Below are 89,110 nucleotides of genomic sequence, written 5' to 3'. Positions count from 1 at the left end.
TTCTATGGTGAGGGATGGTGTCATGTGGGATCCTAAAATGGTTTGAAATTAGGAATTGACACCATAGTCACTTGTTAGCTTTATATATAAGGCGTTCTATTAGCATATAAATCTAAACTGTTTAAGCAACGCTTAACCCTTTCATCGCAGTCCTCCTGACTTATATCTGACGTTATCAAGATATAGTTATCATCCTGTCTTTCAAACTTCACATCACTTCCAAAATAATTTTCTATTTCAGAAAAAAAATCTTTTATGTTTTCTTTTTGTTGTTCTAAATCCAACTCTTCACGAAAAGGCTCCGCACGAGTTGCTCCATCATATTTGTAATATGGTTGATATTTGTAAATTGCCATATATTTCTCTTTAAAGCTAACAACCTAGCCTACAACATTTGTCGTATTATAAACCTAAAAAATGTCCCTATTTTATAATGCATTTACTTTAACCACCAAATAACCACCTGTAAACAATTACTAAACCTCTTATCAGGTTATGTTATTGCAAAAATACACCCAAATGGTAGAGAACAGTAATATTGGACAAAACAGGCACTGTCCATACAAAGCACATTGTTTATTGAAATTAAGTCTGTGTTATTTAAAAAGGCGATACTTAAGTCAAAGGTATTCAATCTAACGTCTTTAAGCTAATACCTTTAAATTAAAGCCCTTAAATTAAAACCTTAAAAACGGCTTAATTTATATTCGCCAAACCCTTTATACCTGCACAAGCATATTCAACCATAACGCTTTACGATATTATGCTCTTTTATATTTAATTTAACTTTCAGAGCATATAATGACAACGCACACACCGCCTTCCCACTCAGCCAACACAGCTGAAAACACCTCTCTTTTTTACGTAACATTTATCTCTGCAGTGGCTGCTATTGGTGGCTTTTTATTTGGTTTTGACTCGGGCGTTATTAACGGCACGGTGTCGGCGCTGGGTAATGCATTTAACTCAAGCAGTGTGGCAACAGGGTTTAACGTAGCGTCTGTTTTACTTGGTTGTGCCTTAGGTGCACTTGCTGCGGGGCCGCTGGCTGATAAGTTTGGCCGCCGTGCAATTATGATCATCACCGCAATTATTTTTGCCATTAGTGCATTTGGTTCGGGCATTAGCGAAAGCTCTGCGGAGTTTATTTTTTACCGTTTATTTGGTGGTTTAGGTATTGGTGCTGCATCGGTATTAGCGCCAGCTTATATTGCAGAAGTTGCGCCACCAGCACTACGTGGTCGTTTAGCTACACTACAACAACTCGCTATTGTACTGGGTTTATTTGCTGCGTTTTTAAGTAACTATTTAATAGCTGATGCAGCAGGCAGTGCGCAAAATATTTTAATGCTTGATATAGCCGCTTGGCGCTGGATGTTTTGGGCAGAGCTTGTGCCTGCTGTACTATTTTTAGTCGGTGTGTTGTTTATTCCTGAGTCGCCTCGTTATTTAGTGGCGCAAGGTAAAGTGGATGATGCAAAAGCGGTATTTAGTAAAATATCGAACGATAAGGTTGATGCGCAAATAAGCGATGTAAAACGCTCATTGCATAGCGGTACAAAGCCAAGTATTCGCGACTTATTTATTGATGGCAGTAAAAAAGTACACCCAATTGTTTGGGTGGGTGTGGCGCTGAGTGTATTTCAGCAATTTGTGGGTATTAACGTGGTGTTTTATTACGGCTCTGAGCTTTGGCAAGCAGCTGGGTTTGATGAATCGCAATCGTTATTTATAAATGTGCTCGCAGGTACTACTAATATTGTATCGACCTTTATTGCCATTGCCCTAGTTGACAAAGTTGGCCGTAAACCACTGTTGCTTGTAGGTAGTATTGGTATGTTTATCAGCTTAAGCGCGCTTACTTATATATTTGGCAGTGCAGGCCTTGATGAAGCAGGCAAACTTGCCCTTAGCGATAACATGGGTACGTTTGCGCTGATTATGGCTAACTTATTTGTGGTATTTTTTGGCTTAAGTTGGGGCCCTGTTGTATGGGTATTATTAGGCGAAATGTTTAATAACCGTATTCGTGGTGCTGCCCTTGCTGTTGCGGCTAGCGCACAATGGATTGCTAACTTTGCAATCACTATGACCTTCCCTATTATGCTGGCTAACATTGGCCTTGCCGGTGCTTATGGCTTTTATGCGTTATCGGCACTTATAAGCATATTTTTTGTTGTTAAATATATTAAAGAAACACGCGGTAAAACGCTTGAATCTATGTGATTTTTAAAAGCGGTGATATTAATCGCCGCTTTGCTTTTACATACAATGGCGTTATTTAAGAATGATTGTTTAGATGAGCTAGACGTTAATTAATAAATCTACTTTATGCAGCTATTAATGCGTAAACGCTCCTTTTACCAGCACACTTTTAATACCAAAGCGTATAGCTACCGATTGCATGCTTAAATGTCATTATAGTTCAATACGTTAGTGAACCTTTTAACTTAAGCTAAGGTTGAATAGCAATCTACGCTCATTTATTTTAACTTTATAACCATTGCCGTATTACCTTTTATTATAACTAATCTATTTAAATTCCTTTTTAGAATATCAAAAATTAGCTATTGTCCGCCCATTCCAACTTTATGTATTTACTAAAATGAAAAAACAGTTAATTTCAGGCTTAGCTTTAACGTGTGCGTTAGGTTCGTTCAGTGCATTTGCTACTAATGGTTATTTTACTCACGGCTATGGCATGACCCACAAAGGCATGGCTGGCGCAGGTGTAGCGCTGTCAGAAGAGTTAATGTCTGGCGCTAATAATCCAGCAACCTTTTTACCTAACGGAACAGAGCTATCACTGGGCTTAGAGCTTTTTTCACCTGAACGAAAATATACTGCATCAAAAGTAGATACTTTTTACCCTGGCGCATTTTATCTTGAAGCAAAAACACAAAAAAGCGACAACACCGTATTTGCAATTCCAGAGTTTGCTATTGGCCATCAATTAAATGAAAAAGTAAATATTGGTTTATTAGTGTATGGCAACGGCGGTATGAATACCGAGTACGGCGCAGAATCCTCTACTGAGGGGACTTTTTACGCTGGTACGGCAGGCGTTGATTTAAAACAACTCTTTATTAGCCCAACAGTAAGCTATAAGTTGAATGAACAAACACGCCTTGGTGTATCCCCTATTTACGTGATGCAACAGTTTGAAGCACAAGGGCTTGGAAGCTTTGCTCCTTTTTCGCAATCGCCAGAAGCGCTTACAAATAATGGCACCGATACAAGTACAGGCCTAGGTATTCAACTGGGTATTAGCCAAGATATAAATTCGTCATTAAGCTGGGGTGCAAGTTACCGCTCTTCAGTGTCTATGCAAGAGTTTGATAGCTATAAAGGTTTGTTTGCAGAGCAAGGCGGATTTGATCTCCCAAGTTCGTTTCAAATTGGTGCTGCCTATAAGCTTACCCCAAGTAATCAGGTTGTATTTGATTGGCAAAAAATAAATTACAGCGAAGTAAAAAGTATTGCAAATCCAGTTAATAACTTGATGTCAGCGCCTTTAGGGGCTGATGCAGGAGCTGGGTTTGGCTGGAACGATATGACTATTTATAAGCTTGGCTATCAATGGCAGCGTACATCGCAACAAAAAATTCGTTTTGGGGTGTCTTACACCGAGCAACCGATTCCTTCTTCTCAAGTTATATTAAATATTTTGGCGCCGGGTGTTCAAGAGTGGCATTTTACAACTGGCCTTAGCCATTCTTTTACCAACAAGGTACAATTAAACGCTATGGCTTTTTATTCGCCAGCAAAAAAAGTAACGGGTGCTAACTACTTAGCGCCTAATCAACAATTATCAATCGAAATGAAACAAACCGGTTTAGGCGTTTCTATTGTTTGGGAAATTTAAAAATGATAACAGAATTCACCCCAGTATCGGCTGCAATAGGCGGTGCATTAATAGGTATAGCGTGTACGTTATTACTGGTTTTATACGGAAAAATTGCGGGCATATCAGGCATTGTTAAGTCTGTATTTGCTAAAGCAAATTCAGACTCTCGTTGGCAATTATACTTTATTTTAGGGTTGTTGTTGGCAGGTATAGCGGTAAGAGTATTTGCCCCTTCTTTATTAGAAGGCGAATTGCAATTACCGCCTTGGCTTATTGTTGTTGCAGGGCTTTTAGTTGGCGCTGGTACAACTTTAGCTAACGGGTGCACAAGTGGCCATGGCGTGTGCGGCATGTCGCGCTTTTCTGCTCGCTCTTGGGTTGCAACATGTACATTTATGCTTGTTGCCTTCATTACAGCAAACCTTGTAGGATAAATAATGAAAGCAATTATGATGGTTGTTATAGGCTTTATATTTGGCTTAGGGCTTATTATTAGCGGGATGACAAACCCTGCTAAAGTGATTAACTTTCTTAGCTATGGAAACCAATGGGATGGAAGCTTAATTATAGTGATGGCTGTTGCCATGCTAATAATGATGCTTACATGGTTATGGGTTGCAAAAAAAGAGAAACCACTTATTTCAGGAACATTTAATTTAAGTAATTTAAAAAATATTGATGCGCGCTTAATTATTGGCTCAATATTCTTTGGTTTAGGCTGGGGTTTAAGTGGTATATGCCCAGGCCCTGGCTTGGTTCAATTGGTGTCTCTTAAAATGGAATTTTTGTTATTTTTTGCAGCCGTCTTAGGCGGTATGTGGTTAGCCAAAAAAGTATAATATTTGCTGCCGACCAAAACTCGGCAGCTACTTTTCCAAACAAAGGTACATAACTTGCTGCAATATATATAAAACTATATTGAACAGGTTTAAGTTATGCTAAATAAAGCGCTGGAATTTTCCAACAGCACCCCCTGGTTAAGCGCGATTTCATCTCTCTTACTTATAGCTATACTACTGTTTTTAATTCGCTTTTTTGTAATGTACTGGCTAAAAAAATGGACTTCAAAAACCAAGTTTATATTCGATACTTTACTAATAGAGTCAATATCTAAACCGCTAACACTGTGCACAATTATTGTGCTACTCACCATTTTAGAGCACGACACCTTCATTATTAGTACTTCTATTTCTCAACAAATTCCTTTTAATAGCATTAATATTGTACTAGCTCTATTGGCACTTATTATGTTTTTAGACCGCTTTATTATTGGCACGATTAATTACTATGGCAAACAATCTGCCGTTGTTTTTAATTCAAAAAGCATAATTAAAGGCGTGATACGCGTTACATTATCATCCGTAGGAATACTAGTATTAATGGGCACGTTAGGTATTTCTATTACACCCATTATTGCCTCGTTAGGCATTACATCACTGGCTGTTGCCCTTGCTTTACAACCTACCCTCGAAAACTTTTTTTCTGGCGTGCAGCTAGTGATAGATAAACCCATAAGAGTGGGCGATTTTATTGAGCTGGAATCAAAAGAACAAGGCTTTGTAGATCACATAGGCTGGCGCTCTACATGGGTTAAAATGCTACCTAACAATATGATTATTATACCTAATAGCCAATTATCTAAATCGCGTATTATTAATTACTTTTATCCTGAAAGAGAGCTAAGCGTCCCTGTAGATATAAGCGTGCATTACGATTCGGATTTAGAATTTGTTGAGCAAGTAACACTTGAAGTGGCTCGTGAAATACTTATTTCACACGAATGGGGCGTTGATGATTACAATACCTTTGTGGTTTTTCATACCTTTGACAGATCAAGTATTAACTTTACGGTTATGCTGCGCGCAAAAGAATACTTTAATCGCTTTTGGGTTAAATCTGCTTTTATAAAAGCCCTGCATAAACGCTATAAAAAAGAAGGCATTGTAATCCCCTTTCCTATTACGGCTATTAACACTACACAAGAATCCGCTAAATTTAATAGTGATAAAAAGGTGCAAGGCGATACTTAAAACAAAGCGCGAGAGACACTCGCGCTAATAAGTATTAAAACTTGTAGGTTATTTGCCCAACAATTTCACGCGGGCTACCCGGAAAGTGACCGTTACGCTGGCTAAATCCGCTTACAGCATATTCCTTATCAAACAGGTTGTTAATATTTACACTTAGTAATACGTCATCAAAACGACTCGTCCAGCTCATATCAAATACGGTAAACGGTTTTACTTTTTGACCATCGGAGCTTACTTGCTCACTCACATAATTAGCGCCAAACGCAATAGAGGAATTAATCGAATCGAGCCCAAAGCGTGACCATAAACCCGCCTGGTGACGTGGTGCATTAGCAAAGCGCGAGCCATCACCAAATGTATCTGAAAGCGTATCACCCGTTACACCGTCCACTACTTGCGTATCGTTGTATGCGTAGTTAGCCGTTATTGTCCAGTGCTCGGATAAATCGCCTACTAAGGTTGTTTCAAATCCACGGCTTTCTACTTCACCTATATTTAAAAGTGCAGCAATGCCATCTCCCGCGCCAGTATCGTCTGGGTTGCTCATTACCACGTTTTCTTTATTAATTTGATAAACAGCAAATGTACTCATTATTTTGCCATCAAACCATCTGTTTTTCATGCCCAACTCGGTTTGCTTACCTGTTTCCGGGTCTAAGTTGCCCTCGCCTACCACATCTTCCTGATCGCCCGACGAGGTTGGGTTAAAGCTTTCAGAGTAGTTTATGTAAACAGAGGTGTTTTCTATTGGCTGGTACGTTACTGCAACGCGAGGTGTTACACCGTTATCGGAATAGCTAAAGCCTGTTTCCTTATTTAATTCTTTAAAGTAATCGTAGCGTAAGCCTGCAATTATTGTCCACTGCTCGCCTATACTAATTACGTCTTGTGCATATACACCAAATCGGTCGGTATCTACGCCATCACGATCTAAATCGGTTAAGTTATAGGTGCTAGGGTCTGTTTCACCGTAATTAAGTGTATAAATATTTAAGTTTGCTACACCATCAGCCTCATATCGGGCACGCAAGTAATCGTACTGCGTTTCTACCACATGGTAATCGCCACCAAATAAAAATTGATGCTCTAAATTACCTTGCTCAACGTTATATACAAAATCAGTTGTTAAGCTTATTTCTTCGTTTGCTCGAAACTGTTTGCGGTATTCTCGTCTTATGGTTTCATCATCTATATTAGCAACGCCATCACCATTTACGTCAACCCAATTTTGCGACTCGTGATACGCTTGGTCGCGCTCATTATCAAGGTATCGCACAGTAGTGCTAACAGAGAAATCATCAGAAAAACTATGATTTAACTCAGCTTGAAGCACCAAAGCTTCCATATCTTGATAGTCAAATGATTCGTTCGCGTTATACGAAGGATCTACCAGAAAGTTGCCGTTATCATCTACCGGTACTCCACGTAAGCGATTGCCACCTAAGTCTTGTTTTATGTAATCAACACTTGTTGTAAGCGTTGTTGAATCACTTAAATCAAATAACAATCCACCTGTTAGCTCGGTGTTTTTTGAGTCTGCATTGTTACGAAAGCTGTCTTGCTCTTCATAAAAACCACCCAACCTATAAGCCATTGTATCGCTTAAACCACCGGTCATATCGAGTGATGCGCCACGCGTATTGTAGTTACCCAAGGTGAGCTTTAATTCGCGCTTTTCTAAGTAGCTTGGTTTTTTGGTTACGTAATTAATCATCCCACCAGGTTCGCCACCGCCATACAAAGCAGAGGCTGGCCCTTTTAATACTTCAACACGTTCTACATTAAATAACTGCGGTACACCAAAGCCCGAATATGGGTCGCCACGCACACCATCGTAAAATACATTTGCGTCATCTCTAAAACCACGAAAAGTAACGCCTGAGTAGCTATATTCGCTCACTCCCGCAATAGATCGGTACAAATCGGTAATGTCACGCGCTGCTTGGTCAATTATAAGTTGCTCTGTTAAAACCTGCGCAGATTGCGGAAGCTTAATAAGATCTAAATTAGTTTTAGTCCCAATTTTACTTTCGGTCTCTAAGTAAAATTGCTGGGCACGGCCAGTTACTTCAATAGTTTCAATGTCGTCGTTTTGTTGTGAAAAAGCTATATTAGAAAAAACAGATAAAGACGCAGCAATACTTAATGCCAAATAATTAGGGTTAAACATGATAATTCCTGGGAGAAGTGTAGATAGCCAACAACCTAAATGATAACTTTTATCATTTTCATAATCAACACAAGGGCGGGTTTAATACATCTAAATATTAGAACTAATTTTACTTAAAACAGAGCGCTAGCCCTTTTATTGCAGTTAAAATAAAACCCCTACTGTATTAAATACAGTAGGGGTTATTAAGTAATTCTTAAATTAGTTTTAGCGTGTAATTTACCCAGCAATATTGCTAATTTGAATTACTGGAGACACGTTAGTAAAGTTAACTAAATCAGCGGCTATTGCCTCTTGATGAGGTGCAAAGGCTTGCTGAAAAGATTCTACCGATTCAAACACTAAATGCCCCATAGCAATATAAGTTGGCGCTTCGCCCGGTGCGCCACCTGCTAAACCTGCATCTGCACTACTTGATATAAGCGCTTTACCAACTAACTCTGCAACTAGGGGTAAATGTGTTTTACAGTAGTAGTCCATATCGAAAGTAGCACTTTCATTATTTGGGTATAATACGCTTACTTTAATCATTACATTCTCTCTTTTATTTACTAAAAAATTTAAAGCTGTGCTAATAAACAGCTTTACAAACTAGTGTTCAAAGCGTCTTTTGAAATAGTATGAATCATACTTAAGTAAAAAACGCATAAGTGAGCAGTCGCTCAATTATGTAGTATTCATGCTCATAGCGCCAGTAATTTGATTGCAGTGCTTATTTTAATTAAGGTGATACTTCGCTAATTTACTTAAGTACAGGTCGTTTTTTAAAAGGTTTGGGCGGTAAAGACTCTACAAAGTTAACGCACGTATTTACCCAATATGCTAAATCAGAATCAGACTCAAAACCTTCAGGCAAAATATAAACCAAGCCCTTAACTGGCTTTCCGGTAAAGTCCATTTCAGTTACATGAGGTTTAGCTAAACAATCGCTGTAGTTTTCAGGCCCTACTCGCACCATCAGCTTGTTGCCTATTATTACGCAGCACATATACTCCGAAATTATAAAACATAAACCACCAAACATTTTCTTTACTACTAAATCGTGGCGCGCATTAAACAACTCATAGAGTCGCTCTTCTAATCCTCTATCAAACGCCATTTAGTACCTATATTTTTAATAAGCACATTACACACTTAATAACGGTAATAGCACTTAAACCTAAGTGAATAAAATAATAAAAGGTGGTTGGGAAAGGTATGCAAAGAGTAGGTATAAAATTATTTTGGACTTACAGTTTATATCAAACCGCACTAATCAAAGCTGATTGAGCTGACACTAGTGCGGTTCAAAAGTAAGTATAAAACTAACTAATTCAATTTTAATAAACCAAAATGCTTATGCATACAGTTGCACTTGAGCATCTGCTGCAGATACTTTTTTCATGCTGCCTTGTTGTTCAAGGCGAATATGCCAACTAAACGCTTCTTCAAGTAAATGAGGGGTATGCCCGCCACGCTCACAAGCGCGATTGTAGTAATCTAACATATCGTCACGGTAATCTGGGTGCACACAATGCTTAATGACTTGTATCGCTCGCTCACGCGGCGCTAAACCGCGTAAATCAGCTAAGCCTTGCTCGGTTACTAAAATATCAACATCGTGTTCGTTATGATCAACATGACTCGCCATAGGCACTACGCTTGAAATAGCGCCATTTTTAGCAATCGATTTAGTCACAAATATTGCTAAATGAGCATTACGAGCAAAATCACCAGAGCCACCAATACCATTCATCATCCGTGTGCCACAAACATGTGTTGAATTTACATTGCCATACATATCAAACTCAAGTGCAGTGTTTATTGCAATAATTCCTAAACGGCGCACTATTTCAGGATGGTTCGAAATTTCTTGAGGGCGTAACACTAGTTTATCTTTGTATTGTTCTAAATTATTAAATACTTGCGCATTACAACGCTCTGACAAAACAATTGAGCTGCCCGATGCAAAGCTCATCTTACCTGCGTCAATTAGGTCAAACGTCGAATCTTGTAGTACCTCAGAGTACATTGTTAAGTCTTTAAAGTCAGAATCGAGTAGTCCCATCATCACTGCATTAGCAATGTTACCAATGCCTGCTTGCAGCGGACCTAAATTAGCTGGCAATTTATTTTGAGCCACTTCGTCTTTAAAAAAGTTAACTAAATGGCGCGCAATAGCGGCGGTGTCTTCATCAGGGTCGGTAACGGTAGAAAACGAGTCGCTTTGGTTAGTAAAAACAATACCAACAATTTTTGCAGGATCGATAGGAATTGCAGTACTACCAATTCGGTCATCCACTTTAACTAACGGCATTGGTTGGCGAGTAGGACGATAAGATGGAATGTATATATCATGCAAACCTTCAAGATTCGGGTTATGCAGCATATTAATTTCAACGATGACTTCTTTGGCAAAAATAGCAAAACTCGCTGAATTACCTACCGATGTAGTTGGCACAATATGCCCTTCTTCGGTAATGGCAACGGCTTCAATAACAGCCACATCAGGCATGGTTAATTGATGATTTCGTAGATGCTCAACCGTTTCAGATAAATGCTGATCAATAAACATTACTTCACCGTTATTAATCGCTTTACGTAAAGTGCTATCTACTTGAAAAGGCATACGACGCGCTAAAATGCCCGCTTCTGTTAATAGCTTGTCGAGATCATTACCTAATGACGCACCCGTCATTAAATTTATTTTGATTGGATTTTTTTTGACTTGCTCAATTAATGCTCTGGGTACTGCTTTAGCTTCTCCGGCGCGAGTGAAACCACTCATCCCTACAGTCATTCCATCTTTAATAAATTGGCTTGCTTGTTCTGCCGGCATCACCTTGTCGTGCAGGTTACTATTGCGAATACGTTCCAAGTGCATACTGAGCTCCTCTCTAAATTTGACATTATTCTAATCCTAACTTCGTACTACACAATCTAGACTTAAGTCGTATTTACGAATCGAGGATGAGCAACATGTTTAAAAGGGAGGTTAATTTACTTTTAATTAATACTATCATGTAGTTATTATTAATATTTTTAACAAAAATGACATAACAATCTATAAGGTAATTTATAAAGTAATCTATAAATAAATAGTATTATTTAATTAGAGGAATTATTTTTTGAGGAATTAAGTTTATTAGTTCAAACACCCAAATGAGGAATTTGGGTGGCAGTCTTACCAGCCACATCTCGGCACACACGTCACAAACTGTGGCTGCTCCCTTCCGGGCCTGACCAGGTTCGCCTGCTAGTGTTGCGAGAGGACCAATAAGACTACCATTGAGGGCCTTGGTTGGCGCGGGAGGGATTATCTCTACTTTTGCTCTGTTATTCAAGGGATAATCTAAAAAGAAAGTGCGATTGCATACTTCATATACAATCGCGACGTATTTAGCTGTTTTAGTGCGTATTAATTGTTCTCTAACTGCGCTTTTATATTACGAAGTGCTGCTTTTACTTTTTTCATATTTTCTGGACCCATACGTAAAAGCTGTTTTTGTGCATCTGGTAATTGCTCCCACTCCGAAAACGCATACTGATACGTTACTGAATCACGAAGTAACGGCAAGTCACCTTCAGGCTCTGGCGTATCAAGTAATAAATCGATTGCATCGGTTAGCGTTTGATTAAACTCGTCATCGCCGTAACCAATTTCACTGTATGCATTATTAATAAGTGGCTTGTACTCTTCGTACATGCGAACGGCTTGCGCTGCACTCATACTGGTAAATATTTTCACATACGGTGTATAACGCTCGTAGCTGTTAGGGTTAATAGTTAAGATATCACCTTCATTCACGCTAAATTTTTCTTCTGGCTGTACAACAGGCATGTGTTTTTTAGCTATTTTTCCTTTTGCTAAGTTATCTACATATACCACACCACGACGAATAACATCGTCGGTCACCATTAAGCTCATTACTGAGTCGCTTAGGTACTCGTCCATTTTAGCAACAACAACTGCATCACTTTCGTTAAGCGTTGGTAGTGGCTCTACTTCTGGCACTGGCTCACTTGGACTTTGTGCTGGTACTTCAAGCTCTGCTGGCTTTTCTGGATTTACAGACGGCGCATCTACCACGGGGTCGTTCTCGGGTTTAAGCTCCATCATAGGTTGTTCTTTAACTGTGGGCTCTACCTCAGTGCGTGTTGCTTGCTCGTCACTGGGTGTTAGCAATACGAAGGCGGCCGCACATGCTACGACTATTAAAATAATAACGGCGAAAAGAATATTGTTATTAGGTGGACGTTTTTGAACATCTGATGCTTCTGGTTTATCTGACATACGAACTCCATAAAAATTAAAATGCGATATCACTTAGAGTACGCTAAGTGGATTAAATTCATTCTTACACAAATACTATTACATTTTATAATATGGCAATTATAGCAAAGTAAGTTACGTACTAAATTGGGTGATTAAACAATGTAATAAGTATTAGGGCAGTTATCCTTTGATTCTTCTAGCTTAAAGACTTACAGTTAATAAATAAAGTAAAGACGTAGAACAGTTTAACCACCAATATGAAAATCAAGCAAGTTGATCCACAAAAACCTAAAATTGCCTTATTACTCACAGGTGGTGGCGCACGTGCTGCTTATCAAGTGGGTGTCCTTAAAGCGCTAGCTCATAGTATGCCTCGTACCGCTCCATTGCCATTTAGAGTAATAAATGGCACCTCTGCTGGGGCTATTAACTCAGCTGCGTTAGCATGTTACGCCTCCTGTGCGCATTTGGCTGTACGAAAGCTTGAATCAGTTTGGAAAAACTTTTCAACCTCTATGGTCTATAAAAGTGATTTTTTAAGCGTATTTGGTCATATTGCGCGTAATATTTTAACGAGCTTTCAGTCAGAGCATATTAACCATCCACCAGCGAGCTTGCTAAACAACCGCCCTCTGCGTGGTTTATTAAACGAAATTTTAGATTTACACCGCATTGAGCGCAATTTACATCGTAATTATTTAGATGCGCTGTCTATTACGGCCTCAAGTTATACAACGGGCGACTCTGTTGCATTTTTTCAATCTAATACGCAAACATCATGGCAGCGTGCTAAACGCGAAGGCCGTGCAACTCGTATTAATGTTGAGCACTTAATGGCATCGAGTGCCATCCCTATGGTGTTTCCAAGTGTAAATATTTATAACCATTACTTTGGGGATGGCTCTATACATCAACTTTCTCCGCTGAGTCCGTCGATTCATTTAGGCGCTGAAAAAATATTTATTATTGGGGTCGACCAACCCAAAGAATTACACCCACCGGGTTACTCGCCACATTATCCGGGTCTATCTGCTGTTGCAGGGCATTTACTCGACAGTGTATTTACCGACACTATGCAATCGGATTTGGAGCGTTTGGCTCGTGTTAACCGAACATTAGGGCTATTACCCGCTCGCGACAAACATCAAGAACTTAAACAAATAGATACCTTTGTCATTAACCCTTCGCAAAACTTTAACGCAATTGCAGCGCAGTATTACGACGATATGCCATGGGCCATTAAAGTATTGCTACGTACCATAGGTGTAAAAAAGCATTCGCAATCGAGCTTAACCAGTTACCTATTGTTTGAAAAACGCTACACCCAGCATTTAATGCAAATTGGCTATGAAGACGGTATGGCGCAGCTGCCTAAGATGCGTGAATTCTTAGAGTTAGATTAATCTTTCAGAGTTAGATTAATCTAAGTCACTATTCGATTCCGTCGAGCAGATAGTGCTCTACCCGCTCAACACGCCTTGGTTTACCTTGTAATACTAAAACGTCATTAGCCAATAATGTTGTTTGCGCTGATGGCGTATCTATTTCGGCTCCTTCTCTGCGCAGTGCTTTTACGAGTACTCGCCGCTTTTCTAAATTAAGATCTTCAATTGTTTTACCCACGGCATAAGCTTGCTGAGGTAGCGCTACAACATGTAAGTATTCTAATCGTTCACTTGAGGCATCTTCGCTATCTTTAAAATACCCTGCGTAAAAGCTTTGCATTAACGGATAACGATTACGACGTTCTTTACTTACTCTACGCACAATACGCGTCATCGGTACGCCCGACATAGACAACACATGCGACACGAGCATTAAGCTCGCCTCTAACGACTCAGGCACTACTTCGGTTACGCCTAGCCCTTTTAAATAATCTAACTGGCTATCGTCACGAGTACGAATAAGTATTTTAACGTTGGGCGCTATTTGTTTTATGGTATCAATAACAACTTGTGCGTGATCAAGCTCTGTAAAAGTAATAATAACCAAGCGAGCTCGCTCTACTCCTGCGCACTTTAAAATATCTTTTTGTTTAACATAGCCAAATATAACAGGCTCACCTGCCGCTTTGCCTTCTTGTACTAAAATTGGGTTACTTTCAATGGCAACGTAGTCTATTGCTTCGGGCTTTAAAAAACGCGCTATAGTTTGCCCAACACGCGAAAAACCACAAATAACAACATGGTCACTATAAAGTGTACTACTTTGTGGCTCACTCTCCAGCGCTAAACTAGGGCGATCGAGTATACCCAAACGCTTCAAAATAAATGGCGTTTTATCAATCAAAAATGGTGTAAATGCCATTGATAACACACCAAGGGCAATTAAAAATGAAGCTTGCTCTGAGTTTAGTAGCTGATGCTGGCCAGCAAGTGCGATAAGTACAAAACCAAACTCCCCCATTTGCCACAGCATAATGCCACAGGCGAGTGAATCTTGGTTTCGCTCATGCATTAGCCGCGCACTAAGTGCTACTACTGTAATTTTTAATACGAGTAACCCAAGCAATGCGCCAATAATTATTACTATATGCGCCAGTACAAATAAAATATCCAACTGCATACCCACAGTTACAAAAAACAGTCCCATTAAAATATCGCGAAATGGACGTATATCGGCCTCTAACTGATGCCTGTAATGGCTCTCACCTAACATCATTCCCGCTAAAAAAGCGCCCAATGCCATAGACAAGCCAAACATATACGTTAAAAAGCCCGCAAATAAGGCGACTAATATAGTGGTAAGCACAAACAACTCATCGGTTCGTACTTGCGCTATTTCTTTAAACACAATGGGCAATACCCATTTACCAATTGCCCAAAGAAGCACGCATACAAATGCGCCCTTACTTAGGGCAAACGCTAAAGCCCAGCCAATACTTTGAGAGTCGCTTGATGCAAATAAAGGAAGTATTATTAATAGAGGAACAACAGCAATATCTTGAAAAAGCAGTACACCAACGGCCAATTGCCCACGGCGCTGATTAAGCTCACCCGTTTCTTTTAATAGCTTAACCACTACAGCCGTAGAAGAAAGCGCCATAATTGTACCAATGGTAAAACTGGTGAGTAGGGAAAAGTCTAAACAATATAAAATAATAATGAAGAGTAAGCTGGTTATACCTACTTGTAACGAGCCCAGCCCAAATACTAGGCTTCGCATTGCCATTAGCCGCGAGATAGAAAATTCTAACCCCAAACTAAATAACAAAAACACAATCCCAAGCTCTGCTACAAACTCTATTTCATGAGATTGCGCTAACCAACCAATACCATGACTACCGGCTAAAACCCCCGTTGCTAGGTACGCCAAAATAGGCGGCAAGCCAATGCGTTTAAAAAACCACACAAAAAGAACTGCTGCCACTAGCAAGCCAAAAATTTGAACGTTAATACTCTGCAAATTCGGCCTCACGCGTCAATTAAACCAAGGGACTTACTTTAAATATAGCAACCTTCTGTTTTTCAGCCAGTTTTAAAATATGGCACAAAAATCGCTTAGTAATTGCAAAGTAACACCCTCGGGGGAGAATTTAATGGAAAACGTCCATATTTTGACGCAGCGTGTGTCTGGTCGCGGTGATTTTTTGCCGTTTTCAGCTGAACATTCGCCAACAAATGAAATAACAGAAACACATAAACTCGTTACAGAGCTACAAACTAGCTTAGTGATTGAGGATGTTTTAGCTATATACGCAAAATTTACAAAACAATTGTTGAATTTCTCTGGTTTACAGTTTCAGTCAACACTGGGAACTACACAAACATCACAGAGTGACACAAATAGTACACCCTATATTTTTGATTTGGCGATTGGTAAAGAACACTTAGGGCAGCTAATTTATTTTAGTAAATTCCCACTTGGTCAAGCCATTGAGAAAAAGCTACATACTTTGCATACTGCGCTGGTTTATCCACTTCGTAATGCAATGATGTATAGCCGAGTATTAAAGCTTGCCACAAAAGATGCGTTAACCGGCTTAAATAACCGTAGTCAGTTTAATGACTTTTTACTGCAAAAACTTGAAAACTGCCGTCGTTACCAGCGTCCATTTAGTTTAATGCTGCTTGATTTAGATAATTTTAAACAAGTTAACGACAACTTTGGCCATAAAATTGGTGACGATACACTTAAAGAGTTTTCAAAAGTACTTTGTAGCAGCATACGCGGCACTGATTCGGTATTTAGATTTGGTGGTGATGAGTTTGCTTTACTTATTGAAGACCCTGAGTTTACAACGAATAAAGTGATTGCTGAGCGGATAATGTGCTTAGTAAGAAAATCGCCTCTAATGTCTAAGTATAAAGTAACAACCAGTATTGGTTTTACTTTAGCTAACAGCCAAGACAGCGAAACTGAAATATTTGCTCGCGCCGATAAAGGCTTATACAAAGCAAAAGCATCTGGTAGAAACTGCGCAAAAGCATATTAGTCTTTACTTAACTGCATTAAATAAAAAGCCTAGCTTCCCCCGCTAGGCTTTGCACTTACCAATTTATAAATAAACAACGCGGCACAAAAACCAAAAAAGAATCCGCTAATTAAATTAAGTAATGCGGTAATAGTAGCAAGCGGTGTAAATAATACTAAAAGCAGTGGCAGGCTCACGCCTAAAATAAAAAACAATCCACCTTTACCTAACCAATAAGCTAATAAAAGCACTGCAGATACAATTCCACCCGCAACTGCATAACCTAGCGTAACTATATTTAGCTCAAGTAAAATATTAGCAATAATAGCTATAACGGCCGTTATTAGCATACCCACTGGCGCTTTAGTAACTAACGACAAACCAACATGCGGCTGTTTACTCATTTATTTACACTCCCAAAAAATACCATTTTCATCAATATGTTTAGCACTTATAAAATAACCAACCACTTGAACTAATTCATCATTATAAAAAATAAGCGGCACACTGGCGCGAAGCCAGGGCGCTATTTTTGCATCTTTAAACCAATGCTTAACTGTATTACTACCAGGCTTTTTAAGTGGTTTAATGCGTGCGCTATTGCAATCAAAGCGAACAATTACTTGCTCATTAGCGTGTGGAGGTCTTACTCCGCAACCGGTGCTTTTAATTAATAAGCGCCCGTCTGCCAGTTTTAGCTGTGAATGATTCAGCTCAATATCTGTTAATACTTCACTTGGTGTTACAAAATACAAATAACCTTGATGACGACGTATTTGCCCATCGAGCAAATCAATACGCATTTGTGCATCGTTTTTTGCGCACATTGCTTGATTAATAATTTGCTCGAGCTGCTTTTGCGATGGCATCACTTGTGTAAATAGTGCAAGCCACGCACGTACTATATTTGCAATGCGCGCTGCGCTGTATTCGCTTATCTGGCCAATGCAAAGTGCTTGATGCTCGTTAATACACTTATTTAAATCAAGCTGAGTATATTCATCAAGTAATGTTTGTTGCTGCTGTAGTAGCTCAATACTTCGTGCAGTGCATTGTTCAAACCCATTAAAGCGCTCAGCTAACACAGGTACTATTTTTGAGCGTAAAAAGTTACGATCAAAACTTTCATCTGTATTAGAGTCATCGGTTATGTGGCTAACACTAAACTGCGTTGCAAACGCTTCTATATCGCTGCGAGCTACATTTAACAATGGTCTAAAACATATACGCCCACTTTGCAGCAAGCGCTCTTTATACATAGAACCTAGCCCTTTTAAACCTGAGCCACGCTTTAAGCGCAATAAAAACGTTTCTACTTGGTCGTTTAAGTGTTGGCCCAGTAAAATAATGCTGCCTTGTGGGCTTAGTTCATCAAGTGCTTTATAACGGACGTCGCGTGCTTGGGCTTCAAGACTTGTGCGCGACTGCTGCTCAATTACAACTTTCGCAGCTTCAAAAGGCACATTAAGCTCAATGCATACGTTTTTGCAAAAGTGTTGCCAGTCATCAGCATACTGGCTCAAACCATGGTGAACATAAATAGCCGATACATTAATTGCAGGGTTATCTACTTTTAAAGTGCGCATTAAATGCAACAACACCACAGAATCAACGCCACCAGAAAGCGCCACTGTAAAAGCGGTGTTACCTTGCTCAATATAGCTATTTAATGATTTTTTTAATTGCTGATAAATTGCTGATGTATGCATATGGGCGCACTTTTATATAAAAACTCTGAACATTTTAAAGCAAAAAAGCCGCATAAGCGGCTTTTTTTAACATTTAATGTGTTTAGCAATAACCAAACGACATTAAACGTTTATAACGTTGATCAAGCATTTCTTCAAGCGTAAGCGCTTGTAGGTCTGCTAAGTCACGTTTAAGGCGAACTTTTAAGTTACGTGCCATAGCATCGTAATTGCGGTGCGCGCCACCTAGAGGTTCATCAATTAAGTTACTGATTAAATCTAGTTCTTTAACTCGCTCTGCGGTTACACCCATTGCTTCTGCTGCAAGTGGGGCTTTGTCGGCGCTTTTCCAAAGAATAGACGCACAACCTTCAGGCGAAATTACAGAGTAAGTGCTGTATTGCAACATGTTAACTCTGTCGCCAACACCAATCGCTAATGCACCACCTGAACCGCCTTCACCAATAACCGTACATATTGTCGGCACTTTAAGTGTCGCCATTACTTTTAAGTTACGCGCGATTGCTTCAGATTGACCACGTTCTTCAGCGCCAACACCTGGGTATGCACCCGGCGTGTCGATAAAGGTCATGATTGGCATTTTAAAACGCTCAGCCATTTCCATTAAGCGCAATGCTTTACGGTAACCTTCTGGCTTTGGCATACCAAAGTTGCGTTTAATTTTTTCAGCAGTGTCACGGCCTTTTTGTTGGCCAATAACCATCACTGGTTCGCCATCTAAACGCGCAACGCCTCCTAAAATAGCCGGATCGTTAGCAAAAGTACGATCGCCAGCAAACTCGTCAAATTCCGTGAAAATGCGCTCGATATAATCTCGAGTGTAAGGACGCAACGGATGACGTGCTAACTGTGATACTTGCCAAGCACCTAAATTAGAAAAAATCTCCTGTTTTTGTTTGGCACTTTTTTCTTTTAGTTTGCTGACTTCCTCTTCTAACTCAAGGTCTAATTCGCCAGCGCGGCTTATATTTTGTAATTCTTCAATTTTTGCTTCTAATTCTGCAATTGGAAGCTCAAAATCAAGATAATTGAGGCTCATGCTCTAAACTACCTAATTAGTTAAATTCTAGTTCTACATCTTGCGCTGCCATTAATGATAACTTATGTATTAAGTCGTCACTTGGCGTAACACACCATTCGATCCCAAGAGTTAATTGAGCCAACGCATCTGGACGTTGGTAATAAACCTTGATCGGACACGTTCCCATTTTATAGGGTTCGAGTACTTTTTGTAATTTATCGAAGAAACCTGCCTCGACTTGCACCATGTTCAGCGTCATTTTAATCGCTTTAATACGTTTTTCACGCGCTTGAGCAATGGTGTTTATTTCTCTGGCGGTCATTGTAATACCACCGGAGAAGTTATCAAAGCTGACCTGTCCAGATATTACCAAGATATTGTTAACTTGGAGCATATCTTGGTACTTTTCAAACTCGTCTGAATACAAGCGTACATCAATCCGTGCACTCTTGTCATCTAAAGTTACTAAGGCCCAACGATTTCCTTTTTTATTAATTAATACCCTAGAAGCAATCACCAAACCTGCGGCTGTTGCAAATACATCGCGGTTCGTTGGCTGTAAATCAACTATTTTCCCGCTGGTATAATGCCTAAGCTCACGGCGGTACTGATTTATCGGATGCCCAGTTAAATAAAGGCCTAGGGTTTCTTTTTCACCATCTAACCATTCGTTATCAGTTAGGCCTGTGGCTTTAATAAAGGCTTGTTCTACTTCATCAGGCTCAGTGGCTAATAAACCAAACAAATCACTTTGCCCTAATAGCTCAGCTTTGTTGTGTTGGTCGGCTGCCCGCATTGCACTTTTTAAACTAGCTAGTAATGTAGCACGGCCAGCTTGGGTTTTTTCTGGCCCTAAATTATCGAGTGCACCTGAATAAATTAATTTTTCGGTCACGCGTTTATTTAAGCGTTTTAAATCAACTCGGGCACAAAAATCAAATAAATCTTTAAATGGGCCCCCTTTTGCACGCGCTTCTAATATTGCATCAACCGGTGCTTCACCTACGCCTTTTATCGCGCCAATGCCGTAAACAATCTCGCCTTGCAAGTTTACTGTAAACTTAAACTCACCTGCATTCACATCTGGCGGCAATAAGGTGAGCTTCATGTTTTCACATTCATCCACCAAAATAACGATTTTGTCGGTGTTATCCATATCAGCCGACATTACCGCAGCCATAAACTCTGCAGGATGATGCGTTTTCATCCACAGCGTTTGATACGAAACAAGTGCATACGCCGCCGAGTGAGATTTATTAAAACCGTAACCTGCGAACTTTTCTACCAAGTCGAAGATTTTTATTGCGAGTTCGCCGTCAATGCCGTTATTTCTTGCGCCATCTTCAAACGTTGAACGCTGCTTTGCCATTTCTTCGGGTTTTTTCTTACCCATTGCACGACGCAGCATGTCGGCGCCACCTAGCGTGTAACCTGCTAGTACTTGCGCAATTTGCATTACTTGTTCTTGATACAAGATAATGCCGTACGTTGGATCAAGTATTGGTTTTAAGCTTTCGTGCTGATACTGCGCATCTGGGTATGAGATTTCTTCGCGGCCCAGTTTTCGGTCGATAAAGTTATCTACCATGCCTGATTGCAGCGGACCTGGTCGGAACAAGGCCACGAGTGCAATCATATCTTCAAAGCAGTCGGGCTTAAGTCGGCGTACTAAGTCTTTCATACCGCGCGACTCTAGCTGGAATACAGCGGTCGTTTCGGCGCGAAGTAGCAATTCAATACTTTTTTTATCATCCAGTGGGATGGTATTTATATCAACGAGGTCTTTACCTTGGCGCTCCATGCGCACGTTGGTCATTTCGACCGCCCACTGCAATATAGTCAGTGTACGTAAACCCAAGAAATCGAACTTAACTAAGCCTGCAGTTTCTACGTCGTTTTTATCAAACTGTGTGACCGGAAACTTACCTTCGTCATCGCAATAAAGTGCAGCAAAGTCGGTAATAGTGGTTGGCGATATTACTACGCCACCCGCATGTTTGCCGGCGTTACGTGTACACCCTTCTAGGATGCGACACATGTCGATTAAATCTTTTACTTCGTTATCGCCATCGTAGGCTTCTTGCAAGCGCGGTTCTATATCAAACGCTTTAGCAAGTGTCATCCCAGGATCGCCTGGAATCATTTTTGAAATACGATCAACAAACCCGTAAGGGTGCCCAAGCACTCGCCCTACATCGCGTATTACCGCTTTTGCAGCCATGGTACCAAAGGTAATAATTTGCGATACGGCATTTCGCCCATACAAAGCCGACACGTGATCAATTACTTCGTCTCGTCTATCCATACAGAAATCGACGTCGAAATCGGGCATTGATACACGTTCTGGATTCAAAAATCGCTCAAAAAGCAAGTCGAATTCAAGTGGATCCAAATCGGTAATTTTAAGGGCGTATGCAACTAACGAACCTGCACCTGAACCACGACCAGGCCCAACCGGAATATTGTTATCTTTACTCCACTGAATAAACTCCATTACGATTAAGAAGTAACCTGGGAATCCCATTTGGTTAATTACGCCAAGCTCTATATCAAGTCGCTCATCGTATTCAACACGTTTTACTTTTCGCTCTTCTTCGTCGGGGAATAAAAACTGTAATCGCTCTTCAAGACCATCTTCTGACACTTTAACTAAAAACTCATCAATCTTGAGTGAGCCAGTTGGGTAATCAGGTAAAAAGTAAGTCCCTAGCTGAACCGTTACATTACAACGTTTAGCTATTTCTACTGTGTTTTGTAGGGCTTCTGGAATGTCGCTAAACAGCTCAGCCATTTGCTCTGATGTTTTTAGGTATTGTTCTTCAGAGAATCGTTTAGGCCTGCGTTTATCGTCAAGCGTGTAACCATCAAAAATAGCAACGCGAATTTCGTGCGCTTCAAAGTTTTCAGGCTTTAAAAACACTACTTCGTTGGTTGCTACAACAGGTAACTGCTCTTTGGTAGCAAGCTCTACCGCCATGTGTAAGTAGTCTTCTTCAAGCGGTCGGTTAGTGCGAACAAGCTCAAGGTAGTAGTTATCGCTAAAATGCTGCTTGTAAAAGCTAACTACCGATTCAATAACACTTGGATTATTTTTTAATAACGCTTTACCTAAGTCACCATCTTTAGCGCCCGAGAGAATAATTAAGCCCGTTTTATGCTCCACCAGCCATTCTCGGTCAATCACTGGGCGATGAAACACATGCCCACGTTGATACGCTTTTGATATTAATAAGGTAATATTTTTATAGCCGTCGTTGTCTTTGGCTAATATGGTTAAGCGGCTTGGCTCATCAGGAAATTCTGGGCTACGAACCCAAAAGTCAGCACCCACAATAGGCTTAATACCGGCGTTATGTGTTGCGCCGTAAAAACGCACTAAGCCACAAAAGTTCATTTGATCGGTAATCGCAATAGCGGGCATTTGCAGCTCTTGCGCTTTAGCAACTATTGGCTTTGTTTTAGCAAGGCCGTCAACCATCGAAAAATCTGAATGAACTCTTAAATGAACAAAATCAGGAGCAGCCATGCTTAACCCTCACCATTGGCTTGCGCCAATACACGCTGCACAGGTTTAAAGCTTTTACGATGCTCATCAATCGCGCCGTACTGCTCAAGCGCTGCAAAATGTGCTTTTGTTGGATACCCTTTGTGCCCTGCAAAACCATATTCAGGGTGGCGTTTATCAAGTTCAATCATTTCGTCATCACGTGCTACTTTAGCTAAAATAGACGCCGCTGAAATTTCTGCCACTAAGCTATCGCCTTTAACAATAGCTTGCGCGGGCATAGTGAGTTTAGGTAAGCGGTTACCATCTATAAATACAAATTCAGGTTGCGTACTTAATGCCTCTACTGCACGGGTCATGGCAAGCATAGTCGCGTGCAGAATATTTAACTCATCAATTTCTGTTGGATTGCAGCGCCCATAGGCATAACACAATGCTTTTTCTTTTATTTCAATCGCAAGTGCTTGGCGTTTTTTATCTGTTAATTTTTTAGAATCCGCTAAGCCAGCAATTGGTTTAGTGGGATCTAAAATGACGGCGGCAGTAACTACATCACCAACAAGCGGGCCGCGCCCTACTTCATCTACACCGGCAATTAAGGATACATTAGGTCTATCAATTTGCATTTATTAACTCCGCCACAGCGTTGGCTGCTTGTTCGCTGGCATTTAATCTAATTTTTTCGTGAATAGCTAAAAAGCGTGCTTTTAGCTCTTTGTTATCAGTGTTGAGCATAGGAGTAAGCGCATTTGTTAAATTAGCCACATTACACTCACTTTGTAAAAACTCAGGCACTAGCTCTTCGTCTGCTAATAAGTTAGGCAACGAAAAATACTTAATATTAAACGTAAATAAAGTTTTAAATATCCAATAGCTCAAAGGCTTTATTTTATAGCCCACTACCATTGGCTTTTTATAAAGCATGCCTTCAAGTGTTGCGGTTCCCGACGCTAATAAAATAGCATCGGCGGCTTGCATCGCTAATTTTGATTGTCCATCAAGCAGGTTAACATTAAGGTTTGGCGCGGTAGCGTTTAAAATAGCAGTAAACTGCGCTTTGCGTTTTTCGTTAACCAATGGCACCACAACTTTAAGATTGGGATTTTTAGCTTGCAACTCTGCAGCTGTTTTAATGTAAGTTTCGCTTAGTAAACCAACTTCTGAGCCTCGACTACCAGGTAGCAGCGCCAGTACTTTGTCATCAAGGCTTAAGCCGAGTTCTGCACGTGCTTTAGTATCGTCGTGCTCAAGTGCTATGTCGTCAGCCAAGGTATGTCCTACAAATGTACATGGCACTTGGTGTTTATCGTAAAACTCTTTTTCAAATGGCAGTAACGCAAGCACTAAGTTAGTGGCTGCACTTATTGTATGTATACGCTTTTCGCGCCACGCCCAAACAGATGGACTTACATACTGTACTGTTTTAATGCCCGCATCTTTAAGTGGCTTTTCAACGCGTAAGTTAAAATCGGGTGCATCAATACCAATAAATACATCAGGTGGGTTATCTACAAAATGCTGCACGAGTTGTTTACGTATTTTAAGCAAACGCGGTAGACGCCCTAGCACCTCAACAAGCCCCATTACCGAAAGCTCATCCATGTCGTAAAGTGTTTTACAGCCCTGCGCTTGCATTTTAGGTCCTGCTATTCCTTCAAAAATAGCGTCCGGAAAATGTTTTTTAAGGGCTTTAATTAAACCTTCACCTAAAATATCGCCCGACAGTTCACCTGCCACAATACCAATTCGTAGTTGTTTTTTATCTTTATTCATTTGATTTTATTTCGCAAGTAAACCAGGCGTTCATGCTTGTTAGTTTACCGTGTTTTACTGTTTGGTTAAACGCTTTAAATAACTGGTTTTTTATCACGTAAGTTAAGGCTTTATGTTGTTTGTTTTTAATACTGATGTAGCATAGGAAATATATATTAAGTTTTACTAATATGTATGTTGACAAAAATTGCACAAAAGTAAATACTATTACAAACTTTCAGTAATTACTGAAAGTTCATTAAACCTTAACTTTGCCAATTAAATGTTGCACTGTTAATCCGTCACTCTCAAGGAGCCAATAATGATAGATGAAACCTTTGTGGATCTATCGCGATTACAGTTTGCTGTTACCGCTCTCTTTCATTTCTTATTCGTACCGTTAACGATAGGTATGACCTGGATTTTAGTTATTATGGAATCGGTTTATGTTATGACCGGTCGCGAAATTTATCGTGATATGACTAAGTTTTGGGGAAAATTGTTTGGTATTAACTTTGCAATTGGTGTGGCGACAGGCCTTACCATGGAATTTGAGTTTGGTACTAACTGGTCTTATTATTCGCATTACGTAGGTGATGTTTTTGGTGCTCCCCTTGCTATTGAAGGTTTAATGGCATTCTTTTTAGAATCGACCTTTGTAGGTATGTTCTTTTTAGGCTGGGACAGACTCTCTAAACGCCAACATTTAGGTGCAACCTTTTTAATGGCCATTGGTACCAACATGTCGGCGCTGTGGATTTTAATAGCCAACGGCTGGATGCAAAACCCAGTAGGTGCTGAATTTAACTATCAAACCATGCGCATGGAAATGACCAGCTTTGCAGAGCTTGTGTTTAACCCTGTAGCACAAGTTAAGTTTATTCATACCGTATCGGCAGGTTATGTAGCTGCATCTATGTTTGTACTGGGCATAAGTAGTTGGTACATATTAAAAGGCCGTGATTTAGCGTTTGCTAAACGTTCTTTTTCGGTCGCATCGGGCTTTGGTTTAGCATCAATTCTATGTGTAATTTTACTCGGTGACGAATCAGGTTACGAAGTAGGCGAAGTTCAAAAAGTAAAACTTGCCACGATTGAAGCTGAATGGCACACAGAAGAGGCTCCGGCTGCGTTTACCGCATTTGGTTTTCCTGATTCAGAAGAGCAAGTAACACATGCTGCGGTTAAAATACCTTACGCACTTGGGTTAATTGCTACGCGTTCACTTGATGAGCAAGTAACGGGTATTAACGACCTAGAAAAACAACACGAAGTACGTATTCGCAACGGTATGATTGCTTATGAATACCTTACAAAACTCAGAAACGGTGAAGATACGCCAGAAAATGTTGCTAAGTTTAATACCCTAAAAGATGATTTAGGTTATGGCTTGCTACTTAAGCGCTACACACCTGATGTTGTAGATGCTACCGAAGAGCACATTCAAAAAGCGGTTAAAGACTCTTTCCCTAAAGTAGGCCCTATGTTTTGGTCATTTAGAATTATGGTTGCCTGTGGTGTAGCCATGTTGGGTGTATTTATATTGGCATTTTACTACAACGCACATCGCGTTATTGAGCAAAAACGCTGGTTGTTATGGGCTGCCGTATTGAGTATTCCACTACCTTGGATAGCTATTGAATTTGGCTGGATAGTTGCTGAGTATGGACGTCAACCTTGGGCTATATCTGAAATACTGCCGACCTTTTTAGCCACGTCGTCACTAACAGTAAACGATATTTTAATTAGCTTAACTGGATTTATTGTTTTCTATACTGGTTTAGCCATTGTTGAAGGTTGGTTGATGATCCGTTTTGTTAAGCAAGGGCCAAGCTCGCTGCATACTGGTAAATATCATTTTGAATTGCCAAATAAAACGGATCAAACTGAAGGAGAGCAATCATGATTTTTGATTATGAAACATTAAAAATGCTTTGGTGGTTGATCATTGGTGTGCTGCTTATTGGCTTTGCTATTACCGATGGCATGGATATGGGCGTTGCTATGTTGCTTCGCCTAGTTGGTAAAACAGATTCAGAGCGCCGTACGGTAATTAATACCATTGGTCCACACTGGGATGGTAACCAAGTATGGTTTATTACCGCAGGCGGCGCGTTATTTGCAGCGTGGCCTATGGTTTATGCAGCTGCATTTTCGGGCTTTTACTTTGCCATGATGCTAGTACTATTTGCTCTATTTTTTAGACCACTAGGGTTTGATTACCGCAGTAAAGTAGACTCAAAACGCTGGCGTAATAACTGGGATTGGGGCTTGCTTGCAGGCAGCGCGATTCCAGCATTAGTTTTTGGTGTTGCTTTTGGTAATTTATTTTTAGGCGTACCGTTTAATATTGATAATCTAATGCGTGTTAGCTACCAAGGCTCATTTTTTGGTTTACTTAACCCGTTCGGTTTACTTGCTGGCTTAGTGAGTATCACTATGCTAATTGCTCATGCTGGTATGTGGTTACAGCTTCGTACAGCTGATGCAGTAGCAGAACGCTCAGGGCAATATGGTCGTTATTCACTGATTGTGTTTATTATACTATTTGCAGGCGCTGGTTTTTGGGTTGCTAATTTAACGGGTTACCAAATTGTATCTATGCCTGATACACAAAGTCATGCAGATCCATTAGCTAAAGTAGTAACAACAGCCCAAGGCGCGTGGCTTAGCAATTACAGTGAACGCCCATGGACTATGACCTTTCCTATTTTAGCGTTTGCAATGGCACTAAGTGCGCTATTGTTTTCTAAATTGAACAAACCAGCACTTGGACTTATTTCAACAAGCTTAATGTTAATTGGCGTGATTATGACGGCCGGTGTTTCACTGTTCCCATTTATTATGCCATCAAGCAACAATCCAAATATTAGCTTAACAATTTGGGATGCGGTATCGAGCCATAAAACGCTCAATGTAATGTTTGTTGCAGTGTGTATTTTTGTTCCACTTATTTTAACTTACACCACCTGGTGTTATGTAAAAATGTGGCGCAGAGTAACGGTTGAAGAAATTGAAAACAACACTCACGGTAGCTACTAAGGAGACTAAACTATGTGGTATTTCGCTTGGATTTTAGGTGTACTTTTGGCCTGTACCTTAGGTGTAATAAATGTAATGTGGTACGAATTTCATCAAAATAAAAACAGCATTGCTGATGATGAACAAGCCATGCACGATTTATTAAACGATGCTAACAACACAAAAGATGACGACTAACCCCCGACCAGATCGCGCGCAGCAGCAATCACTGCGCGCTTTTTTAAAGCGTCAAAGTAAACCCGCTGCAGTGTGGTTAAAGTTAAGCATTGCACTGGGTACTTTTAACGCATTACTGATGATTGCAGGTGCTTATTTACTTGCGCAAACTATTCACAACGTTATGTTTGAAGGTAATAATTTAGCCCAAGTTACTCATTTATTATGGCCCTTAGCAGGCATTATTTTATTGCGCGCGGTGTTTTTAGCATTAAGCGAACGCTTGAGTGCATATGCTGCACTTAAAATAAAATCGGCTATGCGCCAAACACTTCTAAATAAGCTCAGCTTACTTGGGCCAAGCTATATAGAACAACACGGCCAAGGCGCTACATTAAATACCCTACATAATGGCGTAGAAGCACTCCACGACTATTATGCTAAATACCTACCTGGTGCTGCTTACAGCGCGCTTATTCCGCTGGCAATATTGGTTGTTATTTTTCCGACAGATTATAAAGCTGGGCTGATATTTTTATTGACCGCCCCGCTCATTCCTTTTTTCATGATTTTGGTAGGCTCAAAAGCCGAAGCTTTAAACCAAAAACGCTGGAAGCAACTTGCTGTACTGGGCAATTACTTTTTTGACCGCGTACAAGGTTTAACTCAACTCAAGCTATTTAATGCAACACGTACCGAGCTTAAACAAATAGCTAAAATTTCAGACGATTTTAGACACGCTACACTCGATGTTTTAAAAATCGCGTTTTTATCATCATTTGCACTTGAGTTTTTAGCCACCATTAGCGTGGCATTAGTCGCAGTAATTATTGGTTTTAGACTGTTTTTTGGCACTCTTGATTTTGCTACTGGCTTTGTGGTGCTACTTTTAGCGCCTGAATTTTATTTACCACTGCGCCAGCTAGGTAGCCATTACCATGCACGTTTACAAGGCATTAGTGCCGCTGCCGATATGGTTGCGATTTTAAATGCACCACTGCCAAGTGACGAAAGTGAGCCCGTAACTACCAGCACGCCTGAAAACAATTTAACTTTAAATGCAATTAACTCCATAAGTATTACCGACCTTAATTTTATATACCCAGATAGTAACGAAGGCATTAAAAATATAAATTTAACACTGCCAAATAAAGGCTTAATTGCCGTTGTGGGCAGTAGTGGCTCAGGTAAAAGTACGTTGTTTGATTGCTTATTAGGGTTTCACCCTGAGGTGATAAACCACCTATCTATTAACGGGCAGAGTTTAAGCACAACCGATATTACTTACCTGCAAAATAACATTGCATGGATACCACAAAAAGCGACGCTGTTTTACGACACCATTGCTGCCAACATTAAATTGGCCAAACCAACTGCCACACAGCAACAGCTTGAACATGCAGCAAAGCAAGCTGGTGTGCTTGAATTTATAAATACCCTACCCGATGGTTTTAACACACTGATAGGTGAGCAAGGCGAAGGGCTTTCTGGCGGACAAAAGCAACGCATCGCACTCGCACGTGCATTCATCAAACAAGCACCAGTTTTAGTGCTTGATGAGCCTACAGCGCACCTTGATAGCCAAACAGAGCTGCTTATTCAAGATGCTATTAATGAATATGCTAAAAACAACTTAGTATTAGTCATTGCTCATCGATTAAATACCGTTAAACATGCCAGCAATATCATTGTTATGCACGATGGGAAAATAGCTGAGCAAGGTCACTTTGAAACACTTGCAGCGCAAAATGGTGCATTTGCTAACTTACTAAAAACGGCTAAACAAGGGGTTGCGCATGCATAATTTTATTCGCTTATTAAAGCTTTGTGCTCCTCATTATAAAGCTATGCTATTGGGTACATTTTTAGCAACGATTACGGTATTAGCTAATGTGGGCTTGTTGGCTATTTCTGGCTGGTTTTTAGCGTCAATGGCGGCTGCAGGTCTTGCGGGCGTGCAAATGAACTACTTTACTCCAGCAGGAACGATTCGGTTTTTAGCAATTGTACGAACTGCATCGCGCTATGGCGAACGCCTAGTTACTCATAACGCCACGTTTTTATTACTAAGTGAAATACGTACCAATGTATTTGCAACGTTAAGTAAGCTTAACAATGTTGATTTAGCAATGAGCCGCAGTGCTGATCTAGTTAACCGATTACAAAACGATGTAGACGCACTCGACAAGTTTTATTTAAACGTTTTACTTCCTATGCTAGTCGCTCTTTTAAGTGTGCCAATCATCATGCTGTTTATGTCGGCCTATAATGGCAACGTCGCCCTTATTTGCTTTACTGGCATTATACTTATTGGTGTGGTTATACCTGCCCTACTCAGCGCAAAGCTCACTAAAAACAGCCATAAAGAAACACAACTTAGTGCACAACTTCGCTCTGAGCTTTCAGATACACTCACAGGACTTAGAGAGCTTAGTATTTATCAAGCCCGTTCGCAGCAACTTAATAAGTGCGACGAATTAAGCGAGCAGTACAATCAGCAATTATTTATTCGCCACAAAGCACTAGCAAACTCAGATGGGTTAAGCTTGTTGGTTGTTCAATTAGCGATGCTTGCTAGCATAGTAACCATAGTCCCACTGGTTTACACCAACAGTATGGTAAATGTAGAACTTGCTATGTTAAGTTTATTTGTACTGGCAAGCTTTGAAAGCGTATTGCTACTACCCAATGCGTTTATAGAGCTTCCTAGTGTATTAAAAGCAGCAGAGCGGTTGTTTACACTTGAAGATAAAGCCGCTAACTCACAAGCTAAAGATACACATGTAGACGTTGATGAAAACTTTAACTCACAAAACCACACGTTAGCACTTAACAATATTAGCTACCAATATGGTGAGCAAACAGCGCTTACTAATATCAGTTTTGAGCTAATGCCCCAGCAAAAAGTAGCGATTGTAGGTAGAAGCGGCAGCGGTAAAACAACGCTTGTAAATCTACTTACTGGTTTATGGCCTTTGCAACAAGGCAGCATAACGCTAAGTAATCAAAATAGCGTTGTTGACTTACATTCGTTAAATAATGATATACGCGCAAGTGTGATAAATATATTAGCCCAGCAACACCATATTTTTGATGGCACACTGAGTGAAAATTTACGTTATGCCGCGCCAAATGCAACTAAAGAGCAAATGATTGAAGCGCTCTCGTTAGCGCAATTAAGCCCGTGGTTTAATGAGCTAAAAGAAGGTTTAAAAACACGATTAGGCACTGGCGGGCGTAATGTGTCGCAAGGTCAGTCTAGACGTATAGCCATTGCACAAGCATTACTTAAAAGCCCAGCTATTTTAGTTCTTGATGAACCAACAGAAGGTCTTGATAATCAGTCTAAGCAAGGGGTAATGCAAGCAATAATGCATGTTATGAATAACGCGAGCGTGCTCACAATTACGCACGATCCCGCTCTACTTGCTCAAATGGATAATGTTGTATGGTTAGAAGGCGGTAAAGTAGTCGCACAAGGCTCTCATAAAGAGCTCAGTGGGGCTTATCCTGGTTATGTTGCGCTAACTACCCGGTTTTAAAACCTTTACTGATACATCAATAACGCCGACTTTTGGGTCGGCTATCTTTTTAAACATACTTTTTGATAAATCAATAATACGACCTCGCACATACGGGCCTCTATCGTTGATTCTTACCGTGACTGATTTGTTATTAGCTAGATTGGTAACAACCACCGTAGTACCAAAATCGAATTCTAAATGGGCTGCAGTGGCGGCTTGTTGGCTAAAGCGCTCTCCGTTGGCGGTTGTTCTTCCGTGGTATTTATCAGCATAAAAAGATGCTTTCCCAACTTGAGTGATTTCTCCAGCAGATGATTTAATAATAGGCTGGCTACTACAAGCGGCTAAAACTGAAGTAATAAAAAGAGTGAGAACTAACTTAGGTAAACGCATAGGACGGCTTTTATTATATAAATTACTCGCATACTAACTCAAGTACCCTGAGTATTAACTGAATTAGCTTTAAGCAGCACAATAAAAAACCACCTTCGATTTATCATCTAGGGTGGTTTTTTTAATGCTTAAAGCAAAGCCTGTAATTATCTTACAATGCCGCGCTCTGAGTTTTTAACAAAGTCGACCATCAATTTCACAGCAGGATACTTTGCGGCATCCTCACTAAGCGACTCAATAGCTTCTTCAGCACCTAAGCTTTTACGATAAAATGCTTTGTATGCACGTCGTACAGCCATAATTTCATCACTTTCGAAACCACGACGCTTCATGCCTTCTTTATTGATAGCTGCAGGGCCTGCTGGCATACCAATGGTAGTAACAAATGGTGGTACATCTTTGTTAACACCTGAATACATACCAATAAAGGCATGTGCACCAATTTTACAAAACTGATGAACACCCGAATTACCACCAAGGATAACCCAGTCACCAACATGTACATGGCCGGCCACACTTGCGTTGTTAGCAAAAATTACGTTATCGCCAATTACCGCGTCATGTGCAACGTGTGTATAAGCCATAAACAAATTATTACTACCAATTTTAGTAACACCTTGGTCTTGAATCGTACCACGGTGAATAGTGGCACATTCACGGATAACGTTGTTATCACCCATGATTAATGTGGTTGGCTCGTTGTTGTATTTTTTGTCTTGGCAGGCTTCGCCCACAGACGCAAACTGAAAAATATGATTGCCAGAGCCAATAGTTGACGGCCCTTTAACAACAACGTGAGACTCAATAATACAGTTATCACCGATAACAACATCATTGCCAATATAACTATACGGACCAACTGAGACATTGTTGCCTAGTTTAGCGCCAGGTTCGATTATTGCTGTAGAATGGATCACTATTAAAACTCTCTTCTCGCACACATAATTTCGGCACTACACACTATTTTGCCGTCGACTCTAGCTTCTGCAGCAAACTTCCAAATGTTGCGACGTTCTTTTAAAAACTCAACATGAAGATGCATTGTATCACCAGGAATTACAGGTTGTTTAAAACGTGCGTTATCAACAGCAGCAAACAAATACAATTCGTTTTCGCTACGGTTTTCTACTGTTTTAAAACCTAATAAACCCGTTGCTTGCGCCATTGATTCTAATATTAGCACACCAGGAAAAATTGGCTGATTTGGAAAGTGCCCAGTAAAAATTGGTTCATTTATAGAAACATTTTTAATAGCATGTAAAGACTTGCCAGGTGTAAAATCAATAACACGATCAATTAATAGCATCGGGTAACGGTGCGGTAATAAACTTAAAATTTCTTGAATATCAAGGCTATTTAATTCGTTTGCCAAAATAGCATCCTTATTAGTGTTCAACGTTATGACTTAGCCAATGCTTCAAGCGCTTTAAGACGAGATTTCATGTCTGAAAGGTTACGCAAGTGAGCTATTGATTTACGCCATTCTTTGTTTGTTGTATGGGGCATACCAGATGAGTAAATACCTGGTTCGGTGATTGATTTTGTCACCATACTCATGCCGGTAATTGTAACACCATCACATACAGACATGTGACCATTAATTGCAACCATGCCACCAATTTGACAGTTCTTGCCAATGGTAACGCTTCCTGCAAGTACAGTGCAGCCCGCTATTGCGGTGCCTGAATTAACTTCAACGTTGTGCGCTATTTGACACTGATTATCGATAATAACATTGCTATGAATGATGGTATTGTCCAGTGCACCACGATCAATTGTCGTACTTGCACCAATTTCAACTTTGTTGCCTATGATAACTGAACCAAGCTGAGGTATTTTAACCCACTGCCCGCGCTCATTTGCATAGCCAAACCCATCACTACCTACAACACTATTTGCTTGAAACAAACAATCTGAACCAATTTCAACATCGTGATAAATAGTCACACTAGGCCAAAGCTTAGTGCCAGAACCTATTTTAACACGTTCCCCGATAAAACTGTTCGGACCAATTTGCGCGTTGTCACCTATCACTGCATGAGCTTCAATGACTGCGTTAGCACCAATAGCGGCGCTATCACTAACAATCGCTGTTGAATGAACAGTTGCACTTGGATGAATACCCGTCGAGGCTGAGCGTGGTGTTGTATCCATAAATTGCGCTAATTTTGCGTAACTTACATACGGATTAGCAACAATAATTTTGCTGCCACTAAAGTACTCTGCATCGGCTTGGCTTACTATTACAGCACTCGCTTGAGTAGTTTCAAGTTGCGATCGATATTTTGAGTTCGCTAAAAATGCAATATGCCCAGAATGGGCATTTGCAAGTGTCGCTATTTTTTTTATTTCTAAAGCGCCATCACCCTGAAGTTCGGCGCCTAGAAGTTCCGCAATTTGCGAAAGCGTATAATTTTGCATAGAGTGATTATTTCTTACTAACAGCGGCTACAACTTTAGATGAAAGATCAGTCACTTCTTTAGGGTTAAAGTAAATAGTAGTGTCTTTTACTTTAACTTCGTCGAAGTCGCCGTCTTTAGCAATCTCTTCAATTGTTTTGATGATTACACCTTGAACTTTAGCAAGCTCTTGGTTTTGACGCGCTTTAATTTCTTGCTCTAAAGGGCGACCTTGTTCAGCAAGATTTTTTTGCATGCCTTGAATTTTTTCACGCAGAGTATCTTTTTGAGCTTGGCTCATAGTTGTACTTTCACGTTTAAATTTTTCAGCTTCAAAACGAATATCGCCTTGTAACTTTTCAAGCTCTTGACGACGTTCAGCAAACTCAGTTTGTAAAGACTGTTCAATTTTAGCCATTTGAGGAATTTGCTTGTAGATTTCCTGCATATCAACAATACCTACTTTGTGTGCAAATGCATTCACAGAAGTACCCATCATTAACGTTGCTAAAACTGCTACAGCTGTTGATTTAAATAATTTTTTCACAAAAAACTCCTTTAGAAAGTGTTACTAATGTTAAAGCTGATGGTTTTCGTATCGTCATCTTCTTCTTTTTGCAATGGATACGCAAAACTGATCAGCATTGGACCCATTGGAGAGATCCATTGTAATGAAAGACCGGTTGAAACCCTAAAACGCATTGGGTCTGAATAGTCATCTAATTTAGCACGTTCATCAACGCCTAAGTTTTGATAGCGGTCTACGTTAAACTCAGTATCCCATACGTTTGCAGCATCAACAAAGAAGCTAGTACGTACAGAGCTGGTATTTTCTTCATCTAAGAATGGTGTAGGAACAATTAGCTCCATACCTGCCACTGCTTTAGCATTACCACCAATACGACCTTGTGGCACTAGAATATCAAATTCTGATGCACCACCAATGCTACCGGTTGTAGTACCGTCTGCACCTGGCGTACCCGGAATAGACTGCGGTATACGCGACACAGCACGTGGTAATATCGTATTACGGTCAAAGCCACGTAGTTCCATTTCCGTTATACGGAAGTACTCTTGGAATGGAAGTGTTTGCTCATACCCGTTTGTAGAACCATAACCATTACCATAACCAAGTGCTGCACGCGTTGAGAATACCCAACGGTGGTCATTTGATATAGGCCAGTAAAAACGCGAATCGTAGTTCAGTTTAAAGTACTGAAGATCTGAGTTAGGCGTTGTTGCTGTTAAGTTTAGAGTTTGACGCGAACCCGCTGTTGGGAATAAACCACGGTTAACGGTGATACGCGACCAGCCAACACTCAGCTCATACTTAGTAAAGTCAAAGCCTGCATCTGGGTTATCTGGATCTAAGAATGTTTCACGAAGTACACGCGTTTGCTCGTACTCTGCAATATCCGAAAGCTCTTCTTTAATCCAACGGGCGCCAAAGTTAACACGATTTACAGCATCAATCGGAAAACCAATATTTGTGCCTAAACCATAACTTTTCGATTTATATTCAACAAGACTGAATTTACTTGCATCGTAGTTTCTGTAAAAGATGCTACTGCCTTGCGATACACCATCTGGCGTAAAGTATGGGTCTGTGTACGATAAGCTTAAGCTTTCAGAACCTGTAGACGTATTAAGGTTTAAACCAATTTGGTTACCTGTGCCTAAAAAGTTAGATTCTGTTACACCAATATTAAACTGCAGACCTAAGTAAGAACCATAAGCAAGACCAGCATTAAAGCTACCTGCAGATTGCTCTTTTACAGTAAAGTCTACATCTACTTGGTCATCCACACCGGGTACAGGCACTACGTTAAAATCAACAGTTTCCATGTAAGGTAGGCGTTGAATTTGCAGTTTTGAACGCTCAAGGTTTTGATTAGATAACCATGCGCCTTCAAGTTGTGTCATTTCACGACGAAGTACTTCATCTGCCGTATTTTGGTTGCCACCAACAATAATACGACGAACGTATACACGCTTACCTGGATTAACCGATAGTGTTAATTGTACTTCTTGCTTTTCGTCGTCAATTTCTGGAATTGTACGCACTTCAGCATTAGCGTAACCAAAACGTGCTAAGTAGCTTTTAATAAACTCTTCAGATGAAGTAACTACAGAACCGTTATAAAGCTCACCCGCTCTAAGTGGGATAACACTTTTAATTAAGTCTTCACGGCCAAGCAAGTCACCAATAAAGTCAAAACCTTTAACTTTATATTTTACGCCTTCAGTTAAGTTAGCTGTAACGTAAACCGATTCACGTTCAGGGCTCACTGAAACTTGCGTTGAGTCGATATTAAAACGCAGGTAACCACGGTCTAAATAATAACTACGAATTTTTTCTAAATCGCCTTCAATGGTTTGCTTTTGGTAACGGTCGCTACCCATAAACTGCCACCAAGGTAAATCTTGCTGCGATTCAGCAAGTTTAAGAAGCTCTTCATTAGAAAAAAGTTCATTACCCACTAAGTTAATTTGGCGGATAGAAGCAGCATCACCTTCATCAAACTCTAACTTAAGTTTAACGCGGTTACGTGGCAACTTAGTAATACTGATATCTACTTTAGCGTTGTATTTACCAATGCTGTGGAAAAACTCAACTAAGCCTTTTTCGATACTATCGATAACGGTTTTATCAAGTGGTTCACCTTGGCGAATATCTTGCTGATCAAGAGACTCATTAAGCTGCTCGTCTTTAATGTCTTTATTGCCTTCAAACTCAATAAAGCTGATGGTAGGACGTTCCGTTACTTTAAAAATAACGTTGTTGCCATCACGAAGTGCTTTTATGTTATCAAAGTGCCCAGAACGATAAAGTGACTTTATTGTTTTTGAAATCGTATAGTCATCAACATTATCGCCTACGTTAATAGGAATATGTGTTAGCGCTGCACCAAGTGCTACGCGCTGCAAACCTTCAACTTTCAGGTCTTCAACAATAAAGGAGTTTTGGCCTAGGGCTGCAAAACTTGCACCCAATAAACTTGTTATTGCCAAATGTTTTTTTATAGCCATTTTATTATCTTTATCCTTTACAACTGTATTACCGCATAACACCTTACTAGTGGTGCTTTACAATCGTGTTCTAATTAGTAATTTGCCACGCTGTAACTACAAACGCGATACATCATTGAACAAAGCGAAACATGTTAGAAAAATGAGCAACAAGGCACCCACTTTAAAACCAAACTCTTGTGTCTTTTCAGAGACCGGCTTTTTACGAAAAAGTTCAATTATGTAATACATTAAGTGTCCGCCATCAAGCACTGGTAAGGGTAATAAATTAAATACACCCAAGTTAACGCTTATTAAGGCTAAAAAGCTTAAAAAGGCCACTAACCCATAGCTTACGCTAGTTCCAGCGCCTACTGCAATGCCCACAGGACCACTTAAATTTTTAACCGAAACCTGGCCTGTAATTAAATTACCAATCATGTCAAAACTGAGTGTAATTAAGCGCCACGTTTCTTTTGTGCCTCGCACGATACTATCGAGCGGGCCGTAATGCCTTGTCTCTACATAGCCATCAGGCCATTGCTGTACAACAGGAGCAACACCTAAAAAGCCTTGTTCAATACCGTTATTATCAATGCGCCCTTTAGGGGTAACTGTAATGGCTTGTATAGTATCTTGTCTTTTTACACTAAATTGTAAAGATTTGTTAGCTGATTGCGTAATAAGATTAACTAATTGCTGCCAATTGCTTATTGTTTCACCGTTTACAGCCAAAATTGTGTCGTTAACTTGTAAATTAGCGTGTTCTGCGGCTGAGTCTTTAGTTACGGCGGCAATTGTTAAAGTTGCTTGAGGTCTAAATGGCACAATACCTAACGAACTTAATGGTGGTACGTCTCGTTGGTCAAGCTTCCACCCCTCTAAATTAAGCGTTTTAACGCGTGGTTGAAGGTTTTTATCACGAACAATAACTTCAACGCTTTCTTCGCCTAAGTTAGACATAAGCGCAAACGTGGCATCTTGCCATGTCGTTATGTCATCATTACCAATTTTTATAATATGTTGAGAAGGCATAATGCCCGCCTGCTCTGCGCGACTGCCTTCGGTTATGCTGCCAACAACTGGCTTAACCGATTGCACTCCTACCATATACATCACCGTAAGAGCAAAAATGGCAAACAAAAAGTTAGCCATAGGACCTGCTGCAACAATAGCAATACGCGCTTGTACAGATTTAGAGTTAAACGACAAGTGTCGTTGATTTGCTGGTACGTCATCAACTCGCTCATCAAGCATTTTTACATAACCACCTAATGGAATAGCGGCAATCACGTATTCGGTATTATATTTGTCATGCCATTTTAACAGTGGCTTACCAAAACCAATTGAAAAACGCAGCACTTTAACGCCCATTTTTCGTGCAACCCAAAAATGGCCATATTCATGTATGGCCACTAAAATACCAAGCGCTAAAATAAATGAGCCAAGATTCCAAAAAAAATCAAACATATTAATGCGCCACTTTTGTTATAAATTCTGAAGCGCTAATACGCGCTAATTTATCACACTCTAAAATTTCATCTAGGCTTTGCACATTGGTGTAAGTTGCAGCTTCTAGCGTCTGTGCATTTATTTTGTATATATCGGTAAAACCAATTTTACCGTTTAAGAATGCGCCCACAGCTATTTCATTTGCTGCGTTAACCGTTGTTGTCGCACCCTGCCCTGCACTACACGCATCAATCGCTAATTGTAAATTTGGATAACGAGAAAAATCAGGTTTAGTAAACGAAAAATCACAAATGTCAGAGAAGTTTAACGGTTTAACACCCGCATTAATTCGCTCAGGATACGCAAGTGCATGGGCAATTGGCGTGCGCATATCGGGGTTACCCATTTGCGCTAAAATAGAACCATCGTGGTACTGCACCATTGAGTGAATGATACTTTGTGGATGAATAACCACATCAATATCACTCGCATCACAATTGAATAACCACTTAGCTTCAATAAACTCTAAACCTTTGTTCATCATAGTTGCGGAATCTACTGATATTTTTTGACCCATCGACCAGTTAGGGTGTGCAACGGCTTCACTTACGGTTACATCTTTTAACGTATTTATATCACGCGTTAAAAACGGGCCTCCAGAGCCAGTAAGCAAAATTTTACTTACGCCATGTTGCTGTAGTTTTTGATCGCCTTTGGCATTTTGTAACGAAGAAGGTAGGCATTGAAAAATTGCATTATGTTCGCTATCTATTGGCAGCAAAGTGGCTTTATGTTGTTTAACTTTATCAATAAACAACTGACCTGACATAACTAAAGATTCTTTATTAGCTAGTAGTACTTTTTTACCAGCTTCAACAGCACTTAATGTGGGTAGTAAACCAGCTGCACCTACAATTGCCGACATTACAATGTCAACATCGGGATGAGCACATAAGTCACTCATTGCTTGCTCACCGTGCATAACCAGAGTTTGGCACTGAGTATTAGCTAAATACGCAGATAACTGCTCTGCGGCCTGCTGGTTAGCCATAATCGCATAAAGCGGTTCATGTTCAATACACAACTCCGCCATTTTCTTTGCATTTTGTCCTGCAGCCAAAACAAAAACATCAAATAACTCTTTATTGCGCGACACAACATCAAGTGTACTTAAACCAATTGAGCCTGTTGCGCCTAAAATAACCAGCAATTGCTTTTGGCTCATAAACTAAGAGTCCACGCATAGCACATAACAAACATTGGAGCAGCAGCCGTTAAGCTGTCAATTCTATCTAAAATACCGCCGTGCCCTGGTAAACATCGACCGCTATCTTTTAAACCAGCTTCACGTTTAAACATGCTTTCCAGTAAATCACCTACCGCAGAAAACAACGCAATAAATGCTGTCATTATCGCGTACACAGGCCATACAACTAAATCAACATCGGTAAAGTGACAAAATGCTAATACAAAAATAATAGAAGCGACTACACCGCCTGCTAACCCTTCAATTGTTTTATTAGGGCTGACTTTAGGCATTAACTTATGTTTACCAAAACTTTTACCCGTAAAGTAAGCACCCACATCTGCGCTCCATACAATACCGAGTACCACTAAAATAAGCACCGAACCAAAATGAGTTGATTCAGCATATTGCGCGCTACGTAGTGTATTTAGTGCAAGCCATAACGGCACAAGCGTTAATAATCCTGCAATACCGCGCATAACTAGGCCTTCATTCCACGCTTTAGCCATCTCTGGGTAGCGCCAAATTAAATAGCTAGCAACAATCCACCAAGCAAACGAAAGCGTAAATACGTAATTTGCATCACCGACTAGCTTGCCATTTTCCCATAATGATTCAATAGGCCAATGTAAATTAAGCAAGGCAAGTAAAGCTGCAATAAACACAACAAAGGCAGCACGTTTAAGCTTGTCGCAAAGGCCCATAAATGCAGACCATTCCCATGCGCCTAATAATACAATTGCACCAGCAAAGTAACTAAATAACGTAAGCGGTGTATAAAAAACCAAAGCCAATGCTAATGGAGCTAGCACTAGAGAGGTTAAAATTCGTTGTTTTAACAAAATGTGACCCTTATTCTATTTAGGTTTGAGCGAGTAATTGTTTTATTTGTTCGCCCGTACAACCAAAACGTCGCTCTCTGGCAACGTAACACGCAATGGCCTCAGCAAATGCTGCTTCATTAAAATCTGGCCAAAGTGTCTCGGTAAAGTAAAGTTCTGCATAAGCAACTTGCCATAGTAAAAAATTACTAATACGAACATCGCCACCAGTGCGAATAAGTAAATCAGGTTCAGCCTGATCTGCCATGCTCATATGCTGTGCTAAGCGCTCTTCTGTAATATCTTCTGCGTTTAGTGTGCCCTGCGCAACTTGCAAAGCAAGTTGTTTTGCCGCATTGGCAACATCCCAACGACCACCGTAATTAGCTGCAACATTTAAACGCAACCCGGTGTTATTTTCAGTCAGCTTATGTGCAGCGTCTACCTTGCTACGTAATCCTTCAGAAAATCGTGATAAGTCTCCAATAATGGTCAGTTTTACATTGTTTTTATGAAGCTTTTTAACTTCCTTTGTTAAAACAAATAAGAAAAGCTCCATTAAAGTGTTTACTTCGTCTTCAGGGCGGCGCCAGTTTTCACTACTAAAAGCAAATAAGGTTAACGATTGTATCCCTAATTTAGTACAAAACTGAACAGATTGACGAACTGCGTCTACGCCTTTTTTATGCCCATACACACGAGGTCTATTTCTAGCTTGCGCCCAACGTCCGTTCCCATCCATGATGATAGCAACATGTTTGGGTAAACATTGCTGTGAAATTGTGTCAGCATCTAGAACCATAAATATCGAGTATTCCATAAAAAAACGCCGTCTAGTATACCCTAGACGGCGTTTCAAAACTAATAATTTTAATAGGTCCTGTCGACCTTTCAGGATTGTAATTTGTTCAATCTAGGGGCGACTTAATCGCGGCGCAAGATTTGTAACCTAGTGGACTAAGCAAAAATCGAGTAAAGCTTCCGCGTCCTGCTCACGCCCCTTACCTACATCCATGTAGGCAACAAAGAGTTAATCGCCCCTAGACAGAACCCTTTGGGCAGCGCGTGTTTGGATTTTATGCATCGTTATCGCCTAATTATGGGGAATAACCACACTACACAGGCTCTGCCTTGCCTAAAAACCAAACACACTACTGCAAATTCAACCTCGAAAGATAAACAGGACCTTACTTAGATTTCCATCAATTCTGTTTCTTTGGCAGCTAATAAAGTATCCATTTCTTTAATAAACTTATCAGTAAGCTTTTGAATCGCATCATCTGATTGACGCGCTTCATCTTCAGATATGTCTTTATCTTTTAATAAACCCTTTACATCGCCATTAGCATCACGACGAATGTTACGAATAGCAACACGACCGCCTTCAACTTCAGCGCGTACAATTTTAATTAGGTCTTTACGACGCTCTTCTGTAAGTGGAGGAAGTGGTACGCGAATAACAGTACCTGCCGACATAGGGTTTAAACCTAAGTCAGATGCCATAATTGCTTTTTCAACAGCTTGCGCTAAAGACTTATCAAATACACCAATAGCCAGTGTACGAGAATCTTCAATTGTTACGTTAGCAACTTGGTTTAAAGGCGTTGGTGCACCGTAGTACGACACCATAATGCCATCTAGGATTGCAGGATGTGCACGGCCAGTACGAATTTTAGATAATTGGCTACCTAGTGCAGTTACACTTTTTTGCATGCGCGCTTGCGCGTCTTTTTGAATATCGTTAATCACGGTTTAATCCTAATTATTTGATTATTTCATCTGAGGCTTGTGAAGAAATAAGTGTACCTTCTTCTTCACCCATAATTACGCGTTTTAGCGCGCCTGATTTATTCATGTTAAATACGCTCAATGGCATATTGTGATCGCGGGCTAGAGTAAATGCCGCTAAATCCATAACTTTTAATTCTTTTTCAATGATTTCATTGTAGCTTAAGTGGGTATAAAGCGTCGCATCTGGGTTTTTAACAGGGTCATCACTGTATACGCCATCAACCTTAGTCGCTTTAATTACTGTATCCGCTTCAATTTCGATACCGCGTAAACATGCTGCAGAATCGGTAGTAAAAAATGGGTTACCAGTACCCGCTGCAAAAATGACTACGCGACCAGTTTTCAATAAACTAATTGCTTCAGCCCAGTTATAAGCGTCACATACACCATTAAGCGGAATAGCCGACATAAGACGACAGTTTACAAATGCACGGTGTAGCGCATCACGCATTGCAAGGCCGTTCATAACAGTTGCAAGCATACCCATGTGATCGCCTACTACGCGATTCATACCTGCTTCTGCAAGTGATCCACCGCGTAAAAAGTTACCTCCACCAATAACTAAACCCACTTCTACGTCGAGCTCTACTAGCTCTTTAATTTCTTGTGCCATACGGTCTAAAACTTTAGGATCGATGCCGAAGCCTTCGTCTCCCATTAAAGCTTCACCACTTAATTTGAGAAGAACACGTCTAAAAATAGGTTTGCGATTGATAGTCATAGTATTGGGGCCAACTTTTATTGAATTATGGATAAAAAATAACCGCGCTTATGTTAAACATAAAAGCGCGGTTATTTTAAAGAATTTCTAGCTGCGAAGCAAAACCAAATAGTACTTTAATTGCATCTAATTTCATTATCCTTCACAAATAGTAATCTTACTTAGCTTTAGCAGCAGCAATTTGAGCAGCAACTTCAGCAGCAAAATCTTCTTCTTTCTTCTCGATACCTTCACCAACTTCTACACGTACGAAGCTAGTAACTGTTGCGTTTTTCTCTTTAAGAATATCGCCAACAGTTTTCTTAGGCTCCATGATGAAAGCTTGACCAGTAAGAGAAACCTCACCAGTGAATTTTTTCATGCGGCCAACAACCATCTTCTCAGCGATTTCAGCAGGCTTGCCTTCATTCATCGCGATTTCGATTTGTACTTGCTTTTCTTTAGCAACAACATCGGCTGGTACATCTGAAGGTGTTAAGTATTCAGGGCTAGATGCAGCAACGTGCATTGCAACGTGCTTAAGTGTTTCTTCATCAGCAACACCCGCAACAACAACACCGATACGATCGCCATGACGGTACTCAACTAGGTTTTCACCAGTTACGTACTGCAGACGACGTACATTGATGTTTTCGCCAATTTTAGTAACTAGCTCAACACGGTCTTCTTCAAACTTAGCTTGTAAGTCTTCGATAGAGATAGTGTCAGCAATTGCAGCGTCAGCAACTTTGTTAGCAAATGCTAAGAAGCTTACGTCTTTTGCAACGAAATCTGTTTGACAGTTAACTTCTACTAGTACTGCAACACCCGCGTTTTGCTTGATGATGATAGTACCTTCAGCAGCAATGTTACCTGCTTTTTTAGCAGCTTTAGCAGCGCCACTTTTACGCATGTTTTCAATCGCTAACTCGATGTCGCCATCAGTCTCAGTTAACGCTTTTTTACAATCCATCATGCCAGCGCCTGTGCGCTCGCGTAATTCTTTAACTAGGGCAGTAGTTACAGCCATTAGTAAATCCTCAAATCTGAAATCAGGTTAGATAAGCGGGTTACCCGCTCGACAAGAATAGCAAGTCTTCACCTTAAAAAGATGAAGACTTGATGACAGCTAATTACTCAGCTTCAACGAAATCGTCTTTCTCAGCTTGAGCAACGATGTTATTCTCGCGACCTTCAGTAATAGCAGCTGCAACAGCGCTAGTGTAAAGGCTTACAGCACGGATAGCATCATCGTTACCAGGTACGATGTAATCAACACCGTCTGGGTTAGAGTTAGTATCTACGATTGCAACAACTGGAATACCTAGGTTGTTTGCTTCACGGATAGCAATGTGCTCGTGGTCAGCATCGATAACGAAAAGCGCGTCTGGAAGACCGCCCATGTTTTTGATACCACCAAGGCTCTTTTCAAGCTTTTCCATTTCGCGGTTAAGCGTTAACGTTTCTTTCTTAGTTAATTTCTCGAAAGTTCCGTCTTGGCTTTGTGCTTCAAGGTCTTTAAGACGCTTGATTGATTGACGTACAGTTTTCCAGTTAGTCAACATACCACCTAACCAACGGTGATTTACGAAGAACTGGTCGCTTTCTAAAGCAGCTGATTTAACTGCGTCGCTTGCTGCGCGCTTAGTACCAACGAAAAGAACTTTACCTTTGTTTGCTGCAGCACTTGATAAAAACTTAAGTGCGTCGTTGAACATTGGTACAGTTTGCTCAAGGTTGATGATATGTACACGGTTACGTGTGCCGAAGATGAAAGGCTTCATCTTAGGGTTCCAGTAACGTGCTTGGTGACCAAAGTGAACACCAGCTTGAAGCATATCGCGCATTGAAACGTTTGCCATTTTATAGATCCTCTATAGTTGTTTAGGGTTAGGCCTCCACATATCCCATAGCACCAACACCGAAGTAATTAAACTTCAAATGCACCCAAGTGTATGTGACGATACGTGTGTGTGTTAAAATAAAATTGTGTTTGCCTTAAATACAAAAAATCATTTAAGAATTTATTTGTAAAAAGACGGCGCGCTTTATACCATATTAAAATTAAATACTCAACGTCGCGTGCAAAATTTGTTCGACGATAAATGTTAAAAACTCAACTTTGGAGCCTCAATGAGCGCTATTATCAAGACCCCTGAAGAAATAGAGAAAATGCGCGTAGCTGGGCGCTTAGCGGCCGATGTACTTGAAATGATCGGCCCTCATGTAGTGCCAGGTGTTACCACCGATGAGCTAAATACACTTTGTCATGATTATATTGTTAATGTGCAACAAGCAATCCCTGCTCCGTTAAATTATCATGGCTTTCCAAAATCAGTTTGTACGTCAGTTAATCATGTTATTTGTCACGGAATTCCAAATGACAAAGCATTAAAAGAAGGCGACAGTGTAAATATCGACGTAACTGTCATTAAAGATGGTTACCACGGCGACACATCTAAAATGTTCCACGTTGGTACACCAAACATTCAAGCTAAGCGTCTTGCAGAAGTAACACAAGAAAGCTTATACCTTGCTATTAAAATGGTAAAACCAGGTGTGCGCTTGGGTGATATTGGCTCAGCAATTCAAAAATATGCAGAGAGCTTTAACTACTCAATTGTACGTGAATATTGCGGCCACGGTATCGGCGCAGGATTTCATGAAGAACCACAAATAATGCATTACGGTAAAGCCGGTACTGGCGAGGCCTTAAAAGCAGGTATGTGTTTAACTATTGAACCTATGGTTAATGCGGGTAAACGCCAATGTAAGCTTCTTAAAGATGATTGGACAGTAGTAACACGCGACCGTAGTTTGTCTGCACAGTGGGAACATACTTTATTAGTGACTGAAAATGGTGTTGAAATTTTAACGCTACGATCAGATGATACTATCGAGCGGATCATAGAACACTAATAAAACCGAAACACTTGATAAGAAAATTCTTATCCGTGTGAAAGGTTCAACAAGGAGCCAGCCCACGTGGCATTACCCAACAAAGTAAAAAAGTTGCTTAGCGATGCAGAGCAACTTAGTGATTATCGCGATTGTTCTAGCTATTTTTATAAATGGTTACATAACGAATTTTCTAAACAACCGGTTGGGAATTTAATTAATGCCCGGGCTGAGTTTATTGACCGCCTACTCATTAAGCTTTTTCATGTTTACGACTTAGCGCGCGAACCTGATTTAGCATTAATAGCGGTAGGCGGATACGGACGTGGTGAGCTACATCCCTACTCCGACATCGACTTTTTATTGCTTGTAACTAAACCGCCAAGCGAAGAAATATGCGAAAAAATAGGCCAGTTTGTCACCATGCTATGGGATCTCAACTTAGAGATTGGTCACAGCGTGCGTACGATAGAACAAGCCATTGAGCAAAAACGTGAAGACGTTACTTTTGCCACCAGCTTGCTCGAAAGCCGCCTTATTTTTGGTAACCACATTGAGTTTGAAAAACTCAAAATGCATATTCTTGAAACGCCAGTATGGCGCTCAGGTGAATTTTTTACTGCCAAAGTTCAAGAACAAAACTTACGCCACAGAAAGTGCCACGGCACCGCGTATAATCTTGAGCCAAACATTAAAGAAAACCCCGGTGGTCTGCGCGACTTACAAACCATTATTTGGGTGGCAAAAAAGCATTTTAGAACCGAAACCCTGCAAGAGTTAATAAGCCACGGATACTTAACTCACGAAGAGTTTCAAGAGCTTTCTGAGTGCCTAGAAAACCTATGGAACATTCGCTTTGCACTGCATTTAGCTGCAGGTCGAGCTGAAAACCGCTTATTGTTTGATCATCAACCGCAAGCCGCCGAAATTTTAGGTTTTGGTAGCGACGGTAAAGCCTCTGTTGAGCGTATGATGAAACGCTTATTTAGAATAATGAGCCGCGTGCGCGAACTTAACCAAATGCTACTTTCATACTTTGAACAAAGTATAATGCCCGAAAGTAGTGCTGTGGCAGCAATAGAACTCGACAGAAACTTTGAGCAAGTAGGTCATCAAATACGCGTAAAAGATCCGTCGGTATTTTTTAGACGCGACCAACTCTTTGTATTGTTTGAGCACATAGCCGATAACCCAGCAATAACGCATATTTACCCAAGTACTATTCGTACTATTCGCCAAGTGCGCCGTCGTTTATTGGGCGATTTGCAAGATTACGCAGCCTGTCGCGAAGCCTTTTTACGCTTAGTTAAACATCCTAACGGTATGGGCCGCGCATTTACGCTCATGCACAAGCACGGCATGCTTGCCGCCTACTTACCGCAGTGGCGTAATATATTTGGGCAAATGCAGTTCGATTTGTTTCACGCGTACACCGTAGATGAGCACACTCACAAATTAATCAAAAACATTTACGAATATTTTGATAAAACAGGCATTAGCGAGTTTCCTATTTGTAGTGAAATAGTCACTCGAATGGACAAACCAGAGCTACTTTATTTAGCCGGTATATTTCACGACATAGCTAAAGGCCGAGGTGGCGACCACTCAGAACTTGGCGCTGTTGACGCAATAGCATTTGCTAAATTACATGGTTTTTCATCGGTGGATGCAAAGCTCGTTGCATGGCTTGTAAGTAACCATTTACTTATGTCGGTTACCGCACAGCGTAAAGACATTAACGACCCTGCTGTAATAAAAGACTTCGCTACACGCGTTAAAACAGAGCGCCAACTCGACTACTTATATTGTTTAACCGTTGCCGACATACGTGCAACCAACGACAACTTATGGAACGATTGGAAAAACACCCTACTGCGTGAGCTCTACTTACACACGCAGCGCGCTTTGCGTCTAGGGCTCGAAAACCCAATGGATCAACGCGACCAAATTCGCGACAAAAAGCACCAAGCTAAACAACGCTTAATAAATCTGGGTTATCAAGAGGAAAAAATTGATTTAATTTGGAGCCGCTTTAAAGCCAACTACTTTACCGCCTTTAGCGAACAGCAAATATCATGGCAAAGTGAGCATTTATTAAGTAGCACAGACTTAAGCCAGCCAAGTGTTGTTGTATCTAACAAAGCTATGCATGGTGGCACACAAGTATTTGTATACAGCCCCTACTCTGGCCCACTGTTTGCCCGATTAGTAAGTGTGATTGGCTCTAAAAAAGCGCAAATACAACACGCGCAAGTACTAACCACAAAAGACGGTTACGTCTTGTTTAGCTTTGTAATACTTGAAGTAAGTGGCGACCCTATTGCAAGTGGTCGAGCGCAATCAATTAAACGTGGGCTTGAGCAAGCACTGAGCGATCCGCGTAAAAAGATTCGCTTTAAAAAGAGCCGCTCTCAACGCTTTAAAGATTTTAATATTAAACCTAAAATTGTGTTGCGCCCACATGCACGCAAAGACCGTAGCTTAATAGAAATTCAAGCCGTCGATATACAAGGTTTACTAACCAAAATAGCCGAAGTTTTCCAAGCGCATTTACTACACATTCACGCTGCCCGTATTACAACGGTAGGTGAACGTGCCGAGGATTTCTTTGTCGTATCTAATAACGAATACCAAGCGCTGACTGATGAAGAACAAGCAAAAATTCATCAGGCATTACGTAAAAAATTCAACGCCGAAACAGAATAGAGGACACACATGTCAGATTTAAAAACGATGATCGAAAACGCATGGGACAACCGCGATAGTATTAGCCCAAGCACAGTATCAAGCGACGTAAAACAAGCCATTATTGACGCACTTGATTTACTTGATAGCGGCGCAGCACGCGTTGCCGAAAAAATATCAGGTGAATGGGTTGTACACCAGTGGCTTAAAAAAGCAGTATTACTGTCGTTTCGTATTCGCGACAACCAACCAATGAACGACGGCGTAAACCAGTTTTACGACAAAGTACCACTTAAATTTAGCGACTACACGCCAGAGCAATTTCAGCAAGGCGGTATGCGCGTAGTGCCAAACGCAGTAGCGCGTAAAGGCAGCTTTGTAGGTAAAAACGTAGTACTTATGCCATCGTACGTAAACATTGGCGCATATGTTGACGACGGCACCATGGTTGATACATGGGCGACTGTAGGCTCATGTGCACAAATTGGTAAGAACGTACATTTATCAGGTGGCGTAGGCATAGGCGGTGTTTTAGAGCCTCTACAAGCTAATCCAACTATCATTGAAGACAACTGTTTTATTGGCGCACGTTCTGAAATTGTTGAAGGCGTAATTGTTGAAGAAGGCGCAGTAATTTCAATGGGCGTTTACATCAGCCAAAGCACCCGTATTTACGACCGTGAAACTGGCGAAATTCACTACGGCCGCGTACCTGCAGGCGCCGTAGTTGTACCAGGCGCACTACCGTCAAAAGATGGCACCCACAGCCTTTACGCTGCAATCATCGTGAAAAAAGTAGATAAACAAACACGTGAAAAAGTAGGCATCAACGCCCTACTCCGCTCAATTGATGAGTAATAGTCGGTTGGGTTGAGTGAAACGAAACCCAACAATACTTTAAAGTTAAGTGTTTAAGCTAAACTTTAATTGTATATAGAAAAGCTCTAAGCCTTTGGTTTAGGGCTTTTTAAAGTAATCAACGTTATTCATTATCGTCATATATTTTTGAAATATCACTGAATTCTTTTGTGCACAGTTGATATGAGATTTCTTTTATCAATCCATATGATAATAATATTACAATACAAAATTGCATGAACCTTACGGTCTCCTTAATTAAGTTATTGACCCCTTTAGTATCTAATTTAGTATAACTCGCATAAGTAAAGCCTGTATCTAAGACTGGTGTTACGATGCCCTTATAAAGTTCAAGTGGTTCGATACTACTATTCTCTACCTCAACTAATAACCTCTGCAGTTCAATTGCATAAGCTATCATTTTAATCTCAAAATGAGGAGCTGTGGCTTTAGTACCAAACTCTATCATTTGATTATAAGTATTCTCTGGAAACATAAGCTTATAAAACTTATTGAACCTAAAAGTACTTTCCCCGACAGGTTTCGTACTATATGAAAACAAATTTCTTGTCCGATTTAACTCACCTTCTACCTCTTCTCTCAAAAACTTCTGGTGCTCTAAATAGAGCACAAAATTTTCTTTTTTTTGAGCTAACTTGAACTGTTCTTGTGCAAGCTCAAATTGTTGTTCCGATTTATTAAATTGCTTATTTGCTATTTCTAACTGTGTTTCAACTCGACTTAGTTGTAGAGTTAATTGCATACTCCTGTAATACATTCCTATTAAAGTTGTAATTGCTGCTAGAGCAGTAAAAATACCAATAGGTAAATTGAACGTATTCGAGAATGTTTTCCAATTATCTAAAGAATGAAAATCTGTGGAAAAGCTACCGCTAGTGGTAAAATACTGTATTAAAAAGACGATAAATGCGAGTGTTGGTGTGGAATAAAAGAAAAATTTAAATATGGAATCCCACCTATCTAACTTTTTTGAATTTAGCCTACTATTCTCTTCATTCATTTCCTGCTCCTTGCTTGAACGATATTTACATAAAAATATATTAAGATAATCGACATGATATATAAAAACTAAAATTAATAAAGGCTATTGTATTTATTACCTATGCCTAAGATAAAACCGCTTAAATAATCATTCGTTGGGTTTCGTTTCACTCAACCCAACCTACGAAAAAATCTCCCAAAACCAAAAAAGCACTTATAAAATAAGTGCTTTCGTTGGCTTGCTCAATTAGTGTGGCTTACTGCGCGTTAAATACGTCGTCAGTTTTAGCTGCGCAAATAAAATCGTTTTTGTGTAGGCCTTTAATTGAATGGCTCCACCATGTAACCGTTACTTTGCCCCACTCGGTTAATAAACCTGGGTGATGGCCTTCGTCTTCTGCCATGTCGCCTACTTTGTTAGTAAACGCGATAGCCTGTTTGAAGTTTTTAAATTTATAAACATGCTCAAGCTGCATAATGCCGTCGCGTACCTCTGGTACCCAGTCTGGGATTTTAGTAATTAATTGCGCTAACTCTTCGTCAGATACTTTTGGCGCATCTACATGACAGGCTTCGCATTTTTGTGCACTTAATGAAGACATTCTAAATCCTTAATTTTAGCTTTTTAGCATTAATATTTAACTGGCTAATTTTTCTTTTGGTGGAAATTTTGGGTCGTGCAAGCCAAGCTCTTTAGCTCGCTCAACCAAAGTCATAATATCCATTTGCGATATATCAAACAGATCATGAATCGAATTTATGGTGTAGTACTGTGGTTGCATAATATCAATACGGTACGGCGTACGCAGTACATCAAGCACATTCATTGGGGTGATTTCTGGCGTATTTGAGTATACGTACTGAGTTTCACCTGGGCTTGATAAAATACCACCGCCGTAAATACGCAGACCGTCTTCGGTTTGCATTAAACCAAATTCGACTGTAAACCAGTATATACGCGCAAGGTATACACGGTCTTTTTTCTGCGCTGCGTAACCTAATTGCCCGTACTTATGCGTAAACTCGGCAAAGTCAGGGTTAGTTAGCATGGCGCAATGGCCAAATATTTCATGAAAAATATCTGGCTCTTGTAGGTAGTCAAATTCTTCGCGGCTACGAATAAATGTAGCTACCGGAAACTGCTTGTTTGCCAGTAATCTAAAAAACTCATCAAAGTCGATAAGCGCAGGTACTGGTGCAACTTGCCAACCGGTAGTGGCTAGTAACACTTCGTTTAGTTCGCTTAACTGCGGAATACGATCGTGCGGCAGGTTAATCTTTTTTAACCCTTGCATGTACTCGTTGCAGGCTTTGCCTTCAATGCATGCAAGTTGGCGCGCTACAAGCTCAGACCAAATTTTATTTTCTTCATCACTCCAGTGTATAACACCATTTTCGTCTGGTGTTTTGGATGTGTATTTACTTGCTTTAGCCATAAGTACCTTCTTGGGTGTGAACCCTAAATCGGTGTCAGTGTGATACTCAAACCTATTGAATATCGAATGACCCCATACTATGCAAAAGTGAAGAAAAGTTTAATAGATAGGCTAACATCAGTATTTGGCGCGATCACCCCAATCGTAAAGTTAAAATTACACCTATGGCACATTAAAAATACAGGCCTTTAAATAAAGGCCTATAGCTTATTTTTATGTGTACACAATTAAATACACCTAACCAATTTTAGTAAAAGCTTGGTTTAAATCACTAATAATGTCGTTAACATCTTCAAGCCCAACCGAGAGTCTGATCAGCCCATCACTTATTCCAGCGGCAGCTCGCTCCTCTGGCGTATAAGGCGAGTGAGTCATAGATGCAGGATGCTGAATCAGTGTTTCAGCGTCGCCGAGGCTTACTGCAAGTGTACAAAGTTTCATACTATCAATAAATTGTGCGCCATCTTGTAGCGTACCTTTTATTTCAAACGCAATAACACCACCAGCGGCTTTCATTTGGTTACCAATAAACTTATAACCTGGGTGCGATTTAAGCCCCGGGTAATATACGGTGCTTACTTGTGGATGCGCTTCTAGATATTCGGCTATTGTTTGTGCGCTTTGACAATGACGCTCTATTCTAATAGCGAGAGTTTTTAGACCTCGATTAATTAGCCATGCGTCGTGCGGGCTTATGGTTGCACCAATGTCTTTTAGTACGGTCATTTTAATGTGTGTTATGTGCTCAAGCGATCCACATACAATACCGGCAACTACGTCTCCGTGGCCGTTTAAGTACTTGGTCGCACTGTGCATTATAATGTCGATACCGTATTTTTTAGGCGATTGCAGTAGCGGCGTTAAAAAGGTGTTGTCGACCACACTAATTAAGTTGTGCTCTTTAGCAACTGCGCCAATGAGTGCCAAATCAATAACCGCCATAGTGGGATTAATTGGCGTTTCTACAAATATCATTTTTGAATTAGGTTTGATGGCAGCGCGTAGTTCGTCCTCGTTGGTCATATCAACAAAAGTGACTTCGATTCCCCAGCGCGGCAACATATGCGAGAAAAACGCAAAGGTACAACCATACAAAGCACTTGAAGCAACAAGGTGATCTCCTTGCGATAAAAAGCTCAGTACTGAGGCAGATACAGCCCCCATACCCGTTGCGGTTGCAGCTGCTGCTTCACAACTCTCGAGTTGAGCAACTTTTTGTTCAAGTTCTGTGGTTGTAGGGTTTCCTAAACGCGTATAAATATAGCCAGGTTCGTCGCCTGCAAAACGCGCAGCACCTTGTGCGGCATTTTCAAAATGAAAGGTAGAGGTTTGATACAAAGGAGAAGTGAGTGCGCCGTGCGGGTCGTTTGCTTTTTGTGGTCCGTGAATACACTGGGTGTTTATATGATGCTTGCTCATTGTAGGCTCATTTTTTGATTATTATGTTTTTGCGATTCAACAATCAAAACGTATGCGCTTACAAACAGCAAGCATGCCGGATGCTCAGATGGCTATTTGTGTAAAAACCGTGCAGCGCACGTTTGTACACAAATATTGCCACTGCTAATCTAGGGTCTGTTGATCTTTGCGGATTAAAATTTGTTCAAACTAGGGGTTATTTAATCGCGGCGCGAGGTTTGTAACCTAGTGGGCTAAGTAAAAACCGAGCAAAGCTTCCGCGTCCTGCTCACGCCCCTTACCTACATCCATATAGGCAACAAAGAGTAAATAGCCCCTAGGAAGAACCTTTGGGCAGCGCCTGTTTGGCATTAATGCTACGTTATCACCCATTTATGGGGAATAACCACACTACATAGGCTCTGCCTTGCCTAAATACCAAACAGACTGCCGCAAATTTAACCTAGAAAGTTCAACAGACCCTAGTGTGTTGACTCCGCCTTTTTGCGGCTCATAATTTTACCTGCGATGCTTTGCACAGTGCCTTTTAACAAGCTGCGTTTGTTTTCAAGCCGTGGTAATGGGCGACTAAGCTCCATTGCTTTGTAACCAATACGCGCTGTAAAAATACCGGCACTGACACCTTGCGCAGCCCGCCCCGAAAGCTTACCTAAAAGCTCAGCACTTAGTGCAGTTGCAGCAAGGTCAGATACAAGCTCAGCACTGCCTACAAACATCACTTGTTTTATCAGCATACGGTATAACTTTATACGGCTCGCGTAGCCAAAACCAATGCCGTAAATTTTACCAATTTGTTCTATTAACTTAGTACCGCGCCAAAGCACGGCCATCATATCCACCAGCGCAAGTGGGCTTAGGGCAACTAGCAGTGCAGATTCAGTCGCAAAACGATTTATAAGCTTTTTAGCTTTGGTGTCTTGGGTTATTAATAAACTATTGGCGTACAGCGTCATTATTTCTTTGTCGCTGTGATGCGTCGCTACTTGGTTTTTAAAGGTTTCAAAGTTATCAAGCTCCTGATGTTTATTAAGCTTTTCGAGCCAAGGTAATGCACCGCCTACTTGCTCGCTGTTTAAAAGCCTGTCGGCTTCAACTCGGTGCAATTGGTTACGCTTTAAACTGCGCAGCATTCGGTACTCTCGCCACAATAAGCGTCCTATTAGCAGCACACCACTTACAACTGCTGTTAAATAAACGCTGCCTAAAATAATTGACTGCTCGAAAGCAAATACTAACGAGTACGCAAACTCTAAAAGCACCAGTACTATAAAACTAATAGCAAAAACACCTTTAAGCGTTTGCCACTTTGACTTTTTGTACACAGGTTCCAGATCTATTTCTGGCTCTAGTGCTTCATCTTCAAGTTCTTCGTAATCACTTTGTCCGTGCTGAATAATTTTTGCAGGTGCTAAAACGGGTTCGTTTTGCTCAATGCTTTGCGTATCTATGCGACGCCCTGCTTGAAATGGTTGGTTTGACTCACTCATGTTAATTTGTCTCCTAGCAGGTACTGCATGACATGATCTAATCGAATATGTTTTAGTTGTTTATCGGGGCTCGGCATTGGAGAGAACGATAAAAACTCAAATCCCTGTGCTGGCCACTCACTTTTATTAAGCATCCGCGAGGGAGGTTGCGGCGGTAAATACGTAAGCCAATCAGGCTCGTGTAATGGTTTACCGTAAATGCAGTCAAGCGTTTGGCCTTTGTCGGCAATTTGGCGCGGCTGCGTTGCTGTAATTGACGACATAGCCATGGTTTCTATTTTTACACCATCAAACTTTAAATGATTGCTTTGCTCATGCACGAGCGAATCAAGTAGCAGTGCTAAATCTTTATGGTGCTTAGCACTTATATGATCTGACTTATTAGCTGCAAATAATATTTTGTCTATGTTGGGCTTAAATAAACGTTTAAAAAAGCCCGACTCGCCATAGTTAAAGTGTGCGAGTAATTGGTTTATTACACTGCTTTGCTCTTGGAGTGTTTCGTGCCCTTCGTTTAATGCACTAAGTACATCTACAAGTACGATTTGGCGATCGAAGTGTCTAAAATGCTCATTATAAAATGGTTTTACAACTTCTTTTATATAAGCGTTAAAGCGCTTAATTAAATGCGCTAAATTAGAACCCGCAACAACATCGTCACTATTTACTTCACCCGATACCGGAAAAAACAATAACAATGGCGCGCCTTGTAAGTCGCCAGGCATTAGCATGCGCCCAGGTTGTAACATGGCAAGTTTGGTGTCTTTTTTAAGCCCTACTAACATGTTTTGATAAAGCTGAGCAATATGGGCAAGTGCGTTTTCATCAACGGGAGCGTTTAAGTCAAGTTGCTCAACGGCCATTAAAAAATCACTTGATGTGTTTACGCGCGAAGGCTGAGTTAATAACGGATATTGCTGCTCGCACCATTGAGCATAGCTTTGCTCAAGCATAGGTAAATCAAGGAGCCATTCACCCGGGTAGTCAATAATATCTAAATAAAGCGTTGATTGCGGGGAAAAGTGGCCGCGCAGCCCTGCATTACTCTGATACTTTATTGCTAAGCGCAGAGTATTAATACGCTCGGTTGATGCAGGCCATGTAGGCATCCCATCGCTTGGTAATAATGAATTTAGCGCGCGCGTATAATTAAACGTAGGAACTTTTAACGCCTCTTGCGGCACAACTTTAGTGGCCACATGGCGGTGCTCGCGCATTACATCAAAAAAAGGTAAGTTTTTATCGTCCGCTTGGGTTGTTAAGTGTTTAACAAGCGCGGTAATAAAGGCTGTTTTACCACTACCACTTAGGCCAGTTACGGCAAGTTTTACGTGTTGGTCTAAACTGCGATGAAGGGCTTTTTGTGCTTTGCCTTTAATACTTTTAAAGGTCTTTTTTGCAAATGATTGGCTCATAAAGTGTCTTGCACCTAATTTGCCGTAATTTATCACGCTGCAAATAAGGTGCTATTAAATCCTTTAAAGTTTGTTAATTTCACGGCTCACCGTAAACTCGCTTGAAGTTACATGGCGCTCCATATCTTGAAGGCGAGTATCTACACGCGTTAAACGCTCTTTTAAGTCTTGCAATGCGCGGCGCGGCGGCTCGCCTTTTTGCCATACTTTAAATTTCACTTCTAGCGGATCGTCATGTTTAGTTGAGCTTTTAGTTTGCGCTGTTGCGGGCTCTTTTTTATCTAAAATGAACCAGGCTGCAATATACGCTACCACAAATAATGGGCCACCCGTTAGCAGTACCGCACTAACAAATATAATGCGAACTAACCATAACTCCATATTAAAGTAGTCACTTAATCCCGCACATACTCCGGCTATTTTACCGCGTTGTGGGTCTCTTAATAATTCGCGTTTGGCACTCATACTTTGCGTCTCCATTGTGGTGACTCTTGATCAAGCAATGCTTCAAGTGTTTCAACCCTGTCTGCCATTTTTTCGGCTTTATGTGCAAGCTCAAGTAACTGGCGATGTTCGTGTTCACTTAAACCTTGGCTTACTTGTTTTTTGCTACGGTAGTGCAAAATTAGCCACAGCGGGGCAACAAAAATCATAAACATAACAAATGGAACAATTATTACATCTGAATCAAACATAATTCTCTCCTGACAATCCGTTTTGATGTTTTTAAGCAGTGGGGCACTTTAAGTGCCCCTTTATAAATTATTTATCAGCTAGCTTCTTTTTAAGTTCGGCTAGCTCATCATCTATCTTTTCATTTTTTTGTAGATTAGCAATTTCGTCCGCTAACGTCTTTTTACCTAAATCGTAAGACTCAATTTGAGATTCTAGTCCATCAATTTTAGTTTCGTAACGTTCAAAGCGATTAAGTGCGTCTTCTACTTTTGAGCTATCAAGTGTCTTTTTCACTTCAAGGCGCGACTCAGCCGAACGTTGGCGAAGTATAATTGCCTTTTGACGAGATTTCGCATCTGCTAGCTTTTCTTGTAGTGTCGTTACTTCTTGCTGTAATTTCTCAATATGAGACTCTACATGTTCAAGTTCACTAGCGACTGAAGCAACTGCATCTGCCGACTTTTGCTTTTCAAGTAGGGCTGAACGCGCTAAATCGTCGCGGTCTTTACTTAAAGCCAGTTCGGCTTTATCTTGCCAATCACTTACCTGTGCTTTAAGCGTATCTAAGCGGCGTACGATTTCTTTTTTCTCAGCCAATGTTTTAGCTGATGTAGAACGTACTTCAACAAGCGTATCTTCCATTTCTTGAATAATCAGACGAACCATTTTTTCTGGGTCTTCTGCTTTATCTAAAATGGCGTTGATATTAGAATTAACAATATCTGCAAAACGTGAAAAAATTCCCATAACATTTACCTCTGTAATTAAAACTTAGTTAGTCTGCTATAACTAGTATCAATATGCTTGCCAACTTTTTAAAAGTTAAAATACACTTTATTTTCATTGCGTTAAACTAAATATACAAATTTCTTTAGTTATCCCTACTTATGAAATACACTAACTGTTAGTAAAAATGACCAAGAGTTAGGAAATATGAGCCAATATCGCCAACAGGATAATTTACTCGGCCAATCAGATAGCTTTCTGTCTGTATTAGATCAGGTATCGCAACTGGCTAATTTAGATAAACCGGTACTTATTATTGGTGAACGCGGCACAGGTAAAGAGCTAATAGCAGCACGCTTACACTTTTTATCAAAACGTTGGGACCAAAACTACGTAAAACTTAACTGTGCAGCACTTAACGAAAACTTACTCGAAAGTGAATTGTTTGGCCACGAAAGCGGTGCTTTTACGGGGGCAAGCAAACGCCACGAAGGTCGTTTTGAACGCGCTAACAGCGGCACACTGTTTTTAGATGAATTAGCTAATACCTCAGCTATGGTACAAGAAAAATTGCTGCGCGTTATAGAATACGGTGAGTTTGAACGTGTTGGCGGCAAACAAACTGTAAAAGTAGATACCCGCTTAGTGTGTGCTACAAACGAAGACCTCCCTTATTTAGCTGAGCAAGGTGAATTTAGAAGTGACTTACTCGATCGCCTTGCCTTTGATGTAATTACCCTGCCGCCACTGCGCGAACGCCAAGACGATATTATGCTTCTTGCTGAGCAGTTTGCGATGAATATGGCACGCGATTTAGAGTGGGAACTGTTTAGCGGTTTTACCCGAAGCGCAACAGAAACACTGCTTAGTTATGATTGGCCTGGTAATATTCGTGAACTTAAAAATGTGGTTGAACGCAGTTTGTATCGCCACGGTAGTGAACATATCCCCGTTCACCAGATTATTTTAGACCCATTCGATAGCCCATTTAGACCAAAAGCGCGCATTAAAGCACCTATAGCGGCTCAAACTGTTAATGCCGAGCCTATTGTTGTTGCGCCGCCGATTGCTCAAGCCAGCAGTAATATAGCCGTTGATATTCAATTTCCGTGCAGCTTAAAAGAGCGTTCTAACGACTTTGAAATAAACATGATTAATAAAGCGCTCGAACATAGCCAATTTAATCAAAAGAAAACTGCAGAAGTACTTGGTTTAACGTATCATCAATTACGTGGTTATCTTAAAAAATACAACTTGTTGGATCAACAATAGTCAGAGGTTATGCGGGTGCATAAATTATTACTTGTTTTGCTTGCCACCACTTTAGTTGGTTGCCTTGATAGCAAAGAAGAAATCATAGAAGAAAAAAACCAAGGCTTAGTTTATTGCGCTGAAGCTAACCCTGTGTCGTTTAATCCGCAAGTCACGACCACCGGTTCAACTATTGATATAATTGCTAACCAATTATACGACCGTTTAATTAGCATTGACCCTGTTACGGCAGAATTTCAAAGTGAGTTAGCAACCGATTGGAAAATTAGTAAAGATGGTAAATCTGTTACCTTTACCTTGCGTAAAGATGTAAAGTTTCATACAACTTCTTATTTTACCCCATCGCGGGATTTTAACGCCGACGACGTTATATTCACCTTTAGCCGATTATTCGATGTATACAATCCATATCACTTTGTGGGCGATGCCAATTACCCGTATTTTCAAAGTGTGGGAATTGATCAACTTATTCGTAAAATTGTGCGCGTGTCTGACTACCAAGTGCGTTTTGAACTGTTTAATCCTGAAAGCAGCTTTTTAGCTAATATGGCTACCGACTTTGCCGTGGTGCTTTCAGAAGAATACGCCATGGAACTTAAGAAAAAAAACGAAGAAAACTTATTTGATCAGTACCCTATTGGCACTGGCCCGTATATTTATAAAGAATACCGCCGAGATCACCTTGTACGCTTTTACCGTAATCCACTTTATTGGAAGCACGACGTTGCACTTGAACAATTGGTTTACGATATAACCCCTAACGGCACTACGCGTATAGCAAAAATGTTGACTAAAGAGTGCGATGTAACGGCTCATCCAAGTAGTGCGCAATTAAGTATTTTAGCGCAACGTGATGATATAAACGTTGAAAAAGAAACGAACTTAAATATAGGTTATTGGGCGTTTAATACAGAACGTGCCCCGTTTGACGACTTGCGTGTACGCCAAGCACTCGCACATGCAATAGATGTAGATAAAATAATGCAGGCGGTTTATTACGGTAACGGTACTCGCGCACAATCTATTTTGCCGCCAACCTCTTGGGCGTTTGAGCCACAAGAAGATATACCTACGTTTGACCCAGAACTTGCTAAAAAGTTACTAATTGAAGCTGGCTTACCTGATGGCTTTGATATGACGATATGGGCTATGCCTGTGAGTCGTATTTATAACCCTAACGCGCGAAAAATGGCTGAGCTTATGCAAAGTGATTTACGCAAAGTGGGCGTTAATGTAAGCATTGTAGAATATGAGTGGAACACGTTTATTCAACGTATTGGCGAGCATAGGCACGACAGTGTATTACTTGGTTGGGCCGCAGATACACCCGATCCTGATAACTTTTTTAGCCCACTGCTGAGTTGTACCGCTACTTTTAGTGGTAAAAACCCAGCAAACTGGTGTAATCCCCAATTTGATTTATTGCTAACTCAAGCACTAGACACCACTGATTTAAACAAACGTAAAAAATACTACGAAGACGCACAAAGCTTAATTATTCAAGAGCTGCCGTTATTACCTATTGCTCATGGCCTGCGCTTTCAAGCGAGTAGCGCTGATGTGGAAGGCATAACACTTGGCCCGTTTGGCGCTATTTCGCTTGCCAATGCGAGGAAGAAATAATGATCTTAGATTATATTTTACGTCGCCTTGGTTTGTTCTTTTTTATGATACTGATGCTCAGCGTATTTACGTTTTCACTGGCGTATTTATTTCCCGGTGATCCGCTAAGTAATTTAAGCGGCATACCAAGTAGTAACTTTGCACAGCATAGTGAGCTTGAAGACAAATATTTATATAACAGCAATTACTTTATGCAATACATTGCCTTTTTAGGGCGAATATTTCAGGGTGATTGGGGGCTTTCGTTTGCCTCTGGTAATAGTGTGTTTAGCCATATTGTTGATTTGTTACCGGCTACTTTAGAGCTAAGCGTATACGCATTAATTGTATCGGTTGTTATTGGTGTACCGACTGGCATTTTAGGCTCTGGGTATCATAAACGTTGGCCCGACAAGCTTATAAACTCTACCACTATGGTGGGTTATTCAATGCCTGTATTTTGGCTCGCATTGTTATTAATAATGGTTTTTTCATTAAAGCTTGGCTGGTTTCCTATGTCGGGCAGAATGGGCCTCCTTTACGAAATACCCGCCAGTACAGGGTTTATATTAATTGATATTGCTCTAGCTGGATTTCCATATAAAGGAATGGCTTTTGTTGATGCGCTGCGCCATTTAACACTCCCTACTATTGTACTAGCCATGTATCCAACCACGGTATTAGTGCGTTTTACTCGCGAGTCTATGCTTAAGGTAATGGATCAAAACTTTATTAAAACAGCTAGGGCAAAAGGCCTTAACCGCCGTCAACTTATCATGCACCATGCACTGCGTAATGCATTACTGCCGGTAATTAAGCAAATTGGTTTGCAATTTAGTACGCTAATAACGCTTGCGATGATTACCGAAGTTATTTTTTCGTGGCCGGGTATTGGCCGATGGTTAATCGATAGTATTTATCAGCGTGACTTTCCTGCAATTCAAGGCGGGTTAATGGCAGTGTCTTTATTTGTTATTTTAGCTTCTATTACAGCTGAGCTTACTTACACTTTATTCGATCCACTCTCGCGGAATCAGGCCCATGGCAAAGTTTAATTTATTTTCTGAAGAGTCGAATAAATCGCCACTCGCGCGATTTTGGCGAAAGTTTAAAAATAACCACCCTGCTTTGGTTGGTTTATGGATATTTATGGCGTTTGCACTATTAGCCGCCACCGCTCCTTTTTTAGCCCCGTATGGTGTAAACCAACAACACACTGATGCACTGCTTATTCCGCCATCGTGGCGAGAAATGGGCGATGTACGCTTTCTTTTAGGTACCGATGATTTAGGCCGTGATGTACTCTCACGCTTAATGAATGGTGCTACGTATACGTTTGGCCTCTCTGTTGTAGCCGCCCTGATCACGACTATTTTTGGTGTGTTAGTGGGTACTTTTGCAGGGATTAGTAAAGGGCTGCGTTCAAGCTTTTTAAATCACTTGCTTGATATAACGCTTTCTATTCCTTCTTTGTTATTGGCCATAATAATAATCGCCATACTCGGCCCGGGTTTAATGAATACCGTATGGGCAATTATTTTAGCATTACTGCCGCAATTTATTCACTCAGTGCGTAACCTGATTGTTGATGAATTAAGTAAAGATTACATTACTGCGTTTAGACTCGATGGTGCGTCTAATTGGCATATTATATCGCGTGGTATTTTTCCTAATATTTATGAGCATATTGTGGTTATATTCACGATGGCGCTTTCTACCGCTATATTAGATATTTCAGCACTGGGATTTTTAAAATTAGGGGCTCAGCCACCGACGACCGAATGGGGCGCAATATTAGCCGAAAACCTAGGCCTCATTTATCTAGCACCGTGGACTGTAGCGCTACCTGGTATACTGTTATTTTTAGCCGTGTTATCTACTAATTTAGTAGGCGATGGCCTGCGACAAGTGCTAAAAGCACGTAAGGCTGATTAAATGCAATTACTCGATGTTCGTAACTTAACAATTGAACTACGTACCTCTGAAACTGTAATTAGAGCCGTAGACAGAGTGAGTTTTAGCTTAAAAGAAGGCGAAGTACATGCGCTTGTGGGCGAGTCTGGCTCTGGTAAAAGCCTAATAGCAAAAGCGATTATTGGTGTATTGAACGAACGCTGGGACATTACTGCCGACCGTATTCATTGGCGCGGCGTAGACTTAATGCGTTTAAGTCCAGAGAAACGCCGTAAAATAGTAAGCCAAGATATAGCGATGATCTATCAAGATCCAAGTCGCTGCCTTGACCCAACCGCTAAAATATTTGACCAAATTGCCGAAACACTCCCAGAGATCGCAACTAAAGGTTTCTTTTTAAAGCGCAACCGCGAGAGAAAAGACAGAGTAAAAGCGCTTATTCATAAGGTGGGCATTAAAAACCACGAAGCGGTACTAAGTAGTTACCCTCATGAGCTCTCAGAGGGCGTATGTCAAAAAGTAATGATTGCGATGGCCATTGCTCGCACGCCTAAGTTATTAATCGCTGATGAGCCAACTACAGCACTTGAGAGCACAACTCGCGCACAAGTATTTAGACTACTAAAAAGCTTAAACCAACTTAAAAACATGTCTATTTTGATGATCTCTCATGAACTTGAAGAGATTGCACATTGGTCGCATGGCATTCATGTTTTATATTGCGGGCAAATGGTTGAAGCAGGCCCAACCCATGAAATATTTAAACAGCCTCGCCATCCATACACGCAAGCATTACTAAAAAGCTTGCCAGACTACGAACAAGGTTTAGCGCATAAAGAACCTTTTTATGCACTTAAAGGGACTATCCCTACTCTGCAACATTTGCCTATTGGCTGCCGCCTAGGGCCGCGTTGTCCGCAAGCACAAAAAGCCTGCGTGGTAACTCCCACCCTTACTAAGCATCATGGTCATAGTTATGCGTGCCATTTTCCGTTAATTAAGGACATGAAATAATGCAGCCGCTACTAAAAGTACAAGCACTATCAAAAACATTCAATGTGCGAGCTGGGCTTTTTTCACGTAAAAAGTTTGAAGTACTTAAAAATATTTCGTTTTGTGTCGGTAAAGGCGAAAGTATTGCCATAATTGGTGAAACAGGTGCAGGTAAAAGTACATTAGCAAAACTACTTTCTGGAGCTGATACTGCTGATAGCGGGCAAATTTTGCTCGAGAATAATATTATCGAAGATAATGGCGTACGCGATAATCAATGTCGCCATATTCGTATGATTTTTCAAGATTCAGCTGCATCGCTCAACCCGGGATTAACCATTGGCGAAATGCTTGATGATTGCCTGCAATATAATACTGAGCTTGATGCTAGTGAACGCACTGAAAAGATTGATGCAACGCTTTCAAAGGTAGGTTTGTTAATCGATCATAAACACTACTACCCGCATATGTTTAGTGTGGGGCAACTACAGCGTGTTGCATTTTCTCGTGCATTAATTTTAGATCCTAAGGTGATTGTGCTTGATGAAGCCGTTTCGTCTTTAGACCCTTCTATACGCGCTCAAATAGTGAATTTATTACTTAAGCTGCAGCGCGACACAGGCCTAACATATGTAATGATCACCCACCATTTAAGCCTAGTGCGCCACATCAGTGATTTTGTGGTTGTACTCGATAAAGGCGAAGTGGTTGAATATGGCCCTACTGAAGACGTTTTCCAAAACCCCCAATCAAAAGTAACGCAGCGATTACTGAGCTGCTAAAAGCAGCTTATAAATTTATACCTTTTTTGTAAGGTAACCGCATTTAGGTGGGTCTTGTTGTTAACTACATTTAATTAACAAGAAATCTTATGCTTAAAAAAACGTTACTACTTAGTCTTTCTCCCCTACTGCTACTATCTGCTTCAGCTATTTCAAATACATCACAAGAAGTTAAAAGCTGGGTAGGCGGCGTTGATCACCTCGGTTTAACAGTTTCTAATTTAGACTCATCTAAAGTGTTTTTTACTGATGTACTTGGTTTTAAAACGCTAGGAAGTGATCCAACCTACCCCGCTTATTTTTTATCAAACAATAAAATAACCATTACATTATGGCGCGTAAAAAATGATGAAAAACGTGTGGAGTTTAATCGGGCAGAAAATGTGGGCTTACACCATCTAGCACTCAGTGTAGAAAGTATCAAAAAGTTAAGCGAGCTACATACACACTTAAAAATGCAAAATAATATTATTATAGAGTTTGCACCAGAAAACTTAGGTAAAGGTCCAACCCAACATATGATGATAAGAGAGCCTAGCGGCAATCGAATTGAGTTTATTGCCAGAGGTAATTAATACCAATCCGCAATAATACTTAATTAAGCGAATTGGTAATGTACCAACTTTATTTAAGACAATAAAAAAGGCGCTTTAAAAGCGCCTTTCTTTATGAGCTAAAATTAATTATTCAACAGTTTGTGTAGCCGTTGGTAAGTTAAGTTCAGCATTTGCTTTAAGCGCTTCAATAAATACCATGTAGTTTTTATTAGCTTGCGCCATAGTAATGCTTTGTTTTGCTTGTGGGTCAATATTAGCTGCAACTTGTGCATCTGTTACCGAATTAAGCGCAACAATTGCTGCATCACCATTATTTAAATTAACAAGCTCAACTACCGCAGAACCTGCTGGGTGAGCCATTTTAAATGCTTGAGTCACAATAGCAGGTGAAACAGTGTAGCTTTGACGTGTTAACTGCGCTTCTTGACGAACCGTCAAGCTTTGCTCGTTTGCTACATCGTTTAAGCTCTTACCTGCTTGTACTTCTGCAAATAAGCTACGCGCTTTTTCTTTAGCAAGCTCAGATGATTTTTCATTAACTAAACGCGCTTTAATTTGCTCGCTTACTTCATCCAGCGCTTTAGTAGCAGCAGGTTTATGCTCGTTAATACGAACAATAATTGCATGCTCCTCACCAAGCTCAATCACTTCAGAGTTTACTTTATCTTCAAGTAAATCAACTGATGTTAGTGCTGTTACAACTGCAGGGCTGTTTAAAGGCTCTGGTAGAGCATTAAGTGCTAAAAGAGGTGTAGATTTAACTTCCACTTCAGCAACTTCTGCAGCGTCGTCTAAGCGGTCTGAAATTTCAAATGCAAGTGCGCCCATTTCTGTTTGCTTTTCGTAAAACGCATCTACTTTTTCAGCTTGTTCTAATTCAGCACGTAAGTCAGCTTTAACATCGTCATACGCTTTAACTTGTTGTGGTTGAATGTCTGTAAGTTTAATTATGTGATAACCAAACTCAGAAGCAACAACCTCAGAAATGTCACCTTTGTTTTGCAGTGCGAAAGTCGCATCTTCAAATGCAGGGTCCATTACGTCACGTTCAATCCATTCAAGGTCGCCGCCCATTTCGCCACTAACGATATCGTCAGATGATGATTGCGCTAACTCAGCAAAGTCTGCACCTTGCTCTAGTTGTGCATGAAGTGCATTGGCTTTTTCTTTTGCTGCATCATCGTCTTCACTGTTATCAATTAAGATATGTGATACGCGACGTTTTTCAGGTTCTATGTACTGCGCTTTGTTTTGCTCGTAATACGCTTTAACGTCATCCTCGGTTACCGATTCAACATTAATATCTGCTGCTTTAAGCTCAATATAACTTACTGAAATAAGCTCTGGAGATAAAAATTGTGATGCGTTTAGCTCGTAGTAATCAGACACTTCTTGCTCTGATACTTCTACGTCCGCGGCAAGCGCTTCTTTATTAATGACTAAGTAGTCAATACTACGAGTTTGCTGCTGCAGAGCAATTGCGCTTTTAAGCTCGCTCTCTAGGGCAAAGTCTGTACCTGCAACAGCAGATACTACCTGACTACGTGTCATATCTTTACGTAAGTATTCACGAAAAGCATCTGGTTGAAAGTTCATTTGACGAATTACTTGTAAGTAACGATCGTTATTAAACTTTTCACCAATTTGAAAGTACGGTAGTTCTAAAATTGTTTTACGTACACTTTCGTCGCTTACGCGAAGGCCTAAATCAGCCGCTAGCTGTGATTGCAATTCTTGTTGTACTAAGCGGTCAACTACACCTTGGCGAATTTGCGCCATGTAATTTGGATCAGCGGCAATTTGTGTAAAGTATTCACCAAATTGTTGCTCTAAACGGCTACGTTCATTTTGGTAAGCACGGTTAAAATCGGTTTGACTAATTTTAATTCCATTTACTTCAGCAACGGGTTGTTCTGTGGTTTGACCTAAGTAACTACCGATCCCTGCTAAGGCAAAAGATAAAATCACCGCGCCTAAAATTATTTTGGCTACAGGTCCTTGCGAACCTTCTCTGATTTTCTCAAGCATTTGTTTATCTCTTTTTGATCAAGGTATTTTACCTTGTCACATGTAAAAAAAGCGTATCTTACCAGATACGCTTTTTCACTTGAAGTAACTGGCGGTAAAGTTACTTAATTCATCTGTTGTGGTGAATCAGTAACTTTACACTCGCCATAACTAATGTGTTTAAAACAGTGATTAGTTTACTGCGTCTTTAAGCGCTTTACCGGCTTTAAAAGCTGGAATAGTTGCAGCAGCAATTTGGATTGTTTCACCAGTTTGCGGGTTACGGCCTGAACGTGCAGCACGGTCACGTACTGAGAAAGTACCAAAACCAACAAGTGCAACTGAGTCGCCTTCTTTTAGCGCGCCAGATACAGATTCGATGAATGAATCTAGTGCACGACCTGCAGCCGCTTTAGAAATGTCAGCATCAGCTGCGATTTGATCGATTAATTGAGATTTATTCACAATATCATCCTCTTTCATTGTTATTATCAAGAGCGATGGTTTTTTAAACTAACATCACTTTTTTGAAAATTGTAGAGCAAACTTTTAATGCTCACATGATTATATTTTTCTTAAGCCTACGCCCCATAAGGGCTAGGCTTGAAAACCAGTGCTTAACTTATCATACCGTTTAGATTTGAAAAGCCCTAAAAAGCACTTTTTTTAGCTTTTTTCTTGGTTTTTAGGTGTTTCGACCGAAAAACTCTCAACAGGATGCACTAAAGCAAGCTTTAACACCTCGTCAATCCAAGTAACTGGGTGAATATCAAGACCTGCCAACACGTTCTCTGGAATCTCTTTTAAGTCACGTTCGTTAATTTTTGGAATGATGACTGTTTTAATTCCACCACGATGCGCCGCCAATAATTTCTCTTTTAAGCCACCAATAGGAAGTACTTCACCACGTAGCGTAATTTCACCGGTCATTGCAACATCTGCTCGTACAGGGTTACCCGTTAAGCTAGATACAAGACCTGTTACCATTGCTGCGCCCGCACTAGGACCATCTTTAGGTGTTGCGCCCTCTGGTACGTGAACGTGAATATCACGTTTTTCGTAAAAATCGCTATTAATACGAAATGTATCTGCGCGATTACGTACTACCGTCATTGCCGCTTGAATCGACTCTTGCATTACATCGCCCAGTGAACCGGTATAAGTAAGTTTACCTTTACCTGGTACAGCCGCACATTCGATTGTTAGCAAATCACCGCCAACTTCTGTCCATGCTAAACCTGTAACTTGACCAATACGGTCGCCATCTTCAGCTTTACCATAATCAAAGCGTTGCACACCTAAAAAGTCTTCTAGGTTATCTTGATTGATAATCACTGTTTTAGTGTCTTTTTCAAGTAAGATATTTTTAACTGCTTTACGGCATAGTTTTGAAATTTCGCGCTCTAGGTTACGTACGCCCGCTTCACGTGTGTAGTAACGAATAATGCCAATAATTGCACTATCTTCGATAACTATTTCAGACTCTTTTAAGCCGTTACGTTTTACTTGTTTAGTAATTAAGTGCTCTTTTGCAATGTTTAGCTTTTCATCTTCGGTGTAACCCGATAAGCGAATAACTTCCATACGGTCCAGTAATGGGCCCGGAATGTTAAAGCTGTTTGATGTTGCTACAAACATAACATCAGATAAATCGTAATCTACTTCAAGGTAATGATCGGCAAAGTTGCTGTTTTGCTCAGGATCAAGCACTTCTAATAGTGCTGAAGCTGGGTCGCCACGCATGTCTGATGACATTTTATCGATTTCATCTAACAAAAATAATGGATTTTTAACGCCCACTTTTGTCATGTTTTGAATTAGCTTACCTGGCATTGAACCAATATATGTACGACGATGACCACGGATCTCAGCTTCATCACGTACGCCGCCAAGCGCCATACGCACATACTTACGACCAGTTGAACGTGCAATAGATTGACCAAGTGATGTTTTACCAACACCTGGAGGCCCAACTAAACATAAAATTGGTCCTTTTAGCTTATTAGTACGCTGTTGTACCGCGAGGTACTCAATAATGCGTTCTTTTACTTTATCTAAGCCGTGGTGATCGCTATCAAGAATTTTTTGCGCGCCCGCTAAGTCTTTTTTCACTTTAGAGCGTTTTTTCCATGGCACATTAATTAATGTGTCAATGTATGAACGCACTACAGTCGCTTCTGCAGACATTGGCGACATCATCTTAAGCTTATTAAGCTCTGTCGTCGCTTTGTCTTGTGCCTCGCTTGGCATACCCGATTCTTCGATGCGTTTTTTAAGTGCTTCAAATTCGTCAGGTACATCGTCAAGCTCACCCAGCTCTTTTTGAATAGCTTTCATTTGCTCATTGAGGTAATACTCGCGCTGAGACTTTTCCATCTGCTTTTTAACGCGAGTACGAATTTTCTTCTCAACTTGCAGTAAGTCTATTTCGCCTTCCATTAATGCCATTAAATATTCAAGACGTTCTGTAACGCTTGAAATTTCTAGCACCTTTTGCTTTTCAGGTACTTTAAGCGGCATATGGGCTGCCATTGTATCAGCAAGCCGTGCTGGCTCATCAATACCTGAAACTGAAGTTAGTACTTCAGGTGGAATTTTTTTGTTTAGCTTTACATAGCCTTCAAACTGGCTAATTGCGCTACGAATAAAAATATCTTGTTCTTTCTCGTCTACCGAATCAGATTCAATAAATTGAGCATTAGCAACAAAAAAGTCATCGTTATCTACAAATTCTTCAATTTGTGCGCGCTGTGTACCTTCAACTAAAACTTTAACTGTACCGTCTGGTAATTTTAATAACTGAAGTACAGTGGCAATAGTACCGATACGATAAATATCATCTTGCTCTGGTTCATCTACAGTTGCATCTTTTTGTGCAACCAAGAAAATTTGTTTGTCTTTGTCCATTGCCGCTTCTAGGCATTTTATTGATTTTTCACGGCCAACAAAAAGCGGGATCACCATGTGCGGGTATACCACAACATCGCGCAGTGCAAGGACTGGGATTTCGACTCGGTCGGTTCTCTCAAGCGTCATTATAGTTTCTCTTCGCACTTCATTTATTTTAAAGATTACTCAAGTATATGGGGATAACCTAATTAAAGTTCAACAATTTTCCCATACTCGATTAAATTAATTATAAAAAAAGGAGCCTAAGGCTCCTTTTTTCATTCAAATAGCTTAAAAACTATTCTGATGCAGCTTTATCTTGTTTATTATTTTCATAAATCAAGATTGGGTCTGACTCACCTTTAATAACGGTTTCATCAATAACCACTTTGCTTACGTCATCCATTGAAGGAAGTTCGTACATAGTATCAAGTAACACACCTTCAACGATTGAACGAAGACCACGTGCACCTGTTTTACGCTCCATTGCTTTGTGGGCAATTGCAGCTAAGGCATCATCGCGAAACTCAAGTTCAACGTCTTCCATACCAAACAATACTGAGAACTGTTTAGTAATCGCGTTTTTAGGTTCACTCAATATTTGCACAAGAGCAGCTTCGTCAAGTTCTGTTAACGTAGCAACTACTGGCAAACGACCTATAAACTCAGGAATTAAGCCGTATTTAACTAAATCTTCTGGTTCTACGTCTTTAAAAGTTTCACTTAAAGAACGACTCGCCGCAGATTCTTTTACGCTAACGCCAAAACCGATACCGGTATTTTTATGGCTACGTTGCTCAATTACTTTATCTAGGCCTGAAAATGCACCACCACAAATAAACAAGATTTTAGACGTATCTACTTGTAAAAACTCTTGTTGTGGATGTTTACGACCACCTTGCGGTGGAACAGAAGCAACGGTGCCTTCAATCAGTTTAAGTAGCGCCTGTTGAACGCCCTCACCCGATACATCACGTGTAATTGACGGGTTATCTGATTTACGAGAAATTTTGTCAATTTCATCAATGTAAACAATGCCACGTTGCGCTTTTTCAACATCGTAATCGCATTTTTGTAAAAGCTTTTGAATAATGTTTTCAACATCTTCACCTACATAACCTGCTTCGGTTAATGTAGTGGCATCGGCCATAGTAAACGGCACATCAAGTAGACGCGCTAATGTTTCTGCAAGTAATGTTTTACCACTACCTGTTGGGCCGATAAGCAAAATATTACTTTTACTTAATTCAATGTCTTGCTTAGTCGATTGGTTACGTAGACGTTTATAATGGTTATAAACGGCAACAGACAATACTTTTTTAGCATGATCTTGACCAATAACATAATCGTCTAAGTGTTTACGAATTTCTTTTGGTACAGGTAGTTTGTCAGACGTATCATGCTTAGGAGCAATGTCTTTGATCTCTTCCCTGATAATATCGTTACACAACTCTACACATTCATCACAAACGTATACTGAAGGGCCTGCAATTAATTTACGCACTTCATGTTGGCTTTTGCCACAAAAAGAGCAGTATAATAATTTATTACTTTTGTCGCCGTCTGTAGGAGTGTCAGACATTCAGCTACCTCATTTTATTACGTTGGCCACCAAAACTGTTGGCGGCTATTTCAATACGCTTTAACTATACCAAAATTTATTGGTTTTCGCATAGTAACTCAAAGTGGCAAACAGGCAATCCTGTTCGCCAAGCGCTTACTTTTTGTCGCGATTTGTAAACACAGAGTCTACCAAGCCGTAATCTACAGCTTGCGTAGCACTCATAAAGTTATCACGATCTGTGTCTTTAGAGATAATATCTAATGGTTGGCCTGTATGCTCAGCCATTAAGCGGTTAAGCTTATCTTTAATAGACAGAATTTCTTTAGCATGTATTTCAAAGTCAGATGCTTGACCTTGGAAACCACCTAATGGTTGGTGAATCATCACACGTGAGTTTGGTAGGCAAAAACGCTTACCTTTAGCGCCAGCAGTAAGTAAAAAAGCACCCATGCTTGCAGCTTGACCTACACATATTGTACTTACATCTGGTTTGATGAAGTTCATTGTGTCGTAAATAGCCATACCCGCAGTTACTGAACCACCTGGTGAGTTGATGTATAAAAAGATATCTTTATCAGGATTTTCTGATTCTAAAAATAGCATTTGCGCTAAAATCAGATTTGCCATGTTGTCTTCAACTTGACCTGTTAAAAAGATAATACGCTCTTTTAATAATCTCGAATAAATATCATACGAGCGCTCGCCTTTCGGTGTTTGTTCAACAACCATTGGGACCAATGCATTTAGGGGATCTGTAATACCAGTATTCATACTTATTTAATTCCTTATGCGCTTATACTTATCCTTATTATAAGGAAGCATAGTTATCGTTTTTCGCAAATTTAGAGCCAAAAACTAAAATGGCCCGGGCACGCTGTATAAACAGAGTAGCACGAGCCATTTAATCGTTAGCGAGAGCTTAAGTCAATGACTTATTAAGCACCTTGCTGTGGATTCATGATGTCATCAAATGCTTTTTCAACATCAGTAACAACTGCTTTAGCTAAAATAGCTTCAACAGCTTGCTCTTCCATTGCTACATTACGCATTTGCTGCATAAGTTGATCATTACCTTTGTAGTATTCTACTACTTCAGTTGGATCTTCGTATGCAGAAGCTACCGTTGCGATTAATGCTTCAACTTTAGCGTCATCAACTTTAATCTCGTTAGCTTTAATCACTTCACCTAATAAAAGGCCAGTTTTAACACGTGTTACAGCTTGCTCGTGGAACAATTCAGCTGGAAGCTCTGGCATGTTTTGAGCGTCGCCGCCAAAACGTTGAGCTGCTTGCTGACGTAGAGCATCAACTTCTTGATCAACAAGTGCTTTAGGCACTTCGATTTCGTTGTTAGCTAAAAGACCTTTGATTGCTTGGTCTTTAACGCTTGCTTTAACCGCTTGGTCTAGCTCACGTGTCATGTTCTTTTTAACTTCTTCTTTAAGCGCGTCTACGCCGCCTTCGGTAACACCGAATTTAGTTGCAAACTCTTCGCTTAATTCTGGTAATTCTTGCGCTTCAACTTTTTTCACTGTGATAGTGAATTGAGCCGCTTTACCTTTTAAGTTTTCAGCGTGGTAATCATCAGGGAAAGTTACATCAGCAACTACTTCTTCGCCTGCTTTTTTACCTACGATGTTATCTTCAAAACCTGGGATCATACGACCTTGGCCAAGTTCTAATGGGAAGTCTTCAGCTTTGCCGCCTTCAAATACTTCACCGTCGATAGTACCTACGAAATCAACTGTTACACGGTCGTTTTCGCCAGCAGCTGCATCAACATCAGCCCAAGCTGCGTGTTGCTTACGAAGTGTTTCTAGCATTTTAGCTAAATCTTCGTCAGTCACTGTTACCGCTGGTTTCTCAACAGTAATTTTATCTAAACCTTGAACTTCAACTTCAGGGTAAACTTCAAACGTTGCTGAGAATTCTAAATCTTTACCTGCTTCAAGTGATTTAGGTGCGAATGTAGGCGCGCCAGCTGGATTGATTTTTTCAGAAACGATTGCTTCAATGTAATTACGTTGCATTACTTCGCCAGCAACTTCTTGACGAACTGCAGGGCCAAAACGCTTGTTAATTACAGATACTGGAACTTTACCAGCACGGAAACCATCTATACGCTGTGTTTTTGACAGTTGTTGTAGGCGTTTTTTTACTTCGGTCTCAACGTTCTCTGAAGGAACGGTGATAGTTATACGGCGCTCAAGGCCTTGGGTCGTCTCAACAGAAACTTGCATGATTTACCTCAATATTCAATTTTGGCGACTGTTCGCCTTCCTTTACAAACAAAGTGATCTGCATGAGTCTTGATAAAGTTTAAGCGGTTTTTCACACTTAAAAGCATCCGTCGCTACCATGAGATACCATTGCTGCTTTGCCCTTCGGGCACTATGTTAAACAATAGACGCGGCATTATAACCTAATATTTATGATAGTCGAGTATAGGGGGCAATTATTTGGACTAGATAAGGGACTATAGAGACTAACTGAATAAAAAACAGGCTAACTAGGCATTGAATGGATTAAAGTAGAAATTATTTAATAGAATTATAGGCTAACAGATTTAGATTTATAACTTAGAGGAATTTACTTATTATTCTTATTAGATAAGAAAATGGTCGGCGATGCAGGATTTGAACCTGCGACCCCTTGGACCCAAACCAAGTGCGCTACCAAACTGCGCTAATCGCCGACATTGAAGAGTTAACTTCTTTTTTCATACTGAACACTTAAACTGAGAGTTTAAGACCATTTTAAGAAAATGGTCGGCGATGCAGGATTTGAACCTGCGACCCCTTGGACCCAAACCAAGTGCGCTACCAAACTGCGCTAATCGCCGAAACTTATTATTGTTAGCGAGTGACCTCGTTGACAACGGGGTGCATAATAGTGATTTGACGGGGTTAGGTCAAACGTTTTTTTAATAAAACCAATCAAGTGCTCATTTTTAGTGCACAATGGTTAAATATTACAATAGTAGGCTGAAATTTAAACTATTTAATAACTCAAATGTTATATACATTAAAAGCAACTTGGCGCTGCTATGCTTTTCTGCGAAAATAGTAGGCACATTATAAAACGAGTTAAATAAAGAGTATGTTTTCTTTATTAGCATTTTTACCCCTATTTTATTATGCATTCGTTTTTAGAGTATCGGTATCTAGTTAATTAACCCCAATTAAAGGTCACCCATGACGGCAAACATCATTGATGGTAAGGCAATCGCAAAACAAGTACGTAGCGCTGTAGCAGAACGCGTAAGTGAACGTGTAGCAAATGGTTTACGTGCACCAGGACTTGCAGTAGTACTTGTAGGACTTGATCCAGCAAGCCAAGTTTATGTTGGTTCAAAACGTAAAGCCTGTGAAGAAGTAGGTTTTATCTCCAAATCATTTGATTTACCAGCAGACACGCAAGAGCAAACTCTTTTAGATTTAATTGACGAGCTAAATAATGATGCCGAAGTTGATGGAATTTTAGTGCAGTTACCACTGCCAAAAGGTCTTGATGCTGAAAAGATTTTAGAACGCATTACCCCACATAAAGATGTTGATGGATTTCATCCATATAACATTGGTCGATTAGCACAGCGTATGCCTGCCCTTCGCCCATGTACCCCTAAAGGTATTATTACATTACTTGATTCAACGGGTGTACGTTATAAAGGGATGCATGCAGTTGTCGTTGGCGCGTCAAATATTGTTGGTCGTCCAATGTCGCTAGAGCTTTTATTAGCGGGTTGTACTACCACAGTATGCCATAAGTTTACTCAAGACTTAGAAACGCATGTTCGCCGCGCTGACTTATTAGTTGTGGCTGTAGGTAAACCTGAATTTATACCTGGAGATTGGATAAAAGAAGGCGCTATAGTCATCGATGTAGGCATTAACCGTTTAGACACGGGTAAATTAGTCGGTGATGTTCAATACAGTGTGGCTGAACAAAAAGCGCATTTTATTACACCTGTACCAGGTGGCGTTGGCCCGATGACGGTCGCGAGCTTAATTGAAAACACACTTGAAGCGTGTGAGAAATATCACAGCTAAGCTGTTAAAAAATCAAAAAAGGGTTGCCATTTGGCAACCCTTTTTTTGTTTAACGTGTATTACTTTAAACGCTTACGCTTTACGCCACGTTGTTTTACCGGCTGAATCTTCAAGTATTACACCTAACGCATTAAGCGCATCACGTGCTTCATCAGCAGCAGCCCAGTTTTTACTCGTACGTGCTTCATTACGTTTTACAATTAATGCTTCAATTGTCGCAACTTCGTCGTCATCTTGCCCGCCTTGTAAAAAGGCTTCCGGTGCTTGTTGAGCAACACCTAAAACGTTACCAATACTGCGTAATATAAACGCAAGTTGCCCAGCTTGAACTGCGTCACTTTCTTTTACGCGGTTTAATTCTTTAGCAAGTTCGAACAACACAGGTAGTGCTTCTGGTGTATTAAAGTCGTCATTCATTGCTTTTCTAAATTTAGCAACAAACTCATTACCTTCTAAATCGCACTCTACCGGTTCGACATCACGAAGCGCTGTATAAATGCGCTCAAGTGATGAACGCGCTTGGTCTAAATTTTCTTGTGAGTAATTTAGTTGGCTGCGGTAATGACCTGAAATTAAAAAGTAACGAACAGATTCAGGATCGTATGCTTTTAAAACTTCACGCACTGTAAAGAAGTTATCTAACGACTTAGACATTTTTTCTTTGTTTACTTGAACCATGCCAGTATGAATCCATGTATTTACATACTTGCCGTTGTTTGCACAGCACGATTGTGCAATTTCGTTTTCATGATGTGGAAACTGTAAATCAGACCCCCCACCGTGAATATCAAAATGCTCACCTAAGTGCTTTGAGCTCATTGCCGAACATTCAATATGCCAACCCGGACGCCCTTCACCCCAAGGTGATGACCATGATGGTTCACCTGCTTTTGCTTTTTTCCATAACACAAAATCAAGTGGATCGTCTTTATCTTGCGCCACTTCAACGCGAGAACCTGATTGCAACATAGTTAAATCTTGCTGAGAAAGTGCACCGTATTGCTCAAACGTTGATACATCAAACAAAACATCGCCGTCGGCTGCAACATAGGCATGGCCTTTTTCAATCAAGCGCTTAACCATAACGATAATTTCATCCATATGGCTTGTAACTGTTGGCTCAATATCTGGGCGTAGCATATTTAGGCTATCAAAATCTTCATGCATCGCTTTAGTCATGCGCACAGTTAAGTCGTTTATTGACTCACCATTTTCGTTCGCACGCTTAATTATTTTATCGTCGATATCTGTAATGTTACGTACATATTTTAAATCGTAACCAATATGACGTAAGTAGCGCACAATAACGTCAAAACCAACAAAAGTACGAGCGTGTCCAATATGGCAGTAATCATAAATGGTGATACCACACACATACATGTCGATTTTCCCTTCGACCATAGGTTTAAATTGCTCTTTTTGTCGCGTGAGTGTGTTGTATATATTTACCATTTACTTTGAGTCCTTGACTATTTACTTGAACAGTTATGTTACCACTTGAAAAGCCCCTGCTCTAGCGCTTTATAACAAACCAAACATCTACTTTGTTAATCTTAGCCAACTACGATAAAATAGCGCCAATATTTAAACCGGATATAGGAAAACACATGGTTGTTCTACACACTAATTTTGGTGACATCACCATTAAAATGTTTGAGCAAGAAGCTCCAAACACAGTTAAAAACTTTTTAGAGTATGCAAATGCTGATTTTTTCAACGGCACTATCTTTCATCGCGTAATCGATGGTTTTATGGTTCAAGGCGGTGGTTTTGTTCCAGGTATGGAACAAAAAGAAGTAAACGACCCAATTCAGAATGAAGCGAATAATGGCCTGTCTAATAAAGTAGGCACTTTAGCTATGGCACGTACACCTGATCCTCATTCAGCTACAGCACAGTTTTTCATTAACGTGAACAACAACGACTTTTTAAACCACAGCAGCGAAACATCGCAAGGTTGGGGTTATTGTGTTTTTGCTGAAGTAGTAGAAGGCATGGACGTAGTAAATAAGATTAAAGCAGTTGCAACAGGTAGTACTGGTTTTCACCAAGACGTACCTCTTGAAGATGTGATTATAGAAAGCGTTACTGTTAACTAGTAACGTTTACTCATATTATGTGAGTATATAAGCGGGTGTATACTATTAGTATGTGCCCGTTTTTTTAAAACTAGAATAGACTGACCTATGACTCGCCAAACTTACTTTATTGCAGATTTACACCTAAGCGAAAACCGCCCCGACATTAGCGCTGCATTTTTTGACTTTTTAAATACACATATATTAAATAAAGATGTAGATGCACTTTATATTTTGGGTGATTTTTTTGAAGTATGGGTTGGAGATGACTACATTACTGCACTGAGTGCCGATGTAGCAAAACATTTAAGCGCCGTTAATGATGGTGGCACACCTGTTTATTTTATACATGGCAATCGTGATTTCATTATGCGCAAGCAATATGCCGACATGGCCGCAATGACATTACTCGATGAACAAACAGTCATTGATTTATATGGCACGCCTACCGTTATTTTACATGGCGACGAAATGTGCACTCAAGACACTGAATATCAAAACTTTCGTAAAAAGAGCCGTGGTTGGTGGTGGCCAAAATTGATGCTTGCAATGCCTCTTTGGTATCGTAAAAAAATAGCGCGTAATGCCCGCGAAAAAAGTAAGTTAAGCCAAGCTGATAAACCTATCGAAATTTTAGACGTTGTCGATGAGGCTGTACTTGCCACCTTTGCCAAACATAACGTTACGAATATGATTCATGGTCATACTCACCGCCCTAATGTTCATACGTATAAAGTTAATGAACAAACACTTACTCGCACAGTGCTAGGTGACTGGTATACCCAAGGCTCTTATTTAGTCGTTACCCCTCAATCACAAGAATTAATTAGCACGCCTTTCGCATAATTTAAAATTCTGACTATTATTTATCTATATATATGAATAATAGTGAGAGGTTGAATGATTAAGCTGTTAATTTTCATCGTAGTAATTGCCATTCCTACACAAGTATTTAGCAAGCAAACATGGCAAATTGTTACAGAAAACTACCCTCCCTATTTTAGCGAAAACCTACCTAGTAATGGCTGGCTATATGAAATAGCCGAATCAGCTCTTAAAACGCAAGGTATTAATAGCGAAGCCGAGTTTACGACCTGGGACCGCGCCCTAAAGCTATTAGAAAAAAACAGAAAAACCGCTATTTTAGGTGCTTTTTATTCATTAAAAAGAAATGAAGTTTTTTACTACTCTCGTCCACTTGCAGTTGCTCACTCAGGAGTTTTCAAACGAAAAGAGAGTGTTATTAATTTCGATGGTACAGTTCAATCATTAACACCTTATAGTATTGGTATAGAAGACAATGCCGTTGTAAGCCAAGAGTTTGCTAGAAATAGGGAGCTGGCAATAACGTCCACTAAAAGCCTTCCTACAAGCTTATATTTACTACAACAAGGGCGTATTGATTTAGTCGCGGGTACTAAAGAGGTTGGAAATTATTGGCTTGAACACACTAAAACCGAAGATTCAGATGATAATAATATTGAGTACTTATCGCCAGATCTTGCTTCTCATAAACTATATTTAGTTGTCTCTAAATCAAATTATAGAGCCAAAGAATACTTACAAAAATTTAATAGAGGAATTGATATAATAACTAAAAATGGATGCATTGCTAAAATTATGAAAAAACATAATTTCAGCAATCAGAAAATAGCAGAGTATATTAATTTCTTAAAAGAAAATTAGCTTTGCGTTATTGGAACACCGCTGTGAAATTTAAAATCAGTATCGGTTGTAGAAATTAGCTCTTTTTCTTTTTCACCAAAAAAGTTTACGCGTTCGGTAATATCAAAATCAGCAATTTCTTGCGCTAAAGTTAAATAATCTTGGTAATGACGCGCTTCTGAACGTAACAACGAAATATAAAAATCACCTAAACGTTTGTCAACATGCGGTGCAAGCTTTGCAAAACGCTCACACGAACGCGCCTCAATATAAGCGCCTACTATTAGCTTATCGACTAATGCATTGGGCTCGAACGTTTTAACATGACGGAGCATGCCTTTTGCGTAACGACATGGTGTAATACTTTGATACTCAACACCGTACTCGTCCATAATTTCGAGCACTTGATAAAAGTGATGCAGCTCTTCTTTTATCAGCAAAACCATTTTATCGATTAGACCTTGCCCGTATGGAGAACTCGATTTAGGAATTATTGATTTAGTGAGCTTATTTTTAGCAGCCAGATCGCGCCAATTCCCTTCTCGTTTGTAAATAAGCGTTTCAAATGGCTTTAGCCACTCGAGTAATGCATCACTACCCTCTTTATCTACCGCGTATTTACGTATTAAAAACATCGCACTTTGAGCTGCTTTTAATTCACAAATTAAGTGATCTATTAAAATGACTGATAAGTTTTCTTTTTTAATTGCTTGCTCTACCCATTGCTCTGGGGTGGTACACAATAAAAAGTTATTAATCGGCTCTAAAAGTTGGCTATGTGGCACGTTGACTGCTCATTACTAAATAAATTTGATAGACCATTATTTTAACACGAAATTTTGCTTGGGATAAATCAAAGCCCTGATCTGCGTCTAAATGTTAATACCGAGTTAACTTGACTTTGCAAAATAAGTGAACCATAACTGTACATAGACTGTATAAAAATAAACCAACCAAAACAATAATACGTTCCTTTTATGGAGTAAGTACTATGATACTAAATCACCTCTGGGGCATTTATGCTCACCCACTTGAAGAATGGCAAACAATAGATAATCGCCATGAAAGTTTAACCTATAGTTTGTCGCATATTTTACTGATTGCTTTATTTCCTTCAATAATGGGCTACTACTCATCTGTTTATTTAGGATGGAGTATAGGTGCAGGCAATCCCGTATTTTTAACGCACGATAGTGCACTGCTAATTGCAGGTGCAATGTATTTTGCATTAATAGCGGGTGTTTTTGCATTGGCGTATTTAGCCCATTGGATGGCGGTTACATTTGGCTCTAAACCTACATTTACACAAACACTTGAACTTGCAGCATATACTGCAACACCAGTGTTTATGTCGGCACTCGCCGCTTTTTGGCCTGTACTTTGGTTTGTAGTGTGTATTGGAATTATTGCACTGGCTTACTCGGTTTATTTACTCTACACCGGCGTACCAATACTTATGCATATCCCAGAAGAGCGTGGCTTTATTTACGCCAGCTCGGTAGTAACGTGTGGATTAATATTACTGGTTATTATTTTAGCTGTAACAGCTATGCTTTGGACTAATGGGATTGTTAGCCCAATGTTTACTTAATAAAGTTTACCTAATAAAGAGTCGTGTTTGATAGAAATGTTCCCTTTCTTTCCTTCGCAAAAAAGGAGCTAATTAGCTCCTTTTTTTATGTGTAACGACTTTTTATTAACTAATCATTAATCAGCTTCATTTTCGTCTTGGTTGTGTATTTCTAAACCTGAAGACATCGCACTTTCGCGGGTGCTTTTTGCTGAATCGTTACGTAGCTTATCAATACGATTTAAATAGTTTTGATCAATATCGCCAGTAATATATTGGCCATCAAATACTGAAGTTTCAAACTTAGTAATTTCAGGATTTTCTTGGCTAACCGCAGCAATTAAATCTTTTAACGATTGAAAGATTAAACCGTCAGAACCAATACTTGCATTAATATCTTCAACTTCACGTCCGTGAGCGATAAGCTCAGCTGCTGAAGGCATATCAATACCGTACACATTAGGGAAACGTATTTCAGGTGCAGCTGATGCAAAGTAAACGTTTTTAGCGCCAGACTCTCGGGCCATTTCAACAATTTGTGCTGATGTTGTACCACGAACAATTGAGTCATCAACTAATAATACGTTTTTACCTTTAAACTCGCGATCAATTGCGTTTAGCTTTTGACGCACTGATTTTTTACGCATCTCTTGGCCAGGCATGATAAATGTACGGCCAATATAACGGTTTTTAACAAAACCTTGGCGATACGGTAAATCAAGTACACGTGCAATTTCCAGTGCCACATCACATGAAGTTTCTGGGATTGGGATAACTACATCAATATCTTTGTCAGCCCATTCACGTGCAATTTTTTCGCCTAGTTTAGTCCCCATGTTTACGCGTGTTGCGTACACAGACATACGGTCTATTGTTGAGTCAGGTCGAGCAAAATAAACAAATTCAAAAATACACGGCGAGTAAGATGCCTTATCAGCACAACTGAGCGAATGGAATTCACCTTCTTCTGTAACATATATAGCTTCACCAGGGGCAACATCACGTACAAACTCAAAACCGTCCGGTTTCAACGCAACGCTTTCTGAGGCAAACATGTACTCAGTACCTTTTTCGGTTTCGCGTTTACCAAATACAAGTGGGCGAATACCATTAGGGTCGCGAAAAGCAACAATGCCGTGGCCGATAATCATAGCAATAGTTGCATAACCACCGCTTACTTTATTGTTTACTTCGGTTACCGCAGTAAAAATATCTTCAGGGTCTAAATGCAACTTATCAGATTTGCTTAATTCGTGTGCCATGATATTAAGTAAAATTTCAGAGTCTGATGTTGTATTAACGTGACGACGTGCTTCAGAGAATAGCTGCTCTTTTAAAGCTTCTGCATTAGTAAGGTTGCCATTATGGGCAAGTGCTATACCAAACGGTGAGTTAACATAAAAAGGCTGTGCTTCAGATGAGCTTGAAGATCCTGCTGTAGGATAGCGCACATGGCCAAGACCAATTGTACCTTGTAGTCGTTTCATATGACGTGTGTGAAAGGCATCTTTCACTAAGCCATTTGCTTTGCGCAAGCTAAACGTATTATTCTCAATGGTAATGATACCCGCGGCATCTTGACCACGGTGCTGCAAAACAGTTAAGCCATCATAAATCGCCTGATTCACAGGGGATGTTCCGACTATTCCAACGATACCACACATGTAATTTATCCTCGCCGATTAACGGTTTACTGAATTTAAAAAGCTCGAGTTGTTTTCTAGGTACGAAAAGAACCATTCAACAACAAAGCCAAATTCTGGAATCAAAATAGAATTGCCCCACCAGTGCGTATTGGGTGCACCAGTAAAAGCATCAAGAAAGAAGAGTAACGCGCTCACGACCAACACGCCTCGTAGAGCACCAAACACTATGCCAAAGACACGGTCGGTACCCGATAAACCAGTACGATGTACAAGCTCACCTAAAATATAGTTTAGTAAACCGCCTAACAGTAGCGTCGCAAAGAATAATATGGCTATGGCCGCAGCATTTCTTAAAAGGGGTTCAGAAATGGTTGTTAGGAAGGAAGCTAAATATTGGTAAAATAAGCTAGAGATGATAAAGGCGCCAGCCCATACCGCTAATGACATTGCTTCTTTTACAAAGCCGCGTATTAAACCGATGATGGTAGACAATGCAATGATGCCAATAATGGCGTAATCAACCCAGATCATAAGAACCAATTAGTCGCTAATTTGGGGCGCATTCTATACCCAAACATCGTTAGTATGCAAGTTTAAACGGGAGATTACTGGGTTGTAGTCAATACAAAAAATTAACATTATAGAATGGGTATTGTGAGATAAAGATAATGGTAAAAACAAATATAAATAAATAAAAAAAGGCTTGTGATACAAGCCTTTTTTTAATTATTTTGTTACTTCGTATTGCGTAACTTTACCATTTAATTTAGTAAGCTCTTTCAGCTGGGGAAGCTGCTTTTGTAATTCATTTTTATCAAGCGAAGGACCAACAAATACCTTGGTTAACGTCCCATTTGGGGTTTTAATCGGTTTAGTAAACGTTTTAAACCCTTCAACTTTTAATTTAGCCTGTAATGCTTTTACATTTGCAACATGTGAAAAACTACCTAATTGAATAACGTAAGCCATACTTGTTAGGTTTTCATCACTTTTACGAGGCGCAATAGGTTTTGGTTTAGCCTGAACCGGTGCCTTAGTGATCGGTGTTGCTTTGGGTTCAATAGTCGCTTCAACAACTTTATTCTCTACAGCGTAGTCACTCTCATCCATAGCGTTTTGCTGCTCAAAAGCTTCATCGTCAGCTTGAATATCTTCAATTTCATCTTGTTTTAGTGGCTCAGCATTAGCCATGTTTTCATCAATTGACTCTTGAAGATCGATTGTTTTGAACTCAGGGCGATCAGGTATCGCTTTAAAGCCCTCTTTATAATGCACTTTTTCGCCATCGAGTATATTAGGGATAAACACAATTGCTGCGATCACTACTATACTTGTTCCGACTAAGCGATTAATAAAACTTGAGTTCACCGACATCCTCTCTATTTTTTAAAGTAATTAATAGCGCCGGCCACTGTAAAAAATGAACCAAATACAATCAACATAGTATCACTTTGTTGTTTTGGTAAAATTACACTCAGTGCCTGTGCCACACTATCATAGCTATTGATAGTATTATGATGAGATATACCCTGCAGCGCATTTTGTAAATTACTTGCAGTGTCGCCTCGCGGACCACTTAAGCTCGCTAATGACCACTCATCGACCAAGTGACTTACTTCTTTAAGTACACCCACTTTATCTTTATCAGCAAGCATAGCGGCTAATGCATGAATTTTAAAGCCTTTATCTTTATAGCTTGATAACTTATTGGCTAAATAACGCGCCGACTCAGGGTTATGTGCTACATCGGTAAAGACTAAAGGCTCAGCGCTTAACTGCTGAAACCGCCCTTCTACAACTAAATTAGCGAGGCAACTTCGTATGACTTGCTCACTAGGTAATAAGCTTAAAACACTTAGCGCAGTTAACGCAGTTGCTGCATTTTGACACGGTATTGCTGGCTTATCTATTACAAGATTATGTTCTTTATATTGCCAATTAAAGCTCTCAGCATTCTCTTTGAAAATAAAGTCACTGCCCGACAACGTCATATTGGCATTAATTTCTTTGCCGTAATCAGTCATTGTGTGAGGAATATTTAAATCCCCTATAATAGCAGGCGTATTTTCACGAAAAATACCGGCTTTATCATAAGCCACTAACTCTCGTGTATCACCTAGGTACTCTTTATGATCTAAATCGATAGTGGTGATCACGCTTGCAAAGGGAGTTACTATATTTGTAGCATCAAAGCGCCCGCCTAGACCAACCTCTAGTAATACATAATCGACCTTACAGCGTTTAAAAATTGCCAACGCACCCAAAGTACCATATTCAAAATAAGTCAAAGGAGTGTCTTTACGGCCTTGCTCAAGCTGGTGAAAAGCATCTATATGAAATTGGTCTGCCAGTTCTTCGCCATTAACTCGTACACGCTCGTTATAACGAATTAAATGAGGAGATGCGTAAGTACCCACGCTAAAACCTTGCGCTAGCAATAGCGACTCTAAGCAACGTGCAGTGGTGCCCTTACCGTTTGTACCGGCAATAAGAATAATTTTACTTGGAGTGTTTAAAAGGCCAATATTGTTGGCAACATTAGCAACTCGTTCTAGGCCCATTGCAATGTTAGCTGGGTGAACACTTTCTAAATAAAAAAGCCAATCATCAAGGCTTGATGATTGGCTAGGAATTGTTTTTGTCATAGCGTGTAATCAGTAAAGCTGAAATTTACGCTACTCTATGCTCTTGTTCCGTAGAAGGCAAGTTCATAAATTTAGCTAAAATGCGTGCAAGGGTATCGCGCATTTCACGGCGGTCAATAATCATGTCAATTGCACCATGTTCTAGCAAAAATTCACTACGCTGAAAACCTTCAGGTAATGTTTCGCGAACAGTCTGCTCAATAACACGAGGACCTGCAAAACCAATTAACGCTTTAGGTTCAGCAACGTTAATATCACCCAGCATAGCAAGTGATGCAGATACACCACCCATTGTCGGGTCGGTCATTACTGAAATAAATGGAAGACCTTTTTCCGTCATTTTTGCAAGTGCAGCACTTGTTTTAGCCATTTGCATAAGCGACATAAGCGCTTCTTGCATACGTGCTCCGCCTGATGCAGAAAAACAAATAAGCGGCATGTTATGCTCTAAACATTGATCAACAGCATCAACAAAGCGAGCGCCAACAACAGAAGCCATTGAACCACCCATAAATGAGAACTCAAATGCTACCGCTGCCACTGGAATACCTTTTAATCGGCCTTTCATAGCTACAAGTGCATCTTTTTCACCACTTGCTTTTTGGGCTGCACTGATACGGTCAGAGTACTTTTTAGAATCTTTAAACTTAAGAATGTCTTTAGGCTCATGTTGTGTACCAAGCTCTTGACGATCACCTTCATCTAAAAAGTGCTCTAGGCGCTTACGGCCACTAACACGCATGTGGTGGTCACACTTAGGACATACGTTTAATGACTTTTCTAATTCAGCTTTATATAAAATTGAATCACACGATGTACACTTAGCCCAAACACCTTCTGGGATTTCTTTACGACCTGATGATTTTGTCGTTTTAGGTAAGATTTTTTCTAGCCAACTCATTTGCAACTCTCTTAATACTGTTCTGTGTCGCGAGCCTGCTAATAGCAATTAGCAGACAAATTTTTTCAATTAAAACATGAATTACACTAACGCGGTATAAAAAACTGGTCTTAGTAGTTAAAATTGCTCATAAAAAGTACTTATACCACATCTATATCAGGTAAAAATAAAGGGCCTAAAGGTGTTTGAGGAATATTAAATTGCTCAGGGTAGTCAACATCCACTAAATACAAACCAGCAGCCTTAGCGGTAGCACTGGCCTTTGCGCGTTCTTTACAATCAAGTAGCTCTTTTATCCATATAGGTTGTTGTTTATGTAAACCAACATCCATTAAGCTGCCTGTGATATTACGTACCATGTGATGTAAAAATGCATTCGCTTTAATATCAATAATAACGTAAGTACCTTGGCGCTGTACCGACAGATGATGAATTGTTCTTGTCGGTGTATTCGCTTGGCAATGTATCGCTCTAAAAGAGGTGAAATCGTGTTTACCTATTAAGTACTGACACGCCTCTTGCATCTTTGTTTCATCAAGGTGATGATGAAAATGCGTAACCCCCTCGTTTAATACCGCACCTCGTAGGGGGGAGTTATAAATAACATAGCGATAACGACGAGCTGTAGCACTAAAACGGGCATGAAAGTCATCAGCAACCGGTTGGGCAAAGCGAATAGCAATATCTTTAGGCATTAAAGTATTCATACCTAGTGTAAATGCGACCATATCGCGATCGGCTTGCGTTTCAAAGTGTATTACTTGGCCTGTACCGTGCACACCAGCATCTGTACGCCCTGCACATATAACTTCAACAGGATGATTACAAATACGCGACAACGCTTTTTCTACTTCTTGCTGTACGCTATTTACATGTGATTGACGCTGCCAACCACTATAACGTGCGCCATTGTATTCAACTCCAAGTGCTACTCGCATAATTACCGTTTTACCTACTGTGCTAATGAACGAGGCATTTTATGCTATCTAACGATGCAATAAAAGGAGACCTGTCGTAATCAAACCAATACACATAAAAAAACCCGTATTTAGCTAAGCTAGATACGGGTTCTTATAAACATTTTAATTATTTTAGTTTAGCTTTTAAGCTAAGTGCTTCCTCTTGAACTTCTTCAGGACCTTTGTTAATGACATCCTCAATAACTTTAAGCGCAGAATCAAAATCATCAATTTCAATATAAGCACGCGCTAAATCAAGTTTAGCTGAGTAGCCACCACTTTCAGCATCAACATCCGTTGGGTTATCACCTGCAAGTAATGCATCAAACTCACTCAAACCGACATCCATATTAACGTCGGTGTAAGGTTCGTGTTCAAGTTCAGCGTCGTCACTTTCTTCTAATAATGAATCGATATCTACAAATTCGTCATTATCAAGTTGCTCAACATCACTACCTTCAACAAGTGACTCTTTTGTAGTTAATGAATCATCTGTCTCTAAGTCTTCTTTTAGCAAGCTGTCAAAGTCAACATCAAATTCACTGCTGTCATCAACACTTAACTCTTCAGGCTCTGCTAACTCACTAAGTAATGAATCAAAATCAGTTTGCGTCAAATTCGACATAAACTCTTCATCAAGTTCGTCGTCAGAGCTAATATCAGTGCTACCCACTTCATCTAAGCTTGTTAACTGTGCTTCGCGCTCTGCATTTGTTTGCTCTTGCGATTCGTCTGATAACTCATCAGTTAGCGCTTGCTCTAAACTATCTTCGTCAAATTCAGCATCTAATTCAGAAAAATCATTTTCAATTAAAATCTCATCATCAAAATCATTTTCTAAACTATCTAAATCAGCATCTGCCATAAGTGCGTTTGCTAAATCTTGCTCAGCTTGGCTGGAAGCGACTCCCGGTGCCTCACCATCTAAATCATCCCCTTGTAATTCTTCAGGGGTAAATGGCAACTCACTTTCTAATGTTTCTTGAACGTCATCAAGGTTAAGAGGTTTGATGTCATCTTCAATACTTGGTGGTTCAACAGAATCAACCTCATTATTAATTTCTTGAAGTAAATCATCATCAAGCGACTCATCTTCAATCTCCGTTTCAGTTTCTAATTCAGAGAAGTCATTATCAATTAATAGTTCATCATCAAAATCATCTTCTAAACTATCTAAATCACCATCTGCCATAAGCGCATTTGCGAGATCTTTCTCTGTTTGACTAAGTGCTACTGCATTTTCATCACCCGATGCATCTCCTTTAAGCTCTTGCGGCTCAAACGAAGGCTCATTCTCTAATAATGATTGATCATCGTCTAATTCAAGTTCAGGATATTCATCCAACTCTTCACTTGGCGTTACAAGCTCGCTATCAAGCTGCTCTTCAATTTCAGTAAGATCTGAGTCATCGTCGCCCGCTAGCGGATCGTCACCAAGATCTACTTCTATTTCTTCAAGATCATCATCAAGCTCATCTAAAGACCAATCAGGTGTTTCTATATAGTCGTCATCAGTGGCCTGTTGTAGCTCACTTAAAAGCTCATCAACGCTCTTTAAAGTATCATCTGTATATTCTTCAAGTGCATCTTCAGGATCAAGAAGCGACTCTGATGTGTCTGAAAAATCATCAACCGTTACATCTATAAGTTCTGGCTCTTCTTCAAGCTTAGGCTCTTCTTCAAGCTCTGGCTCTTCTACAAGTTCTGGTTCTTCTTCAAGCTCAGGCTCTTCTTCAAGCTCAGGCTCTTCTTCAAGCTCTGGCTCTTCTTCAAGCTCTGGCTCTTCTAAAGGCTCAAGTTCTTCTAAAAGCTCTGGCTCTTCTTCAAGCTCTGGCTCATCGTAAAGCTCAGGCTCTTCTTCAAGCTCTGGCTCTTCTTCAAGCTCTGGCTCTTCTTCAAGCTCTGGCTCTTCTTCAAGCTCAGGCTCTTCTTCAAGCTCTGGTTCTTCTTCAAGCTCTGGCTCTTCTTCAAGCTCTGGCTCTTCTTCAAGCTTAGGCTCTTCTAAAGGCTCAAGTTCTTCTAAAAGCTCTGGCTCTTCTTCAAGCTCTGGCTCTTCTTCAAGCTCTGGCTCTTCTTCAAGCTCTGGCTCTTCTGTAAGTTCAGGCTCTTCATTTAATGATGAAGCAAGCGACTCAATATCATCAACATTTAATTCTTCTTGAGCATCTGCTAAATCCTC

General features: G+C 40.2%; 78 protein-coding genes, 2 tRNA genes and 1 other RNA gene (1 of these 81 cut by a window edge). 27 read left to right on the top strand and 54 right to left on the bottom strand.

Going from position 1 to position 89,110, the window contains the following annotated elements; translation table 11 throughout:
* Positions 1–80: 80 nt before the first annotated feature.
* On the bottom strand, positions 81–356 hold the full coding sequence (locus tag I6E72_RS03275) for a hypothetical protein (RefSeq protein ID WP_197111044.1): 276 nt from the start codon (positions 354–356) through the stop codon (positions 81–83).
* Between the two features lie 445 nt (positions 357–801).
* Here I6E72_RS03275 and I6E72_RS03270 point away from each other — a divergent pair, with 445 nt between their 5' ends.
* The 5 genes from I6E72_RS03270 (at position 802) to I6E72_RS03250 (ending at position 5,877) form a co-directional block, all read left to right on the top strand.
* Positions 802–2,226 (top strand): sugar porter family MFS transporter, encoded by a 1,425-nt coding sequence (locus tag I6E72_RS03270; RefSeq protein WP_197111042.1) that lies wholly within the window; start codon positions 802–804, stop codon positions 2,224–2,226.
* A gap of 379 nt (positions 2,227–2,605) precedes the next feature.
* Complete coding sequence (locus I6E72_RS03265) at positions 2,606–3,865, top strand: OmpP1/FadL family transporter (RefSeq protein ID WP_197111040.1); 1,260 nt, start codon at positions 2,606–2,608, stop codon at positions 3,863–3,865.
* A 2-nt stretch (positions 3,866–3,867) separates the two neighbouring features.
* Positions 3,868–4,281: a YeeE/YedE family protein gene (locus I6E72_RS03260; RefSeq protein WP_182194073.1), complete on the top strand. Its 414-nt coding sequence runs from the start codon at positions 3,868–3,870 to the stop codon at positions 4,279–4,281.
* A 3-nt stretch (positions 4,282–4,284) separates the two neighbouring features.
* The gene (locus I6E72_RS03255; RefSeq protein WP_197111039.1) at positions 4,285–4,686 is read left to right on the top strand and encodes a DUF6691 family protein; all 402 of its coding nucleotides are present in this window, start codon (positions 4,285–4,287) and stop codon (positions 4,684–4,686) included.
* A gap of 96 nt (positions 4,687–4,782) precedes the next feature.
* A complete protein-coding gene (locus I6E72_RS03250) occupies positions 4,783–5,877 on the top strand; it encodes a mechanosensitive ion channel family protein (RefSeq protein WP_182194069.1) in 1,095 nt (364 codons plus the stop codon).
* A 34-nt stretch (positions 5,878–5,911) separates the two neighbouring features.
* Here the strand turns inward: I6E72_RS03250 and I6E72_RS03245 are convergent, their stop codons facing one another.
* The 6 genes from I6E72_RS03245 to I6E72_RS03220 form a co-directional block, all read right to left on the bottom strand.
* On the bottom strand, positions 5,912–8,047 hold the full coding sequence (locus tag I6E72_RS03245) for a TonB-dependent siderophore receptor (protein ID WP_197111038.1): 2,136 nt from the start codon (positions 8,045–8,047) through the stop codon (positions 5,912–5,914).
* A gap of 219 nt (positions 8,048–8,266) precedes the next feature.
* Positions 8,267–8,578, bottom strand: coding sequence for an EthD family reductase (locus tag I6E72_RS03240; RefSeq protein ID WP_007584064.1), 312 nt, complete (start codon positions 8,576–8,578; stop codon positions 8,267–8,269).
* 211 nt (positions 8,579–8,789) lie between these two features.
* The gene (locus tag I6E72_RS03235) at positions 8,790–9,146 is read right to left on the bottom strand and encodes a TfoX/Sxy family protein (RefSeq protein ID WP_197111037.1); all 357 of its coding nucleotides are present in this window, start codon (positions 9,144–9,146) and stop codon (positions 8,790–8,792) included.
* Positions 9,147–9,383: 237 nt separating this feature from the next.
* On the bottom strand, positions 9,384–10,910 hold the full coding sequence (locus I6E72_RS03230) for an acetyl-CoA hydrolase/transferase family protein (RefSeq protein ID WP_197111036.1): 1,527 nt from the start codon (positions 10,908–10,910) through the stop codon (positions 9,384–9,386).
* A gap of 298 nt (positions 10,911–11,208) precedes the next feature.
* Positions 11,209–11,305: signal recognition particle sRNA small type (ffs, locus tag I6E72_RS03225), an RNA gene on the bottom strand.
* Positions 11,306–11,444: 139 nt separating this feature from the next.
* Positions 11,445–12,320, bottom strand: a complete 876-nt coding sequence (locus I6E72_RS03220; RefSeq protein WP_101164364.1) for a DUF3014 domain-containing protein — start codon at positions 12,318–12,320, stop codon at positions 11,445–11,447.
* Positions 12,321–12,559: 239 nt separating this feature from the next.
* Here I6E72_RS03220 and I6E72_RS03215 point away from each other — a divergent pair, with 239 nt between their 5' ends.
* Positions 12,560–13,705 (top strand): patatin-like phospholipase family protein, encoded by a 1,146-nt coding sequence (locus tag I6E72_RS03215; protein WP_007584072.1) that lies wholly within the window; start codon positions 12,560–12,562, stop codon positions 13,703–13,705.
* Positions 13,706–13,733: 28 nt separating this feature from the next.
* Here the strand turns inward: I6E72_RS03215 and I6E72_RS03210 are convergent, their stop codons facing one another.
* A complete protein-coding gene (locus I6E72_RS03210; RefSeq protein WP_121954035.1) occupies positions 13,734–15,707 on the bottom strand; it encodes a monovalent cation:proton antiporter-2 (CPA2) family protein in 1,974 nt (657 codons plus the stop codon).
* A 133-nt stretch (positions 15,708–15,840) separates the two neighbouring features.
* Between I6E72_RS03210 and I6E72_RS03205 the strand changes: the two genes are divergently transcribed.
* On the top strand, positions 15,841–16,737 hold the full coding sequence (locus I6E72_RS03205; protein ID WP_024590733.1) for a GGDEF domain-containing protein: 897 nt from the start codon (positions 15,841–15,843) through the stop codon (positions 16,735–16,737).
* Positions 16,738–16,766: 29 nt separating this feature from the next.
* Here I6E72_RS03205 and I6E72_RS03200 read toward each other — a convergent pair whose 3' ends face one another.
* The 6 genes from I6E72_RS03200 to lpxB all read right to left on the bottom strand — a co-directional run bounded on the left by I6E72_RS03200 (position 16,767) and on the right by lpxB (position 24,724).
* Positions 16,767–17,120, bottom strand: coding sequence for a hypothetical protein (locus tag I6E72_RS03200; RefSeq protein WP_010553734.1), 354 nt, complete (start codon positions 17,118–17,120; stop codon positions 16,767–16,769).
* Positions 17,121–18,425, bottom strand: a complete 1,305-nt coding sequence (tilS, locus tag I6E72_RS03195) for a tRNA lysidine(34) synthetase TilS (protein WP_197111035.1) — start codon at positions 18,423–18,425, stop codon at positions 17,121–17,123.
* Positions 18,426–18,507: 82 nt separating this feature from the next.
* Positions 18,508–19,464, bottom strand: a complete 957-nt coding sequence (gene accA, locus I6E72_RS03190; protein WP_007581016.1) for an acetyl-CoA carboxylase carboxyl transferase subunit alpha — start codon at positions 19,462–19,464, stop codon at positions 18,508–18,510.
* A 16-nt stretch (positions 19,465–19,480) separates the two neighbouring features.
* The gene (gene dnaE / locus I6E72_RS03185) at positions 19,481–22,972 is read right to left on the bottom strand and encodes a DNA polymerase III subunit alpha (RefSeq protein ID WP_010553736.1); all 3,492 of its coding nucleotides are present in this window, start codon (positions 22,970–22,972) and stop codon (positions 19,481–19,483) included.
* Positions 22,973–22,974: 2 nt separating this feature from the next.
* Positions 22,975–23,577, bottom strand: a complete 603-nt coding sequence (rnhB, locus tag I6E72_RS03180; RefSeq protein ID WP_010553737.1) for a ribonuclease HII — start codon at positions 23,575–23,577, stop codon at positions 22,975–22,977.
* A complete protein-coding gene (gene lpxB, locus I6E72_RS03175; RefSeq protein ID WP_165735657.1) occupies positions 23,567–24,724 on the bottom strand; it encodes a lipid-A-disaccharide synthase in 1,158 nt (385 codons plus the stop codon). Before lpxB ends, rnhB begins: the two co-directional genes overlap by 11 nt.
* Positions 24,725–25,025: 301 nt before the next feature.
* On the opposite strand from lpxB, the gene I6E72_RS03170 reads away from it, so the two are divergent.
* The 5 genes from I6E72_RS03170 to cydC are packed head-to-tail and all read left to right on the top strand — an operon-like array spanning position 25,026 to position 31,443.
* On the top strand, positions 25,026–26,609 hold the full coding sequence (locus I6E72_RS03170; RefSeq protein WP_010553739.1) for a cytochrome ubiquinol oxidase subunit I: 1,584 nt from the start codon (positions 25,026–25,028) through the stop codon (positions 26,607–26,609).
* Complete coding sequence (gene cydB, locus I6E72_RS03165) at positions 26,606–27,745, top strand: cytochrome d ubiquinol oxidase subunit II (protein WP_231620495.1); 1,140 nt, start codon at positions 26,606–26,608, stop codon at positions 27,743–27,745. Before I6E72_RS03170 ends, cydB begins: the two co-directional genes overlap by 4 nt.
* A gap of 12 nt (positions 27,746–27,757) precedes the next feature.
* On the top strand, positions 27,758–27,922 hold the full coding sequence (cydX, locus tag I6E72_RS03160; protein ID WP_002958303.1) for a cytochrome bd-I oxidase subunit CydX: 165 nt from the start codon (positions 27,758–27,760) through the stop codon (positions 27,920–27,922).
* Positions 27,912–29,705: a thiol reductant ABC exporter subunit CydD gene (gene cydD, locus I6E72_RS03155; RefSeq protein ID WP_197111025.1), complete on the top strand. Its 1,794-nt coding sequence runs from the start codon at positions 27,912–27,914 to the stop codon at positions 29,703–29,705. The genes cydX and cydD overlap by 11 nt, the downstream gene beginning before the upstream one ends.
* Positions 29,698–31,443 (top strand): thiol reductant ABC exporter subunit CydC, encoded by a 1,746-nt coding sequence (gene cydC, locus I6E72_RS03150; protein WP_197111023.1) that lies wholly within the window; start codon positions 29,698–29,700, stop codon positions 31,441–31,443. Before cydD ends, cydC begins: the two co-directional genes overlap by 8 nt.
* Here cydC and I6E72_RS03145 read toward each other — a convergent pair.
* The 14 genes from I6E72_RS03145 to rpsB form a co-directional block, all read right to left on the bottom strand.
* On the bottom strand, positions 31,426–31,818 hold the full coding sequence (locus I6E72_RS03145; protein ID WP_197111021.1) for a septal ring lytic transglycosylase RlpA family protein: 393 nt from the start codon (positions 31,816–31,818) through the stop codon (positions 31,426–31,428). The two genes, cydC and I6E72_RS03145, sit on opposite strands and share 18 nt — an antisense overlap.
* Positions 31,819–31,964: 146 nt before the next feature.
* Entirely contained in the window at positions 31,965–32,735 is a 771-nt protein-coding gene (lpxA, locus tag I6E72_RS03140) for an acyl-ACP--UDP-N-acetylglucosamine O-acyltransferase (RefSeq protein WP_007580998.1), read from the bottom strand.
* A 2-nt stretch (positions 32,736–32,737) separates the two neighbouring features.
* Positions 32,738–33,190 (bottom strand): 3-hydroxyacyl-ACP dehydratase FabZ, encoded by a 453-nt coding sequence (gene fabZ / locus I6E72_RS03135; RefSeq protein ID WP_007580997.1) that lies wholly within the window; start codon positions 33,188–33,190, stop codon positions 32,738–32,740.
* A gap of 26 nt (positions 33,191–33,216) precedes the next feature.
* Positions 33,217–34,239: a UDP-3-O-(3-hydroxymyristoyl)glucosamine N-acyltransferase gene (lpxD, locus tag I6E72_RS03130; protein ID WP_197111019.1), complete on the bottom strand. Its 1,023-nt coding sequence runs from the start codon at positions 34,237–34,239 to the stop codon at positions 33,217–33,219.
* A gap of 7 nt (positions 34,240–34,246) precedes the next feature.
* Complete coding sequence (locus I6E72_RS03125) at positions 34,247–34,765, bottom strand: OmpH family outer membrane protein (protein WP_007580993.1); 519 nt, start codon at positions 34,763–34,765, stop codon at positions 34,247–34,249.
* 11 nt (positions 34,766–34,776) lie between these two features.
* A complete protein-coding gene (bamA, locus tag I6E72_RS03120) occupies positions 34,777–37,248 on the bottom strand; it encodes an outer membrane protein assembly factor BamA (protein WP_007580991.1) in 2,472 nt (823 codons plus the stop codon).
* A 96-nt stretch (positions 37,249–37,344) separates the two neighbouring features.
* The gene (gene rseP, locus I6E72_RS03115) at positions 37,345–38,697 is read right to left on the bottom strand and encodes a sigma E protease regulator RseP (protein ID WP_197111017.1); all 1,353 of its coding nucleotides are present in this window, start codon (positions 38,695–38,697) and stop codon (positions 37,345–37,347) included.
* A gap of 1 nt (position 38,698) precedes the next feature.
* A complete protein-coding gene (gene ispC / locus I6E72_RS03110) occupies positions 38,699–39,904 on the bottom strand; it encodes a 1-deoxy-D-xylulose-5-phosphate reductoisomerase (protein WP_024590724.1) in 1,206 nt (401 codons plus the stop codon).
* On the bottom strand, positions 39,901–40,767 hold the full coding sequence (locus I6E72_RS03105) for a phosphatidate cytidylyltransferase (RefSeq protein ID WP_101217235.1): 867 nt from the start codon (positions 40,765–40,767) through the stop codon (positions 39,901–39,903). The genes ispC and I6E72_RS03105 overlap by 4 nt, the downstream gene beginning before the upstream one ends.
* 19 nt (positions 40,768–40,786) lie before the next feature.
* The gene (locus I6E72_RS03100) at positions 40,787–41,566 is read right to left on the bottom strand and encodes an isoprenyl transferase (protein ID WP_007580985.1); all 780 of its coding nucleotides are present in this window, start codon (positions 41,564–41,566) and stop codon (positions 40,787–40,789) included.
* A gap of 371 nt (positions 41,567–41,937) precedes the next feature.
* The gene (frr, locus tag I6E72_RS03095) at positions 41,938–42,459 is read right to left on the bottom strand and encodes a ribosome recycling factor (RefSeq protein WP_206006177.1); all 522 of its coding nucleotides are present in this window, start codon (positions 42,457–42,459) and stop codon (positions 41,938–41,940) included.
* 49 nt (positions 42,460–42,508) lie between these two features.
* Complete coding sequence (gene pyrH / locus I6E72_RS03090; protein ID WP_007580982.1) at positions 42,509–43,258, bottom strand: UMP kinase; 750 nt, start codon at positions 43,256–43,258, stop codon at positions 42,509–42,511.
* Between the two features lie 157 nt (positions 43,259–43,415).
* Positions 43,416–44,267, bottom strand: coding sequence for a translation elongation factor Ts (gene tsf, locus I6E72_RS03085; protein ID WP_007580981.1), 852 nt, complete (start codon positions 44,265–44,267; stop codon positions 43,416–43,418).
* A 103-nt stretch (positions 44,268–44,370) separates the two neighbouring features.
* A complete protein-coding gene (gene rpsB / locus I6E72_RS03080; protein ID WP_007580978.1) occupies positions 44,371–45,099 on the bottom strand; it encodes a 30S ribosomal protein S2 in 729 nt (242 codons plus the stop codon).
* 271 nt (positions 45,100–45,370) lie between these two features.
* Here rpsB and map point away from each other — a divergent pair, with 271 nt between their 5' ends.
* From map to dapD, 3 genes are all read left to right on the top strand, one after another.
* Positions 45,371–46,156, top strand: coding sequence for a type I methionyl aminopeptidase (map, locus tag I6E72_RS03075; RefSeq protein ID WP_007580976.1), 786 nt, complete (start codon positions 45,371–45,373; stop codon positions 46,154–46,156).
* 66 nt (positions 46,157–46,222) lie between these two features.
* On the top strand, positions 46,223–48,841 hold the full coding sequence (gene glnD, locus I6E72_RS03070; RefSeq protein ID WP_007580974.1) for a [protein-PII] uridylyltransferase: 2,619 nt from the start codon (positions 46,223–46,225) through the stop codon (positions 48,839–48,841).
* A gap of 9 nt (positions 48,842–48,850) precedes the next feature.
* Positions 48,851–49,678, top strand: coding sequence for a 2,3,4,5-tetrahydropyridine-2,6-dicarboxylate N-succinyltransferase (gene dapD, locus I6E72_RS03065; RefSeq protein WP_002958324.1), 828 nt, complete (start codon positions 48,851–48,853; stop codon positions 49,676–49,678).
* 124 nt (positions 49,679–49,802) lie between these two features.
* On the opposite strand, the gene I6E72_RS03060 is transcribed toward dapD, so the two are convergent.
* The 9 genes from I6E72_RS03060 to pspA form a co-directional block, all read right to left on the bottom strand.
* Complete coding sequence (locus I6E72_RS03060) at positions 49,803–50,699, bottom strand: hypothetical protein (RefSeq protein ID WP_197111015.1); 897 nt, start codon at positions 50,697–50,699, stop codon at positions 49,803–49,805.
* A 238-nt stretch (positions 50,700–50,937) separates the two neighbouring features.
* On the bottom strand, positions 50,938–51,282 hold the full coding sequence (locus I6E72_RS03055; protein WP_197111013.1) for a 4a-hydroxytetrahydrobiopterin dehydratase: 345 nt from the start codon (positions 51,280–51,282) through the stop codon (positions 50,938–50,940).
* Positions 51,283–51,318: 36 nt separating this feature from the next.
* On the bottom strand, positions 51,319–52,116 hold the full coding sequence (gene phhA, locus I6E72_RS03050) for a phenylalanine 4-monooxygenase (RefSeq protein ID WP_197102726.1): 798 nt from the start codon (positions 52,114–52,116) through the stop codon (positions 51,319–51,321).
* Positions 52,117–52,353: 237 nt separating this feature from the next.
* The gene (gene megL, locus I6E72_RS03045; protein WP_007580969.1) at positions 52,354–53,535 is read right to left on the bottom strand and encodes a methionine gamma-lyase; all 1,182 of its coding nucleotides are present in this window, start codon (positions 53,533–53,535) and stop codon (positions 52,354–52,356) included.
* A 461-nt stretch (positions 53,536–53,996) separates the two neighbouring features.
* Positions 53,997–55,022, bottom strand: a complete 1,026-nt coding sequence (locus I6E72_RS03040; protein ID WP_197111011.1) for a TIGR01620 family protein — start codon at positions 55,020–55,022, stop codon at positions 53,997–53,999.
* Positions 55,019–56,437, bottom strand: coding sequence for a YcjX family protein (locus tag I6E72_RS03035; protein ID WP_197111009.1), 1,419 nt, complete (start codon positions 56,435–56,437; stop codon positions 55,019–55,021). The genes I6E72_RS03040 and I6E72_RS03035 overlap by 4 nt, the downstream gene beginning before the upstream one ends.
* Before the next feature lie 63 nt (positions 56,438–56,500).
* Positions 56,501–56,902 carry an envelope stress response membrane protein PspC gene (gene pspC, locus I6E72_RS03030; protein ID WP_024590986.1) on the bottom strand — a complete coding sequence of 134 codons (402 nt, stop codon included), beginning with the start codon at positions 56,900–56,902 and terminating at the stop codon, positions 56,501–56,503.
* The gene (gene pspB / locus I6E72_RS03025) at positions 56,899–57,132 is read right to left on the bottom strand and encodes an envelope stress response membrane protein PspB (RefSeq protein WP_008168589.1); all 234 of its coding nucleotides are present in this window, start codon (positions 57,130–57,132) and stop codon (positions 56,899–56,901) included. Before pspB ends, pspC begins: the two co-directional genes overlap by 4 nt.
* 67 nt (positions 57,133–57,199) lie before the next feature.
* A complete protein-coding gene (gene pspA, locus I6E72_RS03020) occupies positions 57,200–57,859 on the bottom strand; it encodes a phage shock protein PspA (RefSeq protein ID WP_002958333.1) in 660 nt (219 codons plus the stop codon).
* A gap of 186 nt (positions 57,860–58,045) precedes the next feature.
* Here pspA and pspF point away from each other — a divergent pair, with 186 nt between their 5' ends.
* From pspF to I6E72_RS02985, 7 genes are all read left to right on the top strand, one after another.
* Positions 58,046–59,110, top strand: coding sequence for a phage shock protein operon transcriptional activator (gene pspF / locus I6E72_RS03015; protein WP_002958334.1), 1,065 nt, complete (start codon positions 58,046–58,048; stop codon positions 59,108–59,110).
* A gap of 15 nt (positions 59,111–59,125) precedes the next feature.
* On the top strand, positions 59,126–60,733 hold the full coding sequence (locus I6E72_RS03010) for an ABC transporter substrate-binding protein (protein ID WP_010553755.1): 1,608 nt from the start codon (positions 59,126–59,128) through the stop codon (positions 60,731–60,733).
* Entirely contained in the window at positions 60,733–61,767 is a 1,035-nt protein-coding gene (locus I6E72_RS03005; RefSeq protein WP_007580956.1) for an ABC transporter permease, read from the top strand. The genes I6E72_RS03010 and I6E72_RS03005 overlap by 1 nt, the downstream gene beginning before the upstream one ends.
* Entirely contained in the window at positions 61,754–62,647 is an 894-nt protein-coding gene (locus tag I6E72_RS03000; RefSeq protein WP_007580954.1) for an ABC transporter permease subunit, read from the top strand. The genes I6E72_RS03005 and I6E72_RS03000 overlap by 14 nt, the downstream gene beginning before the upstream one ends.
* Positions 62,648–63,640, top strand: a complete 993-nt coding sequence (locus tag I6E72_RS02995) for a peptide ABC transporter ATP-binding protein (RefSeq protein WP_007580952.1) — start codon at positions 62,648–62,650, stop codon at positions 63,638–63,640.
* Complete coding sequence (locus tag I6E72_RS02990; protein ID WP_165725406.1) at positions 63,640–64,401, top strand: ATP-binding cassette domain-containing protein; 762 nt, start codon at positions 63,640–63,642, stop codon at positions 64,399–64,401. Before I6E72_RS02995 ends, I6E72_RS02990 begins: the two co-directional genes overlap by 1 nt.
* 89 nt (positions 64,402–64,490) lie before the next feature.
* The gene (locus I6E72_RS02985) at positions 64,491–64,976 is read left to right on the top strand and encodes a VOC family protein (protein WP_165725405.1); all 486 of its coding nucleotides are present in this window, start codon (positions 64,491–64,493) and stop codon (positions 64,974–64,976) included.
* Positions 64,977–65,084: 108 nt separating this feature from the next.
* Here I6E72_RS02985 and I6E72_RS02980 read toward each other — a convergent pair whose 3' ends face one another.
* From I6E72_RS02980 to I6E72_RS02945, 8 genes are all read right to left on the bottom strand, one after another.
* Positions 65,085–66,986, bottom strand: coding sequence for a SurA N-terminal domain-containing protein (locus I6E72_RS02980; protein ID WP_197111008.1), 1,902 nt, complete (start codon positions 66,984–66,986; stop codon positions 65,085–65,087).
* Between the two features lie 171 nt (positions 66,987–67,157).
* Positions 67,158–67,448, bottom strand: a complete 291-nt coding sequence (locus I6E72_RS02975; RefSeq protein WP_157823336.1) for an HU family DNA-binding protein — start codon at positions 67,446–67,448, stop codon at positions 67,158–67,160.
* A gap of 183 nt (positions 67,449–67,631) precedes the next feature.
* Complete coding sequence (gene lon / locus I6E72_RS02970; RefSeq protein ID WP_197111007.1) at positions 67,632–70,001, bottom strand: endopeptidase La; 2,370 nt, start codon at positions 69,999–70,001, stop codon at positions 67,632–67,634.
* Positions 70,002–70,152: 151 nt separating this feature from the next.
* Entirely contained in the window at positions 70,153–71,436 is a 1,284-nt protein-coding gene (clpX, locus tag I6E72_RS02965; protein ID WP_002958344.1) for an ATP-dependent protease ATP-binding subunit ClpX, read from the bottom strand.
* Positions 71,437–71,571: 135 nt separating this feature from the next.
* Positions 71,572–72,189 (bottom strand): ATP-dependent Clp endopeptidase proteolytic subunit ClpP, encoded by a 618-nt coding sequence (gene clpP, locus I6E72_RS02960; RefSeq protein ID WP_007580937.1) that lies wholly within the window; start codon positions 72,187–72,189, stop codon positions 71,572–71,574.
* Positions 72,190–72,353: 164 nt separating this feature from the next.
* Entirely contained in the window at positions 72,354–73,658 is a 1,305-nt protein-coding gene (tig, locus tag I6E72_RS02955) for a trigger factor (protein WP_197111006.1), read from the bottom strand.
* Between the two features lie 378 nt (positions 73,659–74,036).
* Positions 74,037–74,113 (bottom strand) — tRNA-Pro (locus tag I6E72_RS02950).
* Positions 74,114–74,183: 70 nt separating this feature from the next.
* A tRNA-Pro gene (locus I6E72_RS02945) sits at positions 74,184–74,260 on the bottom strand.
* 352 nt (positions 74,261–74,612) lie between these two features.
* Between I6E72_RS02945 and folD the strand changes: the two genes are divergently transcribed.
* Positions 74,613–75,467 carry a bifunctional methylenetetrahydrofolate dehydrogenase/methenyltetrahydrofolate cyclohydrolase FolD gene (gene folD, locus I6E72_RS02940; RefSeq protein ID WP_002958348.1) on the top strand — a complete coding sequence of 285 codons (855 nt, stop codon included), beginning with the start codon at positions 74,613–74,615 and terminating at the stop codon, positions 75,465–75,467.
* 72 nt (positions 75,468–75,539) lie between these two features.
* On the opposite strand, the gene cysS is transcribed toward folD, so the two are convergent.
* Positions 75,540–76,919: a cysteine--tRNA ligase gene (gene cysS / locus I6E72_RS02935; protein ID WP_024592761.1), complete on the bottom strand. Its 1,380-nt coding sequence runs from the start codon at positions 76,917–76,919 to the stop codon at positions 75,540–75,542.
* Positions 76,920–77,074: 155 nt separating this feature from the next.
* Between cysS and I6E72_RS02930 the strand changes: the two genes are divergently transcribed.
* From I6E72_RS02930 to I6E72_RS02920, 3 genes are all read left to right on the top strand, one after another.
* Positions 77,075–77,566, top strand: coding sequence for a peptidylprolyl isomerase (locus I6E72_RS02930; RefSeq protein ID WP_007580931.1), 492 nt, complete (start codon positions 77,075–77,077; stop codon positions 77,564–77,566).
* An 87-nt stretch (positions 77,567–77,653) separates the two neighbouring features.
* Complete coding sequence (locus I6E72_RS02925; protein ID WP_007580929.1) at positions 77,654–78,391, top strand: UDP-2,3-diacylglucosamine diphosphatase; 738 nt, start codon at positions 77,654–77,656, stop codon at positions 78,389–78,391.
* A gap of 54 nt (positions 78,392–78,445) precedes the next feature.
* Positions 78,446–79,231, top strand: a complete 786-nt coding sequence (locus I6E72_RS02920) for a transporter substrate-binding domain-containing protein (RefSeq protein WP_197111005.1) — start codon at positions 78,446–78,448, stop codon at positions 79,229–79,231.
* Here I6E72_RS02920 and miaE read toward each other — a convergent pair.
* Positions 79,228–79,995: a tRNA isopentenyl-2-thiomethyl-A-37 hydroxylase MiaE gene (gene miaE, locus I6E72_RS02915; protein ID WP_197111004.1), complete on the bottom strand. Its 768-nt coding sequence runs from the start codon at positions 79,993–79,995 to the stop codon at positions 79,228–79,230. The genes I6E72_RS02920 and miaE overlap by 4 nt on opposite strands.
* A gap of 206 nt (positions 79,996–80,201) precedes the next feature.
* On the opposite strand from miaE, the gene I6E72_RS02910 reads away from it, so the two are divergent.
* Positions 80,202–80,801, top strand: a complete 600-nt coding sequence (locus I6E72_RS02910; protein WP_007580923.1) for a Yip1 family protein — start codon at positions 80,202–80,204, stop codon at positions 80,799–80,801.
* A 116-nt stretch (positions 80,802–80,917) separates the two neighbouring features.
* Here the strand turns inward: I6E72_RS02910 and purF are convergent, their stop codons facing one another.
* The 7 genes from purF to I6E72_RS02875 all read right to left on the bottom strand — a co-directional run.
* A complete protein-coding gene (gene purF, locus I6E72_RS02905; protein ID WP_007580920.1) occupies positions 80,918–82,444 on the bottom strand; it encodes an amidophosphoribosyltransferase in 1,527 nt (508 codons plus the stop codon).
* An 18-nt stretch (positions 82,445–82,462) separates the two neighbouring features.
* Complete coding sequence (locus I6E72_RS02900; RefSeq protein ID WP_007376853.1) at positions 82,463–82,957, bottom strand: CvpA family protein; 495 nt, start codon at positions 82,955–82,957, stop codon at positions 82,463–82,465.
* A 195-nt stretch (positions 82,958–83,152) separates the two neighbouring features.
* Positions 83,153–83,794: an SPOR domain-containing protein gene (locus I6E72_RS02895; protein ID WP_024590975.1), complete on the bottom strand. Its 642-nt coding sequence runs from the start codon at positions 83,792–83,794 to the stop codon at positions 83,153–83,155.
* A gap of 11 nt (positions 83,795–83,805) precedes the next feature.
* Positions 83,806–85,071: a bifunctional tetrahydrofolate synthase/dihydrofolate synthase gene (folC, locus tag I6E72_RS02890; RefSeq protein ID WP_024590974.1), complete on the bottom strand. Its 1,266-nt coding sequence runs from the start codon at positions 85,069–85,071 to the stop codon at positions 83,806–83,808.
* 25 nt (positions 85,072–85,096) lie between these two features.
* The gene (accD, locus tag I6E72_RS02885) at positions 85,097–85,972 is read right to left on the bottom strand and encodes an acetyl-CoA carboxylase, carboxyltransferase subunit beta (RefSeq protein WP_007376856.1); all 876 of its coding nucleotides are present in this window, start codon (positions 85,970–85,972) and stop codon (positions 85,097–85,099) included.
* 140 nt (positions 85,973–86,112) lie between these two features.
* On the bottom strand, positions 86,113–86,910 hold the full coding sequence (gene truA, locus I6E72_RS02880; RefSeq protein WP_007584098.1) for a tRNA pseudouridine(38-40) synthase TruA: 798 nt from the start codon (positions 86,908–86,910) through the stop codon (positions 86,113–86,115).
* Between the two features lie 148 nt (positions 86,911–87,058).
* Positions 87,059–89,110: the end of a FimV/HubP family polar landmark protein gene (locus I6E72_RS02875; RefSeq protein WP_197111003.1), read on the bottom strand. 2,214 nt of this gene lie beyond the right edge of the window; 2,052 of the gene's 4,266 nt are visible here — the last part of the coding sequence; its start codon lies beyond the right edge, outside the window; it ends in the stop codon at positions 87,059–87,061.

The organism is Pseudoalteromonas sp. NSLLW24, from assembly GCF_015864725.1.
Lineage (GTDB): Bacteria > Pseudomonadota > Gammaproteobacteria > Enterobacterales > Alteromonadaceae > Pseudoalteromonas > Pseudoalteromonas arctica.
This window is presented reverse-complemented; position numbering and strand designations above follow the sequence as displayed.

What these genes read in the sequence shown, in the direction of transcription:
- I6E72_RS02930 (WP_007580931.1), top strand. Translation starts at nt 77,075, where the DNA reads ATGGTTGTTCTACACACTAATTTTGGTGACATCACCATTAAAATGTTT.
- folC (WP_024590974.1), bottom strand. Translation starts at nt 85,071, where the DNA reads ATGACAAAAACAATTCCTAGCCAATCATCAAGCCTTGATGATTGGCTT.
- folD (WP_002958348.1), top strand. Translation starts at nt 74,613, where the DNA reads ATGACGGCAAACATCATTGATGGTAAGGCAATCGCAAAACAAGTACGT.
- I6E72_RS03035 (WP_197111009.1), bottom strand. Translation starts at nt 56,437, where the DNA reads ATGAGCCAATCATTTGCAAAAAAGACCTTTAAAAGTATTAAAGGCAAA.
- pspA (WP_002958333.1), bottom strand. Translation starts at nt 57,859, where the DNA reads ATGGGAATTTTTTCACGTTTTGCAGATATTGTTAATTCTAATATCAAC.
- cydC (WP_197111023.1), top strand. Translation starts at nt 29,698, where the DNA reads ATGCATAATTTTATTCGCTTATTAAAGCTTTGTGCTCCTCATTATAAA.
- I6E72_RS03055 (WP_197111013.1), bottom strand. Translation starts at nt 51,282, where the DNA reads ATGTCTTCATTAAGTGCACAAAAATGCGAAGCCTGTCATGTAGATGCG.
- I6E72_RS02990 (WP_165725406.1), top strand. Translation starts at nt 63,640, where the DNA reads ATGCAGCCGCTACTAAAAGTACAAGCACTATCAAAAACATTCAATGTG.
- I6E72_RS03205 (WP_024590733.1), top strand. Translation starts at nt 15,841, where the DNA reads ATGGAAAACGTCCATATTTTGACGCAGCGTGTGTCTGGTCGCGGTGAT.
- accA (WP_007581016.1), bottom strand. Translation starts at nt 19,464, where the DNA reads ATGAGCCTCAATTATCTTGATTTTGAGCTTCCAATTGCAGAATTAGAA.
- I6E72_RS03220 (WP_101164364.1), bottom strand. Translation starts at nt 12,320, where the DNA reads ATGTCAGATAAACCAGAAGCATCAGATGTTCAAAAACGTCCACCTAAT.
- dnaE (WP_010553736.1), bottom strand. Translation starts at nt 22,972, where the DNA reads ATGGCTGCTCCTGATTTTGTTCATTTAAGAGTTCATTCAGATTTTTCG.
- rnhB (WP_010553737.1), bottom strand. Translation starts at nt 23,577, where the DNA reads ATGCAAATTGATAGACCTAATGTATCCTTAATTGCCGGTGTAGATGAA.
- bamA (WP_007580991.1), bottom strand. Translation starts at nt 37,248, where the DNA reads ATGGCTATAAAAAAACATTTGGCAATAACAAGTTTATTGGGTGCAAGT.
- purF (WP_007580920.1), bottom strand. Translation starts at nt 82,444, where the DNA reads ATGTGTGGTATCGTTGGAATAGTCGGAACATCCCCTGTGAATCAGGCG.
- I6E72_RS03200 (WP_010553734.1), bottom strand. Translation starts at nt 17,120, where the DNA reads ATGAGTAAACAGCCGCATGTTGGTTTGTCGTTAGTTACTAAAGCGCCA.
- pspF (WP_002958334.1), top strand. Translation starts at nt 58,046, where the DNA reads ATGAGCCAATATCGCCAACAGGATAATTTACTCGGCCAATCAGATAGC.
- I6E72_RS03060 (WP_197111015.1), bottom strand. Translation starts at nt 50,699, where the DNA reads ATGAATGAAGAGAATAGTAGGCTAAATTCAAAAAAGTTAGATAGGTGG.
- frr (WP_206006177.1), bottom strand. Translation starts at nt 42,459, where the DNA reads ATGCAAAAAAGTGTAACTGCACTAGGTAGCCAATTATCTAAAATTCGT.
- I6E72_RS03145 (WP_197111021.1), bottom strand. Translation starts at nt 31,818, where the DNA reads ATGCGTTTACCTAAGTTAGTTCTCACTCTTTTTATTACTTCAGTTTTA.
- I6E72_RS03240 (WP_007584064.1), bottom strand. Translation starts at nt 8,578, where the DNA reads ATGATTAAAGTAAGCGTATTATACCCAAATAATGAAAGTGCTACTTTC.
- cydD (WP_197111025.1), top strand. Translation starts at nt 27,912, where the DNA reads ATGACGACTAACCCCCGACCAGATCGCGCGCAGCAGCAATCACTGCGC.
- map (WP_007580976.1), top strand. Translation starts at nt 45,371, where the DNA reads ATGAGCGCTATTATCAAGACCCCTGAAGAAATAGAGAAAATGCGCGTA.
- I6E72_RS02985 (WP_165725405.1), top strand. Translation starts at nt 64,491, where the DNA reads ATGCTTAAAAAAACGTTACTACTTAGTCTTTCTCCCCTACTGCTACTA.
- I6E72_RS03170 (WP_010553739.1), top strand. Translation starts at nt 25,026, where the DNA reads ATGATAGATGAAACCTTTGTGGATCTATCGCGATTACAGTTTGCTGTT.
- rpsB (WP_007580978.1), bottom strand. Translation starts at nt 45,099, where the DNA reads ATGGCAAACGTTTCAATGCGCGATATGCTTCAAGCTGGTGTTCACTTT.
- I6E72_RS03255 (WP_197111039.1), top strand. Translation starts at nt 4,285, where the DNA reads ATGAAAGCAATTATGATGGTTGTTATAGGCTTTATATTTGGCTTAGGG.
- I6E72_RS02995 (WP_007580952.1), top strand. Translation starts at nt 62,648, where the DNA reads ATGCAATTACTCGATGTTCGTAACTTAACAATTGAACTACGTACCTCT.
- I6E72_RS03265 (WP_197111040.1), top strand. Translation starts at nt 2,606, where the DNA reads ATGAAAAAACAGTTAATTTCAGGCTTAGCTTTAACGTGTGCGTTAGGT.
- I6E72_RS02975 (WP_157823336.1), bottom strand. Translation starts at nt 67,448, where the DNA reads ATGAAAGAGGATGATATTGTGAATAAATCTCAATTAATCGATCAAATC.
- I6E72_RS03100 (WP_007580985.1), bottom strand. Translation starts at nt 41,566, where the DNA reads ATGGAATACTCGATATTTATGGTTCTAGATGCTGACACAATTTCACAG.
- lpxD (WP_197111019.1), bottom strand. Translation starts at nt 34,239, where the DNA reads ATGCAAAATTATACGCTTTCGCAAATTGCGGAACTTCTAGGCGCCGAA.
- I6E72_RS03250 (WP_182194069.1), top strand. Translation starts at nt 4,783, where the DNA reads ATGCTAAATAAAGCGCTGGAATTTTCCAACAGCACCCCCTGGTTAAGC.
- I6E72_RS02980 (WP_197111008.1), bottom strand. Translation starts at nt 66,986, where the DNA reads ATGCTTGAGAAAATCAGAGAAGGTTCGCAAGGACCTGTAGCCAAAATA.
- rseP (WP_197111017.1), bottom strand. Translation starts at nt 38,697, where the DNA reads ATGTTTGATTTTTTTTGGAATCTTGGCTCATTTATTTTAGCGCTTGGT.
- I6E72_RS03260 (WP_182194073.1), top strand. Translation starts at nt 3,868, where the DNA reads ATGATAACAGAATTCACCCCAGTATCGGCTGCAATAGGCGGTGCATTA.
- lpxB (WP_165735657.1), bottom strand. Translation starts at nt 24,724, where the DNA reads ATGAATAAAGATAAAAAACAACTACGAATTGGTATTGTGGCAGGTGAA.
- phhA (WP_197102726.1), bottom strand. Translation starts at nt 52,116, where the DNA reads ATGGCTAAAGCAAGTAAATACACATCCAAAACACCAGACGAAAATGGT.
- I6E72_RS03040 (WP_197111011.1), bottom strand. Translation starts at nt 55,022, where the DNA reads ATGAGTGAGTCAAACCAACCATTTCAAGCAGGGCGTCGCATAGATACG.
- lon (WP_197111007.1), bottom strand. Translation starts at nt 70,001, where the DNA reads ATGACGCTTGAGAGAACCGACCGAGTCGAAATCCCAGTCCTTGCACTG.
- I6E72_RS02910 (WP_007580923.1), top strand. Translation starts at nt 80,202, where the DNA reads ATGATACTAAATCACCTCTGGGGCATTTATGCTCACCCACTTGAAGAA.
- clpX (WP_002958344.1), bottom strand. Translation starts at nt 71,436, where the DNA reads ATGTCTGACACTCCTACAGACGGCGACAAAAGTAATAAATTATTATAC.
- I6E72_RS03275 (WP_197111044.1), bottom strand. Translation starts at nt 356, where the DNA reads ATGGCAATTTACAAATATCAACCATATTACAAATATGATGGAGCAACT.
- I6E72_RS03005 (WP_007580956.1), top strand. Translation starts at nt 60,733, where the DNA reads ATGATCTTAGATTATATTTTACGTCGCCTTGGTTTGTTCTTTTTTATG.
- pspB (WP_008168589.1), bottom strand. Translation starts at nt 57,132, where the DNA reads ATGTTTGATTCAGATGTAATAATTGTTCCATTTGTTATGTTTATGATT.
- truA (WP_007584098.1), bottom strand. Translation starts at nt 86,910, where the DNA reads ATGCGAGTAGCACTTGGAGTTGAATACAATGGCGCACGTTATAGTGGT.
- dapD (WP_002958324.1), top strand. Translation starts at nt 48,851, where the DNA reads ATGTCAGATTTAAAAACGATGATCGAAAACGCATGGGACAACCGCGAT.
- ispC (WP_024590724.1), bottom strand. Translation starts at nt 39,904, where the DNA reads ATGAGCCAAAAGCAATTGCTGGTTATTTTAGGCGCAACAGGCTCAATT.
- tig (WP_197111006.1), bottom strand. Translation starts at nt 73,658, where the DNA reads ATGCAAGTTTCTGTTGAGACGACCCAAGGCCTTGAGCGCCGTATAACT.
- I6E72_RS03230 (WP_197111036.1), bottom strand. Translation starts at nt 10,910, where the DNA reads ATGCACTTGGAACGTATTCGCAATAGTAACCTGCACGACAAGGTGATG.
- pyrH (WP_007580982.1), bottom strand. Translation starts at nt 43,258, where the DNA reads ATGACTATCAATCGCAAACCTATTTTTAGACGTGTTCTTCTCAAATTA.
- I6E72_RS02900 (WP_007376853.1), bottom strand. Translation starts at nt 82,957, where the DNA reads ATGATCTGGGTTGATTACGCCATTATTGGCATCATTGCATTGTCTACC.
- I6E72_RS03270 (WP_197111042.1), top strand. Translation starts at nt 802, where the DNA reads ATGACAACGCACACACCGCCTTCCCACTCAGCCAACACAGCTGAAAAC.
- tilS (WP_197111035.1), bottom strand. Translation starts at nt 18,425, where the DNA reads ATGCATACATCAGCAATTTATCAGCAATTAAAAAAATCATTAAATAGC.
- cydB (WP_231620495.1), top strand. Translation starts at nt 26,606, where the DNA reads ATGATTTTTGATTATGAAACATTAAAAATGCTTTGGTGGTTGATCATT.
- megL (WP_007580969.1), bottom strand. Translation starts at nt 53,535, where the DNA reads ATGAGCAAGCATCATATAAACACCCAGTGTATTCACGGACCACAAAAA.
- I6E72_RS03215 (WP_007584072.1), top strand. Translation starts at nt 12,560, where the DNA reads ATGAAAATCAAGCAAGTTGATCCACAAAAACCTAAAATTGCCTTATTA.
- I6E72_RS02920 (WP_197111005.1), top strand. Translation starts at nt 78,446, where the DNA reads ATGATTAAGCTGTTAATTTTCATCGTAGTAATTGCCATTCCTACACAA.
- clpP (WP_007580937.1), bottom strand. Translation starts at nt 72,189, where the DNA reads ATGAATACTGGTATTACAGATCCCCTAAATGCATTGGTCCCAATGGTT.
- I6E72_RS03245 (WP_197111038.1), bottom strand. Translation starts at nt 8,047, where the DNA reads ATGTTTAACCCTAATTATTTGGCATTAAGTATTGCTGCGTCTTTATCT.
- cydX (WP_002958303.1), top strand. Translation starts at nt 27,758, where the DNA reads ATGTGGTATTTCGCTTGGATTTTAGGTGTACTTTTGGCCTGTACCTTA.
- cysS (WP_024592761.1), bottom strand. Translation starts at nt 76,919, where the DNA reads ATGGTAAATATATACAACACACTCACGCGACAAAAAGAGCAATTTAAA.
- accD (WP_007376856.1), bottom strand. Translation starts at nt 85,972, where the DNA reads ATGAGTTGGCTAGAAAAAATCTTACCTAAAACGACAAAATCATCAGGT.
- I6E72_RS03000 (WP_007580954.1), top strand. Translation starts at nt 61,754, where the DNA reads ATGGCAAAGTTTAATTTATTTTCTGAAGAGTCGAATAAATCGCCACTC.
- tsf (WP_007580981.1), bottom strand. Translation starts at nt 44,267, where the DNA reads ATGGCTGTAACTACTGCCCTAGTTAAAGAATTACGCGAGCGCACAGGC.
- pspC (WP_024590986.1), bottom strand. Translation starts at nt 56,902, where the DNA reads ATGAGTGCCAAACGCGAATTATTAAGAGACCCACAACGCGGTAAAATA.
- I6E72_RS02925 (WP_007580929.1), top strand. Translation starts at nt 77,654, where the DNA reads ATGACTCGCCAAACTTACTTTATTGCAGATTTACACCTAAGCGAAAAC.
- I6E72_RS03235 (WP_197111037.1), bottom strand. Translation starts at nt 9,146, where the DNA reads ATGGCGTTTGATAGAGGATTAGAAGAGCGACTCTATGAGTTGTTTAAT.